Below are 115343 nucleotides of genomic sequence, written 5' to 3' on the forward strand. Positions count from 1 at the left end.
GAGCAGATCCAGTTGGGTGTCGCCCAGTGGCACGAAGCGTTCGGCAGAAACAATAATGCCTTCAGCAGCCGCACTAAAGGGCACACGCTCCAAGCGCTCGCGCAGCAATGCCAGCAGCTTGCTTGCATCGCGCAGCGGCATGGTCGTTCGAATCTGTAACGTCGTTGGTGCGTGTTGCTCGTGGGTAAACACCACTTTCAAATCTTGAATCGCGGTATCACGAGAGCGCAGATAACCTTCGAGTTCGCCCAGAATACGTTTGAGCGGAAACAGCAGGCCTTCAAAAGTTTCGATGGCGCCGAAGAATTCAAAGCGCCGCTGATAACGATCCGGCGCGCGGTAAGCGAGAAGCGGGTGAGGCACTTCACCGAGTAGACGTGCGAGGTACAACGTTGCTGCAGGTCCAAGACGGCGCGCAAGACTCGCGCGTGGCAGCGCCAGAATTTCACCAATGGTTCGCAGTCCACTCTCTTGCAGCGCTAGCAAGCTGCTATCCGATAAGGCGAGGCGATGAAGTGAAAGCGGTGAGAGTCGCAAGCGCAGAGAATCGTTCTCTTCAATGCAATGTGATGCGCCTGCATATGCGATCAGTGCCGCAGCTTCTGGTGTCCGCGCAATACCCGGATGACCGGTGTATCCCAGTGCATCGAGACTCGTCAGGATGTTTTTCTCAAGTGTGGCGAGGCCGCCGAAATAACGCAGGCTGCTGCCAATCTCTAGCCACAGCAGCAAGCGCTCTGCATCAAAAGAAATAAAACCGCTGAACTGTCCGGCCCAGATCGCCAGCGCTTTTAATGCCTCGCGCTCGGCTCGACGTGAACGAGGAATGAGTTGCAGATCTGGATGAAGTCCCAACGCAGCAGCGGCATCAAGACCCGCATGAATGCCGTTTGCGGTGCAGGCCTGATTACATGCGATCAACCAGCGGCGAGCACCTTTGCGATCTGTAATCGCCACGCAGCCTTCATTCCGCGGTGCGCATGCCTCCAGAGGCAATTGGGGTAGGGAAAGGCAGAGCCAGAGCATGATCGCTTGCCCGCTTCACGCGGCTTCCCGCAGAGGACAGAGCAAACTCGCTTCTCGCGTGCCGCCACGCGCTTTGATCACAGTGATGCGAATCGCGCCCGGTGCCGGATTGAGTGTTAATCGAACCGCCGCCGGTGAAGCGTTTTGGAGACAACGTGGATGACGATACAAAAAGGCCAGTGCCTGTCCTTCTTGTGCCGCTAGTTGTAAGCGTCGTAGTGGAAGATCAGCGTCTGCTCTGCTCCACAAGAGCACTGCACCGGCTACGCCTTCACGAAGTGTTTGTTCCGCAGCCCAGCGCGCATCTTCATCATCACGCGTTTCAATGCGAATAATCGATGTGAGCGATAAGCCAGCTCGCGCTAGTGCGGGCGCATACGGCACGTGCGGCGGACGAATAAAAACGATGGGACGTCCCTGATCACGACTTAAAGCGCGCAGGGCAGGGAGTAGCAATCGCAACTCTCCAATGCCTTCAACCGTCGGAATCAATTCCGTCAATGCGCCAATCGGCCAGCCGCGACCCGGTAAGACATTGTCGAGCGCCGCAAAGCCCGTACTTTGTGCCGGAGATACAGCGAGCTGTCGTCCCAGCCAGAGATGCGAGGAGCCGATCTCTTGGGCGATGGCTTGCGCCCGACTCATCGACGGCTTTTGTTGAGATGAATATGTCCGCAATACAAGCCTTCGATCTCGAAGGATTCTTCGCGCAGATCAATGACGATTGTTTCCATTTCGCTGTTGCGTGGAATCAATTCAACCTTGTTGCCGCGCTGACGATATTTCTTCACGGTGATTTCAGGCTCGACTCCGCGAAAGAGTTTGGCCACGACAACCTGACCATTATCAGCAGTGGGCTGACTGCGAATGGCAACGAGATCGCCATTCTGAATGCCCATATCAATCATGCTGGTGCCGCTGACCTTTCGCAGGTAATCAGGTTTTGGATGAAACAAACTCGGATCGACGCGTATCCAGTCATCGACTTCGTCAGTGGCTAGAACAGGTGGGCCCGCAGCGACGTGGCCAATCAAAGGTAGCGAGTGCGGAGGCGGTGCAACATGTTCCTCATCAGTGATGAGCCGAATGCCGCGTGAAGAGCCCGCAATAATTTCGAGATGGCCTTTTTTGGCCAAGGTGTGAATCAGCACGTGCGCCGCCTTGCGGGTGATCCCCAATTCAATGGCGAGATCCGTCCGCGTAGGTGGAATGCCTTGTTCGCCCATGAACTCAGTAATGAACCGAAGTGCTTGGGTTTGGCGTTGGGTGAGTGGCTTCATACGCGGATTTATACTCTCGGCTAGAATGGTAATCAAATGATTACATCATCAATTCAGCCCAACTCACTGACCGCTGTCGAAAAATGTTTTCGGCGGAGCAGGGTTGTTGGGGTTTATAAAACAAGCTTATGCGTATGAAAGCTCATGTGGTGAGCCCGGAGCGCGGTAAAAGTTAAGTCATGTATCCAAATAGAAAATTCAGATTGCAGCCGCCTTGGCCTCCAGGCCTTGGGACCTTAAAGAAGGCCCTGCTGGGTCCAGAGATGTATCGCGCCAATTCTGTGTCAGGGCCGTTGCTGCGCGCTTACGACGACACGGTGTTGATCGCTTTGGCGTTAAGTGCCTTCTTAAAGCCCGGGTCTGGCAGTTTCAATATCTCAGCCCCAGGCTTTGCGCTCGGCTGCGCGGTTCATACGGCATTAGATCCAGACAATCTACGTGCTTTATTGCGTCGTGTAGCAGTGAGCACGGTCGCTGCTGAAGAGGACCTCGTTTCCGGTTGCATGGAAACCGATATCGAAATTACTGCACGAGTCGATGGAATCGACGTGGTCTATCGCGCCTGGCTAGTGGAGCGTTCACGCCAAAAAAGCATGCGCTGGAATCCTTCAGTTGTTAAAGCATTGGCGCTCTTGAAAGAGCACTCAGCGCTTTACGAAGAGTGATTTCGAAGTAGCTTGTTCGACTGCGTTTAAAAAAATTCCCTACTCATTTCGTGAAAGTTCTGTTGCGGGACTATCAACTTGTCCCACGCCGCCCAAAGCCTTATAGATCGCCACGACATCGACATTCACGGCTGTTTGTACTTCTGCCACTGCGTCTTCAGCCGATAGCTGTGTTCTTTGCGTGTCTAGCAAGGTCAAGAAATCTGCGACGCCTTCGCGGTATTGAATCTGTGCAATATCAGCGGCACGACGCGATGCATCAGCCTGTTCGTTCAAACTTTTAAGTTGTGCCTGTCGTTTGCTGTAGGCCACAAAACTGTTCTCGGTATCTTCTAACGCTGTCAGTACAACCTTTTCATAATTGACTGCAGCGGCATCAGATCTAGCTTTGCTTGCACGTAAGCGTGCTTTAACCGATCCAAAATCCAACGCGGCCCAGCTCACTGATGGCGTTACAGACCATGCTCGCGAATCACTACCGGCGCCGGAATTAAACAAGCGCCCAAAGTCGCCCGAAAGAAATCCAACGAAGCCTGTGACATTCACACGTGGGAACAAATCTGCTGTCGCCACGCCAACGCGTGCGGTAGCGGCTGCAAACTCTCTTTCAGCAATGCGAACATCCGGACGGCGACGGAGCAGGGTGGTGACGTCTCCAATCGGAAGCGCCTTGGCATAAGGACGCAGTTCTGCCGGTTTCAACTCTTCATCAAGCGCTCCGGGACGTTGTCCCAACAACACGGCGAGACGATATCCATACTGTTTCTCGGCAGCTTCAAGCGGTGGGATGCTTGCTTCCGTCGCCTTAAGGCGTGCACGACTTTGCTGCACATTCAGTTCAGTGATGCGGCCAGCGTCGTAGCGCAGCTGAGTGAGATGCTGTGTCTGATCCTGACTCGTCAGATTTCGACGAGCGACATCAAGACGCTTTTGCGTGCCGCGTAATTCAAAGTAATTACGTGCCACTTCCGCAGCGATAGTGACTTGCGCATCACGCAGATTGGCTTGCTGCGCACCCAAATCAGCTTTCGCCGCTTCAACAGAGCGACGAACACGGCCAAACAGATCAATCTCCCAAGTCGCATCAAAGCCCAAGCTATAGCTCTCAGCATTGACTCGCGTAGAGCCTAAGCCTGGTTGCTGTTGATCTGCATGCGAGTAATTAGCCCGCATTGGAGCATGCGGCGCAAAGTCGTATTTATTCTGAACAAATACGGCGCGTGCTTCACGTACACGATCTATCGCAATGCGAAGATCCAGATTGGCTTCCAATGCGCGGCTAATCAAGCTATCCAGCTCTTCATCTTCGAACTGATTCCACCACACAGCTTCTGGACTCTTCGCCACGAATAACGGCGAAGACGCATTGAGCAATGCGGTAGGAGGCGTTTCTGGCGCACGATAATCTGGGCCAACGGCGCAAGCCGTTAACGCCAAAGCTGATAGAACGATACTGATTAAAGTGCGCATAAGAAATTCCTTTTCACTACCACTTTGCATCCCATTACCAAGGTAAAGCTTCACCCAAGTGGACAAAGGCTCCATTAGGGCCGTCATCCGCAAGCAGTGCGAGTTGCACGCTGGTTTTGGCGCCATCAACAATTTCCATAGATGCTCCTGCGCCGCCCATCTCGGTTTTTACGTGGCCGGGGTGGGCTGCATTGACTTTGATCTTGCTGTCTTTCAGTTCATGCGCGAGGTGTACTGTCCATGCATTAACGGCTGATTTTGAAACGTTGTATGCCGGAATTTTGAATTCATAAATCGGCGATGCTGGATCCTGATGTAAGGTGTTTGATCCAAGGATGCTCGATAGATTGACGATGCGACCTGCCTTCGATTTATGCAGCAGCGGCAGGAACGCCAGTGTCGTCTCGACCAAACCAAAGACATTAGAATCAAAAGTTTTGCGCCAGGTCTCAAGCTTCTGTTGTGAAGGCTTGATCGTTGGATCGTCAAGCAAGACGCCAGCGTTGTTAATCAGAATATCCAGGCGACCATGCTTCTTTTCTACTTCGCGTGCCGCGTCTGCAATGCTGGAGGAACTGGTGACGTCGAGTGGCAATACCTCAGCGCTCAGTCCTTCGGCTTGAATCTTTAATGCTGCCGAAATTCCTTTGTTACGGTCGCGGCTGCCGATAATGACGTGCACGCCAGTCTTGGCCAGCTGATGAGCCGCTTCAAAGCCGAGGCCTTTATTGGCGCCAGTGATCAATGCAATTTTTTCGCTCATAAAATTCTCCGATTCAATAAAGTTAGTGAGATACCACAGGCTCAATCTGAGCCTGCGTTTTTTCTTGATCACGCTTGATGCGCTTCTTGTGCGACAGCTTGCGTATCAGCAGGTAAAACAAAGGCGTCAATAACAATCCAAAGAACGTTACGCCCAACATTCCTGAGAACACGGCTACACCCATTGCATGGCGCATCTCAGCACCTGCTCCGCTAGAAAGAACCAATGGCACTACACCCATGATGAATGCCAGTGACGTCATCAGAATGGGGCGCAAGCGCATCTTGGCGGCATCCAATACAGCGCGCAGAGGCTTTTCACCTTGGGCTTCTCGATCTCGCGCAAACTCGACAATTAGAATCGCGTTCTTACTGGCGAGGCCGACCAGAACGATTAAGCCAATCTGCGTGAAGATGTTGTTGTCACCACCTGCAAGTTGAACGCCAGTGATCGCAGAGAAAAGCACCATCGGCATAATCAGAATCACGGCTAGTGGTAAGCCAAGGCTTTCGTACTGCGCAGCCAGAACTAGGAAGACCAACAACAGGACCAGTGGGAAAATCAGTAGTGAAGTATTGCCTGCTACGTCCTGCTGAAAGGTTAGTTCAGTCCACTCAAACGTCATTCCATTTGGCAGTTCCTGCTTCGCAAGCTTCTCAATCGCGGCTTGTGCCTGACCGCTACTGAAGCCGGTTGCTGGCCCACCGTTGATCTCCGCAGTTGGATAGCTGTTGTAGTGCATCACGCGATCGGGTCCCGATGACTGCTTCACCGTGACAAAGCTTCCCAAAGGAATCATGTCGCCAGCTGCGTTGCGTGTTTTCAAACGAGCAACGTCTTCAGCTTGCAGACGGAAACGAGGCTCTGCCTGAGCGTTCACCTCATAGGTTCTGCCAAAAAGATTGAAGTCATTGACGTACAGCGAGCCGAGATAAATTTGCATGGTGTCGAACAAATCCTGCAAGGAAACACCTTGTGACTTCGCTTTCTCGCGATCAACGTTGGCATCGACCTGCGGCACGTTGACCTGATAGCTGGAGAACAAGCCATGCAGTGCAGGATCAGCATTGCCCTTGGCGATTAGGTTTTGCGTTTGCTTATACAACTCTTCAAACCCAAGACCGCCGCGATCTTCAACCTGCATACGGAAGCCGCCGATGGTTCCCAAGCCCATGACAGGTGGCGGCGGAAACACTGCGACGAAGGCATCCTGAATCTTGCCGTATTGCTTACCCAACGCGTCGGCGATGGCCACTGCGGACATGTCTTTGCCTTTACGCTCTTCAAATGGCTTGAGCGTGACAAACACGATTCCTGAGCTTGGACTATTCGTGAATCCGTTGATGTTCAGGCCAGGGAAAGCGACTGCACTTTCAATGCCCGGTTGCTTCAAAGCCAGATCACTCATGCGACGAATCACGGAATCAGTACGATCCAAGGTCGCTGCATCCGGAAGCTGTGCAAATGCTACGAGGTACTGCTTATCCTGCGGCGGCACAAAGCCAGTCGGCGTTCGAGCGAATCCCCACCAAGTTAGCGCAATCAATACTCCGTAGACCAAGAGTGCAATGCTGCCTGCACGGAATATGCGGCCGACACCGCGCACGTAACCCTTAGAAGATTTCACGAAGAAGCGATTGAAAGGGCGGAAGAACCATCCGAAGGAAGCGTTAATCAGCTTGGTCAATCGATCTGGTTCGGCGCTGTGCTCTTTCAACAGAAGTGCTGAGAGTGCTGGCGATAATGTGAGCGAGTTGAATGCCGAAATAACCGCACTAATCGCAATCGTCAACGCGAACTGCTTGTAGAACTCGCCCGTGAGTCCACTGATAAAGGCGGTTGGAATAAATACGGCGCACAGCACCAGCGCAGTCGCCACGATCGGGCCAGTCACTTCACGCATTGCTTGGCGCGTTGCCTCAACCGGCTTCAGGCCTTTTTCGATATTGCGCTCAACGTTCTCGACGACAACGATGGCATCGTCAACCACGATGCCGATTGCGAGAACTAGACCGAATAGCGACAAGGCATTAATTGAGAATCCAAACATCTTCATCACTGCAAAGGTTCCGACCAGCGATACCGGAACGGCAATGAGTGGAATGATGGATGCGCGCCAGGTTTGCAAGAACACAATCACCACCAGCACAACCAGCAGGATCGCTTCTATCAAGGTGTGTATGACCGCATTGATCGAGCCGCGCACGAAGATCGTCGGGTCATAAACGATCTGATAGTCCACGCCCTGTGGAAAATCTTTCTTCAGCGTTTCCATCTTTGCGCGAACGCGCTCTGAAATATCAATCGCGTTACTGCCGGGGCGCTGGAAAATTGGGATCGCAGCTGCAGACTTGTTATCAAGCAGCGCACGCAGCGCATAAGAGTCCGAACCCAGTTCAACTCTTGCGACATCTTTCAGACGCGTAACCTGACCGTAATCACCGGTCTTGATGATGATGTTGCGGAAATCGTCCTCATTACTGAGTCGACCTTTGGTGTTGATTGATACTTGAAAGTCAGTCGCATTCTTGGAGGGCGGGGCGCCCAACTGGCCTGAAGCCACTTGAACGTTCTGCTCACGAATTGCTTTGACGACGTCAGCCGCCGTCATATTACGACTCGCCACTTTCTCTGGATCGAGCCAGACTCGCATCGAGTAATTGCCAGCGCCAAAGACTTGCACATCACCAACGCCATCCAGTCGCGCGATCTCGTCCTTAACTTTCAAAAGCGCATAGTTGGAGAGATAAAGCGTGTCGTAACGATTATCGGGCGACAGCAAATGCACGACGAGTGTTAAGTCTGACGATGCCTTGTTGGTGACAACACCGAGACGCTGCACAACCTCAGGCAACTTCGGCAAAGCCTGCGCCACGCGGTTTTGCACTTGAACCTGTGCTTTATCGACATCCGTGCCCAATGCAAATGTCACCGTCAGCGTCATCACGCCATCCGTTGTCGCCTGCGAAAACTGATAGAGCATGCCTTCAACGCCGTTGATGGATTGCTCGAGCGGACTGGCCACAGTTTCTGCAATGACTTTTGGATTGGCGCCAGGATATTTGGCCTTAACGACGACTGTAGGCGGAACGACTTCCGGGTACTCACTGATCGGCAATGTCGGTAGCGCCAAAAGGCCTGCGAGAAAGATCAACGCAGAAAGCACGCCGGCAAAGATTGGCCGACTGATAAAGAACTGTGAGAGTTTCATGGTGAGTCCTTATTTCGTTCGCAATAAAACTTAAGGACGCGCACGAACGGTGGGCAGAGTTCCTTCTTGAGCGACCAAACTGGGCGCTGCCGATGAACCTAAAACCTGACGCAGTCCGTCGTTGTCGGTATTCATTGCAATGCGGGTAGGGGCTACAACCTCACCCGACTTCACATGCTGCAATCCATTGACGACGATGACGTCACCAGCGACGAGGCCTTGTTTCACAACGCGCAAGCCGTCAATCACAGGGCCCAACTCAACGAATCGAGCCTCGATGCTCTTGTCAGGCTTGAGTGCGAAAACAAATTTCTTGCCGAGGTCAGTGCCAACCGCGCGGTCTTCAATCAATACCGTTTCAGCGTCAGCACCACCGACTAAGCGGATGCGTGCAAACAGACCAGGCGTGTAGCGACCTTCGGGATTTGCGAACACAGCGCGAGCGCGGATCGTGCCTGTCGTTGGATCAACTTGGTTGTCGACAAAGTTCAGCTCGCCCTGATGTGGGTAGCCTTCTTCGTCAACCAAGCCCATGAAGACCCCAGTCGCATCTTTATTGGCGGGATCGCGTTTTGCTTTTGCGTAGCGGAGGAACGTTTGCTCGTCAGCATCGAAGTAAGCGTAGACCGGGTTGTCAGAAACCACCGTCGTTAGCAGGCTACTGCTGGTGACGAGGTTGCCAGCGGTGATGATGGCGCGCGAAACGTGTCCTTCAATTGGCGCGCGAACTTGTGTGAACTCTAAGTTCAAACGTGCCGCGGCAAGTGAACCACTGACGGAACCCACTTCACCCTGTGCCGAATTTTCTGCCGCAACTAAACGCTCATATTCCTCACGCGAAATCGCGTTCTCTGCAATTAGACGCTCTGCACGCGCATGATTGGCGCGGGCAAGATCCAGATCAGAGAGTGCGCGCGCGCGTTCGGAGGTGAGGCGATCCACTTCTGCTTGAAAGGGGCGTGGGTCGATCTGAAACAACAACTGTCCTTTAGTGACACGAGCACCGTCTGGAAAGGCGACGCGATCGATATAGCCATTTACGCGTGGGCGAACTTCGACGGTATCCACAGCCTGCAAGCGACCGCTGAATTCCTGCCATTCATGTAAAGGCTTATGAATCACTTCAGCGACCGTCACTTCTGTTGCAACGGGGGCGGCTGGTTGAGCCTTTGCTTCCGTGCGGCCCAAGCCGATGGCAAGAACGAGTGCAGTGAACGCCGGCACGCCAATCAGCGCTGGCACATAAAATTTCTTGAAACCTGGTTTACGTAACGGCATTTGAGACTCCTGTCAGCCCTTAAATCGGCACCACCGGACTTGCCGTGCTTTGCATCAAACCCGCTATCCAGAAGCTGGATTGGCTAGACTTGACATATCGCCTTAACACTCCGATGCTACGCGTCGTGTGTTACCGGTAAGTCACATTGAAGCGGTAAGTTAGTGACCGGTAAGTAACATGTCAAGCGGAGATCGCCATGAGTGTGTCGAAAACGATTCAAGCCACTGTTGAAAAAGAAGTTATTTCTGAGAGCCCGAAGCCGCGTGTACGCGATCGGATCTTCGAAACTGCCTGCGATTTGTTTTATCGCCACGGCATCCGCGCTGTGGGCGTCGATACGATTGCCTCGGAAGCGGGCACCAACAAGATGAGTTTCTATCGCAGCTGGGCGTCAAAAGACGAACTCGTTGCCGAATATTTACGCAGCCAGGAAAGCGATGGCTGGGCATGGTGGGACGACATCATGGAAGCGCATGCGGGCGATCCACGTAAACAAGTCGAAGTGCTATTCGATGGCCACGTAAAAGACACCTGCCGACAAGAATCGCGCGGCTGTGCGCTGGCGAATGCCGCAGTAGAAATTACTGAGCCCGATCATCCTGCGCGCGTTGTTGTTGAAAAATACAAAGCTGAAATGCGTCGTCGTTTCAGAAAACTGGCGCAAGACATGGGCGCACGCGAATACGAAATCTTAGGTGACTCGCTGATGCTGTTGTGGGAAGGCAGTTACCTGAGTCGTCTCACGTTCCAGTGCCAAAATGGTCCAGCACGCAATGCTGCCAAGGCAGCGCGTGGTCTTATCGAGATTTATACAAACTGATCTCACCACTAATTTGTAAAAGGGCCGCAAGGCCCTTTTTTATTGGCTGAAGCCAGAGCGGGATTTGAACTCTCGATGGGTTGGTCTTGGAATCAAAAAAATTTGGCCCGCCGCTAGGAGTGGAGCGGCGGACCAAAGTGCGTTGGATCGAGGGGGGAGAGCGATCAGAACGCACAATCATCGTAGGCCTGATGGGCGCTTCCGCGTGCTCCGTTTATCGGTCGTGAAAGCCCTGTGATCCTTTGGTCAAAAAAAAGGCTACCAAAAGGTAGCCTGAATAAGATCCCGTGGAGGATCGGAGGAGATCATTAAGCGACTGCAATCAGCGCTATACCGTCGTGCTCAGTTTTGATGAGTACGATTGAGTGAATTTAACGAACGACGACTTTCGAAACTTGCTTGGTCGCTGCACGAAAGCGAGCGACAAGCACCTTCTGGTCAGCAATAGAGTCGAGAACGGAAGTGCCAATCATTGCAGCGAACGTGCTGCCGATGAGCGAAAGAACAAAGATCTGTGTGGTTGTCGTGAATAAGTCCATTGCCGTGCTCCTTTTTCGTTTGCGTTTTGTATGACGCTATTGGACTGCTTTTAGAGCAGGGCAACAATTGATTTTAATTGGGCCTATCACTTAGAAAATTTAATGTGCTGCTTGTTGAGTCGCTCCAGAGTCTCGCTTAGAAACAAAATCCCTATAAATTTAAAAATTAGGGAATTAACGATCAATCGCTATCCGTTAAAGCTCGAATTAAGAATTATTTTGCATTACTACGTCGATAAAATATTCCGATGCCATTCCACAATAGGCATTGGAGAAGAGAATGTTTGACAGCCGTAGCTTTGACGCTCATGAAAGCGTGACTTATTTCTCTGACGCGGCCAGTGGCTTGCGCGGAATCGTTGCCATTCACTCCACGCGACTCGGACCTGCAATCGGCGGCTGTCGTGCATGGTTCTACGACAATGACGAAGCAGCTTTGCAAGATGCGCTCCGCTTATCGCGCGGTATGAGCTACAAGAACGCTGTTGCTGGCCTGCCTATGGGCGGCGGCAAAGCGGTGATCATTCGCGAACCTGGCAAGGCTGTTACCGAAGCACAGTTTGAAGCTTTCGGACGTATCGTTCAGCAGCTCAATGGTCGTTACATCACTGCAGAAGATGTCGGCGTATCTGTCACCGATATGGGCTACGTCGCTCGCAACACCTCCTTTGTCAGCGGATTGCATCACGAAGGCGCGGCCGTTGGCGGCGATCCTTCTCCCAAAACTGCCTACGGCGTTTACTGCGGCATCCTCGCAGCCGTGCAGGCGCGTCTGTCGACGCGCAATCTGAAGGGCCTCAGCGTCGCTGTACAAGGCTTGGGCAGTGTTGGCCGCCACTTGTGCGGATACCTGCATGAAGCTGGAGTGAAGTTGGTTGTTGCCGACATTAATGCTGCTGCCTGCGAAGCAGCCAAGCAGAAGTTCGGCGCTACGGTTGTGTCAGTTGACGAAATTCTGTTTCAGGATGTCGACGTCGTTGCGCCTTGCGCACTCGGTGCCATTCTCAACGAGCAGAGCATTCCAAAGATTCTTGCGCCGATCATTGCTGGTGGCGCTAACAATCAGCTTGCGACGTTGGAAGATGGCCAACGCCTGCACGATCGCCACGTTCTCTACGCTCCGGATTACGTCATCAATGCTGGCGGCATCATCTGCGCGACAGCTGAGTATTTGCACACTGGCAACGAGAAAGAAGTCTGGGATCGTGTTGCTGGCATTGGAAAAACACTCGCAGAAATCTTTTCAGAGTCCACCGCAAAAGATACGCCGACCAATGTCGTCGCTGATGCGCTGGCTCTGCGCCTTATCGAGAAATCAAATATTCAATAGTTATTGACCAAGCACTTTGACTCCGGGGTCTCCTCCCTCGGAATTTATTATCGGCGGTGTGAATAACACCGCCGTTTTTTTTGGCCTTTTTAAAGCTTGTAGGCGTTTATCAGATTATTCCTCGTAGCCGTCCTTTCGATAGGGCATCTTCGCGGGAACTGGCGCCAAGCTTGTAGTAGAGATTTTTAACATGCCATTTCACTGTGCCTGGAGAAATGATCAGTTCTCGCGCAACGCCCTTAACCGATAGGCCCGTTCCCAGTAGCACTAGAACTTCTATCTCGCGAGGTGTCAGTAATCTAGTATCGGTGGCATCGACTGCGGGAATTTTGTAACCATCTCCCATCGAACGTTGCACCGACTCGAAAGCAACGAAAGAACCTAGGCTAATTTCCATTTTTCTGTCTCGATCTTGAAGTATGCGACCGCACTCAATTCCGTAGTTCGATTTACTGCTTGGAGATCAGGCTCGCCAAGCGATCCAAAATCTTTACGCCCCAGGCAGATGGCCCTGGTTTTAGACCTGAATTACTGCGAGTGGTCAGTACTGTGCTCGCCATGTCCAAATGAGCCCATTTCGATCCAACCGTAAATTTCTCAAGAAATTTAGCGCCAGCGATTGAGGAGCCGTAGGCCGGAATACCGATACTGGTCATTGCGCCAACGTTTTTTACATCCGCTATTTCGGACTCAACAACATAATCCTGAAGCGGTGAAAGCGGCATGCGCCAGAGTAGATCGCCGGTTTCGCTGGAAGCCTGCTGCAGCAATTGTGCGAGTGGTTCGTCGTTGGCGAAAAGACCAGCGAATTCCTGATGGAAGGTTGCTGCAATAGCACCGGTCAGGGTCGCGATATCGACGAGATACTTTGGTTTGAACTTGGTTTGTGCGTAGGTCAGACCGTCTGCCAGCACGATGCGTCCTTCTGCATCGGTGTTAGCAACTTCGATGGTGATGCCTGCGAGTGAGGAGATCACGTCGCCAGGGCGATAGGCATCGGGGCCGATCACATTTTCAGCCAGTGTTAATACGACGGCGACATTAATCTTCGCTTTGCGCAACGCCAGAACGCGTAACGCGGCAATGGCTGCTGCAGCGCCACCCTTGTCGAGTTTCATCTTTTCGATGATCACAGTTTTTAAGTTCAGGCCGCCGCCATCAAAAGTCAGGCCTTTGCCTACGATAGCGAGATCCGTGCCTTTTCCAGCGCGCCCATTCCACTGCGCGACAACCATGCAGGGTTTCTCAACACTGGATCGACCAACACTAAGCAGGCCATGTGCGCCCATCTTTTCCAGCGCAGTCATGTTGAGCACTTTTACATCAACGCCTATTGAAGAGAGGGACTGTGACTCTTTTGCAAATTGCAAAGGGGTCAAGTGATTCGGTGGCGCGTCGACTAGCGCACGCGCCCAGTTCATTGAAGTGGCGAGATCCTCTGCACGTTTCAGTGTGTCCTTGCTGACGCCAACGACGCGCAGTTGTGGCACGACAGTCACCGCAGTTTTGCGATAAATCTTATTACTGTAGCTGGCGAGCAAAGCGCCGACGCAAAACGATTGCGATGCCTCTGCACTGGCGAATGCACCTGCAATCTGTGCTTGTTCAAGTCCGGTCGCCTGTAGCGCAGCAACAGCTTGGGCGCCTACTGATTCCCAGTAAACAGCTGAGCCCGCAGCGGTGGCGTTGCCGCATCCAACTAAGAGCGCGCGACGCTGTCCGTCAACGTGATCAAATCGCTCGCCAGCGCGTCCCTTGAAAGTATCTGGGAGCTTGGGCGCTACGCCAGCGCACAAAGGCTGGCGCTTGCCATCGACAAGATGAATGAGAACAGGCAGCGCAGTCTTTCCAGCCGCTACAAGCTTGAGTTTCTGAATTGAGTCAATCGAAATCATGGTGTCACCTATGCGCCAAGGCGGCGTTGGAATTTAGAGAAGAACGTCTGTGTGACTAGCCAGATCACGCCATGCATCGCCCGTAACTACTGGGGCGTGCGTGCCTGGAATTTCTTGTGTAGAAATATTCGCGTACCGCTTTGCGAGTGCGATGTAGAACGGCAGCGATGGATCTTTTGTGGCGGAGTAAGCAAATACCTTTGCTTTGAGCGTGCTCCAATTGATTGGCCAGTTACGCGTTAGCACCAAATCGATGTCGCCCATCAGCGTGTCGAATCCGTGAGGGTTAGCTAGCCCTTCTTGGATTGCCGCAATGATGTGGAGTTGATCTTGCTGCGTAAGTACGCCTTTCTTGGCGGCTTTGGAAACTCTTTTCTCAGTGCCTGTCGCAATATTCGCGAACGCGAGTTTGCGTAGTGGACGGCTCAGCATGAGGGCGAGCATCAAACGCATTGGCAGAGATACCGCCTTCCATTCTGGCAACGTGCGTTCAGGCGAAGCATTGATCAGGCCAACAAGCGGTACGCGATCCGGCGCAAGTTCTGCGAGCTTGAGTGCAAACGGTCCGCCGGCAGACATGCCGATGGAGCCGAAACGCTTGAGCTGCAAATGATTGGCTAGTGCCAGCGCGTCGTTCGCAACGCCTTCAATGGTGTAGTTGGAGCGTTGATCTGAGCCGCCCATTCCAGGGCGATCAATGCCGATCACGCGCAAGCCTAGTTGAGTGCAATAACTGCGAGCGTATGCGGGTTCGATAGCGGATGAACCGCCACCGTGGAAATACAAAAACGGCTTCCCATCTACAGCGCCAAAGTCGCGATAGCTCAGCTTTCTTCCGTCTGCGAGCAACAGGAACTGCGGCGCTGTATCGCCAAGAAAAGGGGAGATGATCTTTGTCATAGGTCTACCTGGCCGAAAGGTCTATTAGTCGTATAGCTAAAGATATTTAGTTACTTGACTAAACTTGTGCAGCATCATAGATTGATATGGCCATGCAGTAAAGAGCCATACGAAATGGATCGCATTTCAAGTGCAGCGGGTAGATTGGGAGCGAAGAAGATGAGCCGGATTACAAGGAAAATTGCTGCGACGATTGTGGTCTGTGGCGTATGCATGACTGGAAACATTGCGCGCGCTCAGGACGCAGAAGCTCCGCCCAATGCGCCTGCAGCCAGCACGGATAGCAATTCCAATGAAATCGATACGCTACTGAGTGACATTGCAGAGCCTCAAGCGACAAAGGCGGCAACGCCTGTTGCTCCTGCACAAGAATTGCCGGTGCAAGCGTCTTCGGACGCTGCTTCTGCGCCGCAAGCATCCGAGACTCCAGCACCAACAACCGAAGCCGACAAGTTATTGCCTGTGGCAGCACCTTCCAACGGCGTACGCCTAGAAGAAATTGTCGTCACCGCGAATAAGCGATCAGAGAACGCTTCGCAGTTGGCGGGCTCCGTGAGTGCGGTGAGTCGCGAACAACTTGATAGAACGGGTTCGAGCAATTTCGCTGATTACCTTTCAACTACGCCCGGCGTGAATTTTAGTCAGGCCAACGCTGGCTATTCAGTCATCACCATCCGTGGTGTTTCATCCGATACCTATCCGGGTCTGACGCAGCCTGCTGTTGGTGTTTATTACGATGACATCCCGCTGACTGATCCAGCAGCGCCGATGGTGATTCCTGACGTCGACGCATTTGATGCAGAGCGCGTAGAAATTTTGCGCGGGCCTCAAGGCGCTTTGTACGGTTCGTCTTCTCTGGGTGGTGCGATCAACTACATTCCCACGCAGCCCAATCTGACGCAGACACAGTTCCGCTTTAACGGATCAGGCAGTAAAACGACCAATAGCAGCATTGGTGGCTCGGCAAAGATGATGTTCAACACGCCGATTCTGTCCGATACATTGAGAGATTCACTCGCATTACGTTTGGTCGGCTATTACACAAAAACGCCGGGTTACATCGACAACGTAGGAACCGGCATTAAAGGCGCCAATAATTCGCGGACGACAGGCGGCCGCGCGATTCTCGGTTGGGCGATTTCCGACGGCACGAGAGTGTCGCTCTCCGGGCTCTATCAGGGCACTCGCTTGGATGACGCAGGTTATGTCGTCCCAAGTTTGGGCGATCTCAAAAAGACTTCCTTGGATCCCGAACCTTTTAGAAACGATCTACGTTTGGCGGATTTGCATATTGAGACAGAAACGGATTTCGGCACCTTTGTCGCAATTGGCGGCTATCAGGACAAGGGCAGCGAACAGCATTTAGACGGTGCTACTGCGCTCGGTATTCAGGCACTTCAATTACGTTTGCCGCTTTCGCAGATCGGTCGCGTGAAAGGCTATACCGGCGAAATTCGTTTTATCTCTCCACAGAATGAAACATTCGAATGGTTGGCGGGCGCCTCATATGCCAATCGCAATGAAAAATTCTTGGTCTCGCTGAATGCTGATCTTCTCGCGAATACGGCCTCACTACTCAGCACAGTTTTTAGTAGCTTGAGTATTACGCAGCTGAATGAGTTGCTTGCAGCAGGCACTTTATTCGACGAAACCGCCGACATTACCGCGCCTGAAAAGGCGCTGTTCGCCGAAGCAACATACAAGCCGTCTGAGCAGTGGAAGATTACGTTCGGTGGTCGCTACTACATGAACGAAGTCGCAACGAAAACGCGGTCAACTGGCGTACTCGTGCTTCCGGCAGGCGGCATCGACATCAGAAGCGATCGCACCGAGAGTGCAAAAGGATTTAATCCGAAGGTGTCCGTGACTTGGCTGCCGACAGATCTGATGACGTTCTATGCGTTGATGTCGAAGGGATATCGCCTCGGTGGTCCTAACATCGTGCCAACAAATAGCACCAACGGAATCCCTCCGTTCTACAAGCCGGATCAGGTCTTCAACTATGAGTTGGGCACCAAGACCAAGTGGTTTGATGAGCAATTGGGTGTCGACATCACTGCATTCATGATCGACTGGAAGAACTTTCCACTTCAGCTGCAGAGCAGCGATGGCCTGTTCAAGTATCAGAAGAATGCTGGCAACGCTCGCATCACGGGTATCGAAACTTCGGTCACCGCGCGTCCGGTTGAAGCGATCACTTATCAAGGCTCGCTCACTTACCTGCATCCGGTGCTGACGCAGGACTTCGATCCCAACAATGGACGTCCTGCAGCGCCAAAGGGAACTCAGTTGCCTGGTTCGCCTACATGGACATTCTCCAACACGATTCTCGGTACGTGGTCTTGGGGTGACATCACGCCTGTGCTGGCTTTCATCCATCGCTTCGAAGGCGCTTCCGCTACTTCTTTGCAGTTTCCCGACGTGAAGAAGGGCAACTACAACTTGTTTGATGTGCGTCTGGGAACGAAATTCTCGGAATCGATATCGATCAATCTTTACGGCAAAAATCTTACTGATGAACGTGGCGTCACCGCCGCCAACAACGTTACCACCGCAACCGGTTCCAACATTTCTGAGCAGTACCTTGTTATGCCCAGAACGTTCGGACTCGATTTAACCTACGACTTCGGAAATTAAAACTCACCATGTCGCTCGACCGTTGCTTCAACATTGCTGATCTGCGCGCACTTGCTAAGCGCAAGTTGCCAGCGCCCATGTTCCACTACATCGACGGCGGTGCTGACGACGAGTGGACTATGCGCCGCAATTCGGCAGCTTTTAACGATTACGAATTGCTGCCCAGCGCATTGGTGGATGTTTCTTCAGTCAATCTGCGCACGCGTGTGCTCGGTGTTGATGTAGAAATGCCGCTGCTGTTGTCTCCCACTGGCATGTCGCGCCTGTTCCATCATCACAAAGAATTAGGTGCTGCGCGTGCGGCTGCGTCCGCAGGCTTGATGTATTCGCTCTCAACCATGGCGACCACCAACATCGAGGACGTCGCTAAAGCGAGTGACGGTCCGAAAATGTTTCAGGTCTATGTGTTTCGAGACCGAGGCCTAACTCGGGAGCTCGTACAGCGCTGCAAAGAATCGGGCTACAAAGCTTTGTGCTTGACCGTGGATACGCCAGTTGCCGGAAATCGCGAGCGTGATCACCGCAATGGCATGGTGATGCCACCCAAATTCTCGCTGGCCAGTTTAATGAGTTTCGTCGCTTCGCCAGAATGGTCACTCAACTATTTGCGGGATCCGAATTTCGATCTTGCTAACGTGGCGCACCGTGTTGATGCGCTGAAGGGCGGGTCTTTGGGTCTAATGAACTATGTGAATAGTCAGTTTGATGCAACCGTGTCATGGAAAGACGCCGAATGGCTTGCAGGGGAGTGGGGTGGTTCGTTTGTGATCAAGGGCCTCTCACGACCTGATGATGCAAAGGCAGCTAAACGGATTGGCGCCAGTGCGTTGATGATTTCCAACCATGGTGGCCGTCAGCTTGACTGTTCGCCCGCCGCAATCGACTGCTTAGCGCCGATCCGTGATGCCGTTGGTGATGGTCTTGAGCTCATTGTGGATGGCGGAATTCGCCGTGGCTCGGATATCCTCAAGGCAGTAGCTTTAGGCGCTAATGCTTGTTCTATCGGCAGGCCGTATCTTTACGGTCTGGCCGCGGGTGGCGAGAAGGGCGTTACACGCGCGCTGACGCTACTTAAGGCTGAATTACTTCGGGATATGGCTTTGTTGGGTTGCAATGAAATGAAGCAAGTCGATCAAACGCGTGTGCAGTACAGAAAAAATAATTGAGAAGAAAATGCCGCAGCTTAAGAAAAAAGTTTTACCCGTCAAAAAAGTAAAAAAAGCAGCGACTGCGGCTCCGCAGGCGAAGGTTCGCGCAGTGCGATCGGCAGCCGCCACCGCTGAAGTGCGTGGCGCGCTACTGAAAGCGTCATTGGAAGTGCTTGCCGAAGAAGGATTGGAAGCGGCAACCGTTAAACGTATCGCTGCCGTTGCTGGCGTGAATCATGGCTTGGTTCATTATTATTTCGGCAGCAAAGAATCAATGCTGTTGGAAGCGTTCAATTCTGAGCAGCAACGTGAACTCGAGAACGTGCGTGAGAGGTTCGGCGTTCAGGACACTGGAAAGGCATTGGAAGATTTCTGGTCATTGATGCGCAAAAATTTGCATCACCCAAAGCGCGTCAAAATATCAGCACAGCTCACTGCGCTGAGTACTTACAACGCTCAACTAGCGACGGACATCAGTCAGGTGAACCGGCAGATTTCCACTGAGCTTGGCAAAATAATAAGTGCCCGCTTGGGCCGTGAAGCCAAGCCTAGTGACGCCATTGCTGCGCGCTTGCTGATGGGCGGATTGGTCACGCTAGGACTCTGGTCTCTTCGCGAAAATCCAAAGGAACTGGATGAGGCCTTCGATATGTTGATTCGTATGGTTTCTGGCGAGCTGGCTCGTTAGCTTTAATACTTGTGGTGCGGGGATTGCAGGCTTCCTGTCCATGCGCTTGGCGGCGGTATAGATGACCGTAAAATATTAATTATTAGGAAAATATCCCGATAATTATCGAAAATACGGCAAAAATAGGGAATAAATCCCTGTAGCGCGGGCTTACTCTAACTCTATGAAAATAAAAGTTAGGAGCGCGCTCAAATGTCATCAGCGTCGTTAAATCCAGAAGCGTCAGTTGCCGCAGACAGCGGCCACCAACCTCTACGTTTTTATGTGCCCGAGCCCAAATGCAGGCCCGGCAGCGCGCCTGACTTCTCCGGCATTCAATTGCCTACTGAAGTTTTGCCACGTCCGCCCGTTGATGCGTCTCAGGATCAGTTGCACGCGTATGCATACGGATTGATCCGTGTGCTCGGTGACGATCACAAAATAATTGACGAGTGGAATCCGCAACTCGACGCGAACGTGCTCCGCAAAGGACTGCGTTCCATGCTGCTCACGCGCATCTATGACCAGCGCATGTTGCGCGCACAGCGCACAGGCAAAACATCTTTCTATATGCAGTGCACCGGCGAAGAAGCGATCGCCGTAGCTCAGGCGATGGCACTTGAACCTGATGACATGTGCTTTCCTAGCTATCGCCAGCAAGGATTGTTAATCGCTCGCGAATGGCCACTCGTCGACATGATGTGTCAGGTCTACAACAACAGCGAAGACCGCATGAAGGGTCGTCAGTTGCCAGTTTTTTATTCGGCAAAAAAAGCAGGCTTCTTTTCGATCTCGGGGAATTTGGGTACGCAGTTCGTTCAGGCTGTTGGCTGGGCGATGGCCTCTGCATATAAAGGCGACACGCGCCTTGCTGCAGCGTGGGTCGGTGATGGCACTACGGCTGAAGCAGATTTCCATTACGCATTGACGTTCGCCGCGGTCTACCGCGTTCCGGTGTTGCTCAATGTCGTTAACAACCAATGGGCGATCTCTTCGTTCCAAGGCATCGCAGGCGGTGAAGTAACAACCTTCGCTGCACGTGCTGTTGGTTATGGCTTGCCCGGCTTGCGTGTCGATGGCAATGATTTCTTAGCGGTGTACGCAGCAACAAAATGGGCGATTGCGCGTGCGCGCGCCGGAATGGGCGCAACGGTTATCGAGCTCTACACCTATCGCGCTGCTGCACATTCCAGTAGCGATGATCCCTCTGGCTATCGTCCAGAAGGCGAGGGTGCGCTCTGGCCATTAGGCGATCCGATCGAGCGACTCAAGCAGCACCTGATCGCAATCGGCGAATGGTCGCAGGAACAACATGACGCGCTGACATCAGAGCTGACCGAAGAAGTGAAAAGCGCAGGCAAAGAAGCAGAAAGCTTCGGCACGCTCGGCAGCAAGGGAACGAGCCCGAGCACGATGTTTGATGACGTCTATAAAGAATTGCCGCAACACCTTCGTCGTCAACGCCAACAGCTGGGGTATTAAGTCATGCCTTCAATGAACATGATCCAGGCTCTCAACTCGGCGATGGACGTAATGCTGGAACGCGATCCTGACGTCCTCATCTTTGGTCAGGACGTTGGATATTTCGGCGGCGTATTCCGTTGTACCGCGGGCTTGCAAAAAAAATATGGAAGCAAGCGAGTTTTCGATGCGCCGATTTCAGAAGGCGGCATTGTTGGCGCTGCGGTAGGTATGGGCGCGTATGGCTTGCGCCCTGTCGTCGAGATTCAATTCGCTGACTACATTTATCCTGCGATGGATCAGCTCACTTCAGAAGCAGCGCGTTTGCGATATCGCTCGGGTGGCGAATTCTCTGCACCGATCACTGTTCGCACACCTTGCGGCGGTGGCATCTATGGTGGCCAGACTCACAGCCAAAGTCCCGAAGCGATGTTTGCGCACGTCTGCGGATTAAAGACGGTGATGCCTTCGAATCCCTACGACGCGAAAGGTTTGCTAATTGCTGCAATCGAAGATGACGATCCCGTTGTTTTCTTTGAACCCAAACGTATCTACAACGGCCCGTTCGATGGACATCATGATCGCCCGGTAAAGCCTTGGGCAGGTCATGCGCTGGGTGAAGTGCCTGATGGTTACTACACGGTGCCATTGGGCCGGGCGAATGTCTTGCGTCCTGGAACAGCAGTCACCGTACTTTGCTACGGCACGATGGTGCATGTTTGTCTGGCTGCGGCGGCCGAGTCTGGTATCGATGCTGAAGTAATCGACCTGCGTACGCTGATGCCACTCGATCTCGAAACGATTGAAGCATCGGTGCGAAAGACCGGCCGCTGCGTCATCGTTCATGAAGCAACACGCACTTGTGGCTTCGGTGCTGAATTGTCTGCGCAGGTGCAAGAAGCCTGCTTCATACATCTCGAAGCACCCATCGAGCGTGTGACTGGCTGGGATACGCCGTATCCGCTGGCGCATGAATGGCAATACTTCCCGGGACCCGCGCGTGTCAGCGAAGCCCTCACTCGCGTCATGGAGTTTTAATCATGGGCCAATACGCATTTAAGTTGCCGGATATCGGCGAGGGCATCGCTGAGGCAGAAATCGCCTGCTGGCGTGTCGCCGTGGGCGATCTTGTTGAAGAAGATCAGCCACTCGTTGATGTCTTGACTGAAAAAGCCGCAGTCGAAATTCCGTCGCCAGTGACCGGGCGTGTGATTCAGCTGAACGGACAAGAAGGCGACAAAGTAGCGATTGGATCAATCGTCGTCTTGATCGAAGTGGAGGGCGCTGGTTCTGTTGTTCAGCAATCAAGCGAAATTCCAAAGGTAGAGCAACCTCTGCCTGAGCCTGTGCTTACGCTGTCACCTGCACCGACGACTCGCCCAGTTCAGACTTCAGCGCCATCAAGTGCTAGCGCAGCTTTTGTCGCAACAGTGCCTCGCGCTGCAGGTGAAAAACCGATTGCGACACCTGCGGTTCGTCGTCGCGCACAAGAGTTGGGGATTTTACTGAGCTACGTTCATGGAACGGGTGAGGCAGGGCGCATTACGCATGAAGACCTCGACAAATTTGCATCTCGCGGCGCAGTGGGAAGTGCGCCACTGTCCTCAGCACGCAAGCAGCGTGAAGCGGTACACGACATCAAGATCATCGGACTTCGCCGCAAGATCGCCGAAGCAATGCAGAGATCCAAACAACGCATTCCGCACTTCGCCTACGTAGAAGAGATTGACGTTACCGCACTGGAAGATGTGCGTGCGCAACTGAATGCGACTCGTCGGAGTGATCGGCCTAAATTAACGTTGCTGCCGTTCTTGGTTGAAGCCTTGGTAAAAGCGCTGCCAGACTTTCCGGCAATGAATGCAAGATTCGATGACGAAGCAGGCGTCGTGCATCGTTACGAACCGGTGCACGTCGGCATTGCAACGCAGACTCCGAACGGCTTGGTTGTGCCGGTTGTACGACATGCGGAATCGCGTGATCTGTGGGATACCGCGACAGAGATATCAAGGCTGGCTGAAACTGCGCGCGCGGGTAAAGGTACGCGAGATGAACTTTCTGGCTCGACTATCACCATCTCAAGCCTCGGACCGATTGGCGGAATCATGACAACTCCGGTGATTAATGCACCGGAGGTTTCGATCATCGGCGTCAATAAGATCTTCGACAAGCTTGTGCTGCGCGATGGTCAGGTCATCGTGCGTCGTTGCATGAATCTGTCTTCTTCTTTTGATCATCGCGTGATCGACGGCTGGGACGCTGCCAATTTCATTCAGCGCGTTCGTACTCTTTTGGAAAACCCAGCGTCACTGCTGGTTGGATAAAAAATGAACGAGACCATTAAGACCAAGGTGCTTGTCGTTGGTGGCGGACCTGGCGGTTACGTTGCAGCTATTCGTGCGGGCCAGTTGGGGCTCGATACAGTGTTGGTAGAAGCGGATCGTCTAGGCGGCACCTGCCTTATTCGCGGCTGCATCCCATCCAAGGCTTTGATCCATGTAGCGAGTAAGTTCGAAGAGCTTTCGCGACACGCGAGTGACGATGCGCTGGGTATTCGATTAAGCGAAGCGCCTGTGCTTAATCTTGCGGAGTCGCAGCGATGGAAGTCGGGAGTCGTCGACAAGCTGAATGTCGGAGTCGGTTCTCTTCTGCGAAAGGCAAAGGTCAGAACGCTTCAAGGCTGGGCAACGTTCTTAGATGCCAAAACTTGTAGCGTGAAAACTGCAAACGGTGACATCACGGTTCAAGCCGAGCACGTCATTCTCGCGAATGGTTCTGTGCCGGTGGAATTGCCGAACTTGCCATTTGGTGGCGCAGTGATGTCTTCGACTGAAGTGCTGTCATTGCAAGAGCTGCCGAAACAGCTTGTCGTTGTCGGCGCTGGCTATATCGGATTGGAACTGGGCATCGCCTTCGCGCGCCTAGGGTCACGTGTCACTTTCGTTGAAGCAGGCCCACGCATTTTGCCGCTCTACGACACACAGATGACCAAACCCGTTGAGCAATGGCTGAAGAAGCATGGCATCGCGGTTCATCTGAATGCCCGAGCCAAAGGCTTATCTGAAAGTTCTGTGCTGACGGTCGAAAACGGCAGCGGCCCTTTAGATATTCCCTACGACAAGATTCTAGTAACGGTAGGCAGGGCGCCGAGCACCAACGGTTGGGGCCTCGAAAATATGGCGGTCGACATGAATGGCCGTTGGGTCAAGATCGACGATCAATGCCGTACATCCATGCGAAATGTCTGGGCGATTGGTGATCTTGTTGGCGAGCCGATGCTCGCGCACAAAGCTTCTGCTCAAGGTGAAATGGTGGCGGAAATCATTGCAGGGCATCGGCGCAGCTTTGATCCTGTCGCGATTGCCGCTGTCTGCTTTACCGAGCCTGAGATTGTCGGCGCAGGTTTGTCACCAGATGAAGCGAAGGCTGCCGGCATCGAAATCAAAGTGGCGACCTTTCCATTTGCCGCGAATGGACGCTCACTCACAATGGAAGCGGGTGTCGATGGCGGATTTGTTCGTGTGACTGCGCGAGCCGACAATCATCTGGTGTTAGGCCTGCATGCAGTGGGTGCGCACGCCTCAGAGCTTTCGGGTGAGTTTGCTCTGGCCTTGGAAATGGGCGCGCGCATTGAAGATCTCGCGGGAACGATTCACGTGCATCCAACTATGTCAGAGGCGCTGCCGGAAGCGGCACTCGCTACGCTTGGGCGTGCCATCCACGCATAATGCTGACTAATATTCAGTAATAATGACAATAAGTTTTGTGGGGGACTTTCATGACTACTTCTTTAGATAACCTCGACATCCGAATTCTCGATGAATTGCAGGATGACGTTACGGCGGCTGCGGCTGATATCGCAGACCGCGTAGGCTCATCTAAATCCGTGGTCTGGCGCCGCATTCAAGATTTTATTGCGAATGGCGTTATCGAACGTCGCGTTGCGATACTGAATCCACAAAAAGTGGGCTGCAACGTTGTCGTTTTCGCGATGGTGAAAATGTCGCGACACAACGCGAATGCCTTACCGAAGTTCATCGAGGCGGTGAAGGCTATTCCGCAAGTGTTGGAATGCCACACCGTTCTCGGTCAAGTCGATTTTCTGCTCAAAATCGTCACCGGCAGCATCGAGGAGTATCGCGAAGTGGTCTGGACGAAACTATCTCAGCTTGAGGTGCAGGAAATCAGTTCGATGATCTCATTCGAACGCACCGTTGATCGCACGAAATTACCGCTGCGCCATATTGGTGCCTGATCGTTTTAGGCGGCTTTTGTACTGACTTGCGCAGGTAAAAAGGCCTTGATGAGCTGGCGAACCGCGGCCATTTTCAAGGTGCGCTGAACGTCGATACCTGCGAGCGCTCGTTGATCGGCGTCTGCCAATAGAGCGGTAAACGCGGCGACCAGGGCATCCAGTTCTGATTTTCGTAGCGATTTAGCTCCTGGAATCAAAGCGGCGCATTCACGAATAAAGTCGAACCGCGCCTTTTGGTTGATCTCGATTTCTCTGCGCAGAACGGGATCATGGCGAGCCATCAACATGACTTCGAGTACGACCCCATGAGTAGGGTCATTCGCTAGCTGGTCGTCATAGCGGAAAATTCCGTCCATAACCTTTAAAAAGTTCTTCGGATCGCCAAACTGCTTGTAGAACTCACCGCTTTCCAACTGCGCATTCGAGCGCCGTACCGCGGCGTGAAGAATCTCTTCCTTGCTTTTGAAGTGCACATACATCGACCCCACGCTGAGCCCACAGGCTGCAGCGACGTCCTGTGTTGATGTATTCGCCAGCCCTTTTTTGCTGATACTCGCCAGCAGCCCGTCAATAATCTGGCTTCGGCGGGAATCCATATGAGCATCGTCCCGTTTTGGCATTTTTTAAGACCCCCCATTTATTTGTTTGCTTTTTTTATGTTCAGGGATTATAAATAAAAAAACAAGCGTTCATTTTTTATTATTTTCTGCTTTCAATGGCTACCCCGGCACGTCTCAGCCAGTGATCGCGATCTCAATGACTGTTTAAAAGGAAGTGAAGCCATGAGTGCTAAACGTGTACAGCTGCGCCAGAGCTATGTGATCGGCGCATTGCTTGCGTGCATTTCTTGTGGCGCTCAGGCGCAAGAGTCTGCAAATGATGCAGCGAAACAGTCCGCGCCTCCGCAAGCTGACACAGCTCCGGCTGATACGTCATCGGCTGATCTTCTAGATGAAATTATCGGCGCCTCCGCGACGCAGGATGCGGCGCCGCAGAGTGAGACAGTGCCAGCCGATCCAGCACAAGCCACTACGCCTGAAGCAGCGCCAGAACAGGCTGACACCGCGACTGCAGAACTTCTGGACACAATCCCTGTGCCACAGCCGGCACTGTCTGTGCCAGCAGGAAAGGATGTAGTACAAGCGCCTCCACGAATCGATGAAATCGTCGTGACGGCAACCAAGCGTGCAATTCCTGTGCGCGAAATCCCTGCAAGCATTGCTGTGTTGACAGGTGAGAGTCTCGAGCGCGAAGGCGTGCAGGGCATCGATCAGATCGTTGCGCAGGTACCCGGTGTGAATCTCACGGATGACGGCTTGGGTCAGGCAAAGCGCGTGACAATCCGCGGTATCTCTGCGGATACGAATGCAAACTTTACTGCGGGTACATTGTTCGGAGACGTTCCATTCTCAGATCCATTCGTGCCCAAGGTTCAGCTGGACCCAAATCCCTTCGATATGGCGACGGTCGAAGTTTTGAAAGGTCCACAGGGAACACTCTTCGGTGGCTCCGGACTGAACGGCATGATTCGTTACGTGCCTCAGACGCCGCAGCTCGATGAATTCCGCGTTAAGTATTTCACCCAGTTAACTTCATATCCGGGCAACGGTGATAGCGGCTGGAGCTATGGCGGAATGGTGAATGCGCCATTTGCCAACAATACGGCTGCGGTCAGGGTGATGGGCTTTCATCGTGATGCACCGGGTTTCATCGACAATACTGCTACGAATAAATCCGACATCAATACAACGTCGCAGTACGGTGTTCGCGCGATGGTTGCTTGGGATCCCAATGAGGATTGGAAGATTTCGTTGATGGGAACTACGCAGCACACTCTGCAGGATGACGTTGCCTTTACGAGCAACTTTGATGGCAATCTCGAACGCAACAATACGCCGAGACCCAGTCCGACAGAATCCACTTACACGCTTGCCAACCTTGGTATTGAACGTGAGTTCAGCTGGGCAACGCTGATTTCACAAAGCACCTATTTCAAAAAGAAGTTCGATGCTTTTCTTGACTCCTCGCGCATTGCGCTCGAAGGGCAGTTGCCATTGCTGGCGGCAGCAGACAGTAATCACAGCAAAGGCATTGCGCAGGAATTGCGATTGGTTTCGACGCCGGGCGACTCGCCTTGGAAATGGCTGGCGGGTGCGTTTTACTACAGCACGGATTTGTATGACTGTGCAGAAGCGGGTGCGGCCGCAGGTTTGCCATCGTTGCCATTGCCAGAGCAGCTTCAAGGTTTGCTGGCTAGTCCTTGCCCCGGCAATGTGAAAAAAATTGGTGACACGCTCGATATTGCGCAGCTCGTTGCTGACGTCAATCTCAAGGAGAAAGCACTTTTTGGTGAAGTGACCCGCACCCTTGGTGACTATTGGGAAGTGACGCTGGGAGCGCGTGCCTATCAGACACAATCAGCAGGCACTGTTTCGACAGCAGGATTGCTGTACTCCGCCCAGAATTTGGGAATGCCTAGCCATCGTGATGCGGCGATCTCTGAACATGGTCTGAGTCCAAAAGCATCGATTGTCTTCCATCCAAGCGAAGATCTGCGTGCGTATTTCACTGCCTCTCGTGGTTTCCGTTTCGGCGGCCCACAGCTTGGCGCATCAACGCCGACGACGACAGTTCCAGCATTTTATAAGTCGGACACGCTTTGGAATTATGAACTGGGTTTGCGCACGGATTGGTTCGATCAGACGCTTCAGATTGACGCATCGACTTATCTTATCGTCTGGAAAGATCCGCAGGTATCGCAGGTCTCCAATGACACGCTGGTGACGTTCATCGACAACGTGGGTGGCGTGAAAGCCGTGGGAACTGAATTGTCTCTGCGTTATCTTCCAGTCTTCTTGGAAGGTTTAAGTTTGGATGCCACAGCGTCTTGGAATCGTACCGAGACCACGGAGTCATTCAAGGCAGCCAGCGGTACGGTCGTGGCATCGGGCTCACCATGGCCGCTTGCTCCGCGTTGGCAAACATCGACGACGCTCGCATATAAGCATGTTGTGCTCTCGTGGGAACTGGGCGCATCGCTCCGCCATACGTTCATGGGGCAGGCCTGCAACACCATTGAATGTACTGCGCAGGTTTTTGGTTATCAGACTTACGACTTGAATTTGTTCGCATCAGCGCAAGATGACAGTCGTTGGCCGCAACTGAGCTTGTCGCTGAACAATCTCACGGACAAGCGTGGCTTCAGCAATATCTCCACGAGTCCTACGCTTGGCAATACAGTGAACTACATCGCACCACGAGCCTTGGTGCTCAGACTCAGCGGTAGTTTCTAAATACAAATGTCCATGACTGAAAATAAATCTATTCAAGGCGTAGCGGATGTTCCCGGTGCTCGCCTGCGCTATCGGCTTGTTGGCGTGCCTGGTGCGCCGTTGCTGGTATTCGAAAATGGTTGGGGCGCTTCATATGAGCAGTGGACGTGGATTGAGCGCGAGCTCGCTGCCCATGCGCAATTGCTGTTCTATAACCGTGCCGGAATCGGTGGCAGTGAATTGCTGCAAGCGCAGACGGTGACTGGTCTGAGTGATCAGTTCGCAGCGTTGCCCGCAGCGCTGGGTTTAACGCAGCCGATTATCGCAGTCGGCCATTCCTATGGCGGACTGATGTGCTCGCTTCATGCAGCGCAACGAAGTGATGTTTTAAAGGCAGTAGTTGAGATTGATCCAACCACTGAAGTTTCTGATCCAGTGCTCGACGGAAACCTGCGAGCTTTAGGGCCGATGGTGCGTGTATTAAAGCTTTGCCTATCAATGGGGCTGCCAAATTTTCTGTTCGGCAGTCTTGCCAAGACTTTGCCAGATGCAGAAGGCAAGGAAATGATGATCCGCGCGCTCAGTAAGCCTGAATCGCTTGATGCAGGTGTGGCTGAGTTCGCTTTGTTGATTTCTATCCGTTCTGCGATTGCAAAAGCGCATCTATCGGGATTGCCCAGACTTGTGATCGGTGCTGGAACGACGGCGGATCCAAGAGGCGGACTATTGAGCAGATTAATGTCGAACTCAAAGCGAGCGAGCGAAACATTTGAACGCAGCAAATCATTGCAGAGGGATCGTGTAGTAAGTGATCCGGGATGCCAGATTACGATGCTGCCTTACAATCACAGCGCATTGGTATTTGAAGAAGCGGGTGCGAAGGTAAGCGCGGCAAATATTCTTAGCTTTCTGCGCACAATAGAATCCTGAACGTGACGACGACATCTAAAGTCGTCGATGCACGTCTGCGTCTCAATGTTCTGATTGCATTTACATTGCCCACGCTTGTGTTGGGCATCATGCATGGCCCTGAAGGTCAGATACAGGCCATCTATGCAAAGCATGCAGGTCTAGCCTTAACGGCAATCGCTGCCGCGACATTGTTCAGCAAGATATTCGATGCCATCACCTATCCGCTGATTGGGTATTTGTCGGATCGCACGTATGCACGTCGTGGCTCGCGAAAAAGCTGGGTCATCGTTGGTTCAGTCGTTTCATCGATCGGCATCTGGGGTTTGTTCCGTCCGCCGCAAGGCGTTGATGCGCTCTACTTCGGAATCTGGATGTCAGTGACCTACCTCGGGTGGAAGCTGATGGAGATTCCGCTGCAAGCCTGGAGTTACAGCTTGTCCGTGGACTATGTGCAGCGCACGCGCGTGCAAGCGTGGCGGGCGCTGGCACAGATGGGCGGACAGCTCCTGTTCTTCATCATTCCATTTCTAGCGCTAAAACTAGGATATTCAGACAGTACAGAGCTTGATTTTAGATCGCTCGGGTTGTCGGCAATTATCTGTGCATTCGCACTGCCAGTCGTGACGATCATTGCAGTGACATACGTGAATAATGGTGAGAACGCAGCGCCTGTCGTGCAAAAACGACTTGGATTTGCCGATGCATTGCGCGCGATTAAACAGAACGGTCCACTTCTGCGGCTTCTTGCAGCTTTTCTGCCGGTGAACTTTCTCGGTGGTATGACGGGTGGTGTCGCGTATTTATATATCGATACCTATCTGCATCTTGGTAAGCAACTCCCCGCCATCATGCTGGTCGCTTTGCTCTCGAGTTTGCTGGGCATTCCATTTTGGAGTGCGATGTCTGCGCGCTTTGAGCGTCATCGCGTGTGGGCGGTGTCTCTGATTACTGGCGCGCTCGCGTGTGCAGCGTTCGCTTTCGTATCCCCAGGCTCAATGGCGCTGCCGCTGGCATTCTTGTTGTACCCAACCATCATGTTCACATTGGTTGGCGCCGTGATCGTTTACACGATGTCAGCAGACATCGTCGACTATGGGCTATTACTCACGGGCGAGGATAACGCCGGACTTTACGGCGCTATCTTCGCGTTCTTGCAGAAATCTGTGTTGGGCGTTTCAGCAGCAACGGCTTTGGCAATTGCCGGAGGTTTCGGATTCGATGCCACTGCAGCTTCGCAATCGGCGAGTGGTGTTATCGGCATCAAGCTAACTGGTGCCGTACTTCCTGCGTTTGGATTGATCGCGGCCGCTGCAATCATCTGGAACTATCCGCTGAATCGTCCGCGAATCGCTGAGATTCAAAATCAACTGAAGCAAGCAAAGACGACCTAAGTGCTCATGCCTCAGATTGGCAATGCGTCCGTCTGTTTGATTTCACGCAGTGCAATGTCTGAACGCAGATCGCGGAAGTGGGGCAGGTGGACGATCTTTTTTTTGATCACGGCTTCATAGCCTTCTACCGACGGGACGACGACTTTGAGTAAGTAGTCGTGTGAACCGGTCATGGAATAGCAGTCCATGATTTCAGGAATATTGCGGACTGCGGTTTCAAACTCGACGAGTGCAGTTTCGTCCTGACGCGAGAGTTTGATCGAAGCGAAGACCGTCACTTCAAGTCCGAGTGCCTTGCGATCAATCTTGCAGAAGCGTCCCAGAATGGCGCCGGATTTTTCCAGACGATCGATTCTTCGCCAGACTGGTGTATGACTCAAACTGACGGCCTGACTGATCTTCTCAATCGAGATCGTGGCATCGGATTGCAGTAGTCTCAGTATGGCTCTATCGACGGCATCCATGGAAGCTCTCAACTTGGCGTTTATAGCGACAATTATAGATAAATATTCTACTAAATATATTAAATAATCTTATTTAATCTAATTAATGGCATATATATAGAAAAAACAGGTAAACGTCTCCTAAGCCGCTAAATCTAGAATTTCCATAAGGAAAATCAGGATCTAGCGAGCCATGAACAAGCCAGCAAATGTCGAAGAACTAGCCGAGTTAAAGGCTGTAACCCTTAACGACAAGTACACGGTCTCTGACCAGAGCGTGTACATGAGCGGCACTCAGGCGCTGATCCGCCTGCTGATGCTTCAGCGTGATCGCGATCAGAAAGCAGGCCTGAACACCGGCGGCTTTGTCTCCGGCTATCGCGGCTCGCCGCTCGGTGGTGTTGATCAGGCGCTTTGGAAAGCCGAGAAGCTGCTGAAAGGCCGCAATATCCATTTCAATGCGGGTCTCAATGAAGAACTCGCGGCGACTTCGGTTTGGGGAACCCAACACGTTGGCATGTTTCCCGGCGCAACGGTCGATGGCGTTTTCTCACTCTGGTATGGCAAGGGCCCCGGTGTTGATCGTTCGCTCGATGCCTTGAAGCATGGAAACGCGGCGGGCACGGCCAAAAATGGCGGCGTCCTTGTTCTGGCGGGCGATGATCACTCAGCGAAATCTTCATCGCTGCCTCACCAAAGCGATCACGTGTTTCAGGCCGCTGGCATCCCAGTATTTTTCCCTTCGAGCGTTCAAGAAATTCTGGACCTCGGAATCCACGCTTGGGCGATGAGCCGTTATTCAGGCGTCTGGGTTGCGATGAAGTGCATCTCCGATGTTGTTGAATCCAGCGCATCGGTGATCGCAGACGCTGATCGCGTGCAGATCAAGCTGCCGACGGACTTCACGCTGCCAGAAGGTGGCGTCAGCATCCGCTGGCCTGATCCACCGTTGGCACAGGAAGCAAGACTGCTGGATCACAAGCTCTACGCTGCGCTCGCTTACGTGCGCGCAAACAAGCTGAACTACAACGTCATTGATCCACCGAATGCACGCATCGGTGTTATCGCATCTGGTAAAGCCTACCTCGATACCATGCAGGCCCTGACTGATCTCGGTCTTGATCATGACGCCTGCATGAACATTGGCCTGCGTCTGCACAAGGTCTCAGTGATCTGGCCGCTCGAAGCAACCATCGCACGTGATTTCGCAACTGGCCTGCAAGAAATTTTGGTGGTCGAAGAAAAGCGTCAACTGATCGAATACGCGTTGAAAGAAGAACTCTATTCATGGCGTGACGACGTTCGTCCTAAAGTCATCGGCAAGTTCGATGAAAGAAATGGCGGCGAGTACGCACTGCCGCAGGGCAAATGGCTGCTGCCTATCAAGAGCGAACTTAGCCCGGCGCAGATCGCCAAGGCCATCGCCTCGCGACTTCTGCGTTTGGAAATCCCCGATGAAATCCGCCAGCGGATTGAAGCACGCCTGCGTGCGATTGAAGGTGTGGAACAGGCGCTCGCAGAAGTAAAAGCACCAGATACACGTCTGCCTTACTACTGCTCCGGTTGCCCGCATAACACTTCAACCCACGTGCCTGAAGGCTCGCGCGCGATGGCCGGCATCGGTTGTCACTACATGGCGATGTGGATGCCAGAGCGTCGCACTGGACCCTTTACGCAAATGGGCGGTGAAGGAACAACGTGGATTGGACAGGCACCGTTCACCACTGAAAAACATGTTTTCGCAAATCTGGGTGATGGAACCTATTTCCACTCGGGCATCCTGGCCATTCGTGCCTCCGTTGCTGCGGGCGTGAACATCACTTACAAAATCTTGTTCAATGACGCCGTAGCAATGACGGGTGGCCAGCCAGTTGATGGCACGCTCACCGTTCCGCAAATCGTTGCGCAGATGCTGGCCGAGCGAGTCAAGAAAGTGATCGTGGTATCTGACGAGCCGGAGAAGTATTCGCCGTCCGACGCTGAGCCGATTCCTGCTGGGATCGAGATCCGTCATCGTGATCTTCTCGAAGACACGCAGAAGGAGCTTCGCGATACCGAGGGCTGCACGATCATCGTGTATGACCAGACCTGCGCCGCAGAAAAGCGTCGCCGTCGCAAAATCATTGTCGACGAAAAACCACTATTCCCTGATCCGCCTAAGCGTCTCTTCATTAACGACGCTGTTTGCGAAGGCTGTGGTGATTGCTCAACGCAATCAAGCTGCCTCTCGATCGAGCCGGTTGAAACGGAGCTGGGCCGCAAGCGCATCATCAATCAGTCGACGTGCAACAAAGACTACTCATGCGTCAAAGGTTTCTGCCCAAGCTTTGTCACCGTTAAAGGTGGCAAATTGAGGAAGGCGAGCAATGCATCCTCCAAAACGGAACTCATCATTCCAGAGTTGCCTTTGCCGATATTGCCTTCGCTTGCCAAAGGCTACGACATCCTGATCACCGGAGTCGGCGGCAGCGGCGTTGTTACGGTCGGACAATTAATTGGTATGGCCGCGCATCTTGAGGGCAGGGGCATATCGACGCTGGATATGACCGGCGTAGCCCAGAAGGGCGGCGCTGTTCTCAGTCACATCAAGCTTGGCCTCAAGCCAGAAGATATGACTGCCGCGCGCATTGGCCTTGGCAACGCGAAAGTCATTATTGGTTGCGACATCATCGTGACGGCGGGTGAAGAAGCCCTGTCGAAAACGACTGTCGGAAATACCTATGCCGTCGTCAATTCCACCGTGACGCCGACTGCGGATTTCATCCGTCAGAGAGATTGGAGTTATCCAGTCGATTCTGCGAAATCAGTGATTGACGCAGCCGTTGGTGCGGGCAACGCAGAGTACGTTGACGCCGGCAGTCTGGCGCAGCGTCTCGTTGGCGACAGCATCGCAGCCAATCCATTGATGCTCGGCTATGCCTGGCAGAAGGGTTGGATTCCGCTTTCTCTGAAAGCAATGATGCGCGCCATCGAGTTGAATGCAGTTGCAGTCAAGCAGAACATTCGTGCATTCGAATGGGGTCGCTATGCGGCTCACGACATCGCGGGCCTGAAGAAATTGCTGTCGCCAACGTCGGTCGTCCAGTTCCAGAAACGTAAACTGCTGAGCGACACCATTGCTCACCGGGTGAGCCATCTCACTGCTTATGCCGACGCGAATTATGCGAATCGATATACAGCGCTGGTGCAGAAAGTTGGCGCTGCTGAATCGCGCGTCTCCGACAAGACACGCCTTGCTGAGGCTGTTGCGCACAACTATTCAAAGCTTCTGTCGTACAAAGATGAATACGAAGTTGCACGTCTCTACAGCGACCCAGAGTTCAAGCGCAAATTGGCATCTGCGTTCGAAGGCGACTTCGAGGTTGAATTCAATCTTGCGCCACCGCTGTTGTCGAAGCGGAACAGCAAAGGCGAGCTGATCAAGAAAACATTCGGCCCGTGGATGGCCTCTGCTTTCAAGATTCTTGCTCGCTTCAAATTCCTGCGCGGCACGGCGCTCGACATCTTTGGCATGACTGCTGAACGTCGCATGGAAAGAGGGCTGATCAAGCGTTACGAAGAAACGATGGATGAGGTGACTTCTAACTTGACGGCAGCAACGCTTGATCTGGCGATTCAGCTGGCTTCACTGCCGCAAGACATTCGCGGTTACGGCCACATTAAGGAAAGAAGCGTTGAAAAGACTGATCTGCGATGGACGCAGCTGCTCAAAGATTTTCGAAATCCGCCAGTAGCGAATGATCCTCAGCGCCTGACTCTTGTAACGAATGCGCTGAAAAGGTAGCACGCAGCATGAGTGCATTGCCGAGGAAGGTGCAGATCGTTGAAGTAGGTCCACGCGATGGCTTGCAGAATGAAGCGAAGCCTTTGGCGACCGAAATTAAGCTGGAGCTGATCCGGCGACTTGTCGCTGCTGGACTGAAACGCATCGAAGCAACCGCTTTTGTGTCGCCGAAGTGGGTGCCGCAGATGGCCGATCATGAGGCGGTGATGCACGGCCTAGAGCGTCCAGCCGGACTCGTCTATTCCGTGCTGACACCAAATCTGAAAGGTTTTGAAGCAGCATTAGCCGCTGGCGCACAAGAGGTTGCGGTATTCGCCGCAGCTTCAGAAGCGTTCTCGCAGAAGAACATTAATTGCTCGATTGCAGAAAGCCTGCGACGTTTTGAAGATGTATTGCAGGCGGCGCAGCGACAGAAAATTCCTGTGCGTGCTTATGTGTCTTGCGCGCTGGGCTGTCCTTATCAGGGCGAAGTTTCGCCGCAGACTGTGGCAGTCGTGGCGAACACCTTGGTTCAAATGGGTTGTTACGAGATTTCGCTGGGCGACACGATTGGTGTCGGTACGGTTGGCAGCACTCGCGCCATGATTGAGGCGGTCGCTGCAAAAGTTCCAGTCACAAAACTCGCGGGACATTTTCACGATACTTACGGCCAGGCATTGGCGAATGTTTATGCCGCGCTACAACTGGGTGTGTCGGTATTCGACAGTTCGGTTGCGGGCCTCGGTGGCTGTCCGTATGCAGCGGGCGCCTCAGGCAATGTTGCCACCGAAGATCTTCTATATCTGCTGCAAGGTCTCGGTATTGAGACTGGCGTTGATCTTCAGGCATTGACGCAGGCTGGCGATTTTATTTGTGAGGCATTGCAGCAGCCGACGCGATCGCGCGTCGCTTTGGCACTTGCAGCGAACAGGAGCAAATCGTGAATAAAATTTATCCCAGTGCCGCAGCGGCATTGGCAGACATCGTTGCTGACGGCCAAACACTCGCAGTAGGTGGCTTTGGGCTCTGTGGAATTCCTGAAGCCTTAATCCTGGCTTTGCGCGACAGCGGCAAGAAAAACCTGACAGTGATTTCCAACAACGCGGGCGTCGATGGCTTTGGCCTCGGCATGTTGTTGAACACACGCCAGATCAAAAGAATGATTTCGTCCTATGTTGGTGAGAACAAGGAATTCGAACGCCAATATCTGGCAGGCGAACTCGAACTTGAATTCACGCCACAGGGAACACTGGCTGAAAAGCTACGCGCGGGTGGCGCAGGCATTCCCGCGTTCTTCACCAAGACGGGTTACGGCACTATCGTTGCTGAAGGCAAGGAAACCCGCGAGTTCGATGGTGAACACTATGTGATGGAGCGTTCGCTACGTGCGGACATCTCGCTGGTCAAAGCATGGAAAGCGGATAAGTCCGGAAACCTCGTGTTCCGCAAGACCTCGCGCAACTTTAATCCAATGGTTGCGACTGCTGGAAAGATCACGGTGGTGGAAGCTGAGCACATCGTCGAAACCGGTGAGCTGGATCCAGACAACATCCACACGCCCGGAATCTTTGTGCAGCGACTGGTGCATAACCCACACCCGGAAAAACGTATCGAGCAGCGTACGGTGAGAAAAGTCTAATGGCCTGGAATAGAGATGAAATGGCGCAGCGCGCCGCCGGTGAATTGCGTGATGGTTATTACGTGAATCTCGGCATCGGCTTGCCGACACTGGTCGCTAACTTTATTCCAGAAGGTATGGATGTCTGGCTGCAAAGCGAAAACGGCCTGCTGGGTATCGGTCCATTTCCGGGCGAGGATGAAGTCGACGCTGATTTGATCAACGCAGGCAAGCAGACCATCACGACAGTGCCGGGCAGCGCATTTTTCAGCAGCGCTGATTCATTCGCGATGATTCGTGGAGGTCATATCAATCTGTCGATTCTTGGCGCCATGCAAGTGACGGACAGTGGCGACATCGCCAACTGGATGATCCCCGGCAAGATGGTCAAAGGCATGGGCGGCGCGATGGATCTCGTTGCGGGCGTTAAGCGCGTTGTCGTGCTGATGGAACACACAGCCAAGAGTGGCGAGCACAAGATCTTGAAAACCTGCAATTTGCCTCTGACAGGTTTGGGCGTGGTGAATCGCATCATCACCGAACTCTGCGTGTTGGATATCACGCCTGAGGGCCTGAAGCTGGTGGAGTTGGCGCCAGGCGTTACCAAGGAAGAAATTCAGCAGAAGACCGGCACACCGCTGATTGCTTAGATCAGCGCATATCTATAGATCTTTTCTTCCGCGACCGACTACAGCCTCCGTAGTTGTGCGAAATTTCTTAATTAGGTCAATGCGACGCTCTGATTGAACGTGCGCTTTGGCGAGTCGCTCTTATATCGGTTGTGCACAGATGGCATTTGACGAAAAACTTCCCAATGTGGGAACCACCATTTTTAGCGTGATGAGCCAACTCGCTGTTGAGCATCAGGCCGTTAACTTGGGGCAGGGTTTCCCGGATTTCGAACCTCCCGAGGTATTGCGCGATGCCTTATCACGCGCAATGGCTGATCGTAAAAATCAGTACGCACCTGCCATTGGCGTCGCCGCATTGCGTGAACAGATCGCGCTAAAGACTGAGCGACTCTACGGACACAAGCCTAATCCTGACAGCGACGTCACCGTTACTTCGGGCGCTACCGAGGCATTGTTCTGCGCCATCGCTGCGCTGGTGCACGCTGAAGACGAAGTTATCTTCTTTGATCCAGCTTACGACAGCTATGAGCCAGCGATTGAACTACAGGGTGCGAAATCCATTCGCATTCCATTGCAGTCTCCTGAATTCTCGATTGACTGGCAGCGCGTACGCGACGCAATCACATCGAAGACGCGACTGATCATCATCAACTCACCGCACAATCCATCCGGAGCAGTGTTGAGCCGTTCTGTTCTTGACGCGTTGGCGGATATCGTCAGAGACACCGGTATTCACATCCTGTCGGATGAAGTCTACGAACACATCGTGTTTGACGGCGCCGAACACCAAAGCGTTCTACGTCATCCGGAACTAGCCGCGCGCAGTATTGTGGTGAGTTCATTTGGAAAAACTTTTCATTGCACCGGCTGGAAAGTCGGCTACACCGTTGCACCAAAATTCTTGTCTGCGCAAATCCGCAAGGTGCATCAATACCTGACGTTCAGCACTTTCGCTCCAGCCCAATGGGCCTTCGCAGAGGCGCTGCAAAATAATCCAGAGCTGTATCTCGAATTGCCGACCTTTTATGGGAAGCGCCGTGACTATTTTAGATCGCTGCTCAAAGGATCGCGCTTTAAATTACTCGACGTTCGCGGTGCGTACTTTCAGCTTGCGGATTATTCGGCGATTAAAGATATCGACGACGTAACGTTCAGTGACTGGCTCGTTCGTGAATCAGGCGTTGCCGCTATTCCGTTATCGCCTTTCTATCAGAGCCCGCCAGACGCTCGCCTGATTCGCTTCTGCTTTGCAAAGAGCGATGCCACGTTGATTGCAGCGGCAGAGCGCTTATGCAGCCTTTAAACGTTGCACTGGTGCAGGGTGCGACGCGTTGGCACGATGCGCGGGCCAATCGGAATTACTACAGCAGTCTGGTGAACAGCATCGCTGGAAAAGTTGATCTGGTGATCTTGCCAGAGACATTCCTGACAGGCTTCACCAACGACACCGCCAATCAGCACGAGCTTGTCAACGGCGAATGGCTGCCGTGGTTGAAGACACTCGCCGCAGATACGAATGCCGTGATCACGGGCAGTCTGGTGATCAAAGAAGGCGATCAGTATTTCAATCGCCTGATCTGGATGCGACCTGACGGCAGCTTTGATCAATACGACAAGCGCCATCTTTTTCGTATGGCAGGTGAACATGAGCACTACGCCAGTGGCAGCCAACATCTCGTCGTTGAGTTGAAGGGTTGGAGAATTCGCCCGTTGATTTGTTACGACCTTCGCTTTCCGGTGTGGATACGCAATCGCAGACTGGAACAAAGCGAAGGTGGAATGGAATATGACTTGGTGCTCTTCGTCGCCAACTGGCCAGCACCACGCCATGAAATCTGGCGAACGCTGTTGCGGGCGAGGGCGATCGAGAATCTCAGCTACTGCGTTGGCGTCAATCGCGTCGGAACCGATGACAATGGACTACTTTATGCAGGCGATAGCGCTGCGATTGATCCTTTGGGGGCGCCATTGTTAGAACTCGGAGCTCAAGAGCAAGTCATTACTGTGACCTTGGATTCCGAAGCGCTACTTGCTCATCGCAAGCGGTTCCCGGCTTGGATGGATGCAGACGATTTCGAGCTGATCTAGGTTTACATTGGCGGCACAGAAAAACAGAAGTTCCTGCTATCGTTAGTTATAGCTAAATTCGCCGATGGGACTGAGCTAATGTTTTTCGAAAAGATCACGAGCGCGTTGATCGATGTGGAATCACTGCCTTGGGTGCCGGTCGCGCCATACAAGAACAAGGTTTTCGTCAAGGCGATCAAGGTGGATCCCATCCGTGGCGAATGGATCACGCTGCTCAAAACGACGGCCGATATTGAACTGCCACGCCACCATCATTCAGGTAGCGTGCATGTCTACACGATTAGCGGACAATGGAAATACAAAGAGCATGACTGGGTCGCCAAAGCTGGTAGCTTCGTTTTTGAAACAGCAGGTACGCAGCACACGCCGATTGGTGTTGGAACCGAAGAAGTCGTCACACTCAATATTGTGCAGGGCGATTGGAACATCATCGATGATGCAGGTCGCGTACTTGTGACCGAAAACTGGCGCACTGTGATGCAGCGCTACTTGGACTTCTGCAAGGCAAATAACATCACGCCCGTGGACATCTCCAGCTTCACTGCATGATTTTGTAATTGGTTTAGCTGATCCGCGGTTACTTCGTTTTTGCGTCGACAGTAAGACTGATGTCGCTAGGCAGACGCATGCGGTTTGCGATAGGGGTTATCTCACGCGGATTAATCGTCTCGCCACATTCTGAACACGAAACGGTCGGCGTGAATTTCTTGCCGCAGTTGCGATGCACATATTCAACGGGTGGTCCCTCAGTTCCCGCCAGCCACTTGTCGCCCCAAGCTACTAATGCGAGCTGCACTGAATACCAGTCGCGGCCCATTTCAGTGAGCAGATATTCGTAACGGGGCGGCTTCTCTTGATAGGGCACCTTGGCCAGCACACCGAGCTTCACCAGCTTGGCAAGACGACTGGCCAGAAGATGGCGAGTGATGCTGAGCTGCTGCTGAAAATCGTCGAAACGACGCGTGCGCAGGAACGCATTTCGCAGGATCAGGATGGTCCAGCGGTCACCCACAATGGCCAAGCTGCGTGCAATAGAGCAGGGCGTTTCGCCTAGGTTCTGCCATTTCATATTTCGTTACTCGTCAATATGTTGCGCATTTTGAGGCCATTATAGTTTGATAAGTTCTATTTTGGAACTTACTATACTTTGACATTACTCAATGGCACGGTTACGGCCGAGCCAAAACTTTCTGTAAGCGGACATTCAATGACAGCAACACAACTTGTGACCTCGGGCGATGTGCGCATCGCCGTCTACGCCTGGGGCAAGCGCCCGACCAAACAGCGACCGCGTCCGACGTTGGTGCTGGTCCACGGGTATCCGGACAGCGCAGAGATTTGGTCGGATACGGCTGAAGTACTTGCTGAACGTTTCTACGTCGTCGCTTACGACGTGCGCGGGGCAGGTCTCTCGACCGCACCACGCGGTGCCAAGGCATATGCTTTTGAACACCTGACTTCTGATCTTCGTGCAGTGATCGACGCCGTCAGCCCGCATCAACCGGTGCATCTGATTGGTTACGACTGGGGCGCGCTGCAGGGTTGGGATGCGCTGCTGTCGAATGAATTGGATGGCCGCATCGCTTCCTTCTCCGCTGGTGCGCCGAGTCTTGATCATGTCGGTCATTGGTTCCATGAACGCCTGCGCAAGCCGACGCCGCGCCATCTCAAAGAGTTCTTTGGCCGCGCCTTGGGCTCTTCTTACATGGCGATGTTTCAGATCCCGTTTATTCCTGAGCTGACTTGGAAATTTGGTTTGGGCCGCACGTGGTCTCGTGTGGTCTCAGCGCTAGAAGGCATTCCCGTAGCTGCGCGTCCCAGCCAGACAGCTGATGGCGTGAACGGACTCGGCCTTTATCGCGCCAATCTCGTGCAAGCGCTATTGCGCCCTCAGTCGCGCACGACAGATGTGCCGGTGCAATTGATCGTCATGCAAAACGATCCCTTCGTACCCACGAGCTTGTTCGAAGGCATGGAAACCACAGCGCCGAACCTGAGCCGCGTTGAGATTGCAGCGGGCCATTGGGGACTGCTGAGTCAGCCGCAGGCCTTAGCTGAAGGCATTTCAAATTTCGTTCTTTCTATTGAGGCCGCATAACCATGAAATCCACCATCATTCCTCGCAATGTGAAATTTGATTGGAGTCAGAGCGAGTTGCATTGGATTCGAGACGACGCCTTCAGCAGTCATTGGGCAAACGAGTTCAGCTATCTGTTGACGCAAGGTGAAAAGTTTTTCTGTCGTGTATTCCGCGAAGCTTTGCCTTTGGTTGAGGATCCGAAGCTGCGTGCTGATGTTGAAGCGTTCATCAAGCAGGAAGCCGTGCACAGCCGCGCGCATCATGATTCCATCGAGGGCTATCTCAAGCGCCTCGGCATTGACGGTGGAGATTTCGAGCGTCACAACGCAGTGCTGTTTGATCGCTTGCTTGCCAAAGATCCTGCCGGAATCAAGTTGCCGAAGTCGTTGCAACGCCAGTGGTTGGTCATGCGTGTCGGCATCGTTGCTGCGGTTGAACATTTCACCTCTGCCTTGGGCACATTCGTTCTCGAAGCCAAATGGGACGAGCACGGTGCAGACCCGGTCGTCGCTGATTTATTCCGCTGGCACGGCGCGGAAGAAATGGAGCACCGCAACGTGGCCTACGATCTCTACTGTTATCTCGGCGGCAAGTGGCCGCTGCGCACGCTGCTGATGGCTATGGTTTATCCGCTGATGATGGAACGCGCGACTAGCGGCATCGTCCAGTTGATGCGTCAGGACCCCATTTATTCCAAGGCTGATACCAAGCGCTTTAGCGCGAAATTCTGGAACCATTGGCATCGCAGTGCAGACAGGGGCAATACACCAAAAGTGCGCTGGTTTGGTTTGCACGCGCTGCGTTTCTTGCGTGCTGGCTACCACCCTGAATACGAAGCTTCCACCGAGCAGGCTTTGCGTTACATCGCATCGTCGCCCGCTGTGTTAGCCGCGGCCTGATTGTCCGCAAGCCTCAAGTAATAAACGGAACATTTTATGAAACTTAACTTTCAGCATCTTCAGACAGCACAACAGGAGCGCGTGCTCACTGTTGCGCTCAGCAATCCTCCATTCAATTTTTTAACCTCAGCAATGATGGCAGAGCTGGATCAACTGCTACGTGAGATTGAGAACGACACAGGCATTGGCGCAGTGATTCTGACTAGCGCCGTGCCTGACGTCTTTCTCACGCACTTTGATGTCGGCGAAATCAAGCAGATGGCAGCCGGTCTTGCTGCGCCGATTCCATCTAGCGTCACTCGTGTAGTCAGTCGTGCCGAAGCTGCGCTTGATCATGTGCCTGGCGTTCGAAAGCTGATTGAGCGCACGCCGATGGGCGGCGTCAGTGCGATGAATCTGTTTCATGAAGTCACTGCGCGCATGAAGGCGATGGACAAGGTTTTCATCGCCGCCATCAACGGGCGCGCAATGGGCGGTGGTTGCGAACTGACGCTGGCCTGCGATCTGCGCTTGATGGTCGATGGCAGTGTGGAAGGCGGGCAGGTGATCGGCCAACCTGAAATTTATATCGGTCTGATTCCGGGCGGTGGTGGCACGCAAATGCTGACGCGCATCTTGGGCGTGGCACGTGCTTTGGAGTTTTGCCTTGATGGCACGTTGCTATCTCCGCGAGAAGCTTACGAACTGGGCTTGATCAATCGCGTTGTGCCTGCTGACGAGTTGATGAGTGAAGCCATGATCTTGGCCGAACGCATGGCGCGTCGCTCGGCTGATGCTGTGCGCGCCATCAAGCGCTCGGTCTATCAAGCCGCGTCACAGAATATCGACGCAGGTATGGAAATCGAGAAGGCAGAGTTCATGTCTGTGGCAACGCAGAAAGATACTCGCTACGCAATGACAGCCTATGCCGATTACGTTGGCGATCTGATCGCCAGCGGCAAACAAATTGCCGTACAAGATTTTGAAAGCTGGCAGAACGGCACCGCCGTTAATTTCAACCGCTAATCATCGAGTAAGCCTTATGTCGAAATCAGTCACTCCTCCCGTGCTCAAGGCTTATCAGGCATTGAGTCGTCGTCCTCTTGGAAAATTTATTTTCTCTCGTGGGCTTTGTCTGAAAGCACCATATTTCTCATCTATCAAGCCACTGATTTCTGAGCTGCGTCCCGCTTACTGCGAAGTGCAGATGAGCAAGCGTCGAGCCGTACAAAACCACATCGGCACCGTCCACGCCATTGCCATGTGCAATATGGCTGAACTCTCGGGTGGCTTGATGACCGACGTGACCATTCCAACGACGCACCGCTGGATTCCAAAAGGCATGACGGTGGAATACCTGAAGAAGGCCAACACGAATCTGAAAGCGATTGCACAACCTGAAGCAACTCCTGATTGGTCAGTGGCGCAGGATTATTGGGTCAAGGTTGAAGTGCAGGATACCGCTGGCGAGATCGTGTTCCGTGCACGAATTGCCATGTGGGTGTCGCCGAAGAAATCGGCTGGTTAAGGAGTTTGCAATGGCCGACAAAAATAATGGTGCGACTTTGAAACCATGCGCCGTGGTTGTTGGCGCTGGTTCTCGGCAGGGAATTGGCGGTGCGCTCTGTGCTCGTTTTGCAGCGGCGGGTTTGCATGTCTATGCCACGGGCCGCAGTGCCGACAAGTTGGAGCCTCTGGCAACAGAAATCCGGACCAGCGGCGGCAGCGTTACCGCTGTCACTGCTGATGCGGCTAATCCGGCTGATGTCCAGACTTTATTCGATCGCATTACAGAAGCAGGACATGTTCCAGAGCTTGTGGTGTTTAACGCCTCTGAGCTCAACATGCCGACGAGTTTTGCTGCGACCACTCCGGAATTCGTCGAGAAAATGTGGCGAACCTGCTGTTTCGGTGGTTTCGTCGTAGGACATGAAGCGATTGAGCGCATGTTGCCGCAAAAGCGCGGGACGCTGATTTTTACTGGCGCTAGTGCTTCGCTTCGCGGTCGGCCCAAGTTTGGCGCATTCGCTGCGGCCAAGGCGGGATTGCGTATTCATGCGCAGGCTTTCGCGCGCGAATTCGGACCGGAAGGAATTCACGTTGCCCATGTCGTCGTCGACGGCATTGTGGGCGGTGACCGTGCAAACAAGTTTGGCTATGGCCTTGGCAAAGCATTCTTGTTTACCAAGGGAGAAGACGGCGCGCTTCATCCGGATGCCATTGCTGAATCGTATTGGCAACTCCATTGCCAGCATCGCTCTGCTTGGACGCATGAGTTGGATCTTCGTCCATATAAAGAAACTTTTTGAGATTGAAAAAAATGAGTGAAGCTATCGTTTTGCATCAATGGGAGATTTCTCCCTTCTGCCAGAAAGTCGCGCGTGTGCTCAAGCATAAGGGGCTGGCCTATGAGTCCATCAACTACAACGGCGTACTCGGGGCCAAAGTTGGTCGGCTAAGCAAAGTTGGCAAAGTGCCCGTGCTGGATATTGATGGGCATCGCATTCAAGACAGCACGCGCATCGCACGCTACCTCGATGAACACTATCCGGAATCACCGCTTTATCCACTTGATCCACAGCAGCGTGCGCAGGCTGAGCTATGGGAAGACTGGTCCGATGAATTGCTCTACTGGTTCGAAGTTTATTTTCGCTTAAAGGATCCAGTGGCGATTGATCAGGCCGTTCGCATCGCTTGCGAAGGTCGATCTGCAGTGGAGCGCCTGCCAATCAAGCTGACGCTCAAGGCTGGTTTGGGTTTGCAACTATTCAGCCAAGGGCTAGGGCGCATGCAGCGTGAAGATGTTGAATCTGATTTCCTGCGCCATCTCGATCGTATTGAAACGGTACTCGAAAATTCAGGTTGGCTGGTGGGTGAAGCAATATCGATTGCTGATATCGCGGTCGGCAGTCAGTTGATTGAAGTAGATCGCACCAGCGCACGTATGCGTCCTGAATTGCAAAATCGACCACGCCTTTCTGCGTGGATGGAAAAGGTCAAATCAATATGAGTAACAAAGTTATTACCGAGCGCCGTGGCCATCTGTTGCTGATTGGACTCAATCGCGCAGACAAGCTCAACGCTTTAGATCCTGAAATGATTACGCAGTTATCGAATGCGTATACGTTGCTGGATCGTGATCGTGAATTGCGCTGTGGTGTTCTTTGGGCCGATGGCCGCTACTTCACCAGCGGTTTGGATTTAGCCAAAGTTATCAAGGCTGCGCCAAGAGAAATCCTCACGCCAATGATTCCTCGCGGCGGCATTGATCCATGGGGAACCAATGGCAATGTTTGCCGAAAACCGATTGTGAGTGCAGTGGAAGGCCCGTGTTACACGGCTGGTATCGAGCTCTTGCTGAATGCCCAGATCACAGTGGCTTCTGACAATGCACGTTTCACGCAAGCCGAAATCTCGCGCGGCGTATTTCCTTTTGGCGGAGGAACGGTGCGTTGGCCGCTGGCTGTCGGCACGCAGAATGCCTATTTGCACTTGTTGATGGCCGATGAGTTTGACGCCGATGAGGCGTATCGCATTGGGCTTGTGCAAAAACGAGTGAAGCCAGGCGAAGCCTTGAATGCGGCGATTGCCATTGCAGAGCGCATTTCCCAACAGGCTCCACTCGGTGTGCAGGCAACGTTGCAATCCGTGCGCCACATGCAAACACACGGCGCGCAATCCGCGCTATCGAAATTGAAAATGAAGTTTGTACGGCTGCTGTTGAGTAAAGACGCTCGGCGCGGCGTTGAGGCATTCAAGGCGCGGCGTACAGCAACATTCGAAGGGAATTAAATGAACAAAATTAAGTGACCTGACCGTTTCTGCTAACGCAGACGCGGTCAGGTCACTCGATGCTACTGACATCCGATTCAACCGGCCTGACGCTTCCGAATGACGGTGGTTGTTTCGCCGCCGAAGCCCCAGTTATCCGTGTCGATTTCTTCAATGACGATGTGAGTCTGTTTTGGCACTTTATTCAGCACGCGCTGGAGCGTGTCGGTGATCTCCTTGATGACTTGAGCCTTCTGTTCTCTGGTGGCTCCATCTTTGGTGATGAGTACGTTGACGAATGGCATGGTGATTCTCCGGTTGTGAAGCTTGGGAAAAGGTTTGATGGTGGTGAGACTTACTTGCCGGCTGCAGATCCGCCGTCTACGGGCAGAACCACGCCGGTTACAAAATCAGCCGAGGCCAGATACAACACGGCATCTGCGATTTCGCTGACCTTCGCGATGCGGCCGAGCGGGGCAAGGCCATTCAAGAAGCCATGCGTCTCGGCAGGGTGCATCGGTGTATCGACGATGCCAGGAGCAACCGCGTTGACGGTGATGCCGTGCGGCGCGAGTTCGAGTGCCATCGCACGCGTGGCTTGATTGACGCCGCCTTTGGCGAGCACAGCCATCAGTGCCGGAACATTGCTGACCGGTTGTATCGCGAGCGAGGCCGTGATGTTGATGATGTGGCCTTGCTTGCGAGCCATCATGTGCTTGGCCGCTTGCTGAGACATAAAGACGACGCTCTTCAAATTGGTCGCCAGCTGTTCTTCAACTTCTTCTGGCGTGAAGTCAGTAAATGGCTTGGCCGCAAAGATGCCCGCGTTATTCACCAGCACATCAACTTGGCCGAATTTCTCGATCGCCGTGTTGAACAATTCGCTGGCCGTATTGGCTGAGCTCACATCGCCTGCCACGCCAACAAAGCGTGAGCCTGCATCGAGCTTGGCGGCCGCAGCCTGCAAGCGTTCGTTTGAGCGCGCACCGCCGACGACGTTATAGCCCTTGGCCAGAAATGCTTCGGCCAGGCCATAGCCAATGCCACTCGAAGCACCCGTGATTACCGCTGTTTTGTTCGTGTTGCTCATGTCAGCACCTCATCAGTAATTGGATAAATGACGACAGAGGTTGCGTTGGTCGCTGCTGTCCTCTGCTCACGGGGCCTACTTTATTGATGCTAATGGCAGTGATAAACGGGGGTTGATACACTTATCTTGATACTTCATGTAACAAATGGATTCGCGATGAAAAGGCACTTCGACGACATTCTTCTGGGCAGCATTGAGCTGTTCTGTCTGGCAGCCGAGTCCGGCAGCTTCACCGCCGCGGCGCTGACATCAGGCGTTACCCCGGCGGCAGTCAGTCGTTCTATTTCCCGATTGGAGAAGCGGCTGGGGGTGCGACTGTTCGTGAGATCAACCCGAAGCATTCGCCTGACCGAAGGCGGCAAAGCCTATTTCGAACAATGTCGTCAGGCGTTAACGCAATTGGTCGATGCCGAACGCAAGGTGACCGGCGAGCAGGTTCAGCCTTCAGGCACGTTGCGTATCAGTGTGCCTACAACGTATGGACATCACCGACTGCTACCGATACTCCCAGCTTTTCGTGCGAGTTATCCGCTGATCAAAGTCGAAGTTCACATCAGCAATCGCAATATTGGTTTTCGGGAAGAAGATTTTGATCTGGCGGTTCGTGTGAGAGCGCAGCCGGATTCATCGATGATCACGCGGCTATTAGAAGATGCAGCGCTCGTTGTCGTTGCTGCTCCGCAGTATCTAAAACGTGCCGGCATTCCGCGCACGCTGGATGATCTGGCCAAACATGAGTGCATCCAGTTTGATCTGCCAAGTAGTGGCAGACAGATTCCGTGGATATTCAAGGACGGTGGCAAGGACCGTGAGATTTCTACGGTAGGCAATTACTCCTGCTCAGAAGATGTACTTGGAGGAGTGACACTTGCGAAGAATGGTGCCGGCTTATTTCAGACCTACCGCTTCGGCGTCGAAAAAGACTTGGCGGATGGAAGTCTTGTTGAAGTATTGAATCCCTTCAGCGGTTCATCACGTCCATTTAGTTTGCTGTACCCACATGGACGACATCTACCATCGCGCGTGCGTGTCTTCATCGATTTTCTGATTGAGCAGGCGCAGGTTTGGCAAGCTGCGACAATAAAGCCGAAGCGGAGCTCAAAGCGTAAGTGAGCACTCGTTACTTAGTTGATCAGTGGATTAGCGCGCAGTTTAGCCACTGCAAAATCAACGAATGAGCGTACCTTGGCCGCAGCATTGCGGCCTTCGGAATGTACGACGTGGACTGGCAATGGACTTTCTTCAAAGTCTGACAGCACAGTTTGCAATCGCCCCGCAGCAAGCAGCGGCGCAACTTGATACGAGAGCACACGCGTCAGTCCCCAACCATCAAGTGCAGTAGAGATCGCTGCTTCGTTGGTATTGCAGAATAGTTGCGGGTTCACGCTGACGGCGATGTCTGATTCGCGACCGAAGCGCCACTCCAACGAATTCCACGCACTGGTAACGGCGACCAATGAATGATTTGCGAGATCCGCTGGATGGCTCGGCACGCCGTGTTTGGCAAAATAATCATGCGATCCACAGATCACACGACGTACAGAGCCGACGCCAATCGCACTGAGGCCGGAGTCTGGAAGATGTCCGATGCGAATCGCAGCGTCGATGCCTTCATCGACAATGTTGGTGATGCGATCAAAGAACAAGGCGCGGCCAGTTACTGCGGGATTGTTCTTCAAGTATTCAGTGAGCAGCGGCATCACATACATCTGACCGAATAACACCGGGGCGGTGACGGTGAGTGTGCCACTGGGGCGAGCAAAAGCACCGGCAGCAGCGGCCTCAGCTTCTTCGATATCAGCGAGGATGCGGCGGCAGTCCAACAGGTAGCGGCTTCCAGCGTCGGTGAGTTTCACCGCGCGCGTGGTGCGGATAAACAGTCGTGCGCCAATCGTTTCTTCAAGCGCAGCAATCGCGCGAGTGACAGCAGGTGCACTCATATTCAATTGTCGTGCGGCTTCGGCGAAGCCGCCACCATCGGCAACCCGTAGAAAAACCTTCATCGCATGCCAACGATCCATGAGACTCCCGAACTGACTACAAAAAACTTGCAGACAGCTGCAGATTAAGCGATCACTTCAGGAATTTCGAGGCGGGGCGCAAAGTCATGGCTGAATTGCTCGATAGCCGCTATCAAGTCTGCTGACATGCCAAATTGTTCGGCTTTGGCGCGGTGAAGCTTTATATCGGCTGCACTCTTTTGCAGCGCTAGGGCCAAGCTCAATGCAGTCGCATCCCGCACATCAAAACTACGGCCTTGTCGCGAAGCCTCGATCTCGCCTGTCGTTAACCCAAGTGCTCGTGCTTCAGCAGTGAGTGAACCTTGAAGGTGCGGGCATTTACAACGGGCACTCAAACCAAGTGCCAGTTGTGCTGCGAGTCGAGGACTCAAGGCGCTCTGCTGGTACTGCGTGCTCACTAGAAGCCGAGCTCGCTCAAGCTGGGCGCGTCGTCAGGCCGACGCCCTAAAGGCCAGCGGAGTTTGCGATCAGCCTCGGCTATCGGATGTTCATTAATACTCGCGTGGCGATAGCGCATCAGACCATCGTCATCAAACTGCCAGTTCTCATTGCCGTAGGCGCGAAACCACTGGCCACTGTCGTCATGAAACTCGTAAGCAAAACGCACGGCAATGCGGTTATCGCTGAAGGCCCAAAGCTCTTTTACCAATCGATAGTCCAACTCGCGCGTCCACTTGCGTGTGAGCAAGCCAGCAATGGCTTCACGACCCGTGACGAATTCGGCGCGATTTCGCCAGCGGCTATCAACGGTATACGCGAGCGATACCTTGTCTGGGTCGCGAGTATTCCAGCCGTCTTCGGCAAGACGCACTTTCTGGATTGCAGTGGCTTCTGTGAATGGAGGGAGGGGTGGGCGAGACATGGTGCGTTCTCCGGTGCAAATTAATAAACGTGATTCAAAGATCTAAATGTAAGCGCAGCGCTGCGCTGTTTGCAGCAGCTGCTGGGACAGAGCAACAGATCAAGGCTTGATCTGCAGAAACCTTGAAGCTCGGTAATTGAGTGTAGGCGACTGCACCTTCAACAATTCGTGTCGCACAACTGCCGCAACTGCCGCCGCGGCAAGAGAATGGTGCGTCTACGCCGCGAGCTTCAGCGAGTTCTAACAGAGAGCCGGTGTCGGGTGTCCAGCGTGCTTCTTTGCCGGAGCTAAGGAATGCGACGGCCACTGGCTCGGTCGATGGCGGTGGGCCGGGAATGGGGGCAGCAGTAGAGCGCGTTGTACGCGTAAGTGAAGCAGGACCAAACGCTTCAGCATGAATACGCTCGTCGTCAATATTCAGTTGGCGCAAACCGTCGTAGCTCGCCTGCATGAAACCTGTTGGACCGCAGATGAAGAAATCATAATCATCGAAGGGCAATATCTCGCGCAGCATCTGCACATCAAAGCGGCCGACGATGTCGTAATCCTCGTGCTCAATCGCGCCATCAGTATTCGATAGCAAACGCACAACTTGCACTGCGTCTTTTGCTTCAGCGACGAGTGCTTCAATCTCGGTGTCGAAAGCGCGCTCGGCTTTGGTCTTAGCGGAATAGAACAACCAAGTCGGTCGTGTGCGGCGCAGGCGAAAACCTTCGTAAATGAGATAGCGCAGCATCGCAATCATTGGCGTCACGCCGATACCGGCCGCAAGCAACACCACGGGCCTGCGATCTGCGGCGTTGATCGTAAAGTTGCCAGCAGGCGCGCGAGCTTCGATGAGATCACCAACAGCAAGGCTATGCAGATAGTTTGAAGCGACGCCTTCTTTCTTCACGCTCAAGCGATACGCATCGTCAGATGGCGCGCTCGACAAAGTGTAGGTGCGTAATACAGGCGCGCTCATGCCGGGCAGGGTGAGCCGGATCGGTAGATGCTGGCCTGGCTGCTGTGGAATCAATCCGAGATTGTCGACGGGCTCCAATGTGATGGAGCGAACAAGGCTGCTTTCGTCTACGAGTTTGCTCACGCGCAAGGGACGCCAAGCCTTGGCCAATGCAAGTGCTTTGCTATGGCGATCGGAATCTTCCCAGCTGCCCGTCATTAATGAGTTAGGCGACCAGCCGTCAGGCTGAAACTCAAGACGCAGCGGCAAGCCTGCGGGCCGGTGAATGATTTGTTGAGGCGTGAAACGCCAGAGACGCTCGGCACCTTGAAACGTCGCGATCTCCGGTGAGTCGAGCAAGATCTCAACGGTGCCCGTGAGTTGTAAAAGGTCGCCGCTCGCAAAATCAATAAACACCAGACCGGCTTTCGGATTCAGCTGAAAATTACCGAGCGTGTTGAAGAACAGATTGCCCGGGAAATCGGGAATCGTAAGAACACCGTCATCGCCGACGCGGACAAAGCCTGACTTACCACCGCGATGCGAGACATCAACCTGTCGGCCACTGACTTCATGATCGACATACGAGGCGACGAAGAAGGTGTCGGCCTGCTCGATGATTGCGCGACCACGAGCGTCGAGCGTCGTCATTGTTGTGTTTGGCGACTTACTTGGCACTGACGGATCGCGAGTGAACGCGGGTGCGCGCAGTTGGATGTATTGCGGGCAGTTGCCGTAGCTCTGCATCACAGCGATGTCGAAGCCATCGTTGGCGCTGCGGTGGATTGCGCCATTGAGACGATTGCGACGGCGATTAGTTGGATCAATGCCGAGCAAGCCAATGCCATCGCCTTCTTCCATGCCGCGCTCTGCGGGATCGCTGAAATCGCGAGTGACGGCAACACGCAGCGTCTTCATATCAGCTGCGTGCAGAAAACCGGGTTTGCCAGCGCGCAACGTTGCCCAAGGTCGGCCTTCTGGATCGACAGCGCCCAGAACGACGAAAGGTAATAGCGGATAGAACTCGCGATGCTGTTCGATCAAGTGATCGCGGATCACGCGCTTGCCGATACTGTCCATCCGTTCGCTGACACCAACGCTGCGTTGGATCGCTTTTTCACCTTCGTGCCAAGGTGATGGTGGTGTCGAGTTGATTGATTCCATGTGCGTCTCCGAGATTTAACTTTGGGGATGCAATGCATCCCCAATCGTTAACGGAAGCTGTTCAATGTGCTTAAGCGCCGAGGCCAACTGCCGTTTTCTTGAACGGCACAAAACCTGGCAGCTTCTCGACACGACTCAGCCATGCGCGGACGTTGGCATATTCCGAGATATCGACGTTTCCTTCATTAGCGCTGGCGATGTAGCTGTAAAGCGCAACATCAGCAATGGTTGGCTTGGAACTGGCGATCCAGTGGCGATCGGCAAGTTCTTCGTTAATCACTTTGAGCACGGCGTGGGCGCGGGCGATCACTTCTTCAGCGTTGAATTTCGCGCCGAATACAGTAATGAGGCGGGCAGCGGCAGGGCCATAAGCAATCTGGCCGGTGGCGACGGATAGCCAGCGCTGCACAGCGGCAGCTTCGGCCGGAGATTCTGGCAGCCAGTCAGTCTTGCCAAACTTCTTCGCGGCGTAAACCAGAATTGCGATGGAGTCAGCAATCGCCGTTTCCCCATCGATCAGCACTGGGACCTGACCAAAGCGATTCAGCTTCAGAAACTCAGGCGCCTTGTGGGTCCCTTTGGAAAGGTCGACTTCGACCAGCTCGACCGGCTGGCCGATCAGCGAGAAGAACAACACGGCGCGGTGAGAGTGGCCGGACAGCGGGTGGACGTACAGTTTCATGGTGAATTCTCCGTGGCGATTGGTGCCCCGGAAACAATCCGGCTGGCGAGACAAAGCTTAGGGAGCAACTCACTTCTAGAGAATCACCGCTGTGCGCAACACACTATGTCGCGCAGTGAACGTAGTCCTCCGGATGGAGCGATGGACTAGCTAATGATGCGGTGCTCTCTGGCCTTGGCCAGTGCTTCTTCACGGGAAGTGGCATCCAGCTTCCAATACATGTTTCGAACATGCCATTTCACGGTTCCGGGCGAGATGGCTAATTTGCGGGCGACGCCTTTAATCGATAGCCCGGTTCCTTGTAGTTCGAGAATTTCTGTTTCGCGAGGAGTTAAAGATTTCACGCATAGCGGAAATATGGTTGGATTTTTGGTGGCCTGTGCGGTCAGCGACTTCTGCGGTGTAGAAACGACAAAAGAGTTGAGTTGAGCTGCCGTGCTCATATGATCTTGTGTGCTGGTTAGCATAAGTTTCTCTCGTGATATCAGAACGAACCGCTAAGGCGAAGAATCACAGTGCGTGGCTGCGTGTAACCACCGTCGGTGCTGCTTCCCTGTGGGATGCGTGTCGTGAGTCCACGTTTGTCGAGCAGGTTGTTAACCGTCAGATTAAATTCTGGAATCCATGTGTGGGCCGTCGAGAGAATTCCGATCTGTGCGTCCAGCAGTTGATAATTGAAGATCGGTTTCTGATTGTTGAGATCGTTGGCCGCCGTGCCCATATAGGTGTGCGTCACCGATGTCGTGATCGTCCATTCGTCCAAGCTCAGTGGATACGAAATCGATGTTGCGGTTTGCCATTTTGGTGCGTAGGGCCAAGGGGAGCCGGGCGCAGCAACATTTCCGGAGCCTGTCTGGAATGGTTCTGTTGTCACTGTTTTCGCATAGGCAACACTTGAAGTCAGCATGACTTCAAATGGCGTAATCCACCGAAGTGAAAAATCGAGGCCCGTGCTTTTCACTGCGCCGACGTTGTCGAGGTATTGCAGGCTCGTAGTGCTGTCGGCTTGGAAGACTTGCGGATCCTGCCAGTCGATGTAGAAGGCCGTTAGATCGGTGCTCAGTGTGTTGTCCAGCCACTCTGCACGGACACCTGCTTCGTAACTCCAGATGATGTCGGATTTAAATGCGGCAGGCGCTTGCGTAGCGGAAATCGGCAAAGTGATGCCGGGCTGTAGACCTCCCACGCGATAGCCTTTCGAGACCGTTGCGTAGGACATTGTGTCGTCGCTTATGTGCCACGTCAGTGAGGCCTTGGGGTTGAAAGCTTGTTCCTGCACGCCACCTGTCTTGTAAGACTTGGGGCTCATGTTCAATGCGGTGAAAATCAAGCCAGTCTGTGTGCTGGTGCCGAATGAACGCGTTCGGTAGAGGCGTCCTCCCAACGTGAGCTCCCAAGATTCTCCCAGCTTGCGAGTGACTTCTCCGAAGAGTGCGAGTTCTTGAACGGTGACATCAGGGGCTAGGCCCAGAAGACTGACGTTTCCATCGGCGTTGATTATTCCGCTAGCGCCTAGGGCGTTTAGCAGTGTTTGGATCAACTGATTATTGAGCTCGGGTGGGATCAAGGCGTTTCCGGCCTGAAGATCAACAATCGTATTCAAGTGCTGGCGCGAGCCAAAGACGCCACCAATCCAGCGCCACGCGCTGTCACTATCAGTCGGTGACACAAGGCGTAGTTCCTGACTATACGTATTGGAGACGCCACCACCGCCGATACCTAGAAGCGCTACAGAGGTATTCGGAATAGCGTTGCGTGAGTTCTCGTAGAAATGTACGGAGTCTTTATGCACAAAAGCTGACTCTGAAACGAGCTGCGCCCAGTCTATCGTATGAGAGACCGTCAATCCTGCCATCTTGTAGTTATCGTCTTGCGGACTACGGCGCGGGCGATTGTTACTAGATAGATTGCCGTTGACGCCATCGGTGAGGGCGATGTCATAGATGGATGTGTTCTGCATGGCGCCAGTCAAAGCGACGCTCCAATCTTCATTGGGCTGCCAGTTCGCCATGACGCGCGCACCGCGCTGCTTCAGGCGATTTGCATCCTTGATGTTGAGCTGCAAGTTGTCGATGTATCCAGGCGATTTTCGATCAAATGCAGTCAATCGAATCGCAGCTGTTTCGCCTACCGGAACATTTACTGCGGCGCCGAAGATGGGCTCAGCGCCACCCTGTGAAACACTAACGTATTGCGCAAAATATTTTGTCGAGAATACGCCGAGGGCCGCTGGCTCTGGCACATAACGAATCGCGCCATTGAGTGCAGAGGCGCCGAACAATGTTCCTTGTGGACCCTTCAGAACTTCAATGCTGCGGAGGTCGAAGAGCTGCTGATCCAGGGCAACCACTGGGACATATTGATCGGCAAACGAGACGTTGCCGAACAGGATGCCGGTGGTGGAGCTCGTGCTGTTTACTGAAGCGATACCGCGAACGGTGATACGCGTATAGCCGTTTTCAGAAGCGATGTTGACGCCGGGTACTTTTTTGACGACGTCATCGATGCCTTGCGCGCCACTTTTCTCAAGCTCGCCGCCACTCAGCGCCGTAATGCTCTGCGGAATATCGCGCAGTGATTCTTCGCGCTTGGTTGCGGTGACAACGATCTCTTCCAGCTGTGGGCTCGTGCGTGCAGCTTTTATCGGCTCTGGATCGTTCGGACGTTTCTTAGCTAAAGGAATCGTTTCGAGTTCTGTAGCTGTTGATGCTTCAGCAGGTGCTGACTCAGGTGCTGACCCAAGTGTGGGATCAGGTGTCGATTCAGCAGGAGCCGAAGTTTGCGCCTGTGGCTGTGCATCACTAGCGGCAGGCGACTCTGTGCTGGGTGACACGAGCAGTTCATCGAGCTCTGAAATTGACCCGTCATTCGTTGCGGGAGCAGGTGTTGTTGCCGCTTCCTGCGCAAAAGTTGCAGTGCAATTTAATGCTGCAACCAGACTTACCGCTGCAAACAATCCTTTGGGGCAGGGGCCTTTAATCATCATCTCAACGCTCCTCGTACAACTTCATTTTTTAGTAAATAAGTTAAGTCGAAGTACCGTTTCTATTGAACAGTTGCATTCGTCCTAATACATTGTCAGTATGTCCTAACATAACCATATGTCCTGACAAAGTCCAGTGACCGACTTCCACATAGATGGTTGAGGTTTGCGAGGGAGTGAAGATGATTCGAACTGATGAGAGTAATCAGACCGCCGGCGTGTCCCGTCCGGTGAGCCTCGCGCGCCTGCTGGGTTTTTTGTTGCTGCCCACCGCTGCGTTAATGGCTGGTTTTAATGGCATTCAGCAGGTTTTTGTTCCGGGGCAAGTTGAAGCGATGGACCCCAGCAGCAAGGTTGCGAGTCTCGCGATCTTGACCGCGTTCGCAGCCATCGGCTCGATGATTGGCATTCCTATGGGCGGCGCTCTGTCTGATCGCACACGCTCACGCTTCGGTAAACGCACGCCTTGGATTTTGGGGCTGACGATTATTTCTGCTGCGCTGATGATCGCGATGGGCGCGAGTAACAATCTGGTGATGTTCGGCATCATCTATACGCTGCTGTGGCTGGCGGCGAATATGTATCAAGGTGCGCTGGTTGCGATTCTGCCGGACCGCGTGCCTGAAGATCGTCGCGGTGTCGCCTCTGCAATTCTCGGCCTTGGCCCGCCAATTGGCGCGATGATCGGCGTTAATGTTGCCAGTCACGTTGGCCCAGCGTGGGGCTATACCTTTCTTGCGCTGGGATTAATTGTGACCTGCGTCATGCTGGTATTCGGTGCGCCAGAAGCATCGTCGCTGACGCCAGTAAAAATTGTTGAAACGCCTAGAGAAAAGGGCGCTGGCATCGCTGGTTTCTTTGAGGCTTTTCGGGAGCCTGATTTTACTCACGCCTTCATCAGCCGCTTCATGTTGTTCATGGCTTACTTTACGGTCAGCGGCTACCTTTTTTATACGCTGAGCGATTACATCGGCATCAAGCAGATTCCGGATGGCAATGTACCTGTCGCCGTCAGCACACTGGTAACAATCACCGTCGGCGTTTGGGTCGTCATTGCAACTTTCTGCGGTTGGCTCGCAGACAAATTGGATCGCCGTAAATTATTCGTTGGCATCTCGGCAGTGGGCCTCGCCGCCACCATGGTCGTGCCAGTGATCATGCCAACATGGAATGGCATGGTGATCTATTCGATCTTGTCAGGTGCGTTCATCGGCACTTATTTCGCGGTTGATCTTGCAGTGATGTCGCTAGTGCTGCCGCATAAGGAGCATGAAGGGCGTGACCTTGGCATTCTGACTGTTGCGACGGGTCTTCCACAGATCATGTCTTCTGTCGTTGCCGGTGGCTTGATCACCTACGCTGGTGGCTATCCTGCGCTGTACCTGTTTGGCGCGTTTTGTGCGCTGGTTGCAGGCGTCGTTGTTTTCTTGATTAAGAAGGTTCGTTAAGCATGGGTATCGTGACTACAGCATCTGGCGCGCGCATCGCTTGGGACGCATTCGGCGATGTATCTCAGCCGCCGATGATTTTAATTCAGGGTTTCAGTGCGCAGATGGTGGGATGGCGCCCGGGCTTTTGTCAGCAGCTCGCTGATCAAGGTTTTTATGTGATTCGTTTTGACAATCGTGACGTCGGGCAATCGCAGCGATATCCGCAGGGCGGATATGCACTCAGCGATCTTGCTGATGACACCGCAGCTTTTCTCGATGCGATGGGTATCGCGTCAGCACATATCGTGGGCCAGTCGATGGGCGGCATGATCGCCCAGCTGCTGGTGCAGCAACATCCGGATCGCGTGCGCTCGTTGGGCCTGCTTTATACCGCTGCCAATGGAAGCCACTATCTCAGCCGCGATGTCATCGAAGAGAGGATGGCCAGACCTATTCCGCAGACACGCGAAGAATACGTGCCTTATTACGTAGAGAGTGAAGGGGGCTGCGCATCTTCAGGCTATCCTCAGGATATCGCTTGGTTGGCCGAAGTCGCGGGCGAGATTTGGGATCGTGGTTGGGACCCAGAAGGAACTCAGCGCCAGTTGGAAGCGTTGCTGAATGCACCAGATCGTAATCAAGCCTTGCCTGAGATCAAGGTTCCGACAACATTGATTGCGGGCAAGGATGATCAACTGATCAACTCGGACGCAACGGTCGAGATACACAAGTTAATTGCAGGATCGAAGTTGAAAATATTTCCCGGCATGGGGCACGAATTGCCACAGCCACTTTGGAGCGAGATAGCGGAACTGCTGGCAATCAATGCACGCAGCGCAAACTCGAAAGCGCTATGAACAAATTAGAAAAAAACAAAAATGTGAAGGAGATTAAATTGGAAGCCGAATATCCACTTCCGCGATCACTTTTTCTCAATATCGATCGCTCAGGCCCGATTCCGCTTTACCACCAGGTTGCTAGTCGCATCGAAGCGGCCATCGCCGACGGCAGCGTTCCGGCGGGTGCTCGAATTGATAACGAAATCGCGCTTGGCGAGCGATTGGGTTTATCGCGACCGACGATCCGCAGAGCGATTCAGGATCTCGTCGACAAGGGAATCCTCGTGCGCCGCCGCGGTATTGGCACGCAAGTGGTCCGTGGTGGCGTTACCCGCAAGCTTGAACTGACTTCGCTTTACGAAGATCTCAGTTCAGCCAAGCGTGCGCCGTCAACCAAAGTTCTCGCGCACGCACAAACTACTGCAGACGAGCTCGTTGCAACTTCACTTGGCGTGCCGGTCGGTTCACCGGTCTTACATATTCGCCGACTGCGTTTGGCTGGCGGTGTTCCCTTGGCAGTTCTGGATAACTACCTGCCAAGCGAGTTCATCGACATCAAACGTGCTGATCTAGAGCAATTTGGTTTGTACCAAGTCCTTAGCTCGCGCGGCGTTGATATCCGCATTGCAAAGCAGCGCATCGGCGCACGTACAGCAACGCTGGAAGAATCGAAGAAGCTCGGTATTGATCGAAAATCTGCTGTGCTGACGATGGAGCGTGTTGCTTTTGACAACAAAGGACACGTCGTTGAATTCGGTCAGCACGCTTACAGGCCCGACTTGTATTCGTTTGAAGTTACTCTGGTCGGCAAGTAATGACTGATACACAAGCGATGGCTGCACGCCCACTGGACTTGATTTGTCTGGGACGGCTTGCAGTCGACTTATATGCGCAGCAGGTCGGCGCACGTCTGGAAGATGTCAGCAGCTTCTCCAAGTATCTTGGAGGTTCGTCTGCCAACATCGCGTTTGGCACTGCACGGTTGGGGCTCAAGTCCGCCATGTTGAGCCGCGTCGGTGACGATCACATGGGGCGCTTCCTGACTGAAACGCTGACCAAAGAAGGTTGCGACATTCGCGGCATCAAGGTCGACAAGCAACGCCTTACTGGCATGGTGTTGCTTGGAATCAAAGACTCCAAAACCTTTCCCTTGGTGTTCTATCGCGAGAACTGCGCGGATATGGCGCTCTGCGCTGAAGACATCGACGAGAACTACATTGCATCGAGCCGCGCACTGCTAATCACAGGAACGCACTTTTCTACGGAAGGTGTTTTCGGCGCGAGCATGCGTGCGCTTGAATATGCAGCCAAGCACAGCGTGCAACGCATCTTGGATATTGATTATCGGCCAGTACTGTGGGGCCTCACCGGTAAGGCTGATGGCGAAACTCGTTTTGTCGCTAGCGATGAAGTGACGCGACACATCCAAAAGATTTTGCCGCACTTTGATTTGATTGTTGGTACTGAAGAAGAGTTCGCGATTGCAGGCGGATCGGAAGATTTAATTCAGGCGCTTTCAAATGTACGTAAGCTCACTTCTGCAACGCTCGTCGTAAAGCTCGGCGCTGAAGGTTGCGTTGTACTTCGTGGCGAAATTCCAGCGCGTCTCTCCGATGTTCCCAAGCACAGCGGCATCCAAGTTCAGGTGCTCAATGTACTGGGGGCAGGTGACGCCTTTATGTCTGGCTTCTTGAGCGGTTGGCTGCGCGGAGATTCTGATGCGAGATCCTGCGAGTTGGGCAATGCCTGCGGAGCGCTCGTGGTTTCACGCCACGCTTGTGCGCCAGCGATGCCGACGCCAGCAGAGCTCAATTACGTTCTGAATAGCGACAAGGCGATTGTTCGACCCGATCTGGACAGCGGCCTCAATCGATTGCACCGAGTGAGCATCAAGCGCAAGCAGTGGGGCCCACTATTCGTTTTTGCTTTTGATCATCGCCATCAGTTCTTCGAGTTCGCACAACAGGCGGGTGCTGATGTCGAGCGGATATCCGAACTCAAACTATTATTCGTAGAAGCCGTGCGTCAGGTACGGACGATGCTGTTGGATCAAGGTGTCGAAGGTAACGTCGGTATTCTCGCCGACGAGCGATATGGTCTTGATGCACTGAATGAAGCAACCGGGCAGGGCTGGTGGATTGGCCGACCTGTAGAGATGCAGTACTCGCGTCCGCTGGTATTCGAAGCTGGCAGATCAATTGGCAGCTCGCTAATCAAATGGCCTCAAGAACACGTTATCAAGTGCTTGGTTCAATATCACCCAGACGATGAGCCTTTGCTGCGTCTGGAACAAGAAGCACAGATCAAAGCCTTGTACGAAGCGGCTCAAATCAGCGGCCATGAAATTCTGATGGAGTTCATTCCGCCCAAGGGTCACGCGTCGACTCACGGCGATGTATTGCTGCGCTCGATGAAGCGCCTCTACAACCTCGGCATCTATCCAGATTGGTGGAAGATTGAATCGCAGCCACGCGAAGTGTGGACGCAAATTGATGCATTGATTCAAGAGCGCGATCCCTATTGCCGTGGCGTAGTCGTGCTTGGACTCAATGCCCCGTCTGATGAACTGGCCAAAGGTTTCATCGAAGCTGCCGAAAGTTCGCTATGCAAAGGCTTTGCTGTTGGCCGCACCATCTTTCAGGCGCCGAGCCAAGACTGGCTCTTCGGAAAGATTGACAACGCCACACTCATTTCTCGCGTCAGAGCGAATTTCGAATCGCTGATCAGCGCATGGCAGCTTGCTCGTAAGGCTTCTGCATCAGCTCAGGGGCAAATGTCATGATAAAAATCGGCATCAATCCGATCTCATGGAGCAATGACGATTTGCCTGCGCTAGGCGGCGAAACGCCGCTGAGCACGGCGCTAAGTGAAGGCGCGAAGATTGGCTATCAGGGCTTCGAACTCAACGGTAAGTTTCCACAGGATGCCGCCGGTGTTGGACGCGTACTGGCAGAGCATGGCTTGGAACTGGTTTCTGGTTGGTATTCTGGCGAACTCGCAACGCGATCCGCACAAGGCGAAATCAAAGCGATTGAATCGCATGTGCGAAAGATGTCTGAGAACGGCGCACGTGGACTCGTCTATGGCGAAGTCGCCAACGCCATCCAAGGCCAGCGCGTTCCGCTCAAGCAGCGACCGCGATTTCGCTCGGATGCTGCTTGGCAGGAGTACGCAGAGAAACTGAATCGTCTGGCTGCTTACACAGCGTCTCAGGGCGTCAAGCTCGGCTACCACCATCACATGGGCGCGTATATTGAATCGCCGGAGGACATTGATCGTTTGATGTCCTTGACCACAAATGATGTCGGTCTGCTCTTTGATTCCGGCCACTGCTATATGGGTGGTGGTGATCCGCTTGTCGTATTGAAGAAACACATTGACCGCGTGTGCCACGTGCACTTCAAGGACGTGCGACACGGTGTGGTGAAACTGGCCAGAAATGAGCAGTGGAGTTTTCCTGATTGCATCGTCAATGGAACGTTTACCGTGCCCAGCGACGGCGATCTGGATTTTCCTGCGATGCTCGACGTGTTGGTTGCACATGGCTACAAAGGATGGCTGGTGGTGGAGGCGGAGCAAGACCCTGCGGTCGCGCCCAGCTTTACCTACGCCAAGAAAGGATTCGATGCGATTCAGCGCATGCTGAAGGCTGCTCAAGTCCACGCACCTGCAGGCTGAGGCTCTCGCAATGACAACGTCAACGATTCGTCTCACGATGGCTCAAGCGCTGGTGAAGTTCATGGACGCGCAGTACGTCTCTGTGGATGGCGTGCAAACCAAATTCATCAAGGGCGTGTTCACGATCTTTGGTCACGGCAATGTGCTGGGCCTCGGGCAGGCATTGCAGCAGGATCCGGGTGAGTTGCTGGTACATCAGGGCCGCAGCGAGCAGGGCATGGCACATGCCGCGATTGGTTTCGCCAAGCAGAAACTGCGTCGCCAGATTTATGCCTGTACCTCATCGGTTGGGCCGGGTGCAGCGAACATGATCACCGCGGCGGCGACTGCCACAGCCAATCGCATCCCGGTGTTGTTCTTGCCGGGTGATGTCTATGCATCACGTCAGCCTGATCCTGTTCTTCAGCAGATTGAGCAGTCGCACGATTTAACGATCAGCACCAATGATGCGTTCCGTCCGGTCAGCAAATACTGGGATCGAATCACGCGGCCTGAACAAATCATGAGCGCCGCGATTAACGCGATGCGCGTGCTCACTGATCCTGCAGAGACCGGTGCGGTTACCTTGTGTCTGCCACAGGATGTGCAAGCTGAGAGCTACGACTATCCAGAATATTTCTTTGCCAAGCGAGTGCATCGACTGGATCGACGCATTCCTGTAGCTGATGCCCTTGATGAAGCAGTCGCAGCACTTCTGTCGGGATCAAAGCCGTTGCTGATCTGTGGTGGTGGCGTTCGTTATTCAGGCGCTGCGGAAGCGTTGAAGAGCTTCGCTGAGCGCTTTGCAATTCCGTTTGTTGAAACGCAGGCCGGCAAGAGCGCCATTGTCTCGGCGCACTCGTTGAACCTTGGCGGCATTGGCGAAACCGGAAGTCTTGCCGCGAATGAGATTTCGAAGGAAGCCGATATCGTGATTGGTGTGGGAACACGCTACAGCGATTTCACGACTGGATCGAAGTGGTTATTCCAGAATCCGGGCGTTCGTTTTATCAATATCAACGCCAGCGCTTTTGATGCAGGGAAGCTTGATGGCATCCAGATTGTTGCTGATGCGAAGCTCGCGCTGAATGCTTTGAGCGATGCTTTAGCTGAAGCCAAATTCAAGAGCCAATGGGGTGCCGTTCCCGCAGATGCCCGCAGCCGCTTGTTCAATGAGATTGATCGCGTGTACGCGGTTGAATACACAGAGCAGGGCTTTAAGCCAGAAGTTGAAGACTCTCTTGATAAGGCAGCATTCGATGAGTTTATTCGCCTGACCGGATCAAAGCTGACGCAGAGTCGAGTATTGGGAATTCTCAATGAACGTCTCGCCGACAACGCAGTCGTGGTTGCTGCTGCCGGTAGTCTCCCGGGAGATTTGCAGCGCGCGTGGCGCAGCAAGGGCACGGATACCTATCACGTCGAATACGGTTATTCCTGTATGGGCTACGAGGTCAACGCTGCGCTCGGCGTGAAGCTGGCTGAGCCATCGCGTGAGGTCTACGCCTTTGTTGGTGACGGCTCGTACCAGATGCTGCATTCCGAACTGGTTACGTCGATACAAGAACGTAAAAAGATCAACGTGATCCTTTTTGACAATATGGGTTTTGGTTGCATCAACAATCTGCAGTTGGGCAATGGCATGGGTAGTTTCGGGACCGAATTTCGTTTCCGTGATGAAAAGAATGGCGCCCTCGACGGAGGGTTCATTCCCATTAACTACGCGATGAGCGCTGCCGCATACGGCTGCAAGACTTATAGCGTCCGAACTGCGGACGAACTGGTCGCTGCACTTGATGACGCGGCTAAGCAAAAAGTCTCCACGCTCATCGATATCAAAGTGCTACCAAAAACCATGATCCACGGTTACGGCTCATGGTGGCGTGTTGGTGTGGCAGAGACATCCAAAAGCGACGAGACCGCCGCTGCACACGAACGCATGAAAGCGCAACTAAAGCGTGCGCGCTCTTATTAATTTCAACAATATTCAAGATCTGAGAAGTTCCATGACATTAAAGCTCGGCGTAATCGGCACAGGTGCAATCGGCGCGGACCATATCCGTCGTTGCATGCAAACGCTTTCGGGTGCGCGCGTGACTGCCGTCAACGATATCAATGCAGAGAGTGCCGCGAGCGCCGTGAAGAGCTACGCACCAAATGCCAAGGTATTTTCAGATCCGCACGCATTGATTAAATCGGATGAAGTTGACGCTGTGCTCGTGACCTCATGGGGTCCATCGCACGAAGAATTCGTGCTGGCATCCATCACCGCAGGCAAGTACGTGTTCTGCGAGAAACCACTAGCAACGACTGGCGAAGGATGCCGACATATCGTTGATGCTGAGATGAAGCATGGCAAGCGCCTGGTGCAAGTCGGATTCATGCGCCCATATGATTCCGGATACCGCGCACTGAAGGCAGTGCTCGATAGCGGCAAGATCGGCGATCCCTTGATGCTGCATTGCGCGCATCGCAACCCGCGCGTGGGAAAAAACTACAACACCGACATGGCGATCACCGACACGCTGATCCATGAACTGGATGTGTTGCGCTGGATGTTGAATGACGACTATGTGTCGGCGCAGGTGATCTTCCCGCGCAAGACGCCAAAGTCGTTACCGCATCTTCGTGATCCGCAGATTGTTCTGCTCGAAACAGCAAAGGGCACGCGTATCGACGTCGAGATTTTCGTCAATTGCCAATACGGCTACGACATTCAGTGCGAGATCGTCGGCGAGCTCGGCATTGCCAAATTGCCTGAGCCTTCTGCGGTTCTGCTGCGTAGTGAAGCCGCTCGTTCCGAAGAAATCCTTACCGATTGGAAGGAGCGCTTCATCGGCGCCTATGACGTCGAACTCCAAGACTTCATTGATGGTGTTCGCAGCGACAAGCTGCGCGGCCCATCGGCATGGTCTGGCTATGCAGCCGCAGTTGCTGCCGACGTGTGTATCAAGGCGCAGGTCAGTGGCGCGGTCGAGCCCATCAACTTGCCTGCACAGCCAGCCTTCTACAACTGATAAGGGCGCAACGATGAGTCTCTTGGTCAAAGGTAGTTCTGTTGGTCAGAAGATCGTCGAGGTCACGCCAGAGTCTGCGCGTTGGAAATATGTGGGCTTCTCGGCTTTCCGTCTAGAAGCAGGTGAAAGCATTAGTTTTGACGCCAGCAAGCGCGAGCAATGCTTCGTTGTACTTCAAGGCAATGTGACGATTGATATCGGTTCGATGGCCTGGCGCGAGATTGGTACTCGCAACAGTGTGTTTGATGATGTCTCTCCAGCCGCAGTCTATTTGCCTGCGGGGCATGCAGTCACCGTCACGGCACATTGCAATGCAGAGATTGCTATCGCGAGCGCGCCAGCAAGCCGATCAGACCTCGCGCCACGTTTGATCAAACCTGAGGACATGAATCGATCCGTACGCGGGCAGGGCAGTAACACGCGCTACATCTGCGACATTCTTCCGGCGACCGAAGTGGCGGATAGCCTGTTGGTGGTTGAAGTCCGTACGCCTGCCGGTCATTCATCCAGCTATCCCCCGCATAAGCACGATCAAGACGCGATTCCGGTCGAGAGCGTGCTTGAAGAAACTTATTACCACCGACTGAACCCTTCGCAGGGTTTTGCTTTTCAACGTGTGTACACCGACGACAGATCGATCGACGAATCGATGGCTGTCGAAGATCACGGCGTCGTCATGGTGCCGCGCGGCTATCACCCGGTTGTGATGCCGCACGGATACGAAGGCTACTACCTCAATGTCATGGCTGGTCCCAAACGGCAGTGGCACTTCAAGAATGATCCTTCTCACGAATGGCTCATCAAGACTTGATTCAATAGGAACAACAAATGTCATCTATTCTAAAAGGCGCTGCCGATACGGCTGCGCTACAGCACTACATCAATGGCGAATTCGTCGCGAGCGTTTCAGATCGCAGCGCACCGGTGTTCAATCCATCCACGGGCCAGGTGTCTGCTACGGTTCCTTTGGCTAGCACCGCTGAAGTTGATCGCGCCGTTGAAGCCGCTTATGCAGCATTCCCTGCTTGGGCTGAGACTTCGCCACTGAAGCGCTCACGTGTGATGTTCAAGTTCAAAGAACTGCTGGAAAAGCACCGCGATGAACTCGCCGCCATCATTGTTCGCGAGCACGGCAAAGTATTCTCAGACGCACAGGGTGAAGTGACGCGCGGATTGGAAGTTGTGGAATTCGCTTGTGGCATTCCTCAGCTACTCAAAGGCGAATTCACCGAGCAGGTTGCAGGTGGCATTGACGCTTGGACCATCCGTCAGCCTTTGGGCGTATGTGCGGGCATCACGCCATTCAATTTTCCAGTGATGGTGCCGATGTGGATGATTCCGATGGCTATCGCTTGCGGAAACACCTTCGTACTCAAGCCTTCTGAGCGTGATCCGTCCGCCAGCTTGTTGATCGCTGATCTGCTCACGCAGGCCGGCTTGCCAAAGGGCGTCTTCAACGTCGTTCATGGCGACAAGGAAGCAGTCGACGCGCTGTTGAATAATCCGAAAGTTGAGGCCATCAGCTTCGTCGGCTCCACGCCAATCGCGCAATACATTTACGGCACCGGTACTGCCCAAGGTAAGCGCGTGCAGGCACTGGGCGGCGCCAAGAATCATATGGTGGTGATGCCTGATGCTGATCTTGATGTAACCGTCGATGCGTTGATGGGCGCAGCTTATGGCTCAGCGGGTGAACGTTGCATGGCGATCTCGGTTGCCGTTGCCGTTGGCGATATCGCAGACAAGTTGGTCGCCATGCTCGCTGAACGCACACGTGCATTGGTCATTGATCAGGGTATGAATCCAAAAGCAGAAATGGGCCCGCTGGTCACCGGCGTTCATCGTGACAAGGTTGTCGGCTATATCGATGCAGGCGTTGCCGAAGGCGCAGAACTGGTCGTGGATGGCCGCGGGATTAGCGTTGCTGGTCTTGAAAATGGTTTCTTCGTTGGCGGAACGCTGTTTGATCACGTGAAGCGCGACATGAAGATTTACAAGGAAGAAATCTTTGGGCCTGTGCTTGCGGTTGTCCGCGTGCCGGACTTCGCCACTGCACTTGATCTGATCAACGACAACGAATTTGGTAACGGCGTAGCAATCTTTACGCGCGATGGCGGCACAGCACGTGAATTTGGTCATCGCGTGAAAGTCGGCATGGTCGGTATCAACGTGCCGATTCCCGTGCCAATGGCTTTCCACAGCTTTGGCGGTTGGAAGCGCAGCCTGTTTGGGGATCACCATGCGCACGGCCCTGAGTCGGTTCGTTTCTACACGCGACACAAAGCACTCACGCAGCGATGGCCGACAGTACGTAGCGGCGCTGAGTTTGCAATGCCGACGATGAAGTAGGGAGAACACATGCTCACAGTCGAAACTACGCTGCCATTTCCTGAAGTCTACGAGGGCGGCTCAGGTGAAATCATGGTTCTCGTGCATGGATTCACCGAAACCTGGCGCGTATGGATTCCAATCCTGAAATTGTTGGAGCCGCATTACCGCATCATTGCGCCAACGTTGCCGGGTCACATTGGTGGACTCCCAATAAATGAGCCTGGCAGTCCCAAAGCTATTTTTGATTTGCTTGAAAAACAACTTCGTGAACGCGGCATCACGCAAGCTCATTTTGTCGGTCAATCGCTCGGTGGTTGGGCTGCGCTCGAAATGGCACGACGTGGCATCGCGCGCTCAGCGATGGGTCTTTCTCCTGCAGGCGGCTTTCGTGACGGACAAGTGACGGTCGAGTTTAAGAAAAAATCTCGTCTGATCCTCAAAGTCTTACCATACGTAATTCCACTCGTATTGTTTGCGGCTCGTTTCCCTCGACTTAGAAAAATGATTCTTGCAGGAGACATGCAAAATGGTGATCGCGCCCCATACGCGGTCGTGAAAGACAGGCTCACTCGCGTCAAGAAAATGACGATCATCGAAGAGTTTCTGGATGCAGATTTAAGTCCGATGAAGCCGCTGCCTGCCGACAACAAGGTTCCGTTGCGAGTGGTCTGGTGCGAAAAAGATACAACGCTGCGTTTCGATGAATGTGGCCAGCCTTTACTCGATGCGCTGGGACTGAAGACTCACGGTGTACTGAAGGGCTGCGGACACAATCCGATGTTTGATGATCCTGAAGCCGTCGCTAAAGAAATTCTCGACTTTGCGCGTTCTGTTGAGCGTGATGAGAAAAAGTAATCGACTGCTGCTTCAATAAAAAAGGGCCGTCAGGCCCTTTTTTTATTGATTAAAACTATTATTTGGCTAGCGCCGAAATTTCGTTGCTGATCTCGTTGATGCCTTCTTTAGCAGCATAGGCGAGGCGAGGGATGAAGAAGAAGCCGTGTGGCATGCGCAGATAGTTGATGTAGCGCGTGCGTACGCCAGCGTCGGAAAGCTTGCGTGCATAGCGCGCGCCATCGTCGCGTAGCGGATCGATATCGGCGGTGATGATCAGTGCTGGTGGCAGTGATGATGGATTCTCTGCGAACCAGGGTGATATCAGTGGATCGGTAAGTTCTGCGTTGCCGCGATACATTTCCATCAGACGCCTGCCATTTTCCTTTTCAAGTCCCGGCTGATCGATGCTCGCCCATGATTCGCCTGACAGCGTTGCATCGAGCGCGGGATAGATCAGCGTTTGGTGCGTAATGAAAGGATGGCCGCGGCGTGCGCATATGACGGTCAGCGCCGCAGCAAGATTGCCGCCTGCGCTTTCACCCATGATGGCGATTCCGGCAGACGGCATCGGCCCCAGGGTTGAGTCGTTTGCGAGCCATTGGATGGCGTCGTCGCAATCTTCAAGTCCACCGGGGAAGGGTGTTTCAGGTGCGAGTCGATAATCGACTGACACGATCATGCATTGCGCTTGGCGGCTCACACTTGCACACAGATGATCGAGTGTCTCGAGTCCGCCGTGAATCCATCCGCCGCCATGAAGGAACAGCACACGTGGGCAGTTTGGATTGAGCTTGGGTGGCAGATAGGTTTTGAGATTGATCGGACCTGAGCGTCCTTGAATTGTGCTTCTGACCTGAGTGACATCTGCGGGCAGTGGCAGCGTCATCCAGTTGGCTGCACGCATGGCGTTGCGAACGGCCAGTGGTTGAGCGACAGATTTTTCTACGCTGCCACCAAGGCCCAGCCAACGCAAGAAGCGGAACATCGCGTAAAGCGAGCGCAGACGAACGCCTTTGAGTTTTTGTTTCTGTGTCACGCTTGTTCTCCGGCTTTCCACGGTGCATCTGCCGACGTGGGCTCCCATAGTGTATGCACACGACCGCATGTGCAGATCGAAGTGACGACGGGTTTTATTTGTTCCTGCAGTCTTGCTTGTTTGAGTGCTTGTTCGCGAGTGCTCACACCATATTTCTGGTAGCAGTTCTTGAGATGCCAAGTAACGGTGCCGGATGAAATGCCGAGCGTCTGGGCGATTCCTTTGTTCGACAGCCCTTGGCCAGCGAGACCCAGCACTTCGCGTTCGCGAACAGTGAGCTCTGCACGAGCGAGAGAGCTGGCACGCATGCGTTCGCTACGTGAGTCTGAGATCGTGATGGCGGGGTTAGTGAGCATGCTTGTAGTCCTAATCACCGAAGCGACCGCTTAAACGCAAGGTGAGTGCACGCGGCGTGATGTAGTAATACTCCTCTGCCGCCAGCTCCGGTGTTGGAATGCCCGATGTGAAAGCGTTGGTGAGACCGCGTTCATCCGTCAGGTTGTTCACGATCAGCGCGATCTGCGGCAGCCACTTGTATTGCTCGTTAGAAACGCTGAGCTGCAAATCAACTTGTTTATAACCGAACACCTTGTGTCCGCCGAAAACCGGTACGGCTGATCCAAGCGTTGTGTAGGTGGCGAAGCCACCGACGGTCCAGTCGCCAATCGGGCGCATGAACGAGAGGTTTGATGAGGTCTGCCACTTTGGTGCTAATGGCCAAGTTGTGCCGACTGGATAAACATCGCCAGTAGCGGTGGTGAAGTCTTTGGTTGTCACCGTATCCGCGTAAGAAACGGCGGTGGTGAACATCAGACCTTGCCAAGGGAACAGATACTGCACAGACAAATCACCACCTCGGCTTTTCACCCCGCCAACATTAGTGATGAAGACGGTAAGGCCAGAAGCGTCAGGCTGAAGACTCTGTGGATTTTTCCAGTCGACCATGAATCCGGTCAGATCGACGCGCAGTGTGTTGTCGAGAAACTGCGTGCGAAGACCGGCTTCGTAATTCCAAAGCGTGTCCGATTTAAAAATCTTCGGCGAGGTGGAGGGAATGATAGAACTGGTCAGGCCGGTCTGGATGCCGCCGACGCGGAAGCCCTTTGAGACGAGACCGTAAGCGAGAATATCTTCGTTGATGTGCCAAGTGATAGACGCTTTCGGACTGAAGCCTTTTTCTTTGACTTCACCTTCGACTACGTAAGGCGAGCTACCTTGCTGCGCGAGGACGTAGACGCCGGACTGTACGTTCTGACCGCCAGAAGAGGTGCGATACAAACGACCGCCTAAAGCGATTTCGACGCTATCACCCAATCGACGTGTGAGATCGCCGAATAATGCGAGCTCGCGTATCCGCACATCGGCCGCGGTCTGCACGACGATTGGTGAGCCGGTCTCCGAGAACAGTGAACTCAGCGGCGTCAGGCTCAGTGCATCGAGGATCGTTGCAAGCGGCGCCACGTCTATGGCCAGCGGCACAGTCAGCTTATTTCTGAGGCTCTGCTGCCATGCGAATACGCCAGTGACCCATTTCCAAGAGCTATCAGGATTGTCGACTGAGACCAGACGAAATTCTTGTCCGAAGGTGTCGGAGTCTCCAGTGTATTGCTGTGCAATGAGTGAAAGCGGAGGATTCTTTCCGGCCGTGCGCGAGGTTGCGTCGAAGAAGTTATTGCCGGCTTTGTAGATGTAAGACGTGTCCGATACAAACTGCGCCCATTCACCGCTGTAGGTCACGGAAAAATCGCCCATCCAATACTTGGTGGTGTTCGGGCTGACGCGTGCACGATCGTTGGTGACGAGGCGACCTTGATCGTTATCGGCAGTGCCGACGTCCTGAAGTTTGGTCTGCTGATAAGCCGTCGTCAGCAACACGTCCCACGCTTCGCTAGGGTGCCAGCCAAGCAACGCGCGTGCGCCTTTCTGATCGGTTTGGTTGGTGTCTTTTTTTGGAATGCGCGTGTTGTCGATGAAGCCTGGCGCTATGCGATCGAAGGCCATCACGCGCAGTGCGAGTGAATCTTCATACAAGGGAAGGTTGACCGCTGCACCATACGTTGGCGCAGCATCGCCTTCTTTGATCGAGGTGTACTGTCCAAACCATTTCACTTCGTATTGACCGAAGCGCGGAAGTGTCGGCACATAACGAACTGCGCCGTTCAAAGCAGAGGCGCCAAACAGCGTGCCTTGCGGACCTTTCAGAACTTCAACCGATGCCATATCAAACGGATTGGGATCGAGTGAGAGGATCGGCGCGTAGCCGTCGCTGAACGAAACGTTACCGAACAAAATACCCGTGGTCGAACTGGTGCCGATATCAGACGCGATGCCGCGAATCGTTACGCGTGCAGGGCTGTCGCCGGTGGAGGTGAGGTTTACACCTGGAACGAGTTTGACGATGTCGGCAGTGTCTTGCGCGCCGCGCTGCTCAAGTTCTTCGCCGGAGAGCGCCGTGATGCTGGCCGGAATATCGCGAACATTTTCTGCGCGCTTGGTTGCGGTGACGACGACTTCTTCGATCTGTGCATGTGATGGTGGGGCCTTGAGCGCCTGCGTCGATTCAGACTTTTGCGGCGCTGCGATGGTCGGCAGTACTTCGTCAATTGCCGTCGCTGTTGGATCAGGTTGCGCTGCCGACGTTGCTGGCTCTGGTGTCGCGACAGGCTCTTCGGTTTGAGTCGGTGCAGAAGGTTCTGTCGAGCTTAGTAATTCATCGAACAGCTCGTTCTGCGACGCTTCACCATTTTGCGCCGCAGGTGACTGGCTTGGTTGCTCTTGCGCAGTGGCATGCATGGGCATAGCGACGAGCATGCAGAGCCCGATCTTCAAGGCCGTCATTGGCACCAGCGACTTCTTGTATTGTTTTGACACGATATTCTCCTCACACTCAATTCAAAGGTGTGCCTGATGACTTTGATCAGGCTTGTAGTTCAGTTACCAACATGTCGATGCACACAGGCGCAGCCGGGCAGAGGCTGGCGATCGACAGGAATGCGTGTGGCATTCCTATGTAATTTTCGAGGCGCACTTTCACGCCGGCTTCACGCAGGCGATCGGCGTAGCGGATGCCGTCATCACGCAGAGGGTCCGCATCTGCGGTCACGATGACGGTGGGTGGCAGGCCACTCAGATCTGATGCAAACAATGGCGAGACAAGCGGATCATCAACCGCCGCCGCACCGCGATATTTTTCAATGATTGCAGCGGCATCACGACGCGACATGCCGTGACGTGGTGGATCAATCGAATGCGATGCCATCGTCAGATCGAGGAAGGCATAGATCAACACTTGGCGGCGAATCACGCCACGGCCACGCATGCGCAGATTGAGTGCGGCGGTCAGATTGCCACCCGCGCTATCGCCGACAACATCAACAACGGAATATTGCTTCAGCAACTCGTCCAAAGCGTCTTCGCAATCTTCCAGTGCGGCAGGGAAGGGATGCTCGGGTGCGAGTCGATAGCCGACAGCGGTGACTTCAGTGCCGAGTCGGTCGCAGAGATTGGTGCAGAGGTAGTCCAGAGAATCGACACCGCCAGCAATCCATCCGCCACCATGAATGAACAAGATGGGTGTTGCCGATGGCTTGCGTATATGCGGAAGAAAACGTTTGATCGGAATCGCACCGCCGCGTGCCGCCAACGTAGAACGCGCGATGGTTGTTTCTGGCATCGGCAGCAGCATCCATGGCGCAGGAACAACTGCGGCGCGACGTTCCAGAGGCATGTTCATTGCTTTGGCTGATGCCGCGCTCACGCCAAATCGTGCCAGCAACTCCGTGACGGCCATGAGTGCGCGTAGCTTCCATCCATGTACTTCTGCAATCGATTTCATTTTTGGCCGTAATTATTCGTTTGAAGGAAAGTCGTTAGAGGACGCCGAGTTGGCGGAGCAGGAATTCGCCGGTGCGAGCCCGGGCCAGTGCGGCCTCAGGAGAATTAACCGGCTTGAACTGGAAGACGTGCCAAAGACCGTCATAAATCTGAAGTTCTGCATCGACACCGTTATCAAGCATGCGGCGATGAAGGCGAATGGAATCGCTTAACAACAGTTCACGCGTTCCGCACTGGATCAGCGTCGGCAGAAAGCCTGGCGCGTAATCAGCGAACAGAATGGAAACCAGGGGATCAGTCAGACTGCTTTTCCCGGCGTAGCAACGGGCGCCGGTAGCGAGGAATGTTTCTTTGTAGAACGGCTCGGAGTCGGCCAGTGTGAGATAGCTATCGCCGCTGCAAGTCATATCTGCCAACGGTGACCATAGGACTAATCCGGCTGGGAGAGGCACGCCGCGGTCACGTGCTCTTAGCATTGCGGACGCAGCAATAGTGGCGCCAGCAGAATCTCCGTAGATGGCGATATCGCTAGGCAAAAAGCCTTCTGCATAGAGTGCGGTCAGCACGGCAAGAACCTGTTCGCCGATGAACGTGTGATCTGCTTTCGGCGCAGGTGTGTAATCGATCGATACGATGCGCAGGCCGGTTTCTTCGGCAAGCGGCAGCGTGCTGTCCAATGCATCGTGTGAGGCGCCACCAACGAAACCGCCGCCGTGTGTATAAAGCAGAACCTTGCCAGCGATGGCACCGCGCTTGGGGCGAATATCGCTGACCGTGACACCGCCTAGCTGGATCGTTTGAACATCAGCGGCGTAGTGCTCAAGCAGGCGAGCATTCATCGGTTCGCGCTTGCGCATTTCTGCTGTATTGCGCTGCTGCCAACCATCGACGTCTTCTACCGTTGGTAGGCACATGGCGTCGCGTTCCGCACGCGAAAACACATCACGAAAATACTGCTGCGCCTCTTGAGAGAGGTGGGAAGCAGGCTCCGGAAATCCGGTTGCGGGAATGAGTGCAGGATTCAACATGGCGGCACTCTAATCACTTTTGCAATCGATTGCAAAGAAGCGTAGATTGGCTATAGTGGACACTAATCAAAGACTCGGAACCGCGGACGTGACCCTGTGAAAAAGAATGCAGGCCCCATGTCTATGGACGATATTGCACGCCTCGTCGGCGTGTCGAAGGCCACTGTTTCCCGTGCGCTACAGGACAGTCCGCTGATCGCGGATGAGACCAAAAAACGGATTCTTGAAGTTGCGCGCAGCAACAACTACGTCGTCAATCGCAGCGCACAGAATCTGCGCCGTCGACGCACCGACACGATTGGCTTGGTCATCGACTTCCCGTCGCTACCAGAACATCGGCTCTCAGATCCTTTCCACTTTGAACTACTCGGCAATATCGCGAACGCATTGGCTGCGCGTCAGCAAGATGTGCTCTGGTGTTCGCCGCAGTCTGCTCACGCGGGTGGTTTTGAAAACCTGCTCGCCAATAAAGGCGTTGATGGAATTATTTTTATTGGCCAGAGCGGGCACCACAGTGAACTACGCGCGCTGGCAAAAGTCGGCATTCCGTTTGTTGTGTGGGGCGCTCATCGAGACGATGCCAACTATTGTGTTGTCGGCAGCGACAATCTGCTGGGTGGACGTTTGGTCGCGCAGAGATTTCGCAAACTAAAACGTAAGCGGCCAATGTTCCTTGGGCCCAAGGGTCACATCGAGATTGATCAACGTTGCAACGGTTTTGCGCAGGAGTGGGGATCAACCATCGAGCAATTAGAAGTTGCTGATCTCTCCTTTATGACCAGCCGCAATGCAGTGCTGGCGTGGCTGGATTCCGGAAAGACATTACCCGATGCCTTGTTCGCAGGCAGCGACACGATGGCGATGGGTGCGTTGGCAGCTATGAGAGAACGTAATATTGAAGTGCCTGCCGCATGCAGTGTCTGCGGTTACGACGACAGTCCATCCGCACTTCACCATTCACCAGCGCTTACGACGGTCAGGCAGGACACTCGCTTGGCCGGAGCGGTTCTGGTCGAGCGTCTTGTGCAAATCATTCAAGGAAACCCCGCCGCTTCGGTACTACTGCCGACCGACTTGATCGAAAGGGCGACCTGATCGCTTGCGTGCTTACTGACGTCCTTCGTATAATGAGATCAGTTCTCATTTGAACTAAAAACCCGGTTGCCAGCCAGATCGTCATAGCCAGAGCGCCATCCCTTTTAATAAAGATGGATAGCTATGAACAAGCTTCTGGTCGCCGCGACATTCGCGGCATTCACGCATATGCCGCTGGTTGTTGCTCAGAGCAGCGCCGACACAAACACTCAAAATTCAACGGCGACGAGCGAGGGCGATGCCCAGCAGTTGCCAACGGTCGTTGTAACTGGCACTTCAGAAACCAGCTATACCGTTAAAGACAGCGCCGCATCGACCAAGCTGCCGATGAGCCTGCGTGAGACTCCCCAATCAGTCACGATCATCACGCGCGAACGCATGGAAGATCAGAAGCTGACCTCAATTCGCGATGTGCTCGATAACACCAACGGCGTTTACACCTACTCTTGGGACACTGAGCGCGTGTTGTTCACGTCGCGTGGTTTCATCATCGACAACCTGATGTATGACGGTGTTCAGACCGCAATGTCTGCAGACACAAGTTCCATCGACGATACCCTCGACACCGCCTTGTATGACCGCATCGAGATCGTGCGTGGTGCTACAGGCTTGATGACGGGCGCGGGTAGCCCCTCAGCGTCGGTCAATCTCGTACGCAAGCATGCCGACAGCAAAACTTTTGAAGGCGAGGCTGGACTCAGCGCTGGTATGTGGAATAACTATCGTGGTGACGTAGATCTGTCACTGCCACTCACGCAAGACGGCAGCGTGCGTGCACGTGTTGTGGGTGCGTATCAGTACAACCAGTCGTATCAGGATTTATATCGCCGTCGTAAACCGGTGTTCTACGCCATTGTGGATGCGGATATCACACCTAAAACTTTGCTGTCCGTCGGCTACGACTTTCAGGAAACACGCGCGAGAGGAAATACTTGGGGCTCATTCCCGATGTTCTTTAGCGATGGCACGCGCACTGATTGGGCGCGCTCTGTCACTACGGCTGCTGACTGGACGTTCTGGAATAAACGCACTCAAAGCGTCTTCGCAGAACTCAAGCATGACTTTGACAATGGCTGGGCACTGCGCTCAACGATTACGCATCGCTGGAAAGATGGTGAGTACAAGCTGCTGTACTTCGGCGGATTTCCTGATCGCGTGACAGGGCTTGGGCTTGACTTGGGTCCGGACTACGACCAAGACCCAGGCGGCAATCCTGACGTAATTTCTGCCTCTTACTTTGGACACGAGACTGATCGTCTTAATGTCTTGGACGTTTACGCGAGCGGTCCATTTAATCTGTTTGGACGCAAGCATGAATTGGTTGCAGGCATCTCAGGATCGAGGCTGACGCAGGCTGGACGAAATCTGAACAATGTGGATGGGGGAATGGCGACTCCGGGCAATTTCTACAATTGGGATGGGTCTTATCCAGAGCCGCAGTACAACGAGAATCCAGACGACATCGATTTCACCAGCGCTGTGACTACCCAGCGCAGTGCCTACACAGCTGTGCGACTTTCGCTCGCAGATCCGCTCAAGCTGATTGCTGGAGTTCGCTACACCAATTGGAAATCAGAAGGCTCGGCAACCGAAGGTGCCAGCTATGGTGCGCATCCATTCGTTCCTTATGCCGGACTCGTTGGTGATGTCGGCATGGGTTTCTCCGTCTTCGGCAGCTATACGGAAATTTTCAACCCCCAAGGCAATCGCGATGTTTCAGGAAAGTATCTCGACCCCATCGATGGTCGTAGCGTCGAAGCCGGTATCAAAGGCACGCACTTGAATGGTCGACTGAATACGTCATTGACCATTTTTGATACTCGTCAGAATAACGTTGCAGTGCCAGACCTCGATTCCAATGGTGACCCAATTCCAGTCATTGGCTATCCTAATCAGCAAGCATCAATCGCAATCGATGGAACACGCACGCGTGGGTTTGAAGTAGAAGTTGCTGGCGAACTTGCACGTCGCTGGAACCTCTCACTCGGCTGGTCTTACTACAACCTGCGTGATGCTGATGGCAATGCCGTCAACCCACATATCCCACGCACCTTGGTGCGCCTGTTCACGACTTGGTCACCTGCTGGGGAGTGGAGTCGATTGACGATTGGTGGTGGTGCCAACTGGCAGGGCAGCAGCTACGTTGATAGTTTGGCGCACCCAGCTACGGCACCATCAGGGCATGTCGATCAGCAAGGTGCCTTGCTGGTTAACTTGATGACACGCTATCAGTTCACGCCCAGCCTTTCCTTGCAGCTCAACGGCAGCAACCTGCTTGATCGCAAGTACTACATTCTGGATAACTACGACAACTCAAGCTACGGCGCGCCAGCCAACGTTTCTGCAAGCTTGAATTTTCGTTTCTAGTTTTTAATCGAATTTGTTGTACAAATATAAAAGGGCCGCAGGGCCCTTTTATTGTTTAAGCGTTAGCTGATGATTCCTCATTGATCTTTGCGTAACGATCTCTCAGTTCTCGTTTCAGAATCTTGCCGCTGGCATTCTTCGGTAGTTGATTGATGATCGCGATGTGCTTAGGCGCTTTATAACCAGCGAGACGATCGCGGCAATGCGTCATCAGCGTATCTACTGACAACTCTGCACCAGATCGTAAAACGACAACCGCCATTACGGCTTCAATCCAACGCGGATGAGGCACGCCGAACACTGCGACTTCAGCTACCGAAGCATGCTGGAAGATCACTTCTTCAACTTCACGGCTGGCAACATTCTCACCACCGGTCTTGATCATGTCCTTCTTACGATCAACGACAGTCAAATAGCCTTCTTCATCAAACACGCCGAGATCGCCGCTATGGAACCAGCCATTGCGGAATGCTTCTGCGGTCTTCTCAGGATTTTTCCAATAACCCAGCGTTGCATGCGGGCTGCGATGGACGATTTCACCAATGACGCCGACAGCAACCGGCACATCGTTGTCATCAACTACGCGCGTTTCAACATTCAGTGCAGCGCGACCGGCGGAGCCCAGCTTTCGCATCTGATCTTCTGGGCTCAAGATCGTTGCAACGGGTGACATCTCAGTCTGCCCGTAGAAATTGAACAGGCGGATTCCAGGAATCTTTGCGTGAATCTCTTTAATGATCTCCATCGGCATGATCGAAGCGCCGTAATAACCTTTCTTCAGCGATGAGAGATTGCGTCGACCAAAGTCTGGATGGCGAAGGATCGCGATCCAAACTGTCGGTGGACAGAACAGTTTGGTGACGCCTTCTTCTTCAATCGTCTTGAGCAGATTTGCCGGATCGGGTGCTGAAAGAATGATGCTGGTCGCGCCGATGTAGAGATCAGGCGTCAGGAAGCAATCAAGCTGGGCGCAGTGATAGAGGGGCAGTGAGTGCACTTCGATATCGCTCGCGCTCATTTCACCATCAGCAATGCAACTCGCATAGTGTGCATACAGAGAGCGCGCTGAAAGCAGAGCGCCTTTAGGACGAGATTCGGTTCCGCTGGTATAGAGCAGTTGAACAGCTTCGTCGTCGCCGATAGCAACATCCGGTGCGCTGGTGTCATCGTGCCGCATCAAGATCGATATCGGCTCCCAGTCTTTTGGAACAGTAGCGCCAGACTCTTCGATGACGCACTTCAAGCGCATCGTCATCTTGGCTTCTGCAATTGCCGCATCAACTGTTGCCACCAGCGCGTCTTCGACGACCACGGCTTTGGCCTCGGCATTGTCGAGGATGAATGCGATCTCGGACGCGTTCAGCATGAAATTGATCGGAACCATCACGGCACCAAGACGCGCCAATGCAAAGCGTGTGACGACGAAGGCATGGTTGTTATGGGAAACCATCGCAACGTGATCACCACGCGAGATGCCGCGTGCGGCGAAAGCGTTGGCGACACGATTCACGACCGTATCGAGTTCTGAAAAGCTGTGTCGAATGCCTTTATAGATCAGTGCCGTCTTGTTGGGCGTTCTGGCGGCGCTGCGCCATAAGAGATCAGCGAGTCGGTTACGTCGCGCGCTTGCGACCAAACTATTGAGGTCCTTTTCACTGGCAGTCATTGCGTTCTCCTAATCATTATTTTCGTGTCATGGCTTGGCCATGCATCGGTAAATCTTAAAAATCTAGTTCAGCAACTGCGGCTCGGGTTTGGTGGTGTTCGAATTGGAGCGCAGGCGAGGCAGCAGATTGTAGGCGTCAATGCGACGCGCGACATCCAGCTTTCTGTAAATGTTCTTCAGGTGATATTTCACGGTGTTGGTTGAGACACAGGAGCGCTGAGCCATTTCCTGATTCGATAGTCTTGCGCTCAGGTAACCCAGAATTTCTTGTTCCTTATCGGAGAATTGATCAATGTCGATCAGTGCAATTTCTGGCGGCAGAATCTGTGAATCGCTGGATGCACGCGCAATCGAGATCAACTTCCGCGCAAACGCAAGAATCGGTGTTGGGTCGGCTCCTTCCGTGGAAGCAACTAACTCTTTCAGCAGATCAACCACCGCTTCACCCTCATCGAGTATCAAGCGGATATAACCGTCGCTCTCAGCAGAACGCAGCGCGCTGGAGAGATGACGAAGACTCGCGAGGCCCAGGCCTCTTTTCTTCAACACAATCGCTTGAAGAATGCTCAAGCGAATGGAGTAGTACAGGTAACCGGGTCTGTCTGTTTGCAGTGCAGAAAGTTCAGCGCTGGCCTCATCAAACTGTTCTTTGTAAATGGACACGCGCACTGAACTGATCTTTCGGCTTTCCAGCAACTCTGAAACCGGCAGCCAATCGGCAGGAATGGTCGGCGTCGCCTGGCGCAGAGCGGATAGCTGGCTTGGAATGTTGTGCAGATTGTTGCTGGTTAAATTTGCGCGTAAGCGTTCGCTCTTAAACAGCTGGACAACGCGAGGCCAAGAGTTTCGATTCGCAATGGCTTCGGCATTTGCCAGAATCGCCAAACTCTCTTCACGTCTGCCGCAGGCGGCATGGATGCGTGATACGCAGATCATGCTGATTGCAAAGAAATCAGGAATGGCCGATTCAAGCACCATGTCGTGATATTCATCAAACACAGCGAGTGCAACATCGAATTCATTGGCTTCGTAGAGCGCCCAGATGTAACAGGAAGCGAGTGGGGCAGAGCCGAAAGCGGAATCGAGAACCTGACGCTGATCCGCAAGGCCGCTGCGTAGCACCGTAAGCGCTGATTTCAAATGGCCCTTGATGATGTGGCTTACGCCTTCTAAACAGGAGGTATAACCGCCGCTGAAGATCGCGGAACCCTGATGATTGTAGATTTGGGCGGCGGCGATGCGGTTTTGTGATTCGTCTAGATCGCCGATCACAAGATTGCGGAACGCGTCGAGGTTTGCCGCGGCAGCCAGTGCAAAAGCCTCGAAGCGATCAAGGTCGCCACTTTTATTCACCACGCCAACAATCTGTTTAAACGCACCTGACATATCGTCAGCGCAGATCGATGCCATGGCATGCATCGCAAGTGAGTCGTTTGGATATTCAGTTTGCGAATCAGATGTGCCGAGAAGTTGCGCGAGCTTGCTTCTGCGGCCAAGGAATATCAGCGCCCAAGCGATGCGATAGCGTAGGGCAGGTCTCTTTTTAATTTCAACCAGCGGAATGCAATCAAACCAGCGCTCGGCGATGGACATTTCGCCATCTGCGACAAGGTCCGCCGACCATAACTCAAGGATATCCGCAGCCAGCGATAAATCATTCGCCGCAACGGCATGATGCAAAGCGTCTTGAAAATGGCGGTGATTGAAAAACCAACGCGCGGCTTGAGCGTGCAGCAGGCGATAGGTGTCGGCCTCGCCAGAGAGCAGTTGTTCTCTCAGGTAGGAAGCAAAAAGTGAGTGATAGCTGAACCATGACTGTGTGAGGTCCATCGCTCTGACAAAAAGACCAGCTCGCTCTAAATTGATCAGCACGCTTTGCGCGTCGGAGCGGCCACTGAGTTCATTGCATATCTGCGCGTTGAGGCGATTAAGGATGCAGGTTCTTAGTAGAAAAGATCGGATATCGATTGATTGATCTGACAACACGCACTCGGTTAGATACTCGGCGAGTTCGCGTGGGCGGTAATTATCCAGGCGCTGCAAAGTAGATTGTGCAGACAACTTTGAAAGCCCGAGCCTGAACAGTTGCACGGCTGCGGGCCAGCCTTCGGTGCGCAGATGAACTTGATCAACATCGTCTTGGCTGATCGATAACTCCACCGCAGTCGAGAAGAAAGTTCGCACCTCGGCTTGCGAGAAGCGGAGATCATCTGCCAACACGAGGAGCACGCGATTGGCGACCAGCAATCGTGCTACGCCTGCTTGAACTGCATTACGCGTCGCAACGAAGACTCGCACGTTGTCTGGGCAGCGATAGAGAAAGTCACGCCAGAAGGAGAGTACCGATTGATTCGTGATCGATTCAAAGTCATCGATAAACAGCGCCATGTCCGCGCCGCTATCCGCCATACGATCGATGAGCCAATCGGCACGCTGCTCAAACTGGTTGCCTGACTCTGAGTAATCCAATTCCCGCGACGCCTTCACGCTCAAGCGCGGAATGAGCTTGTCGAGCATCAGTCGCAAATGTTTGGCGTGGCGACGGCTATCGTTATCGGATTCGTCCAGCGTCAGCCAAGCGCATTGAAGGCCGCGTGTTTCGCAGGCTCCGCGCAACTGCCGCATCACCGTCGATTTTCCGTGTCCGGCCGGCGCCTGAAGGATGACCACGTTGGGCGCCACGTCGGACATGACCCGCTTCAAAATGTCCTGACGCAGCATCCGCTGACCGGGTTCGGTCACATGCTGGCGATAGGTTTTGTCTTCGCTATGTGGCATCGGGCCGTGCTTCTGTAGGGGTAAAAGCGCTTATGTGTTCCGGATCATAGGTCCGGAATCCCAGCCCGAGACTACCCGTTATGGGTAGTAGAACAGCTTAGATCTGATTCATGAAGTGAGCTTGAACAAGGTGCTGGGGTCGAAATAAAGAGCCGTTTTCAGCCTGAGCTTTTCTGAAATATCGATCCAAATATCAGTATGTCTAGACCACTAGCTGGGCCTGAAAATCGGGCGCAGCCTGCGCTGACTGAATAGACAGAAGGAGATCCCTCATGTTTAAGAAGATCATTCAGGCCAGCGCAGTTGCCATTTTGCTGGCGAGTACATTCAGCGCCATTGCGGCGGACGCGCCAATTCAAACGGTCTATCCCGTTAAGGCGAAGATGACCATGGTCACTAGCGTCAACAATCCCGCGAGCGGATCAGCAAAGCTGGTGACCATTACCCTCGATAACAAGAAGCTGATCCGTATGACCATGGGGCTGCCGCCGGACATCCCAGCTTTGAATGAGCAGCATTGGGTGCTGGGATTTGTGCCTGTGAATCAGAATCTAAGCAATTGTAAGGCTGCCATTGTTGTCTGGGACAAAGTCAGGGAAGAGATCAATGGCGAATTGGCCACTGCCAAACTCTGTGAGAGCACAGGCTTATACCTTTCGGCTCCTGTGCGTGGAAAAAATTCCACGGCGCGATCCCTCGATATTGCTTCTTTCACATTAGTAACACCCGGCGGCTGCTCTCAGAGCAAAAACAGTTTGCACGGCAATCCCGCGTCTTTGTCTGGCTTGAGTGATTACAGCTTCCAAGCGTCTAGTCATATCTCGACGAAGCAGACCCTTGTCCAGCTTTTTGGTGAAGTCCTAGAAACGAATACCGAGACTCACGGGTTGATCAAAGATGGAAGCTTCTCAGTCAATGTGAAAAAACCGCTCGGCAGCGCTAAAAAACTGCTCGCTATGAATTGCGAGCCAGAGGAATAGCGCAGCACCAAAAGATCACACGGTCTCAGAAGGATCTGAGGCCGACTTTTGATTAAGCGACTGATCGCTTATCTCCTTCTGTACTGAACTATCAATGTCTCCTTTGAAAAGCCGCCTTCCGGGTGGCTTTTTTATATTCATCCACACATGAGTATGTCTAGGCCACTAGTTGAGCTTTCATATAGAGCGCAGCCTTCTCAGACTTTTAGAAGGAGACCCTCATGTTTAAAAAGATCATTCAGACCGTCACGGCTGCCGCTCTGCTGGCGAGTTCATTTAGCGTCATTGCAAAGGCCGATCCAATGCAAACGGTCTATCCCGTTAAGGGGAAGATGACCATGCTCACCCGCGTCGACAATCCAAATGACGGATCTAAAAAACTTCTGACCATCACCTTCGACAACAAGAAGCTGGTCCGTATGGCCATGGGTATGACCCCTAATGCGCCGACCCCAGGTGAAGCGAACTGGGTGCTGGGATATGCCCCTCGTGATGGGACCTTATTCAGTTGTTACGCAGCGATCGTAGTTTGGGACAAGGTCGCCGGCGAGATCATTGGCGAATTAGCTTCTATTGATGCTTGCGCGAGCCCATCAGCACTGAATTCATTTCCAGCAACTGGAAAAAAGGGCACGAATCGATACCTAAGTAGTATCCGTTTCAAATTACTAACGCCAGAAGGTTGTTCTCAAAGTGAAAACAGCTTGCGATACGAGCTCGCGCCGCTATCTGGCTTGAATGATTTTAGTGAGACGACACCTGGCCAAATTGCGACCAAGTATTCCCTCAGCAAGATTTTTGGTGACGTTACAGAATTGAATACAGCCACTAGAGGTCTGATCACGGACGGGAGTTTCGTGGTTACTGCTAAAAAGTCGCTTGGCGAGACTAGAAAAAATCTTGCTATGAATTGCGAGTTAGAGGAATAGCGCAACATTAAAAGACTGCACGGTCTCAGAAGCATTTGAGACCGACTTTTTCTTATGAATACTTCCTCTCGTTCAACCGCAATCACACTGGCCATTGGACTACTGGTGGGCGTTGGCTTGGGTTACTGGCTAGGGTCTGCCGAATCAGTAAACTCGCAGATCAACGATCAGCTTGTGACGACGATGCAAGCTAGCACGCCAACTTCGGCCGAACTGCAGGGCAGTCGTCTTCACCAGACTTCCGCCACGCTGCCGCCTGCGAATTTGCTGCTGGTCGGCACGCTGCTCGAAGTCGATAGCACCCGATCCAAAGCCTGGCTGCTGGATACGCGCTCAGAACTGACGCAGATTTACAGAACGAACGATGTGCTGCCCGAGGGTTTTAAAGTTGAGGTTATCGAAGCTGATGCCTTGATCGCCATAAAGGATGGGCAGCGCTATGTGTTTCGCAGAGCGTCGCGAACGTCCGATGTAGCGGCAACTGCGCCGCCTGCATTGACGGAGCCGCATGTCGAATCTGGCAATGTCCGCAATCAGCGACGCGCGGGCAGATCAGATCAACGCGCAACTTTTCAGCCTTCACAGTCCATGACTGCGGAAGGCCTTACGGCGGCCTGGGGTGCTGACAGCGTGAAGGACCTGCCTGAAGAACCTGAAGCTGAAACCGATGCGAAGGACGATAGTCCGCAGGGATCCCCTTAGCCTCTATCCCTGAGACTACCCGTTTCGGGTAGTACGACTGCCTCAAGCCGGTTCATAGTATGACCCTGAGAGAGAGGCCCAGCGGCTCAAAGTAGGCTGCTGGCGAATGTAGAACGAATGCTGCAGTAGGCCCGGGTTGATCCGGTTTGCTGCATTGAGCGCATGGCATCAGTGCGCTCTAGATCTATCCCTCTCGTTAATTGTCCCAAAACGCGGCGTGTGCCGCATTTGATCAAAGGGGTCACACGATGAGTAGCGATCAGAGCAAATCTAATTCCCAAAGCACATACGACGTTCTGATCGTCGGTGCCGGTTGGTCGGGCATGTACATGCTTTATAAGTGTCGCCGCTTGGGTCTGACGGCGCGCGTCATCGAGAAGGGTTCCTCGGTTGGTGGCACTTGGTATTGGAATCGCTATCCCGGTTTGCACTGCGACGTCGAGAGCGTCGAATACTCCTTCTCCTTCGACAAGGAACTTCAAGAGGAATGGAATTGGTCTGAGCGCTACGCCTCGCAGCCAGAAATTCTTCGCTACGCTAATCATGTTGCTGATCGCTTTGATCTGCGTCGCGATATTTCCTTCAACACCAAAGTGCTGTCTTTGTCTTTTGATGAAGCAACCGGCACATGGGGCGCTGAAGTTGAAGGCCATGCACCACTACGCTCTAAGTATGTGGTGATGGCGACCGGTTGTTTGTCTCATCCGAAAGATCCCGGCATCCCCGGTGTGGAAAACTTCAAAGGCGAGGTTTATCACACGGCGCAATGGCCGGAGAAGGCACCTGATTTTGCTGGCAAGCGCGTTGGCGTAATCGGCACCGGTTCTTCAGGAATTCAGACCATTCCAATTCTGGCTGAGCAGGCCGAACATCTTTATGTGTTCCAACGTACGCCTAGCTACAGCCTGCCTGCGCACAACAGTAAACTTAAGCCAGATTACGTGCGTGGCGTTAAAGATAATTATGAGCAGCTGCGTCAGGAAGCTCGCCAGCATATGGTTGGTATTCCTGCGCCGACTTACGCAATGTCAGTGTTCGACGTCGATGCCGCTGAACGCACAAGAATTTATCAATCGATTTACGATCAGGGCAAGCCATTCGCGCTGATGGTTGCATTCGGCGATGTGCTGGTGAGTAAAGAAGCGAATCAGACCACGCAGGATTTTCTTGCAGACCGCATCCGCTCGCGTGTGAACGATCCTGAGTTGGCTGAACAGTTGATTCCACGTTCACAGTACGCAGGCACTCGCAGACTTTGTATTGATACCAACTATTACGAAACTTTTAATCGCAAAAACGTCACGCTGAAAAATCTACAAAAGGACCCAATCAAGCAGATTGTGTCGAACGGCGTGGAGACAGAAAGCGGCGTTCAAGAACTGGATTGCCTGGTCTTCGCCACGGGTTATGACGCGATGACGGGCGCGCTGCTCGCGATTGATATTCGTGGACGTGGCGGCGTGACGCTTCAATCGAAATGGTCAGAAGGCCCACGCACGATGATGGGTTTGATGACGGCAGGATTTCCAAATCTGTTCACCGTCACTGGGCCTGGTAGCCCGGCGGTGCTGAGCAATATGGTGAATTCAATTGAGCAACACGTGGAGTGGATTGCCGACTGTCTGGCCTACATGGGTAAACAAGATAAGCAGCTGATTGAGGCAGACACAGAAGCCGAAAATCAGTGGGTGAGCCACGTCAACGAAGTAGCCAACATGACGCTCTTCCCGCTAGGTAATACCTGGTACCTCGGCGCGAATGTCAAAGGCAAACCGCGAGTCTTTATGCCTTATATCGGTGGGGTGGGTACATATCGCCAATTGTGTGATCAAGTGGCGGCAGACGGATATCGTGGATTTATTACACAGTAAGTGACCGTAAATATCAGTAAATGTTAGGGCCTAAAGGAGCGAGAGCACAATGAAAAAACAACGCATAGTCGTTGCAATGCTGTCCTGTTTATTGGTGATTGCAGCGGGCTGTAACAAGCCAGCACCTACGAATGCCAGCGCACCAGCGGCAGCCAAAGCGGTGCCGGGTGCAACTGTAGACGGCGCGCGCATTATTGCTGCCGACAGTGAACCGGGCTCTTGGTTGAGCACGGGCAGAACCTACAGTGAGCAGCGCTTCAGCCCGCTGAAAAAAATCACTGCCGAGAACGTCAGCAAATTAGGTCTGGCATGGACGTATAAGTTAGACGTTGATCGCGCGACAGAAGGCACGCCGATTATTGTCGACGGCACCATGTATGTGACTGGCGCTTATTCAATCGTTAGCGCGCTTGATCCAGTCACCGGCAAAGAACTGTGGAAGTTCGATCCGCAAGTGCCACGCGATAAAGATCGCGATGGTTGCTGTGACGTTGCCAACCGCGGCGTTGCCGTTTGGAAAGGCAAGGTTTATGTCGGCGCGTATGACGGTCGCTTGATTGCACTCGATGCTGCAACCGGTGCAAAAGTTTGGGACGTCGATACCGTTCTTGATCACAACAGAAGCTACACGATCACTGGTGCGCCGCGAATCATCAAAGGCAAAGTCATCATCGGCAATGGTGGTGCTGAGCTTGGCGTTCGCGGTTACGTCAGTGCTTACGACGCTGTAGACGGAAAAATGATCTGGCGCTTCTTCACTGTGCCGGGTGATCCAGCCAAGCCTGCTGAAGATGCGGCGATGAAGCTTGCACTGCCAACGTGGAAGGGCAAGGAGTGGTGGAGCAATGGCGGTGGCGGTACGGCTTGGGACTCGATGGCCTATGACCCGGATCTTGATCTGCTCTATGTCGGTACAGGCAACGGTTCAATGTGGAATCGCGCGGTGCGTAGCCCAGGTGGCGGCGACAACTTGTTCCTGTCGTCGATCATGGCCGTGAGACCGGATACCGGCGAATACGTTTGGCATTACCAAACGACACCGGGCGACACATGGGATTACACCGCGACGCAGCACATCATCCTGGCTGATTTGAAGTTTGGTGATAAGGTTCGCAAGGTGCTGATGCAGGCGCCGAAGAACGGTTTCTTCTACGTGATTGATCGCACCACGGGTGAATTGATCTCGGCAGAAAAATACGGCCCAGCAAATTGGGCATCGCATGTGGATATGAAGACCGGTCGTCCGGTTGAAAATCCTGCCGCTGATTGGGCGAAGAAGCCTGCGCTGGTGAGCCCGGGTCCGCTGGGTGCGCACAACTGGCAGCCGATGTCGTTCAATCCTGAAACGGGTTTGGTCTACATCCCGATGCAAGAAGCGATTGCGCTTTACGTGCCAGATCAAAAGCAGAAGTTCACGGGCAAGGGCAACTGGCATATGGGCTCGGCGCCAATCGCATTGCCTGAGAATGATGCGAAGGCATTGCAGGGCGTGATGGACATGCAGAAAGGTCATCTGATTGCATGGGACCCTGTTGCGAAGAAAGAAGTCTGGCGTCAGAGCTACGTCACCGTGTGGAACGGCGGCACTTTGAGCACGGCAGGCAATCTGGTTTTCCAAGGAACAGCAGACGGTCGTTTTGTTGCGTATGACGCCAAGAACGGCAAGAAGCTTTGGGAAACGCCAGCCAACACCGGTGTGATGGCTGGCCCTGTGACCTTTGAGATCAACGGCGAGCAATACGTCACCGTGGAAGCAGGTTGGGGCGGTGCATTCCCGCTGGCGCTGGGTGGACTTTCAGAGCCAGCAAAAGTGAAGTCGGAAGCGCGTGTGCTGACGTACAAGATTGGCGGCACACTCAAGCTCGCTCCGCCTAAGAACGAGCCAAAGATTCAGCCTAAGCAACCCACAGTAACTGCAGATGCCGCGACGATTAATAAAGGTCGCGATCTTTATAACGGTCATTGCGGCATGTGCCACGGTCCGAACACGCTTGCGGGTTCAGTCATTCCTGATCTGCGTTATCTGACGCAAGAGAAGCACGACATCTTTGCCGGCATTGTCGCTGGCGCATATCGCGCTAAAGGCATGCCTGGATTCTCTGACACGCTGAAACCGGAAGATGTTGAAGCCGTGCATCAGTACATCATCAAACGCGCTAATGATTTACAGGCTGACCTATCCGCCAAGGCGAAATAGTTCGGTTGTAGAAATCACTCACCAGTAAATTCCGAATCGAATCTGCCTGCTACTCCCGCTTACGCGGGGTGGCAGATTCGCTTCGCTCAGCGATAGGAAAAAGAAATGAGCAATTACAGCCGTAACGAATTTTTCATCGGTGGCGAATGGGTTAAGCCTTCTTCAAGCCGACGCTTTGAAATCATCAACGCCACGACGGAAGAAAGTCTGGGCTCCGTGCCAGAAGCCGTGCAGGCCGACGTTGATCGCGCAGTAGCTGCAGCGCGTCATGCTTTCGATAAATCTGGATGGGCGACCTCATCAGTTGCTGAGCGTGCCGCAACGATGGGGCGCTTTGCTGAAGCACTGACCAAGCGTGCAGATCAAATTGCTCGCCTTGTCAGCATGCAAAACGGCATGCCCTCAGCACTGGCCGCAATGTTTGAAGGCTCTCTGCCGGTTGGTCTGCTCGGTTATTACGCAGAACTTATTTCAAGTCTTCAGACTGAAGAGAAGCGTCCTTCGCAGATGGGCAAGGAAACGATTGTTACGCGCAGCCCAATCGGCGTGGTTGCAGCGATTGTGCCTTGGAACTATCCAGTGGCATTGGCGATGAGCAAGATTGCTCCGGCAATGGCCGCAGGTTGCACGGTTGTGATTAAACCTTCGCCAGGAACGGTGTTGGATAGCTATCTGATTGCAGAAGCTGCGATTGAGGCCAAGGTTCCAGCGGGTGTGATCAATTGGGTTGCAGCTGATCGCGAAGTGGGTGCGTATCTGGTTTCGCATCCGGGCGTCGACAAAGTAGCTTTCACCGGTTCGACCGCAGCAGGTCGTTTGGTTGCGCGCGCATGCGGCGAATTGCTGCGTCCTGTCACGCTGGAGCTGGGTGGCAAGTCTGCGGCAGTCATTCTTGATGATGCGGATATGAGTCAGGTGCTGGCGAATCTGCCGATGGTATCGCTGATCAACAATGGACAGACTTGCTTCAGTTGCACGCGCATTCTGGCGCCAGCGAATCGCTACAAAGATATCGTCGATGCGATTGCATCAACGGTGTCTGGCCTGACCGTTGGCGATCCGCTTGATGCTGCGACGCACATTGGTCCGATGGCATCGTCGGCGCATCGCGATCGCGTTGAAGGTTTCATCTCCAAAGGAAAAGCCGAAGGCCGTTTGGTTGTCGGTGGCGGTCGCCCACAAAATCTGAAGCGTGGCTGGTTTGTGCAACCGACTGTTTTCTCCGATGTGAACAATGAATCGCTGATTGCACGCGAAGAAATCTTCGGGCCAGTGCTGGCCGTGATTCCGTATAAAGACGAGGCCGATGCCATCCGCATCGCCAACGACACCATCTATGGTCTCGGTGGAACCGTTTGGAGCGCTGATCCTGAACGTGCTCTGCGCGTAGCAAGTCGAGTCCAGACCGGCACTGTTGGCATCAACGGTTATGCGCCATCGGTGGGTTCACCTTTCGGTGGGGTGAAGGCTAGTGGCCTTGGCCGTGAGCTGGGTCCGGAAGCGTTGTCTGGCTATCAACAGTTGAAATCGACTTATGTAATGGGTTGATTGATGGGTGCCAGTTCCTGCACCATCCCGGATTCATATCGCGAGTGATTGCCTTTAAATGTCTGATTTAAGCTCGAATGGATTCGGATGGTCTGGTTCACGTGTCGCGATGCAGATCGCAAGCGTTATTGCTGCGGGGCTTTGTATTACCAATGCTTCCGCCGCTGAACCAGCTCCGCAGGAACTTGGCACCGTCACCGTTACCGCCACGCGTATCGCAGAGACGCCTTACAACGTTCCGGCATCAATCAGCGTGGTGTCGGGCGAAACGTTTAGCAACGACACGCTCGGCGTAAATCTGTCAGAAGGCGTGCGCGCTGTGCCCGGTTTGCTGGCGCGCAATCGACAGGATTACGCGCAGGAAGAACAAGTTTCTATTCGTGGCTTTGGTGCCAACTCGACTTTCGGCATCCTCGGTGTGCGTCTTTATGTCGATGACATTCCAGCGACACAGCCGGACGGGCAGGGCGCTGTCAGCAATTTCAACTATGCCTCTGCGGATCGCGTTGAAGTATTGCGTGGACCTTTCTCAACGCTCTACGGAAATTCTGCAGGTGGCGTGATTGCGATCTACACCGCCGATGGCGCTGAAGTACCGACGATCAGTGGCGGCGCAACTGGCGGCAGTTACGGGACTTATCGTGCAGACCTAGGTACCAGCGGCACCAAAGGCATTACGGATTACAACCTTCACTTCACGCATTTCTACACCGACGGTTATCGCCAACATGCGCGTGCGCGGCGTGAATCGTTTAATGGCAAGGTTAATTTTCAGCTCAGTGAGCGCAGTCGCTTAAGTCTGCTCGGCAACTTTTTATCTGCGCCATTGGTGCAAGATCCAATGGGCCTTACTCCGGCCATGTTTGATGCCAATCCTCGTCAGGTGGCGGCACCGGCGAACACTTACAACACACGCAAAAGCACGCAGCAGGCACAGTTGGGTGCGGTGTATGAGTACAAACCCAGCGACGCGCAGAGTTTTCGTGTGCTGACCTATTACGGTCAGCGACTGATTACGCAGTTTCTCTCGATTCCAAGAGCCAATCAGTTAGCAGCGGCAAGCCCTGGTGGTGCGATTAATCTGAATAATATTTACAGCGGTGGCGATGCACGCTGGACTTATAAAAGTAATTTCTTGGAACGGCCATTTAATGTTGTGGCTGGATTGACCTTCGATAATTTCAATCAGCATCGCAAGGGCTACAACAACTTCACTAGCGTTACCGACCTTGGCGTTCAAGGCACGCTGCGTCGTGATGAGCGCAACAATGTCTATAACTTTGATCAATACCTAGAAGCAAACTGGGCGTTTGCCGAGCAGTGGTTGGCATTCGCTGGTGTTCGTCGGAGTCAGGTTAATTTCGATTCCGATGATCAGTATCCAGTCGATGTTAATCACCCAGATACCAGCGGCAGCAAACACTATGTAGCGACCACTCCAGTCGCAGGCTTGTTGTATAAAGTAAAACCTTGGATGAATTTGCACGCTTCATATGGAGCAGGTTTTCAAACGCCGACGATCGACCAGCTTTCTTATCGTCTTGATGGCAGCGCAGGTCTCAACTTTGGTTTGAAGCCTGCACGCAGCAACAATGGCGAAGTCGGCGCCAAGTTTCGTTTAGCTACGCACACGCAAGCCAATGTCGCTGTGTTTGGCGCGATCACGCGTAAGGAACTGGTAATTGCGAGCAATACCTTTGGCCGTTCGACGTATCAGAACGTCGGCAGCACGCGACGTAGGGGCGTGGAAGCGGGGCTTGATACTGAGCTGGCTACTGACTGGAAATTGCAGCTGGCCTATACCTATGTTGATGCGACAGTGCGCGAAGCCTATTTAACTTGCGCTGGCCCGGGCTGTACCACGCCGACCGTTCCGGTGGCTGTTGGTAATCGCTTGCCGGGCGTGCCGCAATCCAATGCATTCGTCGCGCTACGTTGGGGCGGTGAGACGGGTTGGCATGCGGGATTGAATGGTCAGTATCTAAGTAAGATTGCGGCCAATGACACCAACACTGTTTATGCGCCGAGCTATGGTCTGCTCGGTCTGGATACAGGTTATGTGTTTGTACTTCCGCGCTGGCGTGTCCGTACCTTTGTACGCGTCGATAATCTTCTTGATAAGAGTTATGTCAGCGCGATTAGCGTCAACGATGGCAATGGACGCTTCTACTATCCGGGTACCGATCGCACTGCGATGGCGGGCTTCAGCTTTGAGTGGAAGTAAAATCTTCCATTAGGCTTCGTCCTTGAAGGCATGTTCATGCCGCGCAGGGGGCGTCAGTATAGAAAGCTTGGCTACGATTTCTCGTATGTCCGCCGAGGCATCCATCACTCCGTGCCAGTCTTCCTTGCGCGTGCACATCATTAAATAGTCTTTCATCAGTTGAAGATCACGCTTCAACTGAACCGAGTGTTTTTCGGCGGGATCGCGTATCGGTCGAACTATTTGAGTTTCGGAGTTCATGTTGTTGCTTCCTGACTCAGATATGGCCCATCAGTAATAGGGCGAGAACGATGATGGCAACGAGGGCTAGGCCGCTGCTGGGAAAGTAGCCCCATTCTCTGCTGTGAGGCCACGCTGGTAGTGCGCCAATCAGAAAAATAATTGAAACGATTAATAGAATGGGACCGAGCATGACGTATCTCCTAAGATTGATCACTTGTAGAAATATCTATCTGGATTGTTCTCCTCAATAAGCGCGACATCGGTCTGTCATCCCACATAGCGCGTGAAAGATTTCTCCTGAAACAACTGCGCGTACGCAAGCGTACAGACGCTTAAATCGGTTGCTGTATCAATGGAAGCGACGGGATTGTGTCCACCGTTGTCGTTTTCATGCAGGCACTTCATCTTTATCGTGAGGTCTGCAAATTGTCCGCTCAATCACAGAACAACCGTTTGCTAGCCAGCCTTCCACAGCCAGAGCAAGAGCGTTTATTTCCTCACTTGGAACTAGTGTCGTTGAAGCTTGGTGAGGTCGTGTACGAATCGGGACTCGCCCTTGAGTACGCTTATTTCCCAATCGACTGCATTGTGTCTTTGTTGTATGTGATGTTGGATGGTGATTCTTCTGAGACGGCCATGGTCGGCAATGAGGGTATGGTGGGTGTTGCCCTGTTCATGGGTGGTGAAGCCACTATCGGCCGCGCAGTGGTGCAGAGCGATGGATTTGCATTCAGACTTAAGGCTGTAACCTTGAAGCAAGAGTTCAAGCGTTCCGAGGCTTTGCAGAATTTATTGCTGCGCTATGCGCAGGCCTTGCTAACTCAGACGGTACAGACGGCCGCATGTAACAAGCATCACTCTGTGCCACAACAACTCATCCGCTGGCTTCTGCTCGGGCTTGATCGATTGCCAGAAAGTAAACTGATGATGACGCAAGGGCTGATCGCCAATATGTTGGGCGTACGTCGTGATGGTGTGGGTGACGCAGTGGGCGCTCTGCAGGCGGCGAAATTAATCACTTACGACAATGGCACGATGACCGTGCTTGATCGTCCGCGTTTGGAAAAAGCCGCCTGCGAATGTTACTTCGTGGTCAAGAAAGAATTTGATCGTCTGCTGCCGGACGTTAAAGCGAGCTAGTTCAGTAGCGTCCTGCTTTATAAAGCGAGCGGCTGCTGAATAATGCAGGTTAGTAATAGTCCAAATCCTGCGACTGCAAGTAGTCCGTGGCCAATCATCAGCGCGATAGGCAGTGGTAATTGCTTCCAGTGAAAAAGCAGATTCATGACTGCGCCGCCGGCAGCAGCGATGATAAAAAATGCTAAGGCGATTTCTGCGATTTGCGGGATGCCACCCGCTACAGCGGCGTAGATCAACAGCGTCAAACCAGCGACTGCCAATAAACCATGGCCCATGGCAAGCCAAGCCGGAGGATGCGGGCGGCCACTGAGACGTATTCCTGCCATCAGCAAACCGCCAAGGGCAGCTAAGCCAAATAGCGCAGCAGCGGTTTGTAGCATTGCATAAGTTTCCATGGCTCAACCCTCACACAATGACGATGAATGTCTGGTCAATGTAATCGGACAATTCATGCATCTCAGTTCGATAGCGCACGGACAGTTCACTCAATGGTGTTGAAACTCCGAGCATAGGAGACATACACCCACAACCTCCTGGAGATGACTGATGCTATATCGCTTGGACAAACTCATCGGCATGTCTATTAGTGCGACCAACGGAGACGTCGGCAAGATTAAGGACGTCTACTTTGATGATCAGTATTGGGCAGTGCGTTATCTGGTGGTTGACACCGGGGGCTGGCTCGCTGATCGCAAGGTATTGATCTCGCCTTTTACGATCGCACATATCGATCGTGATCGCCGCGTGGTCTCCTTGAGATTAACCAAAGAACAGATCGAAAATAGCCCAAGCATCGACACTCAAATGCCGGTTTCGCGGCAACATGAAGTCGATCTCGGCGAATACTACGGCTACCCGGAATATTGGAGTGGCCTCATGCTTTGGGGTTCGGCACCATTTCCGATGATTCCGGTTGATGATGTTGTGCCCAGCAAAGTGTCTGCTGGAAACGCAGTGGCTGATGGCGATCCACACTTGCAGAGCATTAAAGAAGTGTCGGGTTATCACCTTCAAGCTTCCGACGATTCAATCGGTCATCTGGAAGACTTCTTGATTGAAGATGATAGCTGGGCGGTTCGCTATCTCGTTGTCGACACACGCGACTGGTGGCCCGGCAAGCACGTGGTGATTCCGCCGCAGTGGATTAAGACGCTAAGCTGGTCAGAGAAAACTGTGAGCGTCGATGTGACGCGAGATACGGTGAAAAGCGCGCCTGAATACAATTCAGAGATCGACTTCTCGCGTATCTATGAAGAAAGTCTTTATCAGCACTACGAACGTACACGTTACTGGGGATAGAAGCCTGATTGTGAGGGTGCAGATATTTTATCTGCGCCCAATCAGCTCAGGAAAGCGTTGCGTCGAGGGTAATCGTAGCCTTCAAGAGTTTTGATACCGGGCAATCGGCCTTCGCTTTATTCGCGATTTCTTCAAATGTCTTTGCGTCTGTTCCGGGAATGTCTGCGACAACGCTTAAATGAATCTTCGTGATTTCGTAGGCGTCGTTAACCTTTTCAAGTGTTACTTCGGCTTGGGTCTCGATTTTATTTGCAGTGAGCCCAGCATTGCCAAGCATCATCGACAAAGCCATCGAAAAGCATCCTGCATGCGCTGCGCCAATCAATTCCTCGGGGTTGGTTCCTTTGCCGCCTTCAAACCGGGCGTTGAATCCATAGGGTGCGTCTTTCAAAACACCCGTCTCGGTTGAGATAGTGCCGCCGCCTTCTTTCAGGCTGCCTTTCCAAGCTGCAGATGCTTTCTTATTCATGACGGCTCCGAATATAGATGGATCAGTGAAGTAAAAACCTTACTCATATCTGCCAACCATCTCTGTTCGTTAGCGCATACAGATTTCTTATGTGTGAACGCGAACAGACGAACTCTCATCGATGGGCGAGGCTTGTTTCACTTGCATGAATTACACAGCAAGCCTATCGAATCTAAGAGATGACACGGATGTTGAATGCCGTGTGTCGCAGGAGTCGCGCCATGAAACATGTTCTTCCCGATCTTCCTTATGCAGTTGACGCTTTAGAGCCTCATATCGATCAACGCACGATGAAGCTGCATCACGATATGCATCATGCGTCATACGTGAAGGCTCTCAACAAAGCGTTGGAAGAAGCCCCAGAACTTCAAAGTCAAACCGCCGAGTGGTTGTTGATGAACTTGAATGAAGTTCCTGAAGCGATTCGAACAGCCGTTCGCAATAACGCCGGCGGCCACGTCAATCACGGCATGTTCTGGCGCTCGATGGACGCCAGTGGTGGCGGTTTCCCATCCGGCCCGCTGTTAGCTGCTATTGATCGTGATTTCTCTGGCTATGAAAATTTCAAGGCAGAATTTGAAAAAGCTGGAACAAAGCTCTTTGGTTCAGGCTGGGCTTGGCTCGTTGTGGACAAGCGCGGCAACGATAAGCTTCAGATCCTCGCGACCAGTGGCCATGACAATCCCTTGTCATCGGGCTATCACCCGCTGTTGCTAAACGATGTTTGGGAACACGCGTATTACTTGAAGCATGAGAACCGGCGTCCCGAGTACCTGAAGAATTGGTGGGCTATTACGAACTGGCCTGAGGTTGAGCAGCGTTACCAGCAGTTCCAGCAGCAGGAGCCAGCACAGTCTTCTAAGACGCCGCCGCCAAAGATTGATGCCGATTTGAAGCAGGCGCTACATGAAACCGCTCAAGAGCAGATTCATGAGGTAATGACCAAGCGTGAAGCTAGCAAGCTGGTTGTTAAAGAAAAATCCGTGACTTCCGGTAAAAGTCATTCTGTGAATGGAAAGTCTGGGTAAGTCACCTCATGGATAACTGTCATCCCTAAAAGATGCCTGTCTGTTCGCCTGTTTAGGCGGGCGGGCAGTAAGGCTTTTAAGTGGGCTGTCGCTTTTTTTCGATTGCCCTTAACTGAAAGACATACTTCTCAACAGATTGCCCCAATCCTGAGGTAAATTAGTCTCTCCAACCCCTAAAAATAAACCTGACCGTGGCAAGAAAAATTGCATTACCGGTTAGTGCATGGTGGAGAGAATGAAAAACAACAGTCATTTAGTGGCGCTCTGTGCTTTGCTGTTTCCACTTGTTGCCTTTTCAGCGCAAGTAGAGACGTTCTCTCCTCAGGGTGAGATCAAGAAAGTTCGTCAGGTTGCTGCCCGATTCTCCGAGGACGTTGTTAAGTTTGGCGATCCACGGCTTGCAGCGCCATTCAAGATTGACTGTTCCGCTGCAGGTGCCGGACGCTGGGCTGATGGCCGCAACTGGGTCTACGATTTTAAGCAAGACATGCCAGCGGGCATTTCATGCCAGTTCACGGTATTGCCTGATTTCAAGGATCTCTCTGGAAGTCCCTTAACTGGCGACTCCACGTTCTCCTTCAATACTGGCGGGCCTGCCATCGTGCGTGCCTTACCTAGCGATGGTGATGAAAGCATTGATGAGAACCAGATATTCATTCTTTCACTCGATGCGGCTGCGACTTCTGCATCTGTTGGTAAAAATGCATGGTGCGAAGTTGATGGTGTAAATGAGCGGATTCCTGTTCGTGTACTGCGTGATCAAGAACGCAAGAAAGTTTTGGCGCAACGCCGACTGCTGGGATACGAGTATCTGAATCTGTTCATTGTGCGAGATGCAGACGGCCAGCTTCTGGGTCGAGGCAAGCTTCAAACTCAAAAGCAACTTGATGACGGCGAGAAGAAATTCGCTGTTGTTCAATGCCGTCGTCGCTTGCCCGCTGCGCACCAGATTAGCTTGGTGTGGGGAAAAGGTATTGCAACGTCGGATGGCGTGCAAACTTCTGATGAGCAGCGCTTTGGTTATCAAGTGCGGCCAGAATTCACGGCTCGCTTTAACTGCCAGCGTGCCAATACCAATGCGGGCTGTTTGCCAATGCTGCCGGTCTCTTTGAGTTTCTCGGCACCGATTTCACGCAATCTGGCCAATGGCATTGCGCTTGTTGCAGCCGATGGAACTCAATTCAAGCCAGAAGCTATCAAGGAAGATCGCGTTGAGGCGGTGACCTTTAAAGGGCCTTTTGCTGAGCGCGCCAAGTACAAAATTGTTTTGCCACTTGATATCAAGGATGACGCGGGCAGAAAGCTCTCCAATGCCAAGCGCTTTCCACTGGAAGTGGCGACTGATGAAGCGCCACCACTGGCAAAGTTCTCGGGGCAGTTCGGAATCCTTGAGTTGAATGAGGGCGGCGTACTGCCTGTTTCCTTGCGTAATCTCGATGGCGCTCCCAAGGGAGCAGTCAGCATTGCGGCACGCAGTCGCCGGATTGAGCGTGAGCAAGATATTTACGAATGGATTAGTCGTATACGCAAAGCCACCCAGAGTGAATGGAGTGATGGCGGCGAAATACTGCCGGGAACCAATTCAGTATTGAAGGGCGACCCGCAGGCTAAGTCTTTGCCAGTGATTAAGCCACTGGGTGCGCGAGCGTTTGAAGTCGCGCCTATTGATCTTAAAAATGCGGGCCTCTACGTTGTGGAGCTGGAGAGTCCAAAACTAGGCCAGGCGCTACACGGCAAGAACAAACCTTATTACGTTCCAACGATGGCGCTGGTGACGGATCTGTCCGTGCATTTCCAGTGGGGTCTGGAATCATCAAGTGTGTGGGTCACGCGTTTGCATGATGGATCTTCGGTGAGTAATGCCACTGTGTCAGTGTTCAATGCCTGCAGTGGTGCTGTTTTGTGGAAAGGCCAGGCTGATCGCAATGGCATCGCGCGCATTACCGAAAGCTTGCCACCACCGCGCCAGTGGGTCAGTTGTACCGGCGGCTCATCGCCAGAGCTTTTGGTTAGCGCGCGTGAAGGTAGCGATTTCAGTTTTGTACTGAGTTCATGGAATGAAGGCATTGCGCCATCGGACTTCGGCAATATCGCCAGTAGTCTCTACGGCGATGCGCAGAGTTATAACCACACAGTGCTTGATCGCGCCTTGTATCACGCAGGCGAAACGGTTTCGATGAAGCACTATGTGCGTGAACCAACCAGCAGTGGTTTGCGCCTGCCCAAGGCAATGCCGAATCAGTTGGTGATCATGCATGAGGGCAGTGGCAAGACTTTTGAGCTGCCGCTAAAAATGGATGCGATCGGTATTGGTGAGAACCAATGGGTCATTCCCAAAGATGCGCCACTGGGCATTTATCAGATGAGCCTGAAGCAGGGCAATACATCGATTAACAGCGGTCAATTCCGCGTTGAGCAATTCAAGTTGCCAACGGCGCGCGCCCAGATTCAGATTCCAAAAGCGCCGCTTGTGGCTGCACGTTCTGCAACGCTAGATCTGCAAGTGAATTATCTCTCTGGCGGTGGTGCGGCCAATTTGCCAGTCAAGCTTCGTACGCTGGTGCAACCGCGCGCCGTCAGCTTCAAACACTACGACGAATTTAGTTTTGGTGGAGAAGCCGTACGTGAAGGCTTGGTGGAAACTTCTGAAGGTGGTGCTTTTGACGAGTTCGACGATCAGGGAACGCGTGCTACAGGCCAGCAAGCTCAGCCCGCGCAGACCATTCCACTGACCTTGGACAAGATGGGTGCCGCGCGAGTAACGGCGCCGATTCCTTTGGTGAAGAGCGCGCAAGAGTTGCTGACCGAAATGGAATACAGCGACCCCAATGGTCAGATCTTGACGGTGGCTCGCCGTGTTCCGCTCTGGCCCTCAGCTGTCACTGTCGGATTGAAAACCGAAGGCTGGGTTTCTTCCAGTGACAACGTCAACGTGCGTATTGCGGTGCTGAATACAAAAGGCGTTCCGTTATCCAAGGTTCCGGTTAACGTTGAAGTTTTTCAGCAGGAAACGCATTCGTATCGCAAGCGTTTGATTGGTGGTTTCTATTCTTACGCTCACACACGCAAGATCAAACGATTGCCGATGACCTGTGCGGCGACTTCCGATGAATTGGGTATGGCGACATGCCACTTCGCGCCTGGTGTCTCCGGTGAAATTGTTCTGCAAGCCAAGGCACGTGATGCCAAGGGTAAGGAAACACGCTCGGTATTGTCGGTATGGGTGGCGGGCAAAGACGACTGGTGGTTCTCGCAGCAGGCGAATGACCGCATGGATTTGCTGCCAGAGAAAAAAGAATATCAACCCGATGAAGTCGCGCGCTTCCAAGTACGCATGCCATTCCGCAGTGCGAATGCGTTGGTCACGGTTGAGCGTGAAGGCGTGCTTGAACAGTTCGTGACCAAGCTCGACGGTGAGAAGCCCATCATTGAAGTACCGCTGAAGGGCAGCTATGCGCCAAACGTTTTTGTGTCTGTGCTTGCAGTGCGCGGTCGACCTACGGATGGTTGGCTGCAGAATCTTGCCGTGGCTGCGCGCGGATTCCTTGCCAAGCTACAACCGGTAAAACCTGAGCCAGCATCAAAATATCTGGCCGCGCCGCCAACTTCTTTAACGGATCTTTCGAGACCGGCGTTCCGTTTGGGTATCGCCAATATTTCAGTCGGACTCAAAGCGCATCGACTACAGGTTGATGTCAGTCCTGATAAACCGACCTATCAGATTCGCGACAAAGCCACTGTTGTTGTGACCGTTAAAAAGCCTGATGGTCAGCCAGCCAAAGGCGGCGAGATTGCATTCGCTGCCGTCGATGATGCTTTGTTGGAACTTCAGCCGAACGACACTTGGAATATTCTGCAGGCCATGATGGCGCCACGACCTTTATCGGTGCTGACGTCTACTGCGCAGCTTCAAGTCGTCGGTAAACGTCAGTATGGTCGCAAGACTGCGCCGCCGGGCGGTGGTGGTGGTCGCTCCGGCGCGCGTGAAGTTTTTGACACCTTATTGTTATGGAAAGGTCGCGTGAAGCTGGACAACCAAGGGCAGGCGACAATTCCTGTACCGCTGAACGACGCCTTGACCTCATTCAGACTTGTGGCGGTTGCAAGTTTGGGCACTGGGCAATTTGGTACAGGTACTGCATCGATACGCACGCATCAGGATCTGGAACTAGTTCCTGCAATGCCCGTTGTCGTACGTGAAGGTGATCAATTCCGCGCGGCATATACCGTTCGCAATGCGACGAATGCCGCGATGCACACCTCCGTCAATGCGACGATGCAAGGCAATTCCTTGCCTGAGCGTGTGTTGGATATTCCTGCAGGTGAGGCGCGTGAAGCGAGCTGGGATATCACGGTTCCGATCAATAGCCGTGAACTGGTATGGGAAGTTCGTGCAAACGCTGGAGCGGCTTCGGATCGCGTCAAGACGAAACAGACGGTGATGCAGGCCTATCCCGTTCGTGTCTATCAAGCGACACTGACGCAACTCGATAAGCCGTATCAGTTGTTTGTACAGCGCCCAGAAGATGCCGTGCCCGGGCGCGGTGGCATTCATGTTGAGTTGATGAGTCAGCTCGGCGGTTCGCTTGATGGCGTGCGCGACTACATGGGTGTCTATCCATGGAATTGCATTGAGCAGCGTCTATCACGTGCGATTGCAATGGGTGACGCTATTGCTTGGGAGAGCGTGAAGTCAGACATGCCCGTGTTTCTGGATCGCGATGGCCTGCTGCGTTATTACCCGGCGCAGTGGCTTGATGGCAGCGATGCATTGACCGCCTATGTCCTCGCGATCACGCATGAAAAGAAATGGGAGATTGCAGCCGATCCTCGCAAGCGCATGATCGATGCGCTGCAGGCATTCGTGCAAGGTCGCCTGCAACGTGGCAATCCGTTGAATCGTGAAGACCAGACCGAACGTAAGCTCGCTGCTCTAGAAGCTTTGGCTCGTTACGATGCCGTGCAGCCTGAATGGGTCAATGTGTTGCAGTTCCAGCCGAATCTGTTGCCGACTTCCGCGCTACTGGATTGGATTGGTGTGCTGCAACGCGTGCAAGGTATTGAGAAGGGCGATGAGCGTCTCAAGCAGGCATTGCAGATTCTGCGTTCGAGAATCAATTTCCAAGGCACGATCATGACGTTCTCGACTGAACGTGATGATGCCTGGTGGTGGTTGATGGCCAGTGCTGATCGCAATGCGAACATTGCTGTGCTGCGGGTTCTGAATACACCAGAGTGGCAAGCCGATCTGCCGCGCTTGTGGCGTGGTGCATGGCAACGTCAGAAGCGTGGTCATTGGGATACCACGCTGGCGAATGCATGGGGCGTTTTGACCGCTCAGCGATTCGCTGAGAAATTCCAGAAGGAGCCAGTGCAGGGTTCTGTGCAGGCTGCAATGGGTGAAGAGAAGAAACAGCACGACTGGAAATCTCCCAGCGGAGAAATAGATTTTGCATGGCCGGAAGGCGCGGCGAATCTATCGCTGACGCAGAACGGTAGTGGTGCACCTTGGGCCATCGTGCAATCACGCGCAGCGATTCCGCTGAAGCAGCCGCTGTCGACCGGATACCGCGTGGAGAAAACCATTACGCCTGTGGAAGTGAAGGGCAAGGGCTATGCGCGCGGTGATGTGTGGAAAATTCGTCTCGACATCGATGCGCAATCAGATATGACTTGGGTCGCCATCGACGATCCGGTGCCGCCCGGTGCGATGATTCTCGGTTCTGGCCTTGGTGGTGATTCAGCACTCTTCGCTCGTGGACAAAAGCGTGATGGTGCTGCTTGGCTCGCGTACGAAGAGAAACGTCAGGACAGCTACCGCGCGTATTACGAGTACGTTCCAAAAGGGAAATTCAGTTTGGAATACACCATTCGTTTGAATACGCCGGGTGATTTCCAGATGCCGACGACTCGCGTCGAAGCCATGTATGCACCGGAAATGTTTGGTGAACTACCGAACCCTCCACTCAAGGTTCAATCGCCTTGAGAAAAAGGTTCATCGCGTTTGGTGCAGTTGCGGTATTGCTGGCTCTTGGTTTTACGAGTTGGTACCTGACTGCGCCACCGTCACCACCCGATTTCGCGCAGGTGAAGAAGGATTACCAACCTTCTGATGCTTGGCTGTTGGATCGTCATGGCGATGTGCTGGCACAGGTTCGCATGGAATACGGGCGACGCTGTGTCGGTTGGGTGCCACTCGATCAAATCTCTCCAGCAGTAATTGATCCGGTGCGGCAGGCTGAAGATCATCGATTTGATACGCATGGTGGCGTCGATGGCATTGCGCTACTCGGCGGTCTGCGTGATTACGCGCTGCACCGTATTCGTCGTGGTGCCAGCACGATCACAATGCAGCTGGCAGCGAAAATTGATCCTGAGTTAATGGCTCAGCGTGGCCGTCGCGGGCTCAAACAAAAATGGCGACAGATGCGTGTGGCTTGGCAGATTGAATCGTCGTGGACCAAACCGCAGATACTCGAAGCCTATTTCAACCTCGTCAGTTTTCGCAGTGAATGGCTGGGCGTGCAGACTGCATCGACGGCCATGTTTGGAAAGTCGGCGGCACATTTGAATCGTTATGAAGGCGCAGTACTCGCAGCATTGCTGCGTAACCCGGCAGCCAATGCGTCGGTGATTGCTGCACGTGCTTGCCGCATTGCATCGGAGACTAACTGCCAGCCTTACATGCAAGTGGCGACGAGTGCTTTGGTCAGGGGACTCAAGCCATTGATGAGCGAAACATTGGCACCGCATCTTGCGCGTGCATTGGTTCATCGTGGTGGCGAGCGTGTCAGCAGTACGGTCGATCTCGCAACTCAAAACCTTGTCTACGCTGCGCTCGCGACGCAACTGTCTGCGCTCTCAGCAGCCGAAGTTCGCGATGCGGCCGCTGTTGTATTGGATAACGAGAGCGGCGATGTACTCGCTTATGTCGGAAGTGCAGGGCCTTCCTCAACCGCGTGGGCTGTTGATGGCGTGAATGCGCTGCGTCAGGCCGGCTCCACACTCAAACCATTTTTATACAGTCTGGCTTTTGAGCAACGCTTGTTGACGCCAGCGTCGTTGTTGGATGACAGCCCTGTAAATCTGGAAACCGGCGCGGGTCTCTACATTCCCCAAAACTATGACCATGAATTCCGTGGCCACGTGAGTGTTCGTTCAGCGCTGGCGGGATCTTTGAATGTGCCAGCAGTACGCACCTTGTTGCTGGTGGGCTTGGAGCCGTTCCGCGATCGTCTGCACGATATTGGTTATCGAAATGGTCTGACTGAATCGGGAGAGTTCTATGGCTTCTCGCTGGCGCTGGGCGCTCCGGAAGTCAGTTTGCTAGAGCAAGCGAATGCTTATCGAACCTTAGCGAATGCTGGACGTTGGTCGCCTGTTCGTCTGCGAGCTGGCGATGAACGCGCTACATCCACTCAGATCATTTCGCCTGAATCAGCTTACCTCGTTGGCAGCATCTTGTCGGACAATGGTGCCAGAGCCGCAAGCTTCGGTTTGGATTCACCTTTGTCGACACCATTCTGGAGCGCAGTCAAAACCGGCACTAGCAAGAACATGCGAGACAACTGGTGCATTGGGTACACAACGCGTTATACCGTTGCAGTGTGGGTCGGTAACTTTGAAGGCGATCCAATGCACAACGTGTCTGGCGTCACTGGCGCTGCACCTGCGTGGCTAGAAATCATTACAGCCTTATCACGTGGTAGCGAACCAGCATCGCCTAAGGCGCCATCCGGAATCGTGCAATCGCGCATCACTTTTCATGATCACGAAGAACCAGCTCGTAATGAATGGTTCATTGATGGCACCGAGCTTAGTGAGATTCGTGCAACGCCTACCGGTTTGGGGCGCGCACATATTCGAGCGCCCGCTAACGGCATGATCGCAGCGTTGGATCCGGATATTCCCGTGGCACATCAGAACGTTCTTTTTGAAGCAGAGGGTGCTGATAACGCGCGCTGGGTCCTAGACGGGCGCGACATCGGCATGGCGTCAAAGAAGCAGCTCTGGGTTCCGCGACCCGGACGGCATCGATTGCAAGTGCTGTCTAAGGACGGAAAAGAAGTTGATGCAGTGTCCTTTGAAGTGCGCGCGACAGTTAGTGAGAAAAGAGGTCCTATCAATCGATAGCGGACGAGATTGATAGCAAAGCGTGATCTGCGCCTAAATATGGCATGCAAAATGCTTATTTGATTGCTCCTGACGGAGTGAATCAATGAAGAAGGCTTTTGTTCTTATTGTTCCTGTGTGCTTAGTGTCTTGCGCGACTGTGGGCGGTTATCTCAACGGTGCGTACAACGCTGATGCTTTCCCGCCACTTGATGCGCCTGCGGATAAGGTTGCGCTCGTGAGTCGATCAACAGTGGGCAATCCTGAGAATGTGTTGGTGTCGGTCGATGACAATCCAATCAGGGTGAATCCTCAAGGTAGCGGCCACGGAATGTGGGCGCCGCAAGTGGCGTTGCCACCGGGTACACATGAAGTGATGGCGGGTTGGCGTCGCCCTGGCATGTATTCGCCAAGCGGCTGGCAGTGCAAAACAGATTTTCTTGCTGGGCATCAATACTCCATCGAGTATGCGGTGACTCGCGATGGCAAGAATAGCGATGCATGGATTGCCGATTTGAATGACAACGCCACGCGCATCGCATGCACCCCCTATGTCAGCCCAAAGAAACAACCGGGATGGCCGTTCAATCCCGCCTGAACAAATTTCACCTGAGTAGAATTTAAATGGACAAGCTCAACGAGATGCTTTTTTCGCTGCAGAGATTCCAGATTCTGGCGCTCTACACGAGTACCGCTGCCGAAAGAACGGTAAGTGACGCCTATGCTTATGCGTGGGCTGAGAGCGCTTACCCTTTACTGCATGAGTCCGCTTCCTGGCACAAACCGTACGAGGATTCTTTTGCGATTACGGCTGCGCAGATGAAGGAGCTCTACGCTTACTTGTCTGCCGTATGGGAATCAAAGAAGTCCGTTACGTTTTTTCAGATGGAAGATCACTACGGCATCAAGGGCAGCAAGCGCCCGGGTCCGGTGTGGAGTCAGCCGAGTTTGATTCTTGCTTGTCGATATTTTTATCTGTACCAGAAGTTTGATTCTGCGTTCTGGTCTGCCTTTTTATCAGGCAGTCAGTGCCCGATTGAAGCAGAAACGATTGCGCGTAAGTTTGACGCTGGCGATATTCACTTCGAGTAATTATCTAGCGCACCGAATACGCAATGTATTCGGTGCGCGCCAGATGTGTGCGCTAAGGCGCTGTTACAACCATCCAGTTGCCGCCTGAGAGTTTGAAGGTTGCTTTAGCTGGACGATAACCCTTGTCGACGCCACCACTGGCTCGCCAGCCGTCCAAATTGGACTTGAGCTTCTTGAACATCATCGAAGGCGATTGCAGCTTGGTGTAGTCATTGAGCCAGGCGACTGAAAGATTATTGTCGAACACGCGATCATGCGTGTATTCCGCTATCGCCTCGTCGCCTTTATTAATAATGCGCGTGACGGTGGGCTTGTAGCTGCAGATTTGTTTGCCTTCGATATCCGCGAAAGTTGGATTGCCCTGCGTGGTGTAGTAGCTGCCACAGTCAGTTGCCATCACAGGTTTGAGCAGCTCTTCGGCTTTCGCTGTACTCAATTCATCGGCGATGCAGACGCCGCTCATCATGATGCTTGCAAGGGTGCATGCTGATACGAATGCTTTCACGTGAATCACCTCAGTTCTTTAGAGTGGGTTATTCGCGCCGTTGCGAAGCATCGGAGACTTAAGGTCTACCGGTAGAACTTGCATAGCAATTATCAAGCCAGTCTGAAATTGCCCATATAACTAAATCAGTGCGATTTTCCGCACTGTGAAGATGCACTCATTGAATGTGATGACGCTGATGATTGGATGGATGTTGGCGGATGACATGCAAGTTCATCCAGGAGTGCCATCGATGAAGAGATCTGTGCGACGCAGGCGGTGACCGTTGCGACAAAAAGAAGCAGTCGCAAATACAGGCCATATTGATCTGGTGTTGATGATTCCATAACTGACACCTCGCATCGGGAAAATCGAAATCCCAGAACGCTACGTAACGCTCACGTTCTGGCTGTTATGCCTTTGACGTGGACGTCGGTGTCCATTAATGGCCGGCTTCGGCCAATGCAATCACAAGTTAAAAGTTGTGATACGTATGAAATATAGGAGCAATCGCTATGCCAAGTTTAGACGGGCATAGATAAAGTCGCGGAGGACTCTAAACAGCTAAACACCTAGAGAAAAAGCCGCCTAATGATTTAGGCGGCGCGCATGATGTGTTCTAGACGGACCAATGTTGGCCCACGCAAAACATCAGCGATTGTGTACTTCCGAAGTTCATCAAGAAAACTTTGTTCGGCGCGATCGAGTGCACCTTTAAGTGCACAGCCTCCGTGCAAAGGGCAGGGGCCGCGTTTGCAGTCAGCCATTGCACCAACACCTTCCATCGCTGCAACAACATCGCCAACGCGTAGGGTATTCGCAGGAACAGCGAGCTTTAATCCGCCATATCTGCCACTGACAGAATCGACATAACCTAATTTGCGTAGGCCCTGTGCAACTTTGTGCATGTGGTGTGCGGATACGTTGTAGCGCTCAGCAATCTTTGCTGCGCTGACAGGTTTACCGTCGCGTATACCAGCGAGATAAACCAAGAGACGTAATGAAAAATCGGTGTAAAGGGAAAGGCGCACTAGCGTTCCCAAATGGTCGAGTTGGGAGATTTTACCCTTAAATCACAAGTAAATTTTTGGCTTTCTGTGTAAATGGCCAAACATGGCATTTCATTTGCTACGTATTAGATGGTGGCAAAGGGGGGGCTGTGAATGGAACTCGCACATACAAAATTTAGGGTAATGCTGGTTGATGACCATCCAGAGCGCATGCAGATGCTGGAGCAGGCGTTGGCTATTGAGCAGCATGTCATCGTTGCAAGGCTGGATTCACGGGCGGATTTGGCTATTGAAGTGAATTTGCACAAACCCGAGATCATTTTTATTGATGTTGATGCACCGGGAAGGGCAACGCTGGAGTCTCTGGCGCAGATCAACAAGCTACGACCACTGCCGGTTGTGCTTTGTGCTGCGCGTAGTGACTCCGAAACGGCTCGGCGTGTGGTTGATGCAGGGGTCAGTGCTTATGTCGTCAATGGTCTGCAGCCAGAGAGAGTCAGCGCTTTATTAGAGGTGGCTGTTGCACGATTTGAAATGCAACAGACCTTAAGACTTGAGTTGGACGCTGCACGAACGCGCCTTGCTGATCAGCGCGATATCGAAAAAGCGAAAGGCTTATTAATGAAGCGTCGCAATCTCGATGAGGCTGGTGCTTTTGCACTTTTAAGGCGCATGGCAATGGATCGGCAACAAAAAATCGGAGATTACGCGCGCGCTCTTTTGAGTGCGGCAGATGTTCTGTAACGCAATTTGTAGATGTTGATTACGCACGATTAGAGACGCACTGAACCAATGCGTTTCACGTTATGCCTAGGAAAGATTGAGTAATTTTCAAAGTAAATTCTATCTTGGCATGGCGATTGCTTAATTAAACTCGTGAACCTCTACTGGGGTCATATGCAGCAAAAAAGAATTGGCCAATGACGCCTAATTCTTTTCGGACATCGACGTCCACGTTTCTGGCACAGCAGCCAGGCACGTGGACGTTTTTTTTTGCTTTGCAGTTACGCAGTTCGAAACTGGCTATTAAAAGGAGTTAGGTAATGAAAGGATTAATTGGGGTTAACCGGTATTTGCCTTCGTGTGCGGCGTTGCTCGCGTTATCGGCTGCACTATTCAGTGCTGGTGCATGGGCAGATTTGTACAACGATGGAAAAGTGCTAGCCACAGGCGGCGTTAGCATGACGGACGGCGCTGGCGGTGGCGGTATTACGCCGTGGGCAACGATCACAGGTTACGGCACGCGCGATGGTATCAACGGCGACGTGCACTACACCTACGTGAACCTGCCGAACTACGCGTTGAACTCTATCGGTGGTGCGGTCGGACTGTGGGATCGTGTTGAGTTGTCATATACCAATGACGTTCTCACCACGGGTAGCACCTTTAACACGGTTGGTCTTCTCACTGACACGCTCGGACTTCCTACCGGCATTGCGCCTTGGAACACGACGATCAAGATGGATGTCTTCGGTGCAAAGGTTCGCGTGTTTGGCGAAGCAATTTACGATTCCGACAACTTGATCCCTCAGGTCGCGGTCGGTGGTTTCTACAAAATAAACCACAACCGAGCACTGCTGAAGACGCTACAGGCTAGCAAGTCGAAAGATTGGGAAGCCTACATCGCAGCGACGAAGATCTTCTTCCCGATCAACACGCTGGTTAACGTCACTCTGCGTTACACCGCAGCAAATGAAACTGGCCTCACAGGTTTCGGCGGCCCCAAGGGTAACAAGCGCGAAATCCGTCCAGAAGTTTCGCTGGCTTATCTCCTGAACAAAGGCACTGCTATCGGTGTTGAGTATCAGAAGCATGGCGGCAACCTTGAAGGCCAGAGCGTTGATCTGAACGGCGTCGTTGTTCCTGGTGATTTGCTCGGCTCGCTGACGCAACACGAAAGTGACTGGTACGACGCATTCATTGCTTTCTTCCCGAGCAAGAACCTGTCGATCACCATGGCTTACGCAATGCTGGGCAACATCACGCTAACGCCTAACCAGAGCGGCTACTACATCTCGTTGCAGGCTAGCTTCTAAGAAGGAGATTCTCATGAAATCTTTAAAAGTCATTACTCAGATCGCTGCATCAGCAATGCTCTTGTTCGCTGCGGCTCAACCGGCACTTGCAGCTCAGGATCCTACGGGCAGCAAGCAAACCACGTATCCAGGAATTTCTTCCGATGCACTGGAAAAGTTCGGCGGAGAAGCGGGCGTTCATAACTGGGTTGAAGCACTGTTCTACTACATCATGCTCGACAACCGCATCAACAAGATCTTTATCGAGCACGGAAATGTGGCACGACAGATTGCGTTGAACACGCAGTTGGAACAGATGGTTCTTGGTGGTGCGGTTCAGTATGAAGGCGCAAGCATGAGCGCCGCTCACGCGGACCTCGGCATCACGCTGACCCAGTTCAACGCGGTTGTTGAAGCTGCATACAACGCGTGCGAACGCGTCAACACACCGTACTCAGTTTGCAACCAACTCATTGCCGCACTGGCGCCGTTCGAGCGGTCAATCGTTACCCGCTAAATCTGCGCTGCCATTAAAACACCATAAGGATTTAAGCCATGGCAAATCAGCATTCCCTATTCCCCCATCGGAGCAAGTCCGATGGGGTTTCTTTTGACTCAAGGAGAGCGTTCATTCGCTCCACCTTCGCAGTCTTGGCATCGACTTTATTGGCGCCGATGGCACGTGCAGGTGAAAGTTTATGGACGACGTATCAGACGCCCGCAGCGTTTGTTGCTGAAGCGTTTCGTGGAAGCCCACCACCTCCAAAAGTGATCAGCGGTCCAACAGGTCCGGTGCACTACTGGCGTGCAAATGGACGCACTGCTTGGGTTATTGAAGACCTAGGCAAACAAGGCTATCAATTAACGACAGCCGGATTCATCGTGAAAAATGGTGCAATTGAATCTGCCAAGGTTCTCGTATATCGCGAATCTCGCGGCGAACAAGTTGCAGAACCATCTTTCCTTAAAAAATTCTTAGGTGCTCGCCTTGCAGGCGGGAAACTTGATCGCAATATCGACAATATTTCTGGCGCGACACTTTCAGTGCAAATGATGCAACGCATGGCGAGCACCGTTTTGGCGCTGGATGCTCGTGCCGGATGACGGACATGCCGGAACACAGTGTTAAGCACAAAAGTTCTTTTAGAAGTGTGACGACAAGGTGGCGTACGCGATGGACTATGCCGGCGAAAGAATCTCGTCCGGCGCAGCCCAAACGAACGCTGACTGCAACGCTACGTGAATGGCATAAACGAGCTGGGCTTGGTGCATTCTTGTTCATGGGCTGGCTCGGTATTAGCGGCGTCATGCTCAATCAGAGTGCAAGCTGGGGACTCGATGCAGCACGCGTTGATTGGACCTGGCTGATGGCGGTGTATGGACTGCATGCACAGTCGCCCGAAACTGGATTTATCGCAGGTGGACATTGGTTGGCAGTGTCTGGCGAGCATTCCGTACTTGATGGAAAGCTTTTGTCGATGCCAGTTAAATCGCCTACAGGCATTGTGGTGATTGGCGAGAGTGCAAATCAAAAGTTGGTTGTAGCAACTTATGACAGTGTGTTGTTGCTGAATCCAGACGGCACGCGCATTGATGAGCTGCAAGCCGGACTGATGCTGCCTGTTAGTGCAATTCAACGCATTGGTACCGCAGAGAAAAACTCTGCGATGGTTGTGATCGAAGACAAAGGCTTATACGGTTCTATCGACGGTGAGAGTTGGACCAAGTTGCCATCGAAAACAACGGTGAATTGGGCTCAGCCTGCAACATTAACAATGACACAGCGTCAGCAATTCGAAGAGTATGCACGCCCATCTGTGGCTGTGGAGCAATTGCTGATTGATATGCATAGCGGCCGTTTGTTCGGACGTTTCGGTCCATACGTTATTGACTTGGTTGGTTTGGGTGCACTTTGGCTCTCGATAAGTGGAGTCTGGATGATGTGGCGCACCAATCAAGCACGTAAACGTAATGTCGTAAGACGTTGAGTGCCGACCCTTTGAAACTGCTACGAGGAAGCAACGCTCGGTTAATTGATCAGCGCTTCCTCGCGATGGGGACTGAGATCAGTGTGAAGTTGGTCTGTGGACATCGATCTCAACGTAACGACGCCTTGCTGGCGATACAGAACGTTACTGAATTGATGCATGCCTTTAGTCGAGAGGCTTGGGCATGGGGCGATGGGGCGCTCTCGAAATTTAATTCAGCACTCAGTGCAGGTGGAACACCCAAGGTTCCCTACGGTCTGCGCGAGCTATTTACCAAGGCTTGGAAGATTCATCAGCAATCAGGTGGATTGTTTGAGCCTCGAGTTGCGAAGTTAGTGCGGCTATGGGGTTTTGATGACGTTGCGAGATTGCGCGACAGTCCGCCAACGTCTTCTGAAATTGAAACCTTGCTGCGCGCTATGAGTGCAGCGCCCAACTTTACTGGTGCAATGTATTACGGTCCGGCGCCGAATGTCTCTTGGGACTTTGGCGGAATTGGCAAAGGGTACATCGTCGATAAAGCATTAGATATTTTGCGCAAGCATCAGTTTGGAGATGCTGTAGTCGATGCCGGTGGAAATCTCGCTGCGCGTGGTGCACATCACTCGCGACCATGGCGCGTCGCGATTCGAGATCCACGTTCGTCGCAGGATCCGAGACGATTACTTGCCTCGCTAGAAGTTTTTAACGAAGCGGTGATCACTCATGGAGATGATCAGCGCTACTTCGAATTTGAAGGCCGCCGCTATTCGCACATCTTGCATCCGAAGACGGGAGTCCCTGTGCAGGGATTCCGTTCGCTCACGGTGGTGCATTCCGATGCAACCCTCGCGGATGCAGGTGGAGCTGCTTTGTTTGTGGCGGGCCCGGATTCATGGCGGGCACTCGCCAAGAAGCTCGATATCGATCAAATCCTGATTGCTAAAGACAATGGCGTTATTCAAGCAACATCTGCATTGGCGCGACGCTTGTCTGTAGAGCCTGATGTTCGAATTGAAGTAATCGATTAAGGCCAAAAAAATTCTCGGGCATAAAAAACCCGCAGCTTTCACTGCGGGCTTTTTGCTACTGCAACACATAGACAAACTTACTTCACAACGATGGTACCTTTCATCGATGCATGGATGCCGCACTGATAAACATATTCGCCAGGCTTGGCAAACGTGCGGCTAAAGCTTTCACCAAAAGCAATCGTCTGATCCTTGTCAGGAAACTTTACGGTGTGTCGGGTCTGATCCTTGTTGGTCCAGGTGACGGTTGTGCCGGCAGCGACAACTAACTTGTCAGGAACAAAGCTGAAGTTTGAAATCGAGACTGTGTTGCCGGTGGAGGTAATAACGGTCGTGGACGGAGCAGCTGCACTAGCTTTGGGCATCGGCATGGTGTGTGCTGCTTCTTCGGGCGCTGCATAAGCAGCGCTGCCAGCAGGAGCCTTCCATGATGGACCGGGCTTCGGCGCTTCTGGTGCGACTGATGGCTGATTTTTGTAGGTAGGCGTAGGGCCCGCTTCTACAGGGTTGGGCACATGAGTGAGAACGCCGATAGAAGTTGGGATGCCTGCACCTGGTTCGCTCGCATGTGCGGCCAGCGGTTCAAGAATCACGACGGCGTTATTTTTTGAAGCCACAGAAATTACCGGCGATGCCGACTCTAAAACCTTGAGCTCAACGCGACGATTCTTTTCACGTCCCTCGTCGGTTTCGTTATCGGCAATCGGCATGGTCTTGCCAAAGCCTTTCGAAGTCAGACGATCTTGAGTAACGCCTTGTGCGACCAAATAACTTGCAACGCTCTTTGCGCGACTATCCGATAGTTTCTGGTTGTATGCGTCGGTGCCCTTGCCATCGGTGTGCCCATCAATTTCAACTTTGATATCGGTGCGTGCGAGCAGTGCGCTGGCAACTTGATCAAGCAGCGACTTGGCGTTGATCGTGAGTGTGGCTTTGTTAAATTCGAAGTTCACACCATGTAGAACAATGGTGTCGCCGCTCTTGCAGCCTTCAAGAGAGACCGGCTTTCCTGATTCTGGCATCTGACAAGTTACAGCGACGGAGTCAGCTGGAAGCTTGGGGATTGGATAGGAAGAGTAATCGAGACCGTTTGATGCGAGTACGCCACAGCCTGAGAGATGAACCGCTACAACCGCACTACAGAGTGCTACTAATTTCTTATTTTTCATGTTGAAAAAACTCCTTGAGTAAGCTGATGCCGTTTACTGCCCCCAAATTAAAAGAACCCCGGGATATAACTCCCGGGGTAATGCCGTGCGGCTTTAAAGCCCGCTGACAACAGGGAGTACGATTGAAACGATAGGGCCGACGAGCTGGAGAATTTCTCCAGTCGGCAAGCCGCCACTTCCGAGCAAGCCGAGGCTGCTCACGAGTGGTAGTGCAGTTGTTGCGAGCGGGCCGACGAGCGTCAGGAGATCCCCAGTCGGTAATCCACCTTTACCGAGAAGGCCCAAGCTGCTGACGATTGGCAGTCCACCTGATGCCAATGGCCCAACGAGTTGCAGAAGTTGTCCTGTTGGTAGACCGCCGCCGCCGCCCAGACCCACTAAGCCCAACTCGCCGAGGCCAAGATCACCCAGATTGAGACTGCCGCCCAGTACTTGCGTGACGTCTTTCACTACAGGCGTGAGGCCTTTGAGCACTGGCGTAACAACGCCAAGTAGTTGTCCTGTAGGCAAGCCGCCTTTGCCGCCTAGCAAACCCAAGTCGAGCGAGCCAAGACCGAGTGAGCCAAGGCCAGGCAAGCCGCCGCCAACAAGCGGAAGATTGCCGAGTCCGAGTGAACCGACTACGGGCAGCGATGACAGATTGAGCGTCCCAATAATGGGCAAGCTGCCGATGATGGGCAGTGTAGGGGCGGCAGCTGAAGCGTTGAGTGACGCGCTGGCGATGAGCACAGCAGTTGCGAGTTGAATGAACTTGTTCATGAATCTAAATCTCCCTTCCTTGCTCGTAGGCCAAAAAAAACGTCCACGTGGCAGGCTGCTTTGCCTGCGACGTGGACGTCTATGTCCGAAGAATCGGTCGTCGTCGACCCATTCAAATATGTATACGTAAGCTGATGTGCTTTCGCAGTATTAACGTAGCAATCGCTATGCCAAATTAATGCGCCCGAGCATTTTGCTTACAAATCTCAAGGCAATAAAAAATAATGTTCGAGCTACGGCGTGAACTGCGAATGGCTGCGGCGATAACTGCTGAGATTGTCGCGGTATTCGGTCTGGCGCTGCAGGCTGTTGCTATTGATCGGTGACGTTGGTGCGCGATAGAGCGATGGGGCTTGATCCAGGCCCGTAGCAAATTCCTCTTTCCACGGCATCAGCGTGACGCCCATCGCCGAGTTTTGCTCAACAACGATCGTGCTGCCCAGAGCTTGTGGCGCTGGAGCATTGCTTGATTTAGGCGGTGCGGAGAAAACGCTTTGTGTCAGCAAGAGAGCAAAGATCATTAGCCAGCGATATTGCTTCATGGCGCTGCTCCGCTAGCGACCGTCGTGCCCGCGGTCATTTCAAGTTGCTTGATCCACGCAGTCACAATCAGATTCTCTTTGCCGGACAGCCGCAGATATTCACGGTATTGCGAGAGTGCTTCTTGTGGACGCCTCATTGAGACTTCGTAAAGAATTCCAAGATTCATATGTGCAGCGGCGTAATCAAACTTTGTAGCAAGTGCTTGCTGATACGCCTGTTCAGCGCGTGGGTAGTCGCCACTTTCGCGATAAAGCGTGCCCAGCCAATTCCAAGCGACTGCGTTGCGTGGATTGGTGCTGACTGCTTTGGTGAGCCCAGCGATGGCTTGGGGCCGCTGACGAGACTGCGCGTAGAGAATCGCAAGGTCAGTCATCGGACCCGAGAACTCTGGATAGTCACGCGCCAGTGAAGTGAATGCCGCAATAGCTTCCGGCGTTTGGCGATCTTTCATCAGCTTGAGCGCAGCGTTGAATCGCTGTTCAGGATCACCTTTGCTGTTCGCGCTTGCATTGCCTGCAGGTACGGAATTTTGTGTTGAACCGCGTGCGGATTTTGCAGGCGGGCTGTAAGGCTTCGTCGCCAAGCCAGTGCAGCCGGTTACGAATAGGCACAGGCCGACAACCGATTGCTGCATAAATGCTTTAACGGAGTGAGTCATAGCTGTTCTCACGTTGTTCGCGCTTGCCATATTTGGCGGGTGA

Annotated in this window: 102 protein-coding genes (2 of these 102 cut by a window edge); 61 read left to right on the forward strand and 41 right to left on the reverse strand. The window is 53.2% G+C overall.

Annotated elements, in window-relative coordinates; translation table 11 throughout:
* The 3 genes from CJD38_RS11085 to lexA form a co-directional block, all read right to left on the reverse strand.
* Nucleotides 1-957, reverse strand: partial view of a Y-family DNA polymerase gene (locus CJD38_RS11085; protein ID WP_107940426.1) — the 5' portion only. 378 nt of this gene lie to the left of the window's left edge; only the first 957 of its 1335 coding nucleotides appear in the window; it begins with the start codon at nt 955-957; its stop codon lies off the left edge, out of view.
* Between the two features lie 84 nt (nt 958-1041).
* A complete protein-coding gene (gene imuA, locus CJD38_RS11090) occupies nt 1042-1671 on the reverse strand; it encodes a translesion DNA synthesis-associated protein ImuA (protein ID WP_107940427.1) in 630 nt (209 codons plus the stop codon).
* Nucleotides 1668-2306: a transcriptional repressor LexA gene (gene lexA, locus CJD38_RS11095; RefSeq protein ID WP_107940428.1), complete on the reverse strand. Its 639-nt coding sequence runs from the start codon at nt 2304-2306 to the stop codon at nt 1668-1670. The genes imuA and lexA overlap by 4 nt, the downstream gene beginning before the upstream one ends.
* Before the next feature lie 263 nt (nt 2307-2569).
* Between lexA and CJD38_RS11100 the strand changes: the two genes are divergently transcribed.
* A complete protein-coding gene (locus tag CJD38_RS11100) occupies nt 2570-2971 on the forward strand; it encodes a hypothetical protein (RefSeq protein ID WP_107940429.1) in 402 nt (133 codons plus the stop codon).
* Between the two features lie 39 nt (nt 2972-3010).
* On the opposite strand, the gene CJD38_RS11105 is transcribed toward CJD38_RS11100, so the two are convergent.
* Genes CJD38_RS11105 through CJD38_RS11120 form a run of 4 tightly spaced genes read right to left on the reverse strand, consistent with a single transcriptional unit; the run spans nt 3011 to nt 9693 of the window.
* Nucleotides 3011-4441: an efflux transporter outer membrane subunit gene (locus tag CJD38_RS11105; protein ID WP_206362965.1), complete on the reverse strand. Its 1431-nt coding sequence runs from the start codon at nt 4439-4441 to the stop codon at nt 3011-3013.
* A 34-nt stretch (nt 4442-4475) separates the two neighbouring features.
* Nucleotides 4476-5204, reverse strand: a complete 729-nt coding sequence (locus CJD38_RS11110; protein ID WP_107940431.1) for an SDR family oxidoreductase — start codon at nt 5202-5204, stop codon at nt 4476-4478.
* 22 nt (nt 5205-5226) lie between these two features.
* Entirely contained in the window at nt 5227-8415 is a 3189-nt protein-coding gene (locus tag CJD38_RS11115) for an efflux RND transporter permease subunit (RefSeq protein ID WP_107940432.1), read from the reverse strand.
* A gap of 30 nt (nt 8416-8445) precedes the next feature.
* Nucleotides 8446-9693: an efflux RND transporter periplasmic adaptor subunit gene (locus CJD38_RS11120; protein WP_107940433.1), complete on the reverse strand. Its 1248-nt coding sequence runs from the start codon at nt 9691-9693 to the stop codon at nt 8446-8448.
* A gap of 197 nt (nt 9694-9890) precedes the next feature.
* On the opposite strand from CJD38_RS11120, the gene CJD38_RS11125 reads away from it, so the two are divergent.
* A complete protein-coding gene (locus CJD38_RS11125) occupies nt 9891-10514 on the forward strand; it encodes a TetR/AcrR family transcriptional regulator (RefSeq protein WP_107940434.1) in 624 nt (207 codons plus the stop codon).
* Between the two features lie 371 nt (nt 10515-10885).
* Here the strand turns inward: CJD38_RS11125 and CJD38_RS18445 are convergent, their stop codons facing one another.
* On the reverse strand, nt 10886-11053 hold the full coding sequence (locus CJD38_RS18445; RefSeq protein ID WP_161554215.1) for a hypothetical protein: 168 nt from the start codon (nt 11051-11053) through the stop codon (nt 10886-10888).
* Nucleotides 11054-11333: 280 nt separating this feature from the next.
* Here CJD38_RS18445 and CJD38_RS11130 point away from each other — a divergent pair, with 280 nt between their 5' ends.
* Entirely contained in the window at nt 11334-12383 is a 1050-nt protein-coding gene (locus CJD38_RS11130; protein WP_107940435.1) for a Leu/Phe/Val dehydrogenase, read from the forward strand.
* 109 nt (nt 12384-12492) lie between these two features.
* Here the strand turns inward: CJD38_RS11130 and CJD38_RS18935 are convergent, their stop codons facing one another.
* The 3 genes from CJD38_RS18935 to CJD38_RS11145 are packed head-to-tail and all read right to left on the reverse strand — an operon-like array spanning nt 12493 to nt 15178.
* Nucleotides 12493-12780, reverse strand: coding sequence for a response regulator transcription factor (locus CJD38_RS18935; RefSeq protein ID WP_107940436.1), 288 nt, complete (start codon nt 12778-12780; stop codon nt 12493-12495).
* A 52-nt stretch (nt 12781-12832) separates the two neighbouring features.
* Nucleotides 12833-14278 (reverse strand): leucyl aminopeptidase family protein, encoded by a 1446-nt coding sequence (locus CJD38_RS11140; RefSeq protein WP_107940437.1) that lies wholly within the window; start codon nt 14276-14278, stop codon nt 12833-12835.
* 33 nt (nt 14279-14311) lie between these two features.
* Entirely contained in the window at nt 14312-15178 is an 867-nt protein-coding gene (locus tag CJD38_RS11145) for an alpha/beta fold hydrolase (protein WP_107940438.1), read from the reverse strand.
* 213 nt (nt 15179-15391) lie between these two features.
* On the opposite strand from CJD38_RS11145, the gene CJD38_RS11150 reads away from it, so the two are divergent.
* From CJD38_RS11150 to CJD38_RS11185, 8 genes are all read left to right on the forward strand, one after another.
* Nucleotides 15392-17815, forward strand: coding sequence for a TonB-dependent receptor (locus CJD38_RS11150; RefSeq protein ID WP_161554216.1), 2424 nt, complete (start codon nt 15392-15394; stop codon nt 17813-17815).
* Nucleotides 17816-17823: 8 nt separating this feature from the next.
* Complete coding sequence (locus CJD38_RS11155) at nt 17824-18981, forward strand: alpha-hydroxy acid oxidase (RefSeq protein ID WP_107940440.1); 1158 nt, start codon at nt 17824-17826, stop codon at nt 18979-18981.
* A gap of 7 nt (nt 18982-18988) precedes the next feature.
* Nucleotides 18989-19651 (forward strand): TetR/AcrR family transcriptional regulator, encoded by a 663-nt coding sequence (locus CJD38_RS11160; protein ID WP_107940441.1) that lies wholly within the window; start codon nt 18989-18991, stop codon nt 19649-19651.
* A 192-nt stretch (nt 19652-19843) separates the two neighbouring features.
* Nucleotides 19844-21112 carry a thiamine pyrophosphate-dependent enzyme gene (locus CJD38_RS11165; protein ID WP_107940442.1) on the forward strand — a complete coding sequence of 423 codons (1269 nt, stop codon included), beginning with the start codon at nt 19844-19846 and terminating at the stop codon, nt 21110-21112.
* 3 nt (nt 21113-21115) lie between these two features.
* Nucleotides 21116-22129 (forward strand): alpha-ketoacid dehydrogenase subunit beta, encoded by a 1014-nt coding sequence (locus CJD38_RS11170; protein ID WP_107940443.1) that lies wholly within the window; start codon nt 21116-21118, stop codon nt 22127-22129.
* A 2-nt stretch (nt 22130-22131) separates the two neighbouring features.
* On the forward strand, nt 22132-23412 hold the full coding sequence (locus CJD38_RS11175) for a dihydrolipoamide acetyltransferase family protein (RefSeq protein ID WP_107940444.1): 1281 nt from the start codon (nt 22132-22134) through the stop codon (nt 23410-23412).
* A 3-nt stretch (nt 23413-23415) separates the two neighbouring features.
* Nucleotides 23416-24816 (forward strand): dihydrolipoyl dehydrogenase, encoded by a 1401-nt coding sequence (gene lpdA / locus CJD38_RS11180; protein ID WP_107940445.1) that lies wholly within the window; start codon nt 23416-23418, stop codon nt 24814-24816.
* 50 nt (nt 24817-24866) lie between these two features.
* Nucleotides 24867-25343 carry an Lrp/AsnC family transcriptional regulator gene (locus tag CJD38_RS11185; protein ID WP_107940446.1) on the forward strand — a complete coding sequence of 159 codons (477 nt, stop codon included), beginning with the start codon at nt 24867-24869 and terminating at the stop codon, nt 25341-25343.
* A 5-nt stretch (nt 25344-25348) separates the two neighbouring features.
* Here the strand turns inward: CJD38_RS11185 and CJD38_RS11190 are convergent, their stop codons facing one another.
* Entirely contained in the window at nt 25349-25939 is a 591-nt protein-coding gene (locus CJD38_RS11190) for a TetR/AcrR family transcriptional regulator (protein WP_206362966.1), read from the reverse strand.
* Nucleotides 25940-26125: 186 nt separating this feature from the next.
* Between CJD38_RS11190 and CJD38_RS11195 the strand changes: the two genes are divergently transcribed.
* Genes CJD38_RS11195 through CJD38_RS11205 form a run of 3 tightly spaced genes read left to right on the forward strand, consistent with a single transcriptional unit; the run spans nt 26126 to nt 30918 of the window.
* On the forward strand, nt 26126-28636 hold the full coding sequence (locus CJD38_RS11195) for a TonB-dependent receptor (protein WP_107940448.1): 2511 nt from the start codon (nt 26126-26128) through the stop codon (nt 28634-28636).
* Nucleotides 28637-28648: 12 nt separating this feature from the next.
* Nucleotides 28649-29545 (forward strand): alpha/beta hydrolase, encoded by an 897-nt coding sequence (locus CJD38_RS11200; protein ID WP_161554217.1) that lies wholly within the window; start codon nt 28649-28651, stop codon nt 29543-29545.
* A gap of 2 nt (nt 29546-29547) precedes the next feature.
* Nucleotides 29548-30918, forward strand: a complete 1371-nt coding sequence (locus CJD38_RS11205; RefSeq protein WP_107940450.1) for an MFS transporter — start codon at nt 29548-29550, stop codon at nt 30916-30918.
* Between the two features lie 11 nt (nt 30919-30929).
* On the opposite strand, the gene CJD38_RS11210 is transcribed toward CJD38_RS11205, so the two are convergent.
* The gene (locus tag CJD38_RS11210) at nt 30930-31382 is read right to left on the reverse strand and encodes an Lrp/AsnC family transcriptional regulator (RefSeq protein ID WP_107940451.1); all 453 of its coding nucleotides are present in this window, start codon (nt 31380-31382) and stop codon (nt 30930-30932) included.
* Nucleotides 31383-31554: 172 nt separating this feature from the next.
* Here CJD38_RS11210 and CJD38_RS11215 point away from each other — a divergent pair, with 172 nt between their 5' ends.
* From CJD38_RS11215 to CJD38_RS11245, 7 genes are all read left to right on the forward strand, one after another.
* Nucleotides 31555-35145, forward strand: a complete 3591-nt coding sequence (locus CJD38_RS11215; protein ID WP_107940452.1) for an indolepyruvate ferredoxin oxidoreductase family protein — start codon at nt 31555-31557, stop codon at nt 35143-35145.
* Nucleotides 35146-35153: 8 nt separating this feature from the next.
* Entirely contained in the window at nt 35154-36068 is a 915-nt protein-coding gene (locus CJD38_RS11220) for a hydroxymethylglutaryl-CoA lyase (RefSeq protein ID WP_107940453.1), read from the forward strand.
* Nucleotides 36065-36763 (forward strand): CoA transferase subunit A, encoded by a 699-nt coding sequence (locus CJD38_RS11225; RefSeq protein WP_107940454.1) that lies wholly within the window; start codon nt 36065-36067, stop codon nt 36761-36763. Before CJD38_RS11220 ends, CJD38_RS11225 begins: the two co-directional genes overlap by 4 nt.
* Nucleotides 36763-37392 carry a CoA transferase subunit B gene (locus tag CJD38_RS11230; protein ID WP_107940455.1) on the forward strand — a complete coding sequence of 210 codons (630 nt, stop codon included), beginning with the start codon at nt 36763-36765 and terminating at the stop codon, nt 37390-37392. The genes CJD38_RS11225 and CJD38_RS11230 overlap by 1 nt, the downstream gene beginning before the upstream one ends.
* Nucleotides 37393-37531: 139 nt before the next feature.
* The gene (locus CJD38_RS11235; RefSeq protein WP_107940456.1) at nt 37532-38677 is read left to right on the forward strand and encodes a pyridoxal phosphate-dependent aminotransferase; all 1146 of its coding nucleotides are present in this window, start codon (nt 37532-37534) and stop codon (nt 38675-38677) included.
* The gene (locus CJD38_RS11240; protein ID WP_107940457.1) at nt 38665-39462 is read left to right on the forward strand and encodes an amidohydrolase; all 798 of its coding nucleotides are present in this window, start codon (nt 38665-38667) and stop codon (nt 39460-39462) included. Before CJD38_RS11235 ends, CJD38_RS11240 begins: the two co-directional genes overlap by 13 nt.
* Nucleotides 39463-39540: 78 nt before the next feature.
* On the forward strand, nt 39541-40011 hold the full coding sequence (locus CJD38_RS11245; RefSeq protein WP_107940458.1) for a 2,4'-dihydroxyacetophenone dioxygenase family protein: 471 nt from the start codon (nt 39541-39543) through the stop codon (nt 40009-40011).
* 28 nt (nt 40012-40039) lie between these two features.
* Here CJD38_RS11245 and CJD38_RS11250 read toward each other — a convergent pair whose 3' ends face one another.
* Nucleotides 40040-40531: a winged helix-turn-helix transcriptional regulator gene (locus CJD38_RS11250; protein WP_107940459.1), complete on the reverse strand. Its 492-nt coding sequence runs from the start codon at nt 40529-40531 to the stop codon at nt 40040-40042.
* Nucleotides 40532-40669: 138 nt separating this feature from the next.
* On the opposite strand from CJD38_RS11250, the gene CJD38_RS11255 reads away from it, so the two are divergent.
* The 7 genes from CJD38_RS11255 to CJD38_RS11285 are packed head-to-tail and all read left to right on the forward strand — an operon-like array spanning nt 40670 to nt 46212.
* Nucleotides 40670-41560: an alpha/beta fold hydrolase gene (locus CJD38_RS11255; protein WP_107940460.1), complete on the forward strand. Its 891-nt coding sequence runs from the start codon at nt 40670-40672 to the stop codon at nt 41558-41560.
* Nucleotides 41561-41562: 2 nt separating this feature from the next.
* Nucleotides 41563-42441, forward strand: coding sequence for a metal-dependent hydrolase (locus CJD38_RS11260; RefSeq protein ID WP_107940461.1), 879 nt, complete (start codon nt 41563-41565; stop codon nt 42439-42441).
* A gap of 36 nt (nt 42442-42477) precedes the next feature.
* Nucleotides 42478-43446 carry an enoyl-CoA hydratase/isomerase family protein gene (locus tag CJD38_RS11265; RefSeq protein WP_107940462.1) on the forward strand — a complete coding sequence of 323 codons (969 nt, stop codon included), beginning with the start codon at nt 42478-42480 and terminating at the stop codon, nt 43444-43446.
* Between the two features lie 16 nt (nt 43447-43462).
* Complete coding sequence (locus CJD38_RS11270; protein ID WP_107940463.1) at nt 43463-43948, forward strand: hotdog fold domain-containing protein; 486 nt, start codon at nt 43463-43465, stop codon at nt 43946-43948.
* Nucleotides 43949-43958: 10 nt separating this feature from the next.
* Nucleotides 43959-44729: an SDR family NAD(P)-dependent oxidoreductase gene (locus tag CJD38_RS11275; protein ID WP_107940464.1), complete on the forward strand. Its 771-nt coding sequence runs from the start codon at nt 43959-43961 to the stop codon at nt 44727-44729.
* Nucleotides 44730-44740: 11 nt separating this feature from the next.
* Complete coding sequence (locus CJD38_RS11280) at nt 44741-45430, forward strand: glutathione S-transferase family protein (RefSeq protein ID WP_107940465.1); 690 nt, start codon at nt 44741-44743, stop codon at nt 45428-45430.
* Nucleotides 45427-46212, forward strand: coding sequence for a crotonase/enoyl-CoA hydratase family protein (locus tag CJD38_RS11285; protein WP_107940466.1), 786 nt, complete (start codon nt 45427-45429; stop codon nt 46210-46212). The genes CJD38_RS11280 and CJD38_RS11285 overlap by 4 nt, the downstream gene beginning before the upstream one ends.
* A gap of 77 nt (nt 46213-46289) precedes the next feature.
* Here the strand turns inward: CJD38_RS11285 and CJD38_RS11290 are convergent, their stop codons facing one another.
* Entirely contained in the window at nt 46290-46496 is a 207-nt protein-coding gene (locus tag CJD38_RS11290; protein ID WP_107940467.1) for a tautomerase family protein, read from the reverse strand.
* 50 nt (nt 46497-46546) lie between these two features.
* Nucleotides 46547-47281, reverse strand: a complete 735-nt coding sequence (locus CJD38_RS11295; protein ID WP_107940468.1) for an SDR family NAD(P)-dependent oxidoreductase — start codon at nt 47279-47281, stop codon at nt 46547-46549.
* Nucleotides 47282-47437: 156 nt separating this feature from the next.
* Here CJD38_RS11295 and CJD38_RS11300 point away from each other — a divergent pair, with 156 nt between their 5' ends.
* Nucleotides 47438-48394, forward strand: a complete 957-nt coding sequence (locus CJD38_RS11300; RefSeq protein WP_107940469.1) for a LysR family transcriptional regulator — start codon at nt 47438-47440, stop codon at nt 48392-48394.
* An 11-nt stretch (nt 48395-48405) separates the two neighbouring features.
* Here the strand turns inward: CJD38_RS11300 and CJD38_RS11305 are convergent, their stop codons facing one another.
* From CJD38_RS11305 to CJD38_RS11335, 7 genes are all read right to left on the reverse strand, one after another.
* Nucleotides 48406-49302: a LysR family transcriptional regulator gene (locus CJD38_RS11305; RefSeq protein WP_107940470.1), complete on the reverse strand. Its 897-nt coding sequence runs from the start codon at nt 49300-49302 to the stop codon at nt 48406-48408.
* 44 nt (nt 49303-49346) lie between these two features.
* Nucleotides 49347-49700 (reverse strand): hypothetical protein, encoded by a 354-nt coding sequence (locus CJD38_RS11310; RefSeq protein WP_107940471.1) that lies wholly within the window; start codon nt 49698-49700, stop codon nt 49347-49349.
* Entirely contained in the window at nt 49700-50164 is a 465-nt protein-coding gene (locus CJD38_RS11315) for a nuclear transport factor 2 family protein (protein ID WP_107940472.1), read from the reverse strand. Before CJD38_RS11315 ends, CJD38_RS11310 begins: the two co-directional genes overlap by 1 nt.
* Nucleotides 50165-50198: 34 nt before the next feature.
* Nucleotides 50199-52271, reverse strand: a complete 2073-nt coding sequence (locus tag CJD38_RS11320; protein WP_107940473.1) for a 2Fe-2S iron-sulfur cluster-binding protein — start codon at nt 52269-52271, stop codon at nt 50199-50201.
* A 70-nt stretch (nt 52272-52341) separates the two neighbouring features.
* Nucleotides 52342-52953, reverse strand: coding sequence for a glutathione S-transferase family protein (locus CJD38_RS11325; RefSeq protein WP_107940474.1), 612 nt, complete (start codon nt 52951-52953; stop codon nt 52342-52344).
* Nucleotides 52954-53099: 146 nt separating this feature from the next.
* Nucleotides 53100-53420 carry a response regulator transcription factor gene (locus CJD38_RS11330; RefSeq protein ID WP_107940475.1) on the reverse strand — a complete coding sequence of 107 codons (321 nt, stop codon included), beginning with the start codon at nt 53418-53420 and terminating at the stop codon, nt 53100-53102.
* A 17-nt stretch (nt 53421-53437) separates the two neighbouring features.
* Nucleotides 53438-55939, reverse strand: a complete 2502-nt coding sequence (locus CJD38_RS11335) for a TonB-dependent receptor (RefSeq protein WP_107940476.1) — start codon at nt 55937-55939, stop codon at nt 53438-53440.
* Nucleotides 55940-56118: 179 nt separating this feature from the next.
* Here CJD38_RS11335 and CJD38_RS11340 point away from each other — a divergent pair, with 179 nt between their 5' ends.
* From CJD38_RS11340 to CJD38_RS11385, 10 genes are read left to right on the forward strand one after another with little or no spacing between them, the layout of a single operon-like run.
* Nucleotides 56119-57384, forward strand: a complete 1266-nt coding sequence (locus CJD38_RS11340; protein WP_107940477.1) for an MFS transporter — start codon at nt 56119-56121, stop codon at nt 57382-57384.
* 2 nt (nt 57385-57386) lie between these two features.
* Nucleotides 57387-58223 carry an alpha/beta fold hydrolase gene (locus tag CJD38_RS11345; protein WP_107940478.1) on the forward strand — a complete coding sequence of 279 codons (837 nt, stop codon included), beginning with the start codon at nt 57387-57389 and terminating at the stop codon, nt 58221-58223.
* 38 nt (nt 58224-58261) lie between these two features.
* Nucleotides 58262-59020, forward strand: a complete 759-nt coding sequence (locus CJD38_RS11350; protein WP_206362968.1) for a GntR family transcriptional regulator — start codon at nt 58262-58264, stop codon at nt 59018-59020.
* The gene (locus CJD38_RS11355; RefSeq protein ID WP_107940480.1) at nt 59020-60987 is read left to right on the forward strand and encodes a bifunctional 5-dehydro-2-deoxygluconokinase/5-dehydro-2-deoxyphosphogluconate aldolase; all 1968 of its coding nucleotides are present in this window, start codon (nt 59020-59022) and stop codon (nt 60985-60987) included. The genes CJD38_RS11350 and CJD38_RS11355 overlap by 1 nt, the downstream gene beginning before the upstream one ends.
* Nucleotides 60984-61883, forward strand: a complete 900-nt coding sequence (gene iolE / locus CJD38_RS11360; RefSeq protein WP_107940481.1) for a myo-inosose-2 dehydratase — start codon at nt 60984-60986, stop codon at nt 61881-61883. The genes CJD38_RS11355 and iolE overlap by 4 nt, the downstream gene beginning before the upstream one ends.
* Before the next feature lie 10 nt (nt 61884-61893).
* The gene (gene iolD / locus CJD38_RS11365) at nt 61894-63837 is read left to right on the forward strand and encodes a 3D-(3,5/4)-trihydroxycyclohexane-1,2-dione acylhydrolase (decyclizing) (protein WP_107940482.1); all 1944 of its coding nucleotides are present in this window, start codon (nt 61894-61896) and stop codon (nt 63835-63837) included.
* Between the two features lie 31 nt (nt 63838-63868).
* Nucleotides 63869-64879 carry a bifunctional inositol 2-dehydrogenase/D-chiro-inositol 1-dehydrogenase gene (iolG, locus tag CJD38_RS11370; RefSeq protein WP_107940483.1) on the forward strand — a complete coding sequence of 337 codons (1011 nt, stop codon included), beginning with the start codon at nt 63869-63871 and terminating at the stop codon, nt 64877-64879.
* 13 nt (nt 64880-64892) lie between these two features.
* Entirely contained in the window at nt 64893-65690 is a 798-nt protein-coding gene (gene iolB, locus CJD38_RS11375; RefSeq protein ID WP_107940484.1) for a 5-deoxy-glucuronate isomerase, read from the forward strand.
* 17 nt (nt 65691-65707) lie between these two features.
* The gene (locus tag CJD38_RS11380) at nt 65708-67228 is read left to right on the forward strand and encodes a CoA-acylating methylmalonate-semialdehyde dehydrogenase (RefSeq protein WP_107940485.1); all 1521 of its coding nucleotides are present in this window, start codon (nt 65708-65710) and stop codon (nt 67226-67228) included.
* A gap of 9 nt (nt 67229-67237) precedes the next feature.
* Complete coding sequence (locus tag CJD38_RS11385; RefSeq protein WP_107940486.1) at nt 67238-68065, forward strand: alpha/beta fold hydrolase; 828 nt, start codon at nt 67238-67240, stop codon at nt 68063-68065.
* 58 nt (nt 68066-68123) lie between these two features.
* Here CJD38_RS11385 and CJD38_RS11390 read toward each other — a convergent pair whose 3' ends face one another.
* Genes CJD38_RS11390 through CJD38_RS11410 form a run of 5 tightly spaced genes read right to left on the reverse strand, consistent with a single transcriptional unit; the run spans nt 68124 to nt 73945 of the window.
* The gene (locus tag CJD38_RS11390; RefSeq protein WP_161554218.1) at nt 68124-69083 is read right to left on the reverse strand and encodes an alpha/beta hydrolase; all 960 of its coding nucleotides are present in this window, start codon (nt 69081-69083) and stop codon (nt 68124-68126) included.
* Nucleotides 69080-69439 (reverse strand): response regulator transcription factor, encoded by a 360-nt coding sequence (locus tag CJD38_RS11395; RefSeq protein WP_107940488.1) that lies wholly within the window; start codon nt 69437-69439, stop codon nt 69080-69082. The genes CJD38_RS11390 and CJD38_RS11395 overlap by 4 nt, the downstream gene beginning before the upstream one ends.
* A 10-nt stretch (nt 69440-69449) precedes the next feature.
* Nucleotides 69450-71954, reverse strand: a complete 2505-nt coding sequence (locus CJD38_RS11400) for a TonB-dependent receptor (protein ID WP_107940489.1) — start codon at nt 71952-71954, stop codon at nt 69450-69452.
* A 46-nt stretch (nt 71955-72000) separates the two neighbouring features.
* Nucleotides 72001-72918, reverse strand: a complete 918-nt coding sequence (locus CJD38_RS11405) for an alpha/beta hydrolase (protein ID WP_107940490.1) — start codon at nt 72916-72918, stop codon at nt 72001-72003.
* 34 nt (nt 72919-72952) lie between these two features.
* A complete protein-coding gene (locus CJD38_RS11410; RefSeq protein ID WP_107940491.1) occupies nt 72953-73945 on the reverse strand; it encodes an alpha/beta hydrolase in 993 nt (330 codons plus the stop codon).
* 117 nt (nt 73946-74062) lie between these two features.
* Between CJD38_RS11410 and CJD38_RS11415 the strand changes: the two genes are divergently transcribed.
* Together CJD38_RS11415 and CJD38_RS11420 are read left to right on the forward strand one after the other, a co-directional pair.
* Complete coding sequence (locus CJD38_RS11415; RefSeq protein WP_107940492.1) at nt 74063-75040, forward strand: LacI family DNA-binding transcriptional regulator; 978 nt, start codon at nt 74063-74065, stop codon at nt 75038-75040.
* A gap of 123 nt (nt 75041-75163) precedes the next feature.
* Nucleotides 75164-77407, forward strand: coding sequence for a TonB-dependent siderophore receptor (locus CJD38_RS11420; RefSeq protein ID WP_107940493.1), 2244 nt, complete (start codon nt 75164-75166; stop codon nt 77405-77407).
* A gap of 55 nt (nt 77408-77462) precedes the next feature.
* Here CJD38_RS11420 and CJD38_RS11425 read toward each other — a convergent pair whose 3' ends face one another.
* Both CJD38_RS11425 and CJD38_RS11430 read right to left on the reverse strand, forming a co-directional pair.
* Nucleotides 77463-79073, reverse strand: coding sequence for an acyl-CoA synthetase (locus CJD38_RS11425; protein ID WP_107940494.1), 1611 nt, complete (start codon nt 79071-79073; stop codon nt 77463-77465).
* Nucleotides 79074-79136: 63 nt separating this feature from the next.
* Nucleotides 79137-81851, reverse strand: coding sequence for a winged helix-turn-helix domain-containing protein (locus CJD38_RS11430; RefSeq protein ID WP_107940495.1), 2715 nt, complete (start codon nt 81849-81851; stop codon nt 79137-79139).
* Between the two features lie 272 nt (nt 81852-82123).
* On the opposite strand from CJD38_RS11430, the gene CJD38_RS11435 reads away from it, so the two are divergent.
* The 7 genes from CJD38_RS11435 (at nt 82124) to CJD38_RS11465 (ending at nt 92302) form a co-directional block, all read left to right on the forward strand.
* Nucleotides 82124-82831: a hypothetical protein gene (locus tag CJD38_RS11435; RefSeq protein ID WP_107940496.1), complete on the forward strand. Its 708-nt coding sequence runs from the start codon at nt 82124-82126 to the stop codon at nt 82829-82831.
* Between the two features lie 221 nt (nt 82832-83052).
* The gene (locus tag CJD38_RS11440) at nt 83053-83760 is read left to right on the forward strand and encodes a hypothetical protein (RefSeq protein ID WP_107940497.1); all 708 of its coding nucleotides are present in this window, start codon (nt 83053-83055) and stop codon (nt 83758-83760) included.
* A 54-nt stretch (nt 83761-83814) separates the two neighbouring features.
* Nucleotides 83815-84462 (forward strand): hypothetical protein, encoded by a 648-nt coding sequence (locus CJD38_RS11445; protein WP_107940498.1) that lies wholly within the window; start codon nt 83815-83817, stop codon nt 84460-84462.
* A 248-nt stretch (nt 84463-84710) separates the two neighbouring features.
* Nucleotides 84711-86333 (forward strand): flavin-containing monooxygenase, encoded by a 1623-nt coding sequence (locus CJD38_RS11450; RefSeq protein WP_107940499.1) that lies wholly within the window; start codon nt 84711-84713, stop codon nt 86331-86333.
* 49 nt (nt 86334-86382) lie between these two features.
* A complete protein-coding gene (locus CJD38_RS11455; RefSeq protein ID WP_107940500.1) occupies nt 86383-88530 on the forward strand; it encodes a PQQ-dependent dehydrogenase, methanol/ethanol family in 2148 nt (715 codons plus the stop codon).
* Between the two features lie 105 nt (nt 88531-88635).
* Entirely contained in the window at nt 88636-90078 is a 1443-nt protein-coding gene (locus tag CJD38_RS11460; protein WP_107940501.1) for an aldehyde dehydrogenase, read from the forward strand.
* 58 nt (nt 90079-90136) lie between these two features.
* Nucleotides 90137-92302 (forward strand): TonB-dependent receptor family protein, encoded by a 2166-nt coding sequence (locus tag CJD38_RS11465; protein WP_240783599.1) that lies wholly within the window; start codon nt 90137-90139, stop codon nt 92300-92302.
* Nucleotides 92303-92311: 9 nt separating this feature from the next.
* Here CJD38_RS11465 and CJD38_RS11470 read toward each other — a convergent pair whose 3' ends face one another.
* A complete protein-coding gene (locus CJD38_RS11470; protein ID WP_107940503.1) occupies nt 92312-92542 on the reverse strand; it encodes a hypothetical protein in 231 nt (76 codons plus the stop codon).
* A gap of 16 nt (nt 92543-92558) precedes the next feature.
* Nucleotides 92559-92714, reverse strand: coding sequence for a DUF3309 domain-containing protein (locus CJD38_RS11475; RefSeq protein WP_107940504.1), 156 nt, complete (start codon nt 92712-92714; stop codon nt 92559-92561).
* Nucleotides 92715-92914: 200 nt separating this feature from the next.
* Here CJD38_RS11475 and CJD38_RS11480 point away from each other — a divergent pair, with 200 nt between their 5' ends.
* Nucleotides 92915-93664 carry a Crp/Fnr family transcriptional regulator gene (locus CJD38_RS11480; RefSeq protein ID WP_107940764.1) on the forward strand — a complete coding sequence of 250 codons (750 nt, stop codon included), beginning with the start codon at nt 92915-92917 and terminating at the stop codon, nt 93662-93664.
* A gap of 17 nt (nt 93665-93681) precedes the next feature.
* On the opposite strand, the gene CJD38_RS11485 is transcribed toward CJD38_RS11480, so the two are convergent.
* Nucleotides 93682-94059, reverse strand: coding sequence for a hypothetical protein (locus CJD38_RS11485; RefSeq protein WP_107940505.1), 378 nt, complete (start codon nt 94057-94059; stop codon nt 93682-93684).
* 151 nt (nt 94060-94210) lie between these two features.
* Here CJD38_RS11485 and CJD38_RS11490 point away from each other — a divergent pair, with 151 nt between their 5' ends.
* Nucleotides 94211-94963, forward strand: coding sequence for a PRC-barrel domain-containing protein (locus CJD38_RS11490; protein ID WP_107940506.1), 753 nt, complete (start codon nt 94211-94213; stop codon nt 94961-94963).
* Nucleotides 94964-95009: 46 nt separating this feature from the next.
* Here the strand turns inward: CJD38_RS11490 and CJD38_RS11495 are convergent, their stop codons facing one another.
* Nucleotides 95010-95432, reverse strand: a complete 423-nt coding sequence (locus CJD38_RS11495; RefSeq protein WP_107940507.1) for an OsmC family protein — start codon at nt 95430-95432, stop codon at nt 95010-95012.
* A 221-nt stretch (nt 95433-95653) separates the two neighbouring features.
* Between CJD38_RS11495 and CJD38_RS11500 the strand changes: the two genes are divergently transcribed.
* From CJD38_RS11500 to CJD38_RS11520, 5 genes are all read left to right on the forward strand, one after another.
* Entirely contained in the window at nt 95654-96460 is an 807-nt protein-coding gene (locus CJD38_RS11500; RefSeq protein WP_107940508.1) for a superoxide dismutase, read from the forward strand.
* 235 nt (nt 96461-96695) lie between these two features.
* Entirely contained in the window at nt 96696-102446 is a 5751-nt protein-coding gene (locus CJD38_RS11505) for an alpha-2-macroglobulin family protein (protein WP_107940509.1), read from the forward strand.
* Nucleotides 102443-104593: a penicillin-binding protein 1C gene (gene pbpC / locus CJD38_RS11510; RefSeq protein ID WP_206362969.1), complete on the forward strand. Its 2151-nt coding sequence runs from the start codon at nt 102443-102445 to the stop codon at nt 104591-104593. Before CJD38_RS11505 ends, pbpC begins: the two co-directional genes overlap by 4 nt.
* 85 nt (nt 104594-104678) lie before the next feature.
* Nucleotides 104679-105170, forward strand: coding sequence for a hypothetical protein (locus CJD38_RS11515; RefSeq protein WP_146165975.1), 492 nt, complete (start codon nt 104679-104681; stop codon nt 105168-105170).
* Between the two features lie 26 nt (nt 105171-105196).
* Nucleotides 105197-105664, forward strand: coding sequence for a hypothetical protein (locus CJD38_RS11520; protein WP_107940512.1), 468 nt, complete (start codon nt 105197-105199; stop codon nt 105662-105664).
* Nucleotides 105665-105716: 52 nt separating this feature from the next.
* Here the strand turns inward: CJD38_RS11520 and CJD38_RS11525 are convergent, their stop codons facing one another.
* Together CJD38_RS11525 and CJD38_RS11530 are read right to left on the reverse strand one after the other, a co-directional pair.
* Nucleotides 105717-106169, reverse strand: a complete 453-nt coding sequence (locus CJD38_RS11525) for a hypothetical protein (RefSeq protein WP_146165976.1) — start codon at nt 106167-106169, stop codon at nt 105717-105719.
* Nucleotides 106170-106744: 575 nt separating this feature from the next.
* Nucleotides 106745-107179, reverse strand: coding sequence for an RrF2 family transcriptional regulator (locus CJD38_RS11530; RefSeq protein WP_161554219.1), 435 nt, complete (start codon nt 107177-107179; stop codon nt 106745-106747).
* Nucleotides 107180-107311: 132 nt separating this feature from the next.
* Here CJD38_RS11530 and CJD38_RS11535 point away from each other — a divergent pair, with 132 nt between their 5' ends.
* The 6 genes from CJD38_RS11535 to CJD38_RS11560 all read left to right on the forward strand — a co-directional run bounded on the left by CJD38_RS11535 (nt 107312) and on the right by CJD38_RS11560 (nt 112171).
* Nucleotides 107312-107902, forward strand: coding sequence for an ANTAR domain-containing response regulator (locus tag CJD38_RS11535; protein ID WP_107940515.1), 591 nt, complete (start codon nt 107312-107314; stop codon nt 107900-107902).
* A 299-nt stretch (nt 107903-108201) separates the two neighbouring features.
* Nucleotides 108202-109194 carry a DUF3034 family protein gene (locus tag CJD38_RS11540; protein ID WP_107940516.1) on the forward strand — a complete coding sequence of 331 codons (993 nt, stop codon included), beginning with the start codon at nt 108202-108204 and terminating at the stop codon, nt 109192-109194.
* 13 nt (nt 109195-109207) lie between these two features.
* On the forward strand, nt 109208-109690 hold the full coding sequence (locus tag CJD38_RS11545; RefSeq protein ID WP_107940517.1) for a group I truncated hemoglobin: 483 nt from the start codon (nt 109208-109210) through the stop codon (nt 109688-109690).
* A 134-nt stretch (nt 109691-109824) separates the two neighbouring features.
* On the forward strand, nt 109825-110277 hold the full coding sequence (locus tag CJD38_RS11550) for an FMN-binding protein (protein ID WP_240783601.1): 453 nt from the start codon (nt 109825-109827) through the stop codon (nt 110275-110277).
* A gap of 5 nt (nt 110278-110282) precedes the next feature.
* Complete coding sequence (locus CJD38_RS11555; protein WP_276307791.1) at nt 110283-111161, forward strand: PepSY domain-containing protein; 879 nt, start codon at nt 110283-110285, stop codon at nt 111159-111161.
* An 11-nt stretch (nt 111162-111172) separates the two neighbouring features.
* The gene (locus CJD38_RS11560) at nt 111173-112171 is read left to right on the forward strand and encodes an FAD:protein FMN transferase (RefSeq protein WP_240783602.1); all 999 of its coding nucleotides are present in this window, start codon (nt 111173-111175) and stop codon (nt 112169-112171) included.
* Nucleotides 112172-112248: 77 nt separating this feature from the next.
* On the opposite strand, the gene CJD38_RS11565 is transcribed toward CJD38_RS11560, so the two are convergent.
* From CJD38_RS11565 to CJD38_RS11585, 5 genes are all read right to left on the reverse strand, one after another.
* On the reverse strand, nt 112249-113340 hold the full coding sequence (locus CJD38_RS11565; protein ID WP_107940521.1) for an OmpA family protein: 1092 nt from the start codon (nt 113338-113340) through the stop codon (nt 112249-112251).
* A 93-nt stretch (nt 113341-113433) separates the two neighbouring features.
* The gene (locus tag CJD38_RS11570) at nt 113434-114099 is read right to left on the reverse strand and encodes a hypothetical protein (RefSeq protein WP_107940522.1); all 666 of its coding nucleotides are present in this window, start codon (nt 114097-114099) and stop codon (nt 113434-113436) included.
* 233 nt (nt 114100-114332) lie between these two features.
* Entirely contained in the window at nt 114333-114641 is a 309-nt protein-coding gene (locus tag CJD38_RS11575; RefSeq protein ID WP_107940523.1) for a hypothetical protein, read from the reverse strand.
* Nucleotides 114638-115300 carry a tetratricopeptide repeat protein gene (locus CJD38_RS11580; RefSeq protein ID WP_161554221.1) on the reverse strand — a complete coding sequence of 221 codons (663 nt, stop codon included), beginning with the start codon at nt 115298-115300 and terminating at the stop codon, nt 114638-114640. The genes CJD38_RS11575 and CJD38_RS11580 overlap by 4 nt, the downstream gene beginning before the upstream one ends.
* Nucleotides 115284-115343 carry the end of a tetratricopeptide repeat protein gene (locus tag CJD38_RS11585; protein WP_107940525.1) on the reverse strand. Its footprint extends 2790 nt past the window's final position, so 60 of the gene's 2850 nt are visible here — the last part of the coding sequence; its start codon lies beyond the right edge, outside the window; it ends in the stop codon at nt 115284-115286. The genes CJD38_RS11580 and CJD38_RS11585 overlap by 17 nt, the downstream gene beginning before the upstream one ends.

The organism is Stenotrophobium rhamnosiphilum, from assembly GCF_003052265.1.
GTDB lineage: Bacteria > Pseudomonadota > Gammaproteobacteria > Nevskiales > Nevskiaceae > Stenotrophobium > Stenotrophobium rhamnosiphilum.

Excerpts from the sequence above, each read along its gene's own strand:
- imuA (WP_107940427.1), bottom strand. The coding sequence starts at position 1,671 with ATGAGTCGGGCGCAAGCCATCGCCCAAGAGATCGGCTCCTCGCATCTC.
- lexA (WP_107940428.1), bottom strand. The coding sequence starts at position 2,306 with ATGAAGCCACTCACCCAACGCCAAACCCAAGCACTTCGGTTCATTACT.
- CJD38_RS11100 (WP_107940429.1), top strand. The coding sequence starts at position 2,570 with ATGTATCGCGCCAATTCTGTGTCAGGGCCGTTGCTGCGCGCTTACGAC.
- CJD38_RS11105 (WP_206362965.1), bottom strand. The coding sequence starts at position 4,441 with ATGCGCACTTTAATCAGTATCGTTCTATCAGCTTTGGCGTTAACGGCT.
- CJD38_RS11110 (WP_107940431.1), bottom strand. The coding sequence starts at position 5,204 with ATGAGCGAAAAAATTGCATTGATCACTGGCGCCAATAAAGGCCTCGGC.
- CJD38_RS11115 (WP_107940432.1), bottom strand. The coding sequence starts at position 8,415 with ATGAAACTCTCACAGTTCTTTATCAGTCGGCCAATCTTTGCCGGCGTG.
- CJD38_RS11120 (WP_107940433.1), bottom strand. The coding sequence starts at position 9,693 with ATGCCGTTACGTAAACCAGGTTTCAAGAAATTTTATGTGCCAGCGCTG.
- CJD38_RS11125 (WP_107940434.1), top strand. The coding sequence starts at position 9,891 with ATGAGTGTGTCGAAAACGATTCAAGCCACTGTTGAAAAAGAAGTTATT.
- CJD38_RS18445 (WP_161554215.1), bottom strand. The coding sequence starts at position 11,053 with ATGGACTTATTCACGACAACCACACAGATCTTTGTTCTTTCGCTCATC.
- CJD38_RS11130 (WP_107940435.1), top strand. The coding sequence starts at position 11,334 with ATGTTTGACAGCCGTAGCTTTGACGCTCATGAAAGCGTGACTTATTTC.
- CJD38_RS18935 (WP_107940436.1), bottom strand. The coding sequence starts at position 12,780 with ATGGAAATTAGCCTAGGTTCTTTCGTTGCTTTCGAGTCGGTGCAACGT.
- CJD38_RS11140 (WP_107940437.1), bottom strand. The coding sequence starts at position 14,278 with ATGATTTCGATTGACTCAATTCAGAAACTCAAGCTTGTAGCGGCTGGA.
- CJD38_RS11145 (WP_107940438.1), bottom strand. The coding sequence starts at position 15,178 with ATGACAAAGATCATCTCCCCTTTTCTTGGCGATACAGCGCCGCAGTTC.
- CJD38_RS11150 (WP_161554216.1), top strand. The coding sequence starts at position 15,392 with ATGACTGGAAACATTGCGCGCGCTCAGGACGCAGAAGCTCCGCCCAAT.
- CJD38_RS11155 (WP_107940440.1), top strand. The coding sequence starts at position 17,824 with ATGTCGCTCGACCGTTGCTTCAACATTGCTGATCTGCGCGCACTTGCT.
- CJD38_RS11160 (WP_107940441.1), top strand. The coding sequence starts at position 18,989 with ATGCCGCAGCTTAAGAAAAAAGTTTTACCCGTCAAAAAAGTAAAAAAA.
- CJD38_RS11165 (WP_107940442.1), top strand. The coding sequence starts at position 19,844 with ATGTCATCAGCGTCGTTAAATCCAGAAGCGTCAGTTGCCGCAGACAGC.
- CJD38_RS11170 (WP_107940443.1), top strand. The coding sequence starts at position 21,116 with ATGCCTTCAATGAACATGATCCAGGCTCTCAACTCGGCGATGGACGTA.
- CJD38_RS11175 (WP_107940444.1), top strand. The coding sequence starts at position 22,132 with ATGGGCCAATACGCATTTAAGTTGCCGGATATCGGCGAGGGCATCGCT.
- lpdA (WP_107940445.1), top strand. The coding sequence starts at position 23,416 with ATGAACGAGACCATTAAGACCAAGGTGCTTGTCGTTGGTGGCGGACCT.
- CJD38_RS11185 (WP_107940446.1), top strand. The coding sequence starts at position 24,867 with ATGACTACTTCTTTAGATAACCTCGACATCCGAATTCTCGATGAATTG.
- CJD38_RS11190 (WP_206362966.1), bottom strand. The coding sequence starts at position 25,939 with ATGGATTCCCGCCGAAGCCAGATTATTGACGGGCTGCTGGCGAGTATC.
- CJD38_RS11195 (WP_107940448.1), top strand. The coding sequence starts at position 26,126 with ATGAGTGCTAAACGTGTACAGCTGCGCCAGAGCTATGTGATCGGCGCA.
- CJD38_RS11200 (WP_161554217.1), top strand. The coding sequence starts at position 28,649 with ATGACTGAAAATAAATCTATTCAAGGCGTAGCGGATGTTCCCGGTGCT.
- CJD38_RS11210 (WP_107940451.1), bottom strand. The coding sequence starts at position 31,382 with ATGGATGCCGTCGATAGAGCCATACTGAGACTACTGCAATCCGATGCC.
- CJD38_RS11215 (WP_107940452.1), top strand. The coding sequence starts at position 31,555 with ATGAACAAGCCAGCAAATGTCGAAGAACTAGCCGAGTTAAAGGCTGTA.
- CJD38_RS11220 (WP_107940453.1), top strand. The coding sequence starts at position 35,154 with ATGAGTGCATTGCCGAGGAAGGTGCAGATCGTTGAAGTAGGTCCACGC.
- CJD38_RS11230 (WP_107940455.1), top strand. The coding sequence starts at position 36,763 with ATGGCCTGGAATAGAGATGAAATGGCGCAGCGCGCCGCCGGTGAATTG.
- CJD38_RS11235 (WP_107940456.1), top strand. The coding sequence starts at position 37,532 with ATGGCATTTGACGAAAAACTTCCCAATGTGGGAACCACCATTTTTAGC.
- CJD38_RS11240 (WP_107940457.1), top strand. The coding sequence starts at position 38,665 with ATGCAGCCTTTAAACGTTGCACTGGTGCAGGGTGCGACGCGTTGGCAC.
- CJD38_RS11245 (WP_107940458.1), top strand. The coding sequence starts at position 39,541 with ATGTTTTTCGAAAAGATCACGAGCGCGTTGATCGATGTGGAATCACTG.
- CJD38_RS11250 (WP_107940459.1), bottom strand. The coding sequence starts at position 40,531 with ATGAAATGGCAGAACCTAGGCGAAACGCCCTGCTCTATTGCACGCAGC.
- CJD38_RS11255 (WP_107940460.1), top strand. The coding sequence starts at position 40,670 with ATGACAGCAACACAACTTGTGACCTCGGGCGATGTGCGCATCGCCGTC.
- CJD38_RS11260 (WP_107940461.1), top strand. The coding sequence starts at position 41,563 with ATGAAATCCACCATCATTCCTCGCAATGTGAAATTTGATTGGAGTCAG.
- CJD38_RS11265 (WP_107940462.1), top strand. The coding sequence starts at position 42,478 with ATGAAACTTAACTTTCAGCATCTTCAGACAGCACAACAGGAGCGCGTG.
- CJD38_RS11270 (WP_107940463.1), top strand. The coding sequence starts at position 43,463 with ATGTCGAAATCAGTCACTCCTCCCGTGCTCAAGGCTTATCAGGCATTG.
- CJD38_RS11275 (WP_107940464.1), top strand. The coding sequence starts at position 43,959 with ATGGCCGACAAAAATAATGGTGCGACTTTGAAACCATGCGCCGTGGTT.
- CJD38_RS11280 (WP_107940465.1), top strand. The coding sequence starts at position 44,741 with ATGAGTGAAGCTATCGTTTTGCATCAATGGGAGATTTCTCCCTTCTGC.
- CJD38_RS11285 (WP_107940466.1), top strand. The coding sequence starts at position 45,427 with ATGAGTAACAAAGTTATTACCGAGCGCCGTGGCCATCTGTTGCTGATT.
- CJD38_RS11290 (WP_107940467.1), bottom strand. The coding sequence starts at position 46,496 with ATGCCATTCGTCAACGTACTCATCACCAAAGATGGAGCCACCAGAGAA.
- CJD38_RS11295 (WP_107940468.1), bottom strand. The coding sequence starts at position 47,281 with ATGAGCAACACGAACAAAACAGCGGTAATCACGGGTGCTTCGAGTGGC.
- CJD38_RS11300 (WP_107940469.1), top strand. The coding sequence starts at position 47,438 with ATGAAAAGGCACTTCGACGACATTCTTCTGGGCAGCATTGAGCTGTTC.
- CJD38_RS11305 (WP_107940470.1), bottom strand. The coding sequence starts at position 49,302 with ATGGATCGTTGGCATGCGATGAAGGTTTTTCTACGGGTTGCCGATGGT.
- CJD38_RS11315 (WP_107940472.1), bottom strand. The coding sequence starts at position 50,164 with ATGTCTCGCCCACCCCTCCCTCCATTCACAGAAGCCACTGCAATCCAG.
- CJD38_RS11320 (WP_107940473.1), bottom strand. The coding sequence starts at position 52,271 with ATGGAATCAATCAACTCGACACCACCATCACCTTGGCACGAAGGTGAA.
- CJD38_RS11325 (WP_107940474.1), bottom strand. The coding sequence starts at position 52,953 with ATGAAACTGTACGTCCACCCGCTGTCCGGCCACTCTCACCGCGCCGTG.
- CJD38_RS11330 (WP_107940475.1), bottom strand. The coding sequence starts at position 53,420 with ATGCTAACCAGCACACAAGATCATATGAGCACGGCAGCTCAACTCAAC.
- CJD38_RS11335 (WP_107940476.1), bottom strand. The coding sequence starts at position 55,939 with ATGATGATTAAAGGCCCCTGCCCCAAAGGATTGTTTGCAGCGGTAAGT.
- CJD38_RS11340 (WP_107940477.1), top strand. The coding sequence starts at position 56,119 with ATGATTCGAACTGATGAGAGTAATCAGACCGCCGGCGTGTCCCGTCCG.
- CJD38_RS11345 (WP_107940478.1), top strand. The coding sequence starts at position 57,387 with ATGGGTATCGTGACTACAGCATCTGGCGCGCGCATCGCTTGGGACGCA.
- CJD38_RS11355 (WP_107940480.1), top strand. The coding sequence starts at position 59,020 with ATGACTGATACACAAGCGATGGCTGCACGCCCACTGGACTTGATTTGT.
- iolE (WP_107940481.1), top strand. The coding sequence starts at position 60,984 with ATGATAAAAATCGGCATCAATCCGATCTCATGGAGCAATGACGATTTG.
- iolD (WP_107940482.1), top strand. The coding sequence starts at position 61,894 with ATGACAACGTCAACGATTCGTCTCACGATGGCTCAAGCGCTGGTGAAG.
- iolG (WP_107940483.1), top strand. The coding sequence starts at position 63,869 with ATGACATTAAAGCTCGGCGTAATCGGCACAGGTGCAATCGGCGCGGAC.
- iolB (WP_107940484.1), top strand. The coding sequence starts at position 64,893 with ATGAGTCTCTTGGTCAAAGGTAGTTCTGTTGGTCAGAAGATCGTCGAG.
- CJD38_RS11380 (WP_107940485.1), top strand. The coding sequence starts at position 65,708 with ATGTCATCTATTCTAAAAGGCGCTGCCGATACGGCTGCGCTACAGCAC.
- CJD38_RS11385 (WP_107940486.1), top strand. The coding sequence starts at position 67,238 with ATGCTCACAGTCGAAACTACGCTGCCATTTCCTGAAGTCTACGAGGGC.
- CJD38_RS11395 (WP_107940488.1), bottom strand. The coding sequence starts at position 69,439 with ATGCTCACTAACCCCGCCATCACGATCTCAGACTCACGTAGCGAACGC.
- CJD38_RS11405 (WP_107940490.1), bottom strand. The coding sequence starts at position 72,918 with ATGAAATCGATTGCAGAAGTACATGGATGGAAGCTACGCGCACTCATG.
- CJD38_RS11410 (WP_107940491.1), bottom strand. The coding sequence starts at position 73,945 with ATGTTGAATCCTGCACTCATTCCCGCAACCGGATTTCCGGAGCCTGCT.
- CJD38_RS11415 (WP_107940492.1), top strand. The coding sequence starts at position 74,063 with ATGTCTATGGACGATATTGCACGCCTCGTCGGCGTGTCGAAGGCCACT.
- CJD38_RS11420 (WP_107940493.1), top strand. The coding sequence starts at position 75,164 with ATGAACAAGCTTCTGGTCGCCGCGACATTCGCGGCATTCACGCATATG.
- CJD38_RS11425 (WP_107940494.1), bottom strand. The coding sequence starts at position 79,073 with ATGACTGCCAGTGAAAAGGACCTCAATAGTTTGGTCGCAAGCGCGCGA.
- CJD38_RS11430 (WP_107940495.1), bottom strand. The coding sequence starts at position 81,851 with ATGCCACATAGCGAAGACAAAACCTATCGCCAGCATGTGACCGAACCC.
- CJD38_RS11435 (WP_107940496.1), top strand. The coding sequence starts at position 82,124 with ATGTTTAAGAAGATCATTCAGGCCAGCGCAGTTGCCATTTTGCTGGCG.
- CJD38_RS11440 (WP_107940497.1), top strand. The coding sequence starts at position 83,053 with ATGTTTAAAAAGATCATTCAGACCGTCACGGCTGCCGCTCTGCTGGCG.
- CJD38_RS11445 (WP_107940498.1), top strand. The coding sequence starts at position 83,815 with ATGAATACTTCCTCTCGTTCAACCGCAATCACACTGGCCATTGGACTA.
- CJD38_RS11450 (WP_107940499.1), top strand. The coding sequence starts at position 84,711 with ATGAGTAGCGATCAGAGCAAATCTAATTCCCAAAGCACATACGACGTT.
- CJD38_RS11455 (WP_107940500.1), top strand. The coding sequence starts at position 86,383 with ATGAAAAAACAACGCATAGTCGTTGCAATGCTGTCCTGTTTATTGGTG.
- CJD38_RS11460 (WP_107940501.1), top strand. The coding sequence starts at position 88,636 with ATGAGCAATTACAGCCGTAACGAATTTTTCATCGGTGGCGAATGGGTT.
- CJD38_RS11465 (WP_240783599.1), top strand. The coding sequence starts at position 90,137 with ATGTCTGATTTAAGCTCGAATGGATTCGGATGGTCTGGTTCACGTGTC.
- CJD38_RS11470 (WP_107940503.1), bottom strand. The coding sequence starts at position 92,542 with ATGAACTCCGAAACTCAAATAGTTCGACCGATACGCGATCCCGCCGAA.
- CJD38_RS11475 (WP_107940504.1), bottom strand. The coding sequence starts at position 92,714 with ATGCTCGGTCCCATTCTATTAATCGTTTCAATTATTTTTCTGATTGGC.
- CJD38_RS11480 (WP_107940764.1), top strand. The coding sequence starts at position 92,915 with ATGCAGGCACTTCATCTTTATCGTGAGGTCTGCAAATTGTCCGCTCAA.
- CJD38_RS11485 (WP_107940505.1), bottom strand. The coding sequence starts at position 94,059 with ATGGAAACTTATGCAATGCTACAAACCGCTGCTGCGCTATTTGGCTTA.
- CJD38_RS11490 (WP_107940506.1), top strand. The coding sequence starts at position 94,211 with ATGCTATATCGCTTGGACAAACTCATCGGCATGTCTATTAGTGCGACC.
- CJD38_RS11495 (WP_107940507.1), bottom strand. The coding sequence starts at position 95,432 with ATGAATAAGAAAGCATCTGCAGCTTGGAAAGGCAGCCTGAAAGAAGGC.
- CJD38_RS11500 (WP_107940508.1), top strand. The coding sequence starts at position 95,654 with ATGAAACATGTTCTTCCCGATCTTCCTTATGCAGTTGACGCTTTAGAG.
- CJD38_RS11505 (WP_107940509.1), top strand. The coding sequence starts at position 96,696 with ATGAAAAACAACAGTCATTTAGTGGCGCTCTGTGCTTTGCTGTTTCCA.
- CJD38_RS11515 (WP_146165975.1), top strand. The coding sequence starts at position 104,679 with ATGAAGAAGGCTTTTGTTCTTATTGTTCCTGTGTGCTTAGTGTCTTGC.
- CJD38_RS11520 (WP_107940512.1), top strand. The coding sequence starts at position 105,197 with ATGGACAAGCTCAACGAGATGCTTTTTTCGCTGCAGAGATTCCAGATT.
- CJD38_RS11535 (WP_107940515.1), top strand. The coding sequence starts at position 107,312 with ATGGAACTCGCACATACAAAATTTAGGGTAATGCTGGTTGATGACCAT.
- CJD38_RS11540 (WP_107940516.1), top strand. The coding sequence starts at position 108,202 with ATGAAAGGATTAATTGGGGTTAACCGGTATTTGCCTTCGTGTGCGGCG.
- CJD38_RS11545 (WP_107940517.1), top strand. The coding sequence starts at position 109,208 with ATGAAATCTTTAAAAGTCATTACTCAGATCGCTGCATCAGCAATGCTC.
- CJD38_RS11555 (WP_276307791.1), top strand. The coding sequence starts at position 110,283 with ATGCCGGAACACAGTGTTAAGCACAAAAGTTCTTTTAGAAGTGTGACG.
- CJD38_RS11565 (WP_107940521.1), bottom strand. The coding sequence starts at position 113,340 with ATGAAAAATAAGAAATTAGTAGCACTCTGTAGTGCGGTTGTAGCGGTT.
- CJD38_RS11570 (WP_107940522.1), bottom strand. The coding sequence starts at position 114,099 with ATGAACAAGTTCATTCAACTCGCAACTGCTGTGCTCATCGCCAGCGCG.
- CJD38_RS11575 (WP_107940523.1), bottom strand. The coding sequence starts at position 114,641 with ATGAAGCAATATCGCTGGCTAATGATCTTTGCTCTCTTGCTGACACAA.
- CJD38_RS11580 (WP_161554221.1), bottom strand. The coding sequence starts at position 115,300 with ATGACTCACTCCGTTAAAGCATTTATGCAGCAATCGGTTGTCGGCCTG.